We start from the raw sequence: 111,183 nt of genomic DNA on the forward strand, positions 1-111,183 counted from the left end.
AGGCCGGCGTGACGGGCTCCCCCCGGTACGCACCCCGCGATCCGACACTGACGAGTCGGCCACCCTCCGGGCCGGCCGGCCGGTCGAGGAGATGCCGGGCGACGAGCCAGGCCAGGTTCGCAGGCCCCAGCAGGTTCACCTCCAGCGTGTGGCGCCACGCCTCCTGCCAGTCCTCGAAGGACACGGTGTCGATGGGATGTGCCTCGAAGATGCCGGCATTGTTCACCAGGACGTCGACCCCACCCAGTCCGCCCACGGCCTCGTCGACGATGCGCCTGCAGGTCTCGGGGTCGCCAATGTCGCCGACGACCGCCACATGGCCGTCGCCCGGCAGCGCGTCCCGTACAGCCGCGGCGGCGGCCCGGTCACGGCCGGCATGGACAGCGATGCGGTGCCCGCGTCCGGCGAGCTCATGGGCGACGGCGGCGCCGATCCCCCTGCTCGCACCGGTCACCAGGATGTTCGACGTCATGGTCCAGACCGTACATCGTGTGCGGCGCCGCACGTGGGAGCGCTGATCGTCGCGCGGAACGGCGCGCCCCGTTTCCGCCGGAGCGGAACACGTTGACCCCCGGTCGGCACGGATGCGAGGGTGACGGAATGAGTACCGACACCACCGAAGTCCGGATCAGCAACCACGAGGCGGAGAACCGTTACGTGGCCACTCTCGACGGCAGTCCCGTCGGTACGGCCGCCTACGAACGGTCCGGCGAGTCGATCACGTTCACGCACACGGTCGTCGACCAGGACGTCGAGGGCCGGGGCATCGGCAGCACCCTGATCCGGTATGCGCTCGACGACGCCCGCCGGCAGCACCTCGCCGTCGTCCCCCGGTGCGAGTTCGTGGCGGCCTTCATCCAGGAGCATCCCGACTACCAGGACCTGACGGTCTAGACCCCGCCGCCGATCCGCTCGCGCAGGCGGCGTCGAGGAGCCGCCGTCCCGGGCGAACCGGTGGCCGCCGTCGGACAGGAGGTCGGACAGGAGGTCGGACAGGAGGTCGGACAGGAGGTCGGACGGCGGGGGCCGGATGCCGGTCTAGAGCTGAATGCCCCGCGAGAGCGCGCCGTCGATCAGCAGGTTGGCGCCGGTGGTGCGGCTCGAGCGCGGACTCGCGAGGAACACGACGGCGTCGGCCACCTCCTGCGGGGTGCCCATCCGTCTCGTCGGGTTGAGGGCCAGCGCGGTCGCGAACAGTTCCGGGTTCCCCTCTTCGATACTCGGCCACACACCGCCCTCGTGGTAGGTGTTCCCGGGCGAGACCGTGTTGGCCCTGATCCCCTGCCCGGCGAGCTGATAGGCCAGTCCCGCCATGTAGGCGATCAGCGCCGTCTTCACCGTCCCGTAGGGGCCGGAGGCGAAGTCCACCTCACGGCCCGAGACGCTCGAGATCGCGGTGATCGACGGCGTCGCGCTGCGCGCCAGGTGCGGCAGCGCCGCCTTGACCAGACGGACCGTGCCCATGAGGTCGACCCGCAAACTCGCCTCCCAGTTCTCCTCGGAGTCCGCGATCGCGAGGGCGCTGACATTGCTGACCACCGAGTCGATGCCACCGAACTCGTCGGCGACGGCCGCGACCCAGCGCACGAGCGCCGGCCCGTCCCCGACGTCGACCACATGGCCGACCACTCGCCCACTGGAGGACGACAGCGCCGTCTCGGTCGCCGCGATCTCGTCGGCATCGCGGGCACAGAATGCGACGTTCGCTCCCTCTCCTGCGAACGATTCGACGATGGCGCGGCCGATGCCTTTCGTGCCGCCGGTGACGAGAGCGGTGGTGCCGTCGAGATGCAGGTCCATGGCAGTCCTTCGGTCGGTGATGGGTGGGGTCCCGGGATCAGTGGAGCTCGGCGCCCTGCCGTCTCAGGTGGGCGTGGAGGCCACCGTACGCATCGACGGCGGGGAAGAGCGCCTTGGGCGCTTTCACCACCACGCTGTAGTTGGCGTCGACGGCGTTCGCGATCGGGGCCAGGGCGGTCTGCGTCAGGAGCTGGTAGGCATCCAGCTGGTGCAACCCGAAGAGGTCCTGGAACCAGCGGATCATCTCCAGCTGACCGATCCGCCATGAGTCCTCCATGGGACGGGAGGACCCCACAGCCATCCAGTGGTAGTCCGTCTCGAGCCGCGGCCACGCCGGGGCGCCGCCCTTGATGAGGTCCACGATGATGGTCGAGTGCATCGCTCCCTCGACGGCGGTGCCGCAGGCCTCCCCCTCACCCTGGCGGTAGTGGCCGTCCCCGATAGAGAACAGTGCGCCCTCCACATTGACTCCGAGGTAGACCGTGGTGCCGGCCTTGACGTCCGGTGCGTCCATGTTGCCGCCGAACCGTTCGGGCACCAGCGACGACCGCACCTCCCCGCCGGGCGGCGCGACGCCGACGGTCCCGAGCATCGGCTCGAGCGGCAGTGCGACCTCGAAGTCCCCGCGGCGCGCCTGGAACCCGACCGTCCGCCGCTCGGTGTCGACGTGGTAGATCCAGGTGGTGTCGGGCAGGGGATCGTGCAGGGACGCGGTGCGGTCGGTGCTGGTGAGTCCCCCGAAGAACGGAATGGTCGCGGACGCCCCGTAGGACCGCGCCGGAGTGAGGTCGACGACGTGCAGGGCCAGGGTATCCCCCGGCTCCGCCCCCTCCACGTAGAACGGTCCGGTCTGCGGATTGACGAAGTTCAGATCCACCTTCTCGCCCGACACGTCGTCCACGGAGGTGAGCGCGTTGTTGAACGCGTCCTCGGACCAGAGGCGGAGTGCGGAGCCGGGCCGGACCGTCAGGACGGGAGCACTTCCCCCGAAGGTGTACACGAGCTGATCGCGCCGCGGGTGGTACTCGATGATCTCCATGACCGGATGCTACGGCGCCGCCCCGGGACGAACAAGGGTCGGACCACGAGGGCCGCGGGAGGGTCAGGCGCGGCCCTTCAGGATGAGGTTCCAGTAGACCTTCGGCAGGACGAACCGCTCCACCACGTACGTGAGCCGCCGCTCCCGCGCCAGGTCGTCCCAGCCGGGCACGGTCGGCATCGGAGCGTACTTGTCGTCGAACTCCGAGAAGACCACGGTGTTGTGGCTGACCACGAACGGGCAGGCCGAGTAGTGGTTGTACTTGGCCGTGGGCTTCTTTCCCTTGCGCACGGCGCGGAGGTTCTTGGCGAGCACCGTCGTCTGCATGCGCAACGCGGCCCCGGACTTCGAGTTCAGCGTGGAGGCTGCGTCGCCCAGCGACCAGATGTCCGGGAACCGCGGGTGCCGGAGGATCACGGGATCCACCTCGACGAACCCCGTGCGGTTGCCGGGTGCCGGCAGGTCCGTGGACTTCAGCCACTCGGGGGCGGACTGGGGCGGGACGGCGTGGAGGACGTCGTAGCCCAGGGTCTCCGAGGCACCGCTGACGGTGTTCGTCAGCTCGACGGTCCGGCCCTCCGGATCGACGGAGGCCAGTTCGGTGCTGTACCGGACCTCGATGCCGTACTCCTCGATCTTCCGGTCGAGTTCCTCGTCGATGATGTCCATCCCGAAGATGGTGGGCGTCGACACGGCGAGGACCACCCGGATGTCCTTGAGCACACCCTGGCGCTGCCAGTGGTCGCACGCGAGGTACATGGGCTTCTGGGCCGCGCCGTCGCACGACGCCGGTCCGGGCGGCTGGGTGAAGACGACGGTGCCGCGGGTCAGGTCCCTCAGCAGCTTCCAGGCCTTGGGAGCGAGCTCGTATTCATAGTTCGACGCGCCGTTGGGCCCCTCCATCGCCTCCTTGAGGCCGGGGATGGCGGTCCAGTCGTTCTGGATGCCGGGGCAGACGACCAGGTGGTCGTAGGTGACCGCACTTCCGGAGGCGAGCAGGACGGTGTTGGTGCCGGTGCTGACATCCGTGGCCTTGTCCTGGATCCAGGTGACCCCGGGTGGCATGACATCCGCCTGGAGCCGCACGGCCTCGAGGGCGTCCGCCGTCCCTCCCGCGATGTGCGAGAACAGCGGCTGATAGAAGTGCCTGCTCCGCGGCTCGATCACGGCGACGTCGTCGAACCGGTATCTGCGCAGCCGGCCGGCCAGGGAGACGCCGGCATTGCCGCCCCCGACGATCAACACCTGGTGGTGGCGTTTCTCGCCCGGCGCCGGGCGGACGGGGACGGTCTGGCCGGGCGGAAGGGTGCTCGTGCTGGTTCTCGTTCTGAAACGGATGACGGCTACCTCTTCTGTGTCGCCCTGCGCGGCCTGTCTCCCGACAGTACATCCCGGCACCGACCCCCGTCAGGGCACGTTCGGTGGAGTGGTCGGCCGACGCCGTCGCACTACTTGGTAGGCTCACGAGTCATGTCCTCCATCTACCTGGTTTCACCGGCAGGCCACCCGAATTTCGGTGACGAACTCATCGCTGCAGCCTGGCTGAGGCACCTGGCGGCGACGCGACCGGATGTCGACGTCTGGCTCGACTGCCCCAACCCCGGCCTGGCGTCCGAACTCTTCCTCGGCCTGCACCCACGACTGCACGTGACGAACACACTGTGGCGGTCCTGTTGGGAGGCTTCCTCGACGGATCTGGACGTCGTCATGCGCCGGGTCGCCGACCTGGTGACCAACTTCGGGTCACCGGCCTACGACCTCGGGCTGGAGCGGCTCCGGAAGGTGGAGAGCATCCATCTCCTGGGCGGTGGTTACCTGAACGACCTCTGGCCGTTCCACGCGGGCCTCGTGGCCGGCGCCGTCGCGGTGCAGTCGCTGACCGGCGCGAAGCTGTACGGTACCGGGCTCTCCGTGGTGCCCATGATCGACACGGGAACGCGCAGGGAGGGTGGTGACCATCCGGGGACCGTGGTCGAACTGCTGCAGCGCTTCGATCACGTCAGCGTCCGGGACCAGCCGTCGGCGGAGTTCCTCGGGGTCCCGCTGGGCCTCGACGACGCCTTCCTGGGCGTGCTGGAGGAGCGGGACAAAGGACTGGCCCGTGGTGGCGCCGACCTCGTGCTCTGCCTCCAGAGCGACCTGCAGTCGGAGGATCAGAGCAGGAAGGTGATCGACGGCGTCCGCGCCACCGTGGCGGCGGCCCGGGCCGAGGGCAGGACGATCCAGTACGTCGAAGCGATTCCCGGTGTCGACCGACCGGCCTTCGACGCGTTGGCGGACCTGATGGATCCCGACTCCTTCATCCCCTTCCTGTCCGTTTGGCGTGACGGGCTGCCGCTGCGGGCCGACCAGACGTGGCTCACCACGCGGTTCCACCTGCATTTCCTGGCCGCAGCAGCAGGCGCGGCCGGGACCGCCATCGGCGTCAAGGACGGCTTCTACGACGTCAAGCACCAGTCGCTGAGAGACCTCGGGACGGGCTGGTCCTACCTGCCTGCGTTCCAGCAGGACTCCGCCGGCGTCATCACACCCGGCGCCCCCGCCACGGGATTCACCGACGAGGTCGCGTCCCGGGCCGAGCAGAAACGCCAGGAGGCGCTGGACCTCTACCCCGCCGCCCCCGGAGCGGGCCGCGGACAGCCGGACGACCGACGTCGTTCCTCTGCCCTGCGCTTCGCCCGAGGGATCCGGACCGCGGTGCGGCAGGACGAGCGCACACGAGGCTGAGCGCGTCCCGCCGCGACGTCCTCGCAGCTCAGTCCCGGGCGTACCGCCGCACGAACGCGCCGAGGATGGCCGCCGGGTGGTCCACCGCGGATGCCTGGGCCCGCGCGATGTAGTCGTCGGCCTCCTCGGGCGGGAAGTACCCTGCGTGGCGGTAGGTCCTGATACGGCCGACGAGCGCCTCGACGTCGAGCTCGGGGTGGAACTGGGTGGCGTACACGTTCTCGCGCACGCGGAACATCTGCACGGGGCACGTCGCCGAGGAGGCCAGCAGCACCGCCGACGGCGGCAGCACGGCGCACGCCTCCTTGTGTCCCACATAGGCGGAGAACGACGACGGCAGTCCCGCGAGCAGCGGATCGGCCACGCCGTCGTCGGTGAGGGTGATGTCGATGGCGCCGATCGGCTCCGCGTACGTGGTGTCGATGACGGCACCCTGGTGCCGCCCGAGCGTACCGACGCCGTAGCAGGCACCGAAGAACGGGAAGTCCTCGGCGACCACCGTGTCGAGGAGCCGATGGAGTTCACTCTCGACGCGCACCTGCACCGCGCTCTTGGACTCCTGCGGGTCCGAGGAGTTGAAGGGACTGCCTCCGAGGAAGATGCCGGAATAGTCCGCGAGATCGAGGGCCGGCAGGGATTCGGCCTCGAGCCGGACACGCCGCAACTGGCCGTCGGCGAGGCCGCCGAAGCTCAGGAAGCTCCGGTACTCGGCGTCGGCCGCGTAATCGTCGGACCGGGTGGCCAGGAGCAGGAACGGTTTCACTCCTCGATGCTACTGGGGCGAGCAAGGCAAGCCGATCCTCCGTAGCCGGGCGAGGGAGCCGGTGCTTTACTGCTTCCATGACGGATATGCCGGTCCAGCGCAGCGAACCCCATGACAGTGGCGTGGCAGGACGCCTGAACTGGCTGCGTGCCGCCGTCCTCGGCGCGAACGACGGCATCGTGTCCACAGCCGCGACCGTCGTCGGCGTGGCCGGCGTGACGAACGCGGTCGCGCCGATCCTTGTCGCGGGGACAGCCGCCGTGGTCGGGGGCTCCGTGTCCATGGCGCTGGGTGAGTACGTCTCCGTCAGCAGCCAGAAGGACAGCCAGGAAGCCCTGATCGAGAAGGAACGCCAGGAGCTCGCGGAGGATCCCGAGGGCGAACTCGCGGAGCTCGCGGGTCTCTACGAGCAGAAGGGCCTGGCCCCCGGCACGGCCCGCCAGGTCGCCGCCGAGCTGACCGAGCACGACGCCCTCGCAGCCCACCTGTCGGCGGAGCTGAACATCGACGAACTCGAGGTCGCCAATCCCTGGCATGCGGCCTTCGCATCAGCGGCGTCCTTCGCGGCCGGCGCGGTCCTGCCCCTGCTCGCGATCCTCCTCCCGCCTGCCGAGCTCCGGATCCCGATCACCTTCGTGGCGGTCCTCGTCGCCCTGGCCATCACCGGGGCGATCAGTGCCCAGGTGGGCGGGAGTTCGCGACGCCGTGCGACGATCCGCCTCGTGATCGGTGGAGCGCTGGCGATGGCCTTCACCTTCCTGGTCGGATCGCTGCTGGGCACCACCGGCATCGCGTAGGCGCCCGACCGGAGCTACCGGCCGGCCCGGGTCGGATCCGGCTGATCGGCCAGATCGACACGCCCGCCCTCGGAGCGGACGTCGCCGCCGCCCGCGACGCGCGCCCTGAATGCGTGACCAGCGGGGCCGGTGACCCGGTATCCCGACGGCATACGGGACACCCGGAACACCCCCTCGGATGCGGACGGGGTCACCACACGGACGGCGACCTCGTTCTCGCCGGATTCGTCGAAGGCACGCGGATACACAGTGACCAGCGGGTCATCGAGGTAGTCGTAGTCGGGCCGGTCGTCCTTGCTTCCGGTGACGAGTACTGCTCCCTCCCTCACCCACAGCGGCAGGCTGTCGAATCCGTGCGTCTCATGCCGCCAGACCCCGCCCTCCACGACTTCACCCGTGAGCAGGTGGGTCCAGGTCCCGGACGGTAGGTAGTACTCCACCTCGCCTTCCGCGGAGAAGACGGGGGCCACGAGCAGGTCAGGGCCGAGCATGTACTGCCGGTCCAGATAAGCCACGGCAGGGTCCTCGGGGAACGCGAGCTGCATGGGCCGCATCAACGGCGTCCCCGTCGTGTGGGCCTGCAGCCCGGCGGCATAGAGGTAGGGCATGAGCGACGATTTCAGGCGCGCGAAGGTCCGCGTGACCTCGACAGCACTCTGGCCCTCGGCCTCCTCGCCGGTGTCGAATGCCCATGGCACCCGGTAGCTCGTCGAGCCGTGCAGACGTGAGTGGCTCGACAACAGGCCGAAAGCGACCCACCGCTTGAAGACAGCAGGGTCCGGCGAGCCCTCGAAACCGCCGATATCGTGGCTCCAGTAGCCGAACCCGCTCAGCGCGAGGGAAAGGCCGCCACGCAGCGTCTCGGCCATCGACTCGAAGGAGGAGGAGTTGTCGCCGCCCCAGTGCACGGGCATTTGCTGCCCGCCGGCGGTCGCGGACCGGGCGAAGAGCACCGCCTCGCCCTCGCCCCGGACCTCCTCGAGCACATCGAAGACCGCCCGGTTGTACAGCTGTGGGTAGAGGTTGTGCATGGTCTCCGCGGGTGTTCCGTCGTGCCAGCGGACGCCGAGCGGTATCCGCTCCCCGAAGTCCGTCTTGATCGCGTCGACCCCCTGGCCCAGCAGGGTCCGCACCTTGTCCTGGAACCACGCCGTGGCATCGGGGTTGGTGAAGTCGACCAACCCCATACCCGCCTGCCACAGGTCCCACTGCCAGACGGTTCCGTCCTCCCGACGCAGGAGGTACCCGGCCTCGGCTGCCTCGTCGAAGAGTGCCGAGCGCTGCCCGATGTAGGGGTTCAGCCACACACTGACCCGCAGTCCTTTGCCATGCAGCCGCTCCAGCATGCCCTCGGGATCGGGGAACACGCGGGCGTCCCACTCGAAGTCCGTCCACCTGAACTCGCGCATCCAGAAGCAGTCGAAGTGGAAGACGCTCAGCGGCAGGTCCCGCTCGGCCATGCCGTTCACGAAGTGGGCCACCGTCTCCTCGTCGTAGTCCGTCGTGAAGCTCGTCGACAACCACAGGCCGTACGACCACGCCGGCACCTGCGCCGGCCGTCCCGTCAGGCGGGTGTAGCGCTCGAGGATGTCCGCCGGCGTCGGCCCGTGGATCACGAAGTACTCCAGCGTCTCGCCCGGCACGGAGAACTGAACACGCTCGACGGCCTCGGATCCCACCTCGAAGGACACATGGTCCGGGTGGTTCACGAAGACGCCGTACCCCCGGTTGGTGAGGTAGAACGGCACGTTCTTGTAGGACTGTTCGCTGGAGGTGCCGCCGTCGGCATTCCAGATGTCGACGGTCTGCCCGTTCTTCACGAGCGGCCCGAAGCGTTCCCCCAGCCCGTACACCAGTTCCCCGACGCCGAGGGAGAGCTGGGCGTGGAGGTAGGTCGACGACGGAGCACGGCCCGTCGCCGTCACACCGGCGACCCCGGCCGGTTCGGTGGTCACGGGCGCATCCGGCGCAAGGCACATACGGCCCACCGACTTGTGGCCGCTGGAGGTGAGGGTCCGTCCCGCAGCCTCGAAGGTGAGGTTCCACGGGAATCCCCTGCCGATCCGCGCGGTGAGAGCGCCCGCGGTGAGCACGCCGCCGTCGTCGTCCGCCTTCGCTGCGCCGAGTCCTTCCACGGCCCCGACGAGCTCGAACCCCTGGTGCGGGGCGTCACCGCGGTGGTTCTCGATCCGCACACCGATCACGCCGTCGAGCGGGCTGCTCAGGGTCACGGTCAGCAAGGCGCGATTCAGGGTGTCGCCCCGGCGCTCGATGACCTTCGTCGGGGCCGAGACGACGAGCCGTCGGTAGTCCTCAGCCTCGATGTCGTAGGCCTCCTGCGCGTACTGCGCATCGACGCCGGGGCGGACATGCCAGAATCCATCGGTGAACTTCATGATTACTTGACTGCTCCTGCTGTAATGCCCCGCGTGAGGGTGCGCTGGAAGATGAGGAAGAAGATGAGCGTGGGAAGAAGTCCGAGAAGGGCGGACGCGCTCGTGGTGGTGACGTCCATGAGCCTGTCGCCCTGCAGCACGGTGATTGCCACCGGCACGGTCTGGTTGTCGTTACCCACCAGGAAGGTCAGCGGGATCAGGAATTCGTTCCAGGTCCAGATGAAGAAGAAGATGAGCAGCACGCTGAGCGTGGGCCTGGAGATGGGGAAGATGACGCGCCACAGGATCTGCCGGCGGCTCGCGCCGTCGAGTGACGCCGCTTCCAGCAGTTCCTTGGGGAACGTCCCGTACACGGAGGCCAGCAGATAGGTGCCGAACGCGCTCTGGATGACGGTGAAGATGATGATGACGGCCCACACGCTGTCGTAGAGACCCACCTGCCGGAACATGAAGTAGAGCGGGTAGAGGAGTACCTCCTGCGGCAGCATGTTGGCGAGGAGGATCAGCAGCACGAGCCAGGTGCGGCCACGCACCCGCCCGATGCCGAGGGCGAAGGCGTTGAACATCGAGATCCCGACAGCGAGCACGGCCACGACCGAGCTGATGAAGAAGCTGTTCCACAGTTTGCGCGGGAAGTCGACGCGCTCCCAGAAGGCGAGGATGCCGTCGAAGTAGAGGGCCGACGGCAGCGAGAGCGGACCGCCGGACGCGTAGTCGGTGGGCGACTTGAAGGAGTTGGCGAGGATCAGCAGGAACGGGACTGCGATGAGCAGCCCGATGAGCACCGCTACCGCCAGGACGACCCAGTCGCCGGCAGTCTTCCGGGCCCGTCCGCTATGCCGTCGGGGTCGGGGTGGTTCCTGCACCGCGTCGGGTGCGGTCAGGGTGGGGACGGCCATCAGCGTGCCTCCTCGCTGCGCTCGAGCCTCGTCTGCACGAGGACGAAGATGATGCTGACGACGGCGATGACCACCGTCAGCGCGGTGGCGATCGTCGCGCCGTAGCCCACCTGCTGGGACTGGAAGAACTCGCTGTACGCGTAGTACGCGGGGACGATCGTGGACGTGCCGGGCCCGCCGCCGGTCAGGGCGTAGATGGGCCCGAAGACCTTGAGTGCCGCGATCGCGCAGGTGAGGGTGACCACGAAGATCTCGGGGCGGATGATGCTGACCGTGATGGCGCGGAAGCGCTGGAACCAGTTGGCGCCGTCGAGCTCTGCCGCTTCGTAGAGTTCGGGATCCACGCGCTGGAGGGCCGCCATGAAGATGACCACGGGGTAGCCGAGCTGCACCCAGACCATGATGACCATGATGCTCGGCAGGGCGGTATCGGGGTCCCCGAGCCAATTGCCCTGCAGCCCGCCGAGACCGACCGCAGCGAGGACCTGGTTCAGGGCGCCGTTCTCGGGCCTGAGGATCCAGCCGATGACGATGGCCGCGATGACCCCGGGCAGGATCTGCGGCAGGTAGTAGGTGGCACGCAGGAAGCTCGCGAGGCGCCCGCCGAACTTCCTGCCGATGAGGTCGAACAGCATCGCCGCCAGGACGAGGCCCAGGAGCGTGGGCACGACCACCATGGCGATGATCATCGCCACGGAGTTGCGGAAGGAGGTCCAGAACGTGGTGTCCCCGAAGAGTTCCACCCAGTTCTCGAGGCCGATGAATTCGGGCGGTCGGATGCCCCGGTAGGAGGTGAACGTCAGGTAGACGTTCCACAACAGCGGCACCACGATGATGAGCGTGAGCAGGGCCAGGCCGGGCACCAGGTACAGCCAGAAGGCATTGCGGCTGGAACCTGGGATGAGACTGGCCGTAGGGCGCATGGAGCGCTCCTTCGACCGGGTTGTGATCGCCATGGGCGTGCACCTTCCAGGGCAGGGATGATCGGGGTGATGGGCTGTCAGCCGGTGATGTCGTCGACGCCGCTCTGGTACTGCTCGCCGATCCGGTCCTGGAACTCCTCCGGCGTCTTCGTCCCGTTCATCAATTCCTGGAGGCCGGCGTTCAGCTCGTCGTAGAACGTGGGCGTGGGCCAGTCGGGGTAGAACGCGATGCCGTCCTTGTCCGTCAGTTCGTTGAAGTTCGCGATGAGTTCCGAGCTCTTCTCGTCGGTGATGTCCGCCGGATCCGCGGCTACCGGGACACCACCGTTGTTCCCGATCAGGTTCTGGATCTCGGGGCGCATCGTGATGTCGATGAACTTGTAGGCGAGCTCCTTGTTGGCGGCCTTCTCGGGTACGGCCCACATGTTGCCCGCCGAGCCCGGCGCGAGCTCCGCCTCGGGGAAGAGGAACGTACCCCATTCGAAGCCGGTGGCCTCGGTGGTGAAGCGGTTGTGCCACCAGCTGCCCGAGAAGAAGATCGGGTTGGTGCCGCTGATGAAGGCGGTACCGGCGTCCTCAGCGGTCGAACCCGTGGCGTTGGCCGAGATGTAGCCCTTGTCGGTCCAGTCCTTGACGGTCTCCGTGGCGAACGAGACTTCCTCGCCCTGCCAGTCCACCGGGTTCTTGTACAGCTGGTAATCCTCGACCCAGTCGCGGTCGGCCTGGGTGAGAGCGAGCTGATACCACAGCTGGCCGAGCGGGTACTCGGCTGCCGACTGCGCCAACGGGGTGATGCCCTTGTCGGTGAACGCCTGCATGACGTCCTCGAACTCGTCGAGCGTCGTGGGCACCTCGACGCCGGCTTCGGCGAACATGTCCTTGTTGTAGTAGACCTCGACGAACTCGCCGTAGTTCGGGACACCGAACCAGCTGCCCGAGCCCATGATGCCCCGCTCGTCGTACTTCGCCGTGGTCTGCAGCGACGGGGCCAGCTTGTCGTCCCACCCGTACTGGTCCACGGCCTCGTCGAGGTTGGTCAACAAGCCCTGGCTGGACAGCAGCCCTGCCGTCGCGTTGCCCTTGTTGTACTCGAGGAGATCGGGGGCCTCGTCCGAGTTCAGCACCTGACTGGCTGTGGAGCGAATCTGCTCGAAGCTGCGCTCCTCGAACTCGACGGTCGCGCCCGTCTCCTCCTCGAAGACCTCGATGGCCTCGGTCCAGGCGATGCCCATGGCACTCGTCCCGCTCTCGAAGTGCCAGAGCTTCAGCGTGTCACCCTCGCCGCCCGAGCCGGCGTCGGGCGAGGAGCCCGAGCATCCCGACAGCGCGACCGCGGCTGCCAGGGCTGCCCCCAGAATCAGTCTGTTCTTTCTCATGCCTACTCCTTCGTAGTGGTGGCGACCGCTGTACGGTCGGTTGTCGAAACGTTTCGATTGCGGGGTGCGGGATGTTTGGATGTCGAGGTGGTCAGAAAGGGGGGCTCGGCCCTACGGGACCGGCCGAGGTGCCGCGACCGAACCGTGGTCACGGTAGACGGGAGCGATGAGCTCCACACACGGTTCGACCCTGCCGTCGAGCTGCCGAACGGCGAGTTCGACCGCACGGGTGCATGAGTCGGCCGGGATCAACGGGATGACGTCGAGCGGCGGCGTGAAGGAGGACGTGTCGAAGGTGGGCACCCCTGCGATCACGGAAAGATCCTGCGGAATGGACAATCCGCGTTCCGCGACGGCCTCGAGGAGCGCCCGGTGGACACCCTCCTCCGCGTGGACCACGATCCCGGTGGGTGCCGACTCGACGTCAAGTAGCCCGGACAGCGCATCACGGACCGCCGGAGCACCCGTCTCGGCCATCGAGAACCGGGCCTCGACCCCGCGCTCGGCCGCCCTGCGCAGGAATCCGTCGCGGAAGCGGGTCGGGAAGTTCGAGCCACGCTCGTACACCGCCTCCGGGTGGCCCAGCAGCGCCAGGGACGGGTGCCCGGCATCCACCAACCGGTCGACGGCCAGGGCCGCGGCGGCCTCGAAATCGAGGTCCACACACACCAGTCCATCGGCGTCTCCCGGTACGCCGATGAGTGCCGCCGGGATCCCGAGTGACCGCACCAGATCCGCCCGCTCGTCATTGATGGAGACGTCCAGGACGATGATTCCATCCACGAGCCTGCTCGTGGAGACGCGCCGAAGCCCGGAGATGGCTTCGTCCTCCGTCAACAGGAGCACGTCGTAGTCGTATTTCCTCGCGGCGGTGGCCACGGCGAGGACGAAGGCCATGTGCGCCGGCGCGTAGGTGTCACTGCGCAGCGGGGCCGTGAGCGCGAAGATCCGGGTCCTCGTCCCTGCCAGCATCCTGCCGGCGGCGTTCGGCATGTAGTCGAGGTCGCGCACCGCCCTGTCGATCCGGAGCCTGGTCTTCTCGCCGATCGGACGCTTGCCGCTCAGGGCGTAGGAGACGGTGCTGATGGACACTCCGGCGACGCGGGCAACGTCGTGGATGTTGGCCATGCCGCCTCCCGTGTTCACTCGGATGTGGTCGACGGAGCGTGAGCGCCGTCGTGCCCATCTAAACGTTTCGATGAGCAGTGAAAAGTACGCTACGTCACATCGGCTGCCGGGACAAGGGGTTTGTTGGGCGCAGGAACAAAAATCCGGGCGCCGGTCCGCCGAGCGCCGACCGCCGCTGACGCCCTCCTCCCCTGGCGCCCGGCCGGAGCTACCGGCCGGCGCCCGCCCGGTCCTCCAGATCGGTGTCCAGTGTGTCGAGCTCGGTGGGCGCGGAGAGCTCGGCCCGCACCGTGCGTTCTGTCTGCTCGGACTGTGCGGACAACGCGCCCAGCTCCCTCGCTGCACGGCCGACATCGGCCCTGCGGATCTCCACCGGACCGGCACTGTGCCGGCCGTGGGACGGCTGGACGGCGACGACGTCGGACTCGTCCGCCGCGGACTGCGCCGGCGCACCCGCCGGCTCCGTCCCGGACGGGGAACCCGACGGCACACCGGCGGACTGGACACCGGACGAAGAACCCGACGGCGCTTCGGCAGACCCGGCACCCACCGGCGAACCCGCCTGCGCACCGGCGACCGACGGCGTCGTCCCGGTGGCCGCGGGTGACATGGACGCTGCCGGGCCAGCCGGCGCCGCCTGGGCGAAATCGACCGTCCGGCGCAACGGGGTCTCCCGGATGAACAGAACACAGACGAGTCCGACGACGGCGATGACCGCGGTGATGAGGAAGATCAGCGCCGTACTGTCGCCGTAGGCCGCCCTGACGATCTCGGCGATCGGCGCGGGGAGGTCGACGAGGTCGAGCGAACCGCCCGCTGCACCGCCACTGACGGGGATGCCCGCAGCGGCAAGACCCTCGGTGGTCCTGTTCTCCACCTGCGTCCCGAGGATGGCACCCAGGACAGCGACACCGGCGGCCCCGCCCATGGAGCGGAAGAAGGCGACGGACGCACTGGCTGTGCCGATGTCCTTCACGGCCACGGTGTTTTGGACCGCGAGGACGAGGTTCTGGAGCAGGAGTCCGAGGCCCAGCCCGAACACGAAGGTGTAGACGCCCACGACCCACAGCTCGGTCAGGTGGTCGATGGTGCCGGCGAGACCGAGCCCCACGATGAGGAAGAGGGAACCGGCGATCAGGAACCGCTTCCACTTGCCGAACCGGGTCACGAGCAGCCCGGCACCGATCGAGCCGAGGAGGTTGCCGGCGATCATGGGCATGGTGAGCAGGCCGGCCTCGGTGGGCGTCGCGCCGCGTGCCACCTGGTAGTACTGGCCGAGGTAGCTCGAGCTGGCGAACATGGCGATGCCGACCGTGATCGAGGCGATGATGGCCAGCGCCGTGGTGCGCTGGGAGATGATCGCCAGCGGGATGATCGGCTCGGCCACCTTCGACTCCACCACGAGGAGGAGTGCGAGCAGGACGACGCTGCCGCCGACCATGAGGGCGCTCTCACGGGAGAACCACTCGTAGTAGCCCTCCTTCCCCGCGAAGGAGACCCAGATGAGGATGAGGCTGACACCCGCGGTCAGCAGGATGGATCCGAGCCAGTCGATGCTGGCTTTCCGGCGCGTGTCGGGGAGTTTGAGGGTGATCTGCAGCAGCACCAGGGCGATGATCGCGAGCGGCACGCACACGAAGAACGTCCACCGCCAGCCGAGGGGCGAGTCCACGATGAAGCCGCCGAGGAGCGGCCCACCGGCCGTCGCGACGGCCATGACGCCACCCATATAGCCGGAATACCGTCCGCGCTCACGCGGGGCGATGATGGTGCCGATGATCGCCTGCGCCAGCGCGGTCAGGCCTCCCATGGCGACACCCTGGACGACCCGGGCCGCGAGGAGCAGGGGGATGGTCTGGGCGAACCCTGCCAGGACCGAGCCGGCCACGAAGATCACGATGCTGAGTTGCACCAGGACCTTCTTGTCGAACAGGTCGGCGAACTTGCCCCAGATGGGCGTGGTCGCGGCATTGGCCAGCAGCGCGGCCGTGATGACCCACGCGAAGTCCGTCTGCGACCCGTCGAGGTCGCTCATGATGGTGGGGAGGGCGTTCGCGACGATCGTGCTGCTGAGGATCGCCGTGAAGAGACCCGCGAGCAGGCCGGTGAGGGCCTGAAGGATCTGCTTGTGGCTCATGGGCTCGCCGGCCCCGTGGTGCGACGACGGCGCCGGGCGCCGCCCGGATGCCTCGGCTGCCGTCGTGTCGGTGGGAGTACTGACCATCAGCGGTCTTCCTTACTGATCTCGGACGCAGGGTCCAGGTGGGAACGGCCGTCATCGCCCGTGCTGTGAGATGCGCTCGACGGCGCAGGGGTCGTTCCGTCCACCTGCGGTCCCGCGGACCGCAGGGCCGTGGTGAGGTGCTGCACTGAGAGCGACGCCGCTTCGGCCTCGTGCTCCGTCCAGTCGGACAGGATCTCCCGCAGGGTCTCGGCCCGGCGCTCGTAGGTCTCGGCGAGACAGGCCCGACCCTGCGGCGACAGCGAGAGCAGGCACGCCCGACCGTCCAGCGGATCCGGGCTGCGGACCACGAAGCCGAACTGCTCGAGATCGGCGAGCTGCCTGCTCAGGGCGGACGGACCGATCCCGAGCCGGGCCGCAAGGGTGGACGCGCGCAGCGGACCGCCCTCGCCGATGAAGAAGAGGACGCCGGTGTGCGCCGGACCCAGCTCCGAGAACTTCATGCTCGCGGCAGTGACCGCCCGTAGCGCACGCTGCAGGTCGAAGATGTTGTGCACCAGTTCTGCAGCGGTGGACTGCCCTACGGACATGGAGGCTCCCGGCTCATATACTTCGTTGCTCTAAGTAACCGTACTCTTATCATTTTGTTAGGTCAACTAACTAGACCAGCCCGCGCGGTCACCCGGCGCAGAAACCCGTCCTCCCGAGTCAAACCGGGCCGCCCGGGTCGGTGGAGGCTTGCGGCTGCACCCCGTCTCCTGCTAGGCCTGAGGTATCAGGGCGGGTAGACCACCTGTCGAGGAGTGCCCCCACCCGGGCCGCGAAGGAGGACGTCCGCGATGACGCGAAGTGAACCCCGTGTGAACGAAATCGACGAGAAGGACATCGAGGTCTCGAAGGGTCCCAAGGACTGGGCTGCGGGCATCCCCGGCGTCTACAACTCCATGAAGCCGGCCATCGAGCACATGGGCCTCAAGCGCACCCTGCAGACCGTCCTCAAGATGAACCACAAGGACGGCTTCGACTGCCCGAGCTGCGCCTGGCCCGACCCCGGCAAGCGCAAGACCTTCGAGTTCTGCGAGAACGGCGCCAAGGCCGTCACGTGGGAAGCGGCACCCGTGGTGATCTCCTCGGACTTCTGGGCCGAGAACTCGATCACCGATCTCCGCGAGCGCTCCGAGTACTGGCTGGGCATGCAGGGACGGCTCGTGGAGCCCGTGTACAAGCCGGCCGGCGAGGACCACTACCGGCCCGTGAGCTGGGACGAGGCCTTCGAGATCGTCGGCAACAAGCTCAAGAGCCTCGACGCCCCGGACGACGCCGCCTTCTACACGAGCGGCCGCACGTCGAACGAGGCCGCGTTCCTCTACCAGCTCTTCGTCCGCGGCTTCGGCACCAACAATCTCCCCGACTGCTCCAACATGTGCCACGAGTCCTCCGGCTGGGCGATGGGCCAGACCATCGGCATCGGCAAGGCCACGGTCACGTTCGACGACTACGCCGACGCGGACCTCATCATCGTGATGGGCCAGAACCCGGGTACGAACCACCCGCGCATGCTCACCGAGCTGGAGGCCTGCAAGGAGACGGGCGGCCAGATCGTCGCCGTGAATCCGCTGCCCGAAGCGGGACTGAAGCGTTACAAGAACCCGCAGAAGGTCAAGGGGGTCGCGGGCAAGGGCACGGAGATCGCCGACCAGTTCCTCCAGGTCCGGCTCGGCGGCGACATGGCCCTGCTGCAGGCCGTGTCCAAGCGCGTGTTCGAGGCCGAGGCGAAGAACCCCGGCACCGTCCTGGACCACGCCTTCCTCGAAGAGCACTGCGAGGGCCTCGACGAGCTCCGCGACTACCTCATGAAGCTCGACGACGCCACCGTCGTCGAGGCGACGGGCCTCCGGATCGAGGAGATCGACGAGCTCGCCGCCCGCTACCTCGCCGCCGACAAGGTGATCATCACCTGGGCGATGGGTATCACGCAGCAGAAGAAGGGCGTCGCCACGATCAAGGAGATCATCAATCTCCTGCTGCTCCGCGGCAACATCGGCAAGCGCGGTGCCGGAGCCTCCCCCATCCGCGGCCACAGCAATGTCCAGGGCGACCGCACCATGGGCATCTGGGAGCAGATGCCCGAGACGTTCATGGACGCTCTCGGCAAGGAGTTCGGCTTCGAACCGCCCCGCGAGCACGGGGTCGACGTCGTGGAGTCCATCCGACGCATGCGCGACGGACAGGTCAAGGTGCTCGTGGCGCTCGGCGGCAACCTCGTCTCGGCGACCTCCGACACGCAGGTCGCCGAGAAGGCCTTCCAGAACACCGACATGACGGTGCAGATCTCCATCAAGCTCAACCGCTCCCACCTGATCACCGGCAAGGAGGCGCTCATCCTCCCCTGCAAGGGCCGCACGGAGATCGACCGCCAGGCCACGGGTGAGCAGTTCGTCTCCGTCGAGGACACGGTCTGCGCCGTGCACCCCTCCTGGGGCAGCGTCGAACCCGTCTCCGACAACCTGCTCTCCGAGCCCGCGATCATCAGCCGTCTCGCCCGGGCCACGATCGACGGCAAGATCAACGCGGACTGGGAGGGCTTCGAGAAGAACTACGACCTCATCCGTAAGCACATCGCCAACGTGGTCGAAGGCTGTGAGGACTACAACCAGAAGATCCGCCGGGAGGGCGGCTTCGTCATGGCGAACGGCCCGCGTGACTCACGGACGTTCAACACGCCCACGGGCAAGGCCGTCCTCACCGTCAACGACCTCGAGTACCTCGAGCGTCCGGAGGGAACGCTGATCCTCCAGTCGCTGCGCTCCCACGACCAGTGGAACACCACCATTTACGGCCACAACGACCGCTACCGCGGCATCAAGAAGGGCCGGCACGTGGTGTTCATCAACCCGGAGGACATCACCGAGCTGGGCCTGGAGGACGGCCAGAACGTGGACATCCACGGCGTGTACGACGACGGCGTGCAGCGCGTGCTCCGCGCCTTCCGCGTCGTCTCCTACCCGACGGCGCGCGGCTGCGCTGCCGCGTACTACCCGGAGGCCAACGTCCTGGTCCCGCTCGACGAGGTCGCCGAGGGCAGCAACACGCCGCGGTCGAAGCAGATCATCGTCCGCTTCGAGAAGAGCACCCATACGGCTCCGACGTCCCACGACCACGTCGCCACGGTGCAGACCCGCGACGCCGAACCGGACGGCTTCCCGACCAACGGCACGGCGACACCCGTCAAGAAGGCAGAGGCGGCGAACGCCTGACCGCAACGGCACACCGAGCACCACGAGAAGACCCCCGGTCCCGGCCGGGGGTCTTCTCGTGTCAGCAGCAGGAGTAGTGGGACCATCGGCCCTGTCCGGCGCCCTACCCGACCTCTAGCCTGATGCCTACGTGCGATGGAGCCCCTCGGGCACCCCCGCACCGAGATTCCCATCGGGTGAGGCAAAGGAGATCGGTCATGGACGTTCTTGAAGGTATCTGGGATTTCATCTGGTTCTTCTTCTGGACCTTCGCGTTCGTCGCATACCTGATGGTCCTCTTCTCGATCATCGGCGACCTGTTCCGCGACCGCGAGCTGGGCGGCTTCGCGAAAGCGGTCTGGCTGATCTTCCTCATCTTCCTGCCCTTCATCACCGCGCTCGTGTACGTGATCGCCCGCGGCAGGGGCATGAGCGAACGCCAGATGAAGTCGATCGAACGCCAGCAGGAGTACGAGGCGCAGCGCATCCGGTCCATCGCCGGCGCCAGCTCCGCCGACGAGATCAGCAAGGCGGCGTCCCTCTACGAGAGCGGCTCGATCACGGCGGATGAATACGCCTCGCTCAAGGAGAAGGCACTCCACTGACGGATCGCCGCACTCCTCGCCCGAGTGACGGGCACCCCGTTCCCCACCGACCCCAGGAAGGACCCGCAGTGACCACCACGGAAGCCCCGGCACTGGACAGCGACGAAGCGATCGTCGCCCCGATCGACTTCGTCCTGCTCGAATTCTCGGCCGACCGCCTCACCGGCGACGCCGCCCCCGCCCTGATGGACCTCGTGGATCGGGGGGTGATCCGGCTCTTCGACCTCCTGATCATCCGCAAGGCGGAGGACGGGACGGTCGACGTCGTCGAGTTCTCCGACCCTCTTTCCGAGAGAGGCGGATTCTCGACCTTCGCCGGGGCATCGTCCGGGATTCTCGACCAGGACGACATCCGCCAGGCGACGGACGCCATGACGCCCGGCACGGTGGCAGCGCTCATCGTCTACGAGAACACGTGGGCCGCACGGTTCGTGGCCGCGGTCCGTGCCAGTGGCGGCGAGCTGGTCGCCAGTGCCCGCATCCCGGCCACAGACATCATCGAGGCGCTCGATGCGCTCGACGACACCGATTGAGGAGATCGAGACATGCCAGGTCTACTACGCGGGGTAGCCCGCACCGCCGTCGTCGCCGGCACCGCCACCGCCGTGAGCGGACGCGTGCAGCGCCGGCAGGCCGCCAAGTTCGCCGACCGTGACGCCCAGACCGCGGCCGACCGCAACCGGGCGTACGAGCAGGAAAGACAAGAGGAACCAGCCTCGACGCACGCCGACGAACCACCCGCCGCCGCAGCCGAGCCGCAGCCGGACCTGGTCACCCGGCTCAGGGAACTCGCGTCGCTGAAGGAGGACGGGATCCTCACCGAGGAGGAGTTCGCCGCCCAGAAGGCCAAGCTCCTCGCCTGACGGCGCCGGGACGGATCATCCGGACGACGGTAGCTCCCGCAGCCGGATGGTCGTGCCGTGGTCGACCGGGGCACCATCGTCCCCTCGAGGGGACGATGACCACCGTCGTCAGTGGATGATCGCCTTGAGTACGATCATGGCCACGCCGAAGAGCGCCGTCGTGAAGGCGCCGAGGAGGCGTACCGGCAGCGTCGCGCCCCGCCTCAGGAAAGCCACGTATCCCAGCACCGCGAGGACGGCGACCCCGGCCCAGAGGGCGAACCACATCGCATTCCCGTCGTCGATGGCGCGGCTCGCTCCCAGCAGGAGGATGGCGGCGGGGGCCGCCGCCCCGATGAGCAGGCCCGACGACCGCCGGACCGCCGCCCGGAGCGCCGTCCGCACGTCGGTGAGGTGGCGACGACCGGCATGCAGATGGGCGAGCGTCCCCGCGTAGACGTGCGCCGACCAGAACACCAGCACCGTGCCGACCACGGTCCAGAACACCGCCCAGCTGCTGTCGCCATGCATTCCGGCGGTGACGATCATGCCCGCCACGAGGATCAGCCCGTAGACGGCCTCCTCCGACACGAATCCGGGTCCGGCATCCGACAGGTCCGCGTCGGCCGTTTCTGGCTCAGTCATGGCCGAAGGATACGCCACGCCCCCCTGCCTGGATCCAGCCTTCCGGCACTGGCGCACGGCGGTGGACCGTCGTCGTCAGCGGGCTCCGTGCGGGTGGATCACCCCCGACGGTCGATCGCGACGCTCCCTGCGGCGTCGCTGCCCGCACCCTGCAGTGGCGCGGATAGACTGCACCGGTCGTGACGACCAGGGGAGGAGACGCCGTGGAGGAGAAGCCGGCCACGCCGCAGGCCGAGCAGCAGATCGGGCACCCGGTGGGGCCAGCGGCCGTGCCACCGATCGAGCAGCAGATCCACCAGCGCCGTGTCCTCCGTGTCCTCGTGTCCGCGCAGGTCCTCGGCGGGCTCGGAGCCGGGGCCACGCTCTCCCTCGGCGCACTGCTCGCGGCGGAGACGTCCGGGTCGAGCGCCTGGTCCGGGATGGCCGCCACGATGGCCACCCTGGGCGCAGCCGCAGCGGCCGTGCCCCTCGCATCGCTCGCCCAGCGCCGGGGACGCCGGGTCTCCCTCGCCACGGGCGCCGTCGTGTCCGGCGTCGGCGCACTGCTGGCGATCGCCGCGGCGTCGCTCTCCGCGTTCGGGCTGCTGATCCTCGCCCTGATGCTGTTGGGCGTCGGGTCCGCCACAGGACTCCAAGCCCGCTTCGCCGCCACCGACCTCGCCACCGAGGGCACGCGCGGCCGGAGCCTCGCCCTCGTGGTGTGGTCGACCACGATCGGCGCCGTGCTCGGGCCGAATCTCTTCGAACCCGGCGCGGCGGTCGCGCTGGTGCTGGGCATCCCGCCGCTCAGCGGCGGCTTCGTCTTCTCCGCTGCGGCGCAGGTCGGTGCGGCGGCGGTCTACGCCCTGGGGCTGCGGCCTGACCCGCTCCTGACGGCGGTCGCCCGGCAGGCGGCCGCCCGGCCCGCCGACAGCGCGCCGCCGGAGCACCGGAACGGACTGCGCATCCTGGCCGACAACGCGACGGCGCGCTTCGCGGTGGCAACGATCGCGGTGAGTCACGCCGCGATGGTCTCGCTCATGTCGATGACTCCGGTGCACCTCCACGACCACGGCGCCGGGCTGTCCGTCGTCGGCCTGACGATCAGCCTGCACGTGGCCGGCATGTACGCCCTGTCGCCGGTGTTCGGCTGGATCGCGGACCGCTTCGGGAAGACTCGGGGCATCCTGTGCGGGCAGGTCCTCCTGGTCCTGGCCCTCGTCGTGGCATGGCGCGGATCGGAGTCCGAGGGGTGGGTGACCACGAGCCTGGTGCTGCTCGGCCTGGGCTGGTCGGCCTGTGTGGTGTCGGCGTCGACGCTCCTCACCGGCGCGGTGGGAGCCGCGGAGCGGGCGCCCGTCCAGGGCACGTCCGACCTCGTGATGAACGGTGCGGGCGCCGTGGGCGGGGCACTCGCGGGCCCCGCCCTCGTGCTGCTCGGCTATGCGGGACTGGGTCTGGCCGCCGCGGTGCTCGTCACCGTCGTCGTCGCCTGGACCGTCGCCCGCCTCGCATCCACGCGGCGCGAGGAGCCCGCGCCGGTGTGACGGGCCCTACTGGGCCGTGCCCGTCCAGCCCTCTTGCTCCCGGGTCTGCTCGTCCTTCTCGATGACGGTCAGCACGGTCTTCGCGGCCTTCTCGATGGCGGCGTCCGTCTCCGCCCGCCCGTTCGTGGTGACCGTGCCCGCGGCGTAGCCGACCATGAAGGCACTGATCACGCCGGCATCCGCCGTCAGCAACTGCGAGGTGCGGTCGGCGAGCTCCACGATCCGGGCGTGATCCAGCTCGAGGTCGAGGACCTGCAGGGCCTGGCCGAGCGTGCGGCTCCAGTCGTTGAGAGTGCGCTCTGCGTCGTCGGGCGTTGCCATGGTGTCTCCTCGGGTCGGTGCGGCTGCCTGGGATCGGCTGCGCCTACCAAGCTCTATCACCGGCGTCGCCGCCGTTCAACGCCGACACCGCGATCGCCCACTTTCCTTGACTTCCCCCGGTTTCGACGATGTACTTCACGAACGACTGGTGACACGATTCACCTGACGCCTCGTTCAGCATCACCTCGACGGAGAGGAACCTCCCCGCATGACCATCCCCCCATCCACCCGGACCGGGCGCACGCGCCTGGCCGCGGCCCTCGGAGCCTCCGTGCTCCTGGCCGGCAGCACGGGAGTCGCCGCCATCGCAGCGCCGGCCCCGGCACCCGCAGGGACGACGCCGGTCGCCACCAAGAAGGCACCCCCGGTGACCGCCCCCGACTTCGGCCCCAATGTGACGATCTTCGATCCGAGCATGCCCGTCAGCGAGATCCAGGCCGCGGTGGACGCCGTCAACGCCCGGCAGATCGACAACGAGATGGGCACCGAGCGCGAGGCCCTGCTCTTCCTGCCGGGCACGTACGGCACGGACGCCGAACCCCTGCAGTTCAAGGTCGGCTACTACACGGAGGTCGCCGGTCTCGGCGCCTCCCCCTCGGACGTGACGATCAACGGCAAGATCGAGGTCTACAACCGCTGCCTCGAGGGCAACGGCACCAGCAACTGCATCGCGCTCAACAACTTCTGGCGCACGCTCTCGAACCTCACGCTCGAGGTCAACGGCGCAGGCCAGGACGGCTGCCGCTCGACCGCGAACTTCTGGGCCGTGTCCCAGGCCGTCTCGCTCCGGCGCGTCAACGTCACCGGCGGCACGCTCTCGCTGATGGACTACTGCACCGCGGGCCCCCAGTACGCGAGCGGCGGCTACCTCGCCGACTCCAAGGCCGGCGACATCGTCAACGGCTCGCAGCAGCAGTGGTTCACCCGCAACGCGGAGATCGGCAGCTGGTCCAACGGCGTCTGGAACGCCGTCTTCTCCGGCACGGAGGGCGCCCCCACGGACGAGTCCTTCCCCGCTCCCCCGTACACGACGCTCGACCGCACCCTGGTCAGCCGCGAGAAGCCCTACCTCTTCGCGGATGCCTCCGGCGCCTACAGCGTGCGCGTGCCCTCCGCCCAGACCGAGTCGCGCGGCATCTCGTGGGGCGAGGGCCAGACGGCCGGCCGCACCATCGCGCTGTCCGAGTTCTTCGTGGCACGGCCGGGTGATTCCATCCAGGCGATCAACAACGCGCTCGCCCGCGGCAAGCACCTCCTCCTCACCCCGGGCGTCTACGACATCGGCCAGACCATCGCCGTGAAGCGCGCCGACACGGTGGTGCTCGGCATCGGTCACGCGACCCTCACCGCCGTCGACGGCGCCACGCCGATGCGCGTCGCCGACGTGCCCGGCGTCGTCATCGCCGGCGTCACTATCGACGGCGGCACCGTGAACTCGCCCGTCCTGCTGCAGGTGGGCACGAAGAACGGCAACAACGGGGCCAAGCACAGCGACCCGTCGAACCCGACCACACTGAGCGACGTCTACTTCCGCATCGGCGGCCCGAACGTGGGCAAGGCCGATGTGAGCCTCGAGATCAACAGCGACCACGTGCTCATCGACCACACCTGGGTGTGGCGGGCGGACCACGGCAACGAGGGCACCTTCGGCTGGGACGTCAGCACCGGCCGGAACGGCGTGATCGTCAACGGTGACGACGTCACCGCGACGGGCCTCTTCGTGGAGCACTACCAGGAGTACAACGTCATCTGGAACGGCGAGCGGGGCCGCACGGTCTTCTTCCAGAACGAGCTGCCCTACGACGCCCCCGACCAGGCCGCCTGGCAGCACGACGGCGTCCTCGGCTGGGCCGGCTACAAGGTGGCCGACCACGTCAAGACCCACACCCTGTGGGGCGGCGGCTCGTACGTCTTCACGAACGTGGACCCGAGCCTCCACGCCACCCGCGGCTTCGAGGTGCCGGAGACCCCCGGCGTGGTGCTCAACCACCTCCTGACCGTGAACCTGGGTGCGGGCACGATCGACCACGTCGTCAACAACACCGGCGCTCCCGTGAGCAACGACAACACCGGGACGCCGAGCTACGTGCTGCGGTACCCCGCCGCCCAGTAGCAGGCCGGTAGAGCACGAGCAGGACCGGGAAGGGCCGGAGCAGTTCATCGACTGCTCCGGCCCTTCCTGCGTGGGGGCGAAATCCCGGCTGCGCGTGATGCCGGATCCGGCGGTGCACCCAGCCGGCCCGGCGACACGGCGCACCGCGCTCGGTGGCCGCGTGAACTGGTCCGGACGCGGAGAACCGCTATCCCGATTCCCGCTCGACCAGCCGCAGCCCGTCCCCCGGGTGCCCGGGCTTCTCCGCCGACCCGTCGAGATCGGCCAGGACGAGGGCCGCCAGATAGCGCGCCTGCACCTCGATGGACTGCGCGACCGTTGTGAGCGGGGGTGCCGCGAGCGCCGCCGCGGGGACGTCGTCGACCCCGACCACCGCTACGTCCCCGGGACAGGACAGCCCTTCGGCCCGCAGACCGGCGAGCACGGCGAGCGCGACGTCGTCGTTGTAGGCAGCCACACCGGTGACCCCCTCCTCCCGCCAGGCGCGGACCACGGTGGCCGCGGCGGCGGCGTCGAGCGCGACGGGGTGGACGGACGGCTCCGGCAGGCCGAGGGCGGCATAGGCACGCTGCACCCCGAGCAGGCGATCCCGTGCGAAGTCCTCGATCCGGGGGTCGGTGGGCCAGGCGTAGCCCAGCCGCTCGGCGCCACGCGCCGCGAGGCGCCGCGCCTGCAGGGCGCCGATGGCGAGCTGCGTCTCCGACGGCCGGCACCGGTCGGCCTGATGCTCCTCGCCGAGGGTCCCGAGCACCTGGATGCCCGCCTGCCGCATCATGCGCAGGTCCTCCTCGGGGAAGGGCGCGAAGCCGATCACCGCCCGCGGGGTGACGGCACGCCACAGCTCGGCGAGCGGGCGGGTCCCCCGCCCGTGATCCACGAGGACGGACAGCCCGCGGCCGGACAGTTCGTCGGCGAGTTCGTCCAGCAGCGTCTCCATCACCGGTCCCACGGGCCAGTCGGGCAGGATGCACAGCACGAGGTCGCTGCGACCGGTGCGCAGGGCACGGGCGGCGGCCGACGGCGCGTAGCCGAGCCGGGCCGCGGTCTCCCGGACGCGGCGACGGGTCTCCTCGGAGATGGTGACGCCGTCGCGACCGGTCAGGACGTAGCTGACGGTGGTCCGTGACACCCCGCTCTCGCGGGCCACGTCGGCACTGGTGATCCCGGCCACCGGCTCTCCTTCCCACCCCGACTCCTGCGTCCCAGTCTAGGCGGGGGCCGGCCCGGTGCCGCCGAGGGCACCTTCCCCGATGGTGCCGGCCAGCCCGACCCGCCCCGTGTCGACGGACCCGGGACCCGCGGCCGGGCGCCCGCTGCCCGCGCGCACCGCCCGCGGCGTCGTCCCGCACCACCGGCGGACGCAGCGCGTGAGTGCGGACTGTTCGGACAGGCCCACCAGGGCAGCGACCTGCTGCAGCGGCAGATCCGTCCGCGTGAGCAGCCGCAGCGCCGCATCGCGGCGGGCGTCGTCGAGCAGGGACCCGAAGGAGGTGCCCTCCACGGCGAGGCGCCGCTGGAGGGTGCGGGCATGCATGCCGAGGAGCCGCGCGGCGGAGTCGATGCGCGGCGGTGACGTCCCCAGCATGCGGTCGATGGTGTTCCGGACCTGTGGCGTGACCACCCGCCCCGGCTCGGGGAAATGGCTGTGCAGGTAGTCGAGGGCGATCTCCCGCAGCGTCCCGTCCCCGGCGATCGGACGGTCGAGCAGGCTCCTCGGCACGCGCAGCAGGGACGCGCCCTGGCCGAACCGCACCTCCGCGCCGAAGAATTCCGTGTACCGGGCCGCGGGCGCCTTGGGCAGGTGCGAGAGATGGACGGAGTGCAGGCCGTACGGCCCGTCCACCAGGAACCGGATCATGCGGTGCGAGAACGCGAGGATCGCGTCGATGGCCTGCCGCGGCGGAGCCCCCTCGGAGGATCCGTAGCAGAGGCCCACGTCGCCCGGCCGCCCCTCGGGGTCCGCGACGATGGTGAACCGGAGCACCGGGCTGTGGAGGAACAGGAACTGGGAGGCGCACTCCAGGGCCGCGCCGACGGTCGGCGAGTTCTCGACGGCCACCGCGAGCGGGCCGAGGATGCCGATGTCCTGGTACTCCGAGATGCGCAGGCCCAGGTCCGGGCAGGGCAGGGAGCGGGCGGCGCCCTCGAGGAGCTTCGCCATGGCGACGTCGGAGACGAGGACGTCGTCGCTGTCGATCGCCTTCAGCGGCACGCGGTACTGCACTGCGAGCGCGGCGGGATCGCCCCCGAACTGCTCGACGACGTCCCGGAAGCCGCGCATGCCGGCGGATCGGATCACGGAGCCCATGTCGTCCAAGGGTAAATAGCTGTCGCGCGAAGTCAAGCCAGCCGGCCGGTTCCTGGGAAGAATGGGAACCATGGATACCATCGAGCACCTCGACGTCGTCATCGTGGGCGCCGGACTCTCCGGCATCGGCGCCGCCTACCGGGTCGCGACGGAGCTGAAGGACAAGAGTTTCGCCGTCCTCGAGGCCCGCGGCGCCATCGGCGGCACGTGGGACCTCTTCCGCTACCCGGGCGTGCGGTCCGACAGCGACATGTTCACGCTCGGCTACCCGTTCCGCCCCTGGACCGAGGCCAAGGCGATCGCGGACGGCTCGTCCATCCTGCAGTACATCCGCGACACCGCGGAGGAACCCCGCATCCGGGACAGCATCCGCTTCCGCACCAAGCTCGTCAGCGCCGCCTGGTCCTCCGAGGACGCCCGGTGGACCCTCGACCTGGACGTCACGGACGACGACGGCGCCGGCCCCGCCACGACGGAGCGCCGCCGGCTCACGTGCGGGTTCCTCTACCTCTGCAGCGGGTACTACGACTACGACCGCGGGTACGAGCCGACCTTCCCCGGCCTCGAGTCCTTCGAGGGCGAGATCGTGCGGCCCCAGTTCTGGCCGGAGGACCTGGACTACACCGGCAAGCGCGTCGTCGTGATCGGCAGCGGCGCCACCGCCGTCACCCTGGTGCCGTCCATGGCCAAGGACGCCGCGCACGTGACCATGCTGCAGCGCTCCCCCACCTACGTCACCGCCGTGCCGAGCCGCGACCGGTTCTCCGACGCCGCGCGCCGCCACCTGCCCGCCGGCATCGCCCACCACGTGGCCCGCGCCAAGAACGTGCTGTTCACGCAGGCGTTCTACCAGCTGTGCCGCCGCCGCCCGGAGACCGCCAAGAAGCTCATCCGCACCCAGACCGCGCGGATCCTCGGCGACGAGACGACCGTCGCCGAGCACTTCACGCCCGCCTACAACCCGTGGGACCAGCGCCTGTGCGTGGCCCCCAGCGCGGACCTCTTCAAGGCGATGAAGCAGGGCTCGGCCTCCGTGGTCACGGACACCATCGACACCTTCACGCCGCACGGGATCCGCCTGGCCTCCGGACAGGAACTCGACGCCGACGTCGTGGTCACCGCCACCGGACTCTCGATGCTGCCCCTGGGCGGCGCCACCTTCACCGTCGACGGCGCCCCCGTGAACCTCGGCGACGCGTGGGTGTACCGGGGCCTGATGGTCAGCGGCGTGCCCAACCTCGCGTTGTGCGTCGGCTACACGAATGCCTCGTGGACGCTGCGGGCGGACCTGAGCTCCCGCTACGTGTGCCGCCTCCTCCGGTACATGGACCGCCACGGCCACCGGTCCGCGGCACCCGCCGTCGACGGCCCCATGAAGGCGCGGCCCATCCTGGACCTGACCTCCGGCTACGTGCAGCGCGCCGTCGCCGCGTTCCCCAAGCAGGGCGACCGGCAACCATGGACCATGCGGCAGAACTACCTGCTCGACGCCCCCACCGCCCTGCACGGCAACCTCGCGAAGAACATGGTCTTCGACGCCCCCACCCCGCCGGCCGCCCCGGCACCCGACCTCCAGGAGATCCACGCGTGAGCATCCAACCCTTCCAGTTCACCGGCTCCACCGCCGTCGTCACCGGCGCGGCCGGAGGCATGGGCGAGCACCTCGCCCGCGGCCTCGCCGAACGCGGCAGCACCCTGCTGCTCGTGGACCGCGACACGGACCGGCTCGACGCCGTCGCCGCCTCCATCCGCTCCACCTACCCGGGCAGCAGCGTCACGACGTTCACGACCGACCTCGCCGACCGCGACGCCGTCGAACGCCTCGCGACCGACCTGCTCGCCGCCACCGAGCGCGTGGACCTGCTCGTCAACAACGCCGGGGTGGCTCTCGCGGGCCGCTTCGACCAGATCAGCATGGACGACTTCGACTGGGTCATGGCCATCAACTTCACCGCGCCCGTGCTGCTCACGCACCGGCTGCTCCCGCGGATCGCGCCCGGCGGGCACGTCCTGAACGTCTCGAGCCTGTTCGGCCTCGTGGGGCCCAAGGGCCAGACCGCCTATTCCGCCAGCAAGTTCGCGCTGCGCGGGTTCACGGAGGCCCTCCGCAACGAACTGCTCCCCCGCGGGATCGGCGTCACCAGCGTGCACCCCGGCGGGATCCGGACCGACATCGCCCGCAACGCGCGGATCGGCGGGAACCACAGCGATGCGGACGTGACCCGTGCGAAGGACGAGTTCGACAAACTCCTCACCTTCCCCGCCGACCGCGCCGCCGAGCTGATGCTCGAGGCGGTCAAGGCCCGCAGGGCCCGGCTGCTCATCGGCCTCAGCGCGAAACTGCCCGACGTCGTCGCCCGCGTGGCGCCCATGTCCTTCGGCACTCTCGAGCGCCGCGTCACGGGCCTCGCCCGGCTCGCCGGCAAGGCGCGCCGGTGAGCGGCGTGCGGCCCGGCACCGGGCCGGCCACCGGGACCCCGCCGGGGACGTCCCTGCCCGGGGGCGACGACGGCGGCTACCTGCGGGTGGAGGGCGTCCGCGTGCGGTATCGCGACGCCGGTGCGCGGGACATGCCGCCGGTCCTGCTGCTGCACGGGATCGGCCGCAGCCTCGAGGACTGGGAGGGGCTGTACGGACGCCTCGCCCCGGACCACCGGGTCATCAGCGTGGACCTGCCCGGCTTCGGCCTGTCCGAGCGTACGGCGGGCCGGTACTCGATGGACTCCCTGGCACGCTTCGTCATCGCCGCGCTCGACGTCCTCGGGGAACACCGGCCGCTGCACGTCGTGGGCAACTCGCTCGGCGGCGCGGTCGCCATGAAGATCAGCGCCCTCGAACCCCAGCGCGTGCGGAGCCTGGTGCTCGTGAACAGCGCCGGCTTCGGCACGGAGGTGACGATCGCGCTGCGCCTGCTCGCCCTCCGCCCCCTCGGCCGGCGCCTCCTGAAGGACAAGTCCCGCAAGGCCGCCTACCGGACGGAGCGCGCCCTCTTCTACGACAAGCGGTTCGTCACGGAGGAGCGGCTCGATCACGCACAGGAGGTGGGCCGCAACCCGGTGTACGACGACGTCCTGCTCGCCGTCGCCCGCCACCTCGGCACCCTCCGCGGCGTCCGCCGTCGGTGGCGGACGGACCTCCTGCGCACGGTCGCCGCACAGCACAAGCCCACCCTCGTGGTGTGGGGCGACGAGGACCGCATCCTGCCGGCGTCGCACCTCGAGCACGCCCGGACGGTGTTCCCGCACGCCGAGGTCCACCTGTTCGAGCAGTGCGGGCACATGCCCCAGATCGAGCGGGAGGCAGAGTTCGACGCCCTCGTCCGGCGCTTCGTGGGCGGGGTCGAGGCGCAGGGGTAGGCGCGCCCCTGGTCGCGGGGATCTGCCCGTCGGGCGTCCGCGTCCGGTGGGCAGGTTCGAACATTCCCACTCCGCGGGCCCGGACGGTGGGAAGAACGGTCCGGCAGGACGGCGTCGACCCCTTACCGGACCGTGCACCGCATGGTGGAATAGCCCATGACCCGCGTCATCTTCTATACCGCCTCCACCCTGAACGGGTTCCTCGCGGACGAGCGGAACTCCCTCGACTGGCTCTTCGCCCTCGAACCGCCTCCCCCGGAAGAGTACGAGCGTTTCCTCGATCGCGTGGGCGTGCTGGTCGAGGGGTCGACGACGTACGAATGGGTGCTGGCCTTCGAGCGGCTGCTGGAGGAGCCCATCAAGTGGGGCGCCCTGTACGGCGACCGCCCCACCTTCGTGTTCACCAGCAGGGAGCTGCCGGTCCCGGAGGGCGCCGACGTGCGGTTCGTATCCGGGGATGTCCAGCCCGTGATCGAACGGCTGCGCGACGCGGCCGGGTCCCGGGACATCTGGGTGGTCGGCGGCGGTGACCTCGCAGGGCAGTTCCTCGCCGCGGGCCTGCTCGACGAGATCCGTATCGCCGTCGCGCCCGTCGCGCTGGCGGGAGGAGCGCCGCTGCTGCCCCTCCGGGTCGAATCGGACCGGCTGACCCTGCGCTCCGTCGAGCAGCAGGGCCAGTTCGCCGTCTTGACCTACGACGTCGTGTCCGACGACCGCTAGCTCAGGAGCACGCCCCCGACGCGGTCCGGGCCGACCCCGTCACTCCCCACCTCCCGGCACGTAGGCCTCCCGCCACCGTCCCAGTTCCTCGAAGAACCGCGACCGGGCCGGCTCCGGGGAGAGCGCGAGATCGTGGATGCCGCCCGCGACACGCACGAGGGTGACGAGGCCGCCGAGCCTCGGCGCCCGACCCGCGATGTGCGCGACGTCGAGCACCACGTCGGTGGACGAGATGCGCTCGGGTTCCTTCGCGGGATTCGAGGTGGCGTCCGAGCACGCGACGAACACGGGGCAGTCGATCGCGAGGCCGCGGTTCAGTTCCGCGTGCCCGCGGCGGATGGCGCGCAGCCAGCCGGCGACGACGGGGAACCCGGCATGGGGCTTCCACGCCAGGTCGTACTCCCACTCGCCGCCCGACTCCCGGTGCAGGTACCGGCCGTACGCGGTGCCGAGCTTCCCGACGACGACGCGCGGCCTGAGCGTCCCGAGGCGGTGGACCGCCGCGGTGCCGAGGGTGCGCTGGAAGAGGCTCGCGTTGAGGTCGAACCAGGGGCTGTTGAGGACGAGGGCATCCACGACACCCGCTCCGCGACGGCGGTGCGCCCACAGCGACGTGACCAGGCCGCCGGTGGAATGGCCCATGACCACGAGGACGTCGTGGCCTTCCTCCTCGCGGATGACGCGCGCCGCCTCGTCGAGCTCCTCGTCGTACGCGTCCAGCGACGTGATGTAGTTCGGCGTCTGGTGGTCCCGCAGTGACCGCCCGTACTTCCGGAGGTCCAGTGCGTAGAAATCGAACCCGGCGTCCAGCCAGGAGTCGGCGAGGTGCGTCTGGAAGAAGTAGTCCACGAAACCGTGTACGTAGAGCACGGCCCGGCGCGACCCGGCCGGCCGGGTGCGGCGGACCAGGGTCGCGACGACGTCGCCCTCCTCGTCGGGGCGCAGGGACAGTGTGCGCACCTCGTAGCCCGCACCGAGGATGTCCTCGTGGTAGGCGTCCTGCTGGTGTGTCTCGGTCGTCATCGTGATCCTCGTCGATCTGTTCCTGCCGGACGGCCGCCGACGCTGTCGGGCGGGCCTCCGGACCTGCTTCACCCTGGGCCGTGCTGCCGTCACCAGTGTGCCACCCGTCACCGATAGGCTGGCGCCACCGCACCCCGAACAGGAGAGAACCATGGACAGGCTTCGCGACCCCGGGACGAGCGTCGAGCCGGGCGACGGCGGCACCACCGCGGTCGTCGCCCCCTCCGCCGGGCCAGGCACCGGCCCCCGTTCCGGCACCGGCCCACCCGTCCACGTCACGACGGCGACCGTCGCCGACGCCGCGCAGCTCGCCGCGGTCGCCGCGGTCACCTTCCCCCTGGCGTGCCCGGCCGACTCCCGGCCGGAGGACATCGCACGGCACATCGCGACACAGCTCTCCGTGGACCGCTTCGTCGGGTACATCGAATCGCCCCTTCACACCATCCTCTGCCTGCGCGAGGGCGAGCGCGTCGGCGGCTGGAGCATGGTGGCGCTGGATCAGCCCACCGATCCGGACGTCCTCGCCGCCCTCACGATCGCGCCCACCGTGGAGCTGAGCAAGTTCTACGTCCACCCCGACCAGCACGGTCGCGGCGCGGCGGCGGCACTGATGCGGCGGACCCTCGAGCTCGCCGCGGACTCGGGACGGCCGGGGGTCTGGCTCGGCGTGAACCAGGAGAACGCGCGGGCTCTCCGGTTCTACACGAAGCACGGCTTCCGGCGCGTCGGGACGAAACGCTTCCGGCTGGGTGACCGCTTCGAGGACGATTTCATCCTGGAACAGGCGCTCCCCGGCGGGCCTGGCGCCTGACGGCGACCGTCAGGCGCCCTGCGCAAGCCCGACGGGCGCACCCGGTCAGGCGACGGTGAGCTCGCCCATCCGCCCGGACGGTCAGACCGACTTCCCCGGACAGCCCAGCTAGGCGACGGTGAGCTCGCCCATCCGACCCCAGCCCTCGGCGCCGATCCGCTCGCTGATGATCTCCGGCGTCTCCACGAGTGCCTGCGGCATGTCCTGCATCGCCTGCGTGAAGTGGTCGCTGCTCACGTGCGCCTCGGCGGCGTCGTCCTGGAACGCCTCGACGAGCACGAACTGGTTGGGGTCCTCGACGCTGCGGGACCAGTCGAACCAGAGATTGCCCGGTTCCCGGCGCGTGGCCTCCGTGAAGTCCCGCGTCAGGTCGATCCAGCGGTCGCTCCACTCGGGCTTCACGGTGAACTTGACGACGATGAAGATCATGGGATGGTGCCTTCCTGATGGATGCTCGGTACCTCTCCAACCTATACAGTCCTCCCACGGGCCGCATGCCTCCCCGCCTCGTGTGCAGGGGAAGTCGCGGGCCGGGGAACAGTGCGGGGGGGGAACGTGCGGGGGGAACAGTGCGGGTCGAGTGCCCGGCCGGGCAGGACCCGGGGGGAGGAGGGAGATGAACTGGGAGCCGGTGGTGGAGACCGCCGTCGCGATCCTGGTCGCCTATGCGGTCCTCCTCGTGGGCCTCGCCGTCTACGCACGGCGGCACCCCGAGGTTCTCTCGCTGCAGGACGCACTGCGTCTGGGCCCGGACCTCCTCGGGCTCGTCCGCCGTCTCGCCACCGACCGATCCGTCCCTGTACGGGCACGCGTGATGCTCGGCCTCCTCGCGGTCTACCTCGTGTTCCCGATCGACCTCGTCCCGGACTTCCTGCCCGTGATCGGCTACGCGGACGACGTCGTCGTGATCGCGGTGACCCTGAGGGCCGTGGTGCGGGCCGCCGGCCCGGAGGCATTGGCCCGCCACTGGCGGGGGTCCGACGCCGGCCTCCGCGTGGTCCGCGCGCTCGCGGGCCTGCGGGACCCCGGGGCCGACGGTGCGGACGGCAGCGGCGGTGCGGACGGGACCGACGGGGACGGTCGCAACACGGCGTAACGCAAAGGAGGGGGCGATTTTTCAACAGGCGTAGTCTCCTGCGCATGCAGCAGTCCACGGGATCGATCCCCACCCTTGACCTCAGCACCGCCCGTTCCGCCGACGGATCCTTCACCCCCGGGTTCATCGAGGAACTGCGGGACGCCGCCCACACCGTCGGCTTCTTCCACATCATCAACTACGGTGCCACCGCGACCCAGGCCGATGATCTCTTCGACGTCACCCGCCGGTTCTTCGACCTCCCGCTGGAGGAGCGCCTCCGGCTCCACAACCGGACCTCGCCGCACTTCCGCGGGTACGCCGGCCTCGGCACGGAGGTCACCCGTGGACGGCCCGATGCCCGGGAGCAGATCGACTTCTCCCCCGAGCGTGAGCCCGTGGCGGACTACCCCGCCGACGAGCCGTACTGGCTCCTGCAGGGCCCCAACCTGTGGCCGCGCACCGCGCTGCCCGAACTCGAGGAGCAGGCGATGGCGTGGGCCGCGCTGATGTCGCGCGTCGGCGCCGAACTCCTGTCGGCCATCGCCGTCGCCCTGCACCTCCCCGAGGACTACTTCGCCGAACCCTTCGAGGGCACCCCGGCCTGGATGGCGAAGCTCGTGCACTACGTGGGCGGCGTCGTCGAGGGAGCCGGCTCCCAGGGCGTGGGAGCCCACGCCGACTACGGCTTCGTGACCCTCCTGCTGCAGGACCAGGTGGGCGGCCTCGAGGTACTTCCCCACGGCGCCGACGAATGGGTCCAGGTCACACCGATCCCGGGGGCGCTCGTCGTGAACCTGGGTGAGATGCTCGAGGTCGCCACGGAGGGGTACCTCGCGGCGACCATCCACCGCGTCACCGCCCCCGCGCCGGGCGTGGACCGCTACGCCGTCCCCTTCTTCTGGTCGCCGCGCCTCGACGCCGTGATCGAGCCGGTCCCCCTGACCGACGAGCTGCGCGCCGCAGCCCGCGGCATCTCGGACGATCCCGAGAACCCGATGCTCTCCTCCTACGGCTCCAACGTGCTCAAGGGTCGGGTCCGGGCGCACCCTGATGTGACGGAGCTGCACCACCCCGAGCTCGCGCGGAGGTAGCAACCCGGGAACACCCCGGACGTACGACGACGGCGGCACCCACCCGGGTGCCGCCGTCGTCGTACGGGATCGTGCAGGACCGCTCAGGCCTCGCCCATCATGAGGCCCTCGATGGAGTGCTTCTGCGTGATCGGGACCAGGGTGTCCACGATCGGGCAGACCACGTGGCGGCGGACCCGCTCGGGCAGTGCGTCGTAGAAGGGCTGCGTGACGGCCATGGCGTGGTGCTCGGCGTTGCCCGCGCCGGGGGCGTCCACCCCGAGCACGAGGACCGGCCGGGACTTCTGCGACTCGTTCTTCGTGCCGCGGTGGATGGTCAGCGCGGACCGGGCGGAGACGTCCCCCATCGTCGGGTACTTTCGCTCGGCGAGACCCTCGTACCGCGGGTACGCCGACTTCGGCGGGAACATCTCGTGGTCGAAGCCCTCGGGCAGGTCCCACTGCGTGCCGGGAGCGACCTCGAAGGGTCCCATGTCCTCCTCGGTGTCGACAGCGGTCAGGTTGAACGCGAGCGACGTCAGCCGCCCGGTCTCCCGCGTCTCCTCGGGCATCGGGAAATCGCGGTGCCATGGCTGGTTGACGGCGCCGGGGCCCGGGACGTCGAAACCCAGTTCCACGATCTCGTAGTCCGGGCCGAGGACGGACTCGCACACCATGCGCACCCACGGGTGGTCCACGAGCTCGACCCAGCCCCGCAACTGCTCGGGGTGGATCTCGACGTAGTAGCGCTTCGGTCCGCGCCCGACGGCGCCGTTCGGCCGCGCGAGGGCCTCGGCGAAGGCCGCGTCGATGTCCTCGCGCATCGTCGCCGCCCACTCGCGGGAGAAGGCTCCCTGCTGGGCGATCACGCCACGCGTGTACAGCCCCTCGACGGCGGCTGCCGCCTCCGGCGACGCCCCGTCGGGAATCCGGGACGCGACCGGCTCGTGCTCACGGGTGGAATCATGCATGGTCCGGCCTCCAGGCTTTGCCCATCACGATCTTGCGGATCTCCGCCACGGGGAGCTTCGGTTTGCGGTTCTCGTCTGTGAGCCCGTTGGCCTCCTGCAGGGTGTCGGTCAGCTGCGTGTAGCAGAACCCGGACAGGAACGGGCTGTCCTGGAGGGCCGAGAAGAGGGTCTCCAGGCGCCGCGCGAAGTCCTCGCCGGACTCCGCGGTGGAGTAGCCCCACGTCTCGATGGGACTGTTCGGTGCGTAGAGGATCCCGCCGAACTCGGACACCATGATCGGCTCCGTCCTCGGCAGGCCCGGCAGGACGCTGAGCCGGCGCCCGGCCGGCCCGACGCCGTCGACGAGTGCCTGGAAGGCGGGCAGGTCCCGGTAGTTCGCGTGGAGGTCGTCGTACGTCGTCGCGTAGTCGTGGATGGTGAAGATGTCCGACTCCACGTGCTCCCAGCCGTCATTGGAGATGACCGGTCGGGACCCGTCGAGGGCCTTCGTCAGGTGGTACATGGCCTGCGCGAAGTGCTTCTGATCCGGGCTGTGGGAGATCTGCTGGACCCCCCAGCTCTCGTTGAGAGGGACCCAGGTGACGATGCACGGGTGGGACCGGTCCCGCTGTACGACGCTGACCCATTCCCTGGCCACGCGTTCCATCGCCGTCGGCGAGAATTCGAACGTGCTGCCCATCTCGCCCCACACGAGGAGACCGAGGCGGTCCGCCCAGTAGAGGAACCGGGGGTCCTCCACCTTCTCGTGCAGGCGGGCGGCGTTGAAGCCGAGGTCCTTGATGAGCTGGACCTCCTCGCGCAGCGCGGCAGCGTCCGGGGCGGCGAGCAGCGAGTCCGGCCAGTAGCCCTGCTCCAGCACGGATCGCACGTAGAAGGGGCGGTCGTTGAGGAGGAAGTGGCGTCCGGCCGTCCCGACGCTGCGCAGGCCGAAGTAGGACGCCACCTCGTCCAGGGCTCCGCCGTCGGCGTCGAGCAGGGTGACGGTCGCGTCGATCAGCCGGGGGTGGTCCGGGGACCACAGCAGCGACTCGTAGGCCTGGCCGTTGGCCTGGTGCGGGATCACGCAGTCCATTACGACACGGGACTGGCCGACTGACGCCGAATAGGTGCCCAGGGGCTGGCCGTCGAAGCTCAGGTCGACCCGCACCGTCAGGGCGCCGACGCGCTGCGGGGAGACCTCCAGTTCTAGGCGGGCCGAGCCGTTCGGGACGTCCGGCTCCCAGGCGACCGTCTCGATGAACGACTCCGGCACGGATTCCAGCCAGACCGGCTGCCAGATGCCAGTGGTGCGGTGGTACCAGATGACGTGCGGATCCTCGAGCCAGTCCTGTTTGCCACGGGGCTGCGCGACGTCGTGCGGATCGTCCTCGGCCCGGACGACGAGGACGAGATCCTCGCCCGACCTGGCGTGGCTCGTCACGTCGAAGGAAAAGGGGGTCTGGCCGCCCTCGTGCGAGCCGACGAGCTGCCCGTCGATCCAGACCGTGGCCCGGTAGTCGACCGCACCGAAGTGGAGGAGCAGCCGGTCGTCCTCCCGCGTGCGGCCGCTCTCGTCGATGTCCGCCGGCGTGATCGTCCGGCGGTACCAGACCACGGGGTGGAAGCCGGTCTCGTGCACGCCCGACATCGCGGACTCCGGGGGATACGGGACGGTGATGGTGAGGGGGAACGGCTCACGGGCGGAGAACCAGGACTCCGCCTCGCCCGCGTCCTCGTCGTCGTGACTGAATTCCCACGGGCCTCCGAGGTCCGTCCACCGGCGGCGGAGGAGCTGGGGCCGCGGGTAGGTCCCGTCCTGGGTACTGGCTGTCAACGCTTCTGGTGTCCGCATGCCGCCATCTTGTCCCATTTTTGCAGCGCTGTAAAGATTCTATCGGGGCTCGAGGGCGGGGGCTCCGAGGGGCGCACTCTCGCGGATCGTCAGGGCGTGGGAGACGATCCGGTGCCGCCCGACGCCGTGGTAGCCGTCGATCCGCTCGCGCAGCAACTCCAGGGCCGTGGTCGCCAGTTCCCGCTTGTCCGGCGCGATCGAGGTCAACGGCGGGTTCGCCCATCGCCCGAGCTCGGTGTCGTCCCACCCGACCACGGCGACGTCGCGGGGCACCTGCACGCCCGCCCGCCGCAGCGCCGAGAGCGCGCCCGTGGCGAAGCGGTCGTCGCGACAGATGAGGCCGTCGAACGACAGGCCGGCGGCGAGCGCGTCCCCCACCGCACGGGCGCTCTCCTCCGGCGTGAAGTCGGACACCGACAGCACCAGGTGCGGGTCCGGGGTGATCCCGGCGTCGACGAGGCCCTGCTGGTAGCCGAGGAGCCGCTGGTCCGTGGACCCCGTCGTGTCCCCCGAGACGACGCCGAGGAACGCGATGCGGCGGCGTCCCTGGTCGACGAGGTGCCGCACGCCCTCCTGGGCCGCCAGCACGTTGTCGATCATGACGTGGTCGGCCGTGACGGGCATGGTCGACTCCCCGAGAAGCACCACAGGGACATCGCGCCGCAGCCGGGCGACCTCCATGGACCCCATCCGCACGGGGTGGAAGATGACGCCGTCGACGAGCCCCGTCTCGCGGTCGTTCAGCACCGCCCGCTCCGCATCCGGGTTGCTCAGCGTCTGCTCAACGATGACCCGGTAGCCCATGCGGCTCGCCTCCTCCGCGATGTATCGCGAGAGTTCCGAAAAGTAGGGGTGGTCGATCTCAGGGATCGCGAGGGCGATCATGCCGGTCCTCCCCGTCGCCAGGCGCCGTGCCGTGAGGTTGGGCTTGTAGCCCAGTTCGTCGATCGCCTGCTGCACCTTCCGGCGCATCTCGGGCGTGACGTGCGGATAATCGTGGACGACGTTCGACACCGTCTTCATGGACACGCCGGCCACCGCGGCTACATCGGCAAGCCGGACTTTCTTCATCTACGTCTCCTCGGGTCACGTCAAGTCTAGATCGGCATCGCCAGGCTCCCGTGCTTGTCCGGGATTCCGGTCCACAAATTGCTAGACACCCTTTTTACAGCGCTGTAAGCTCGGTCACACGCTGACCCACTCACCTGGAAGTGTGCAACGTTTTCAACGAGGAGGACACATCATGACTCATCCGAAGCGATCCCTCAGCGGACGCCTGCGGGCGGCAACGGCCCTGGGCGCCGTCGCCCTGCTCGGCCTGACCGCCTGCGGCGGTTCCGGCAGCGAGCAGGCGGCCAGCGAGTTCACCGGCGAGTACGACGGCCCCGCGGTCGAGCTCTCCTACTGGAACGGCTTCACCGGCGGTGACGGACCGTTCATGGAGAAGATGGTCGAGGAGTTCAACGCCGAGCACGAGAACATCAAGGTCACCTCGAACACCATGCAGTGGGCGGACTTCTACCAGCGCCTCCCGGCGGCGGTCACCGCCGGCGAGGGCCCGGACGTCGGCGTCATGCACCTGGACCAGCTGTCCTCGATGGCGGCGCGGAACGTGATCGTGCCGGTCGACGACCTCACCGACGCGCTGGAACTGACGGGCGACGACTTCACCCAGGAAGTGTGGGACGCGGGCGTCTACCAGGACGAGCGGTTCGGCGTCCCCCTGGATGTCCACTCGCTGGCCATGTACTACAACACGGAGCACTTCGAGAAGGCCGGCATCACCGAGGCGCCCACCGACGCGGCGTCCTTCGAGGAAGCGCTGAAGAAGCTCCAGGCAGCAGGGTACAAGACCCCGTTCTGGATGCCGACGCTGTGGCCCAGCCACCTGATGAACCTCTCCCTGCAGTGGCAGAACGGCAACGAGCCCTACGACGGCGAGGCCTCCACGGCGAACTTCGCAACACCCGAGGGCATCGAGGCCATCGAGTGGCAGCGGGGCATCGTCGAGGACGGGTACAGCCCGTCCAACGTCGCGATCGACTCGCAGTACGTCGCGTTCAAGAACGGCGAGAACTCCATCACATGGGACGGCATCTGGCAGTTCAACGACCTCGAGGCGTCCGGCACGTCCTACGCCGCGGCTCCCATCCCGACGATCTTCGACGAAGAGGCCGTCTGGGCCAGTTCGCACAACTTCTTCCTGCCGCGCCAGGCACAGCCCGATCCGGACAAGGCGGACGCCGCGAAGGTGTTCATCGCCTGGATGAGCGAGAACTCCGCCGAATGGGCCGGTTCCGGCATGATCCCCGCCCGTGAATCGGTCCGCGCCGAGGGCGTCCTCGACGGCATGCCGCAGGAGGTCATCGCCGAGGACATCGACTCCATGCGATTCCTCCCCGCGGTCCCGGGTATTGGTGCCGTCCAGACGGAGACCCTGGAGGTCGGCGTCAGCAAGGCGGTCCTGGGTGAGGAATCCCCCGAGGACGCCATGACCGAGGCAGCAGAGAATGCTTCGACGCTCATGGAAGAGAACAAAGCGTCGTTCGGAGAGTAAGCACCATGACCACGCTGAAGCAGCAAGAAGGGGGTGCCCCCGCACGGAAGGGGGCACCCCGCCCGTCGGGGAGGTCGTCGTCGGGCGAGATCCGCAAGCAGGCCCCAGCCACCCCGTGGCTGTTCCTGGCCCCGTATCTCGTCCTGTTCATCGCGTTCGTCCTGGTGCCCATCGTCCTGGGCGCCTGGATCAGCCTGCACACCTGGGACTACACGCGGCCGCTCAAGCCGTTCGTGGGCCTGACCAACTACACCGAGCTGTTCGACCCGGACTCACGGCAGTTCAGCAACTTCTGGGGGTCGATGCGGGCCACGGGCATCTTCACCCTGTTCAGCGTGCCGCTTCTGCTCACCGTTCCGCTCGCCGTGGCACTGCTCATGGCGAAGAAGTTCCCCGGCCGGAACTTCTTCCGGGCGATCTACTTCGCGCCCTACGTGCTCGGCGTCGCGGTCATCGCCGTGATGTGGCGCTACCTGCTCGACAACAACATCGGCCTCGTGAACTACTACCTCGGCGTGCTCGGCCTGCCGAACGACATCAACTGGACCACCTCGACCCCGGCCGCCTGGGTGGCACTCGTCGGCGTGACCGTATGGTGGACCCTCGGCTTCAACGCCGTCATCTACCTGGCCGGCCTGCAGGACATCCCCGCCGAGCTGTACGAGGCAGCCCGGATGGACGGTGCCGGTCCCTGGCAGCAGTTCGTCAATGTCACCATTCCCGGACTCCGTCCCGTGCTGTCCTTCGTGACCCTCACGACGCTCATCGCATCGGTGAACATGTTCGGCCAGTCCTACCTCATGACGCAGGGCGGACCGGGCAGGGAGACCCGCACAGCGATCTACCAGATCGCCGACACGGGCCTCCGCAACTTCCAGATGGGCAGTGCCGCCGCCATGAGCTACGTGCTGACCGTCTTCCTCATGGCCGCGAGCCTTCTGGTCTTCTGGCTGTTCCGCGAACGGAAGGATGCGCGATGAGCTCGACCGTCGAGACCCGAACCACCCGCACGCGCGAGCCGTCGACGAAGCAGGCGCGGAAGCCCAAGCCAGGCACCCTCGTCAAGATCGTCCTGCTGGCGCTGGTGGCACTGGTCTTCATCAGCCCTGTGATCTTCATGATCGTCACCTCGTTCAAGACGCGTGCCGACGCGACGTCCATTCCGCCGTCGTGGATCCCCAACCCCTTCTCCCTCGAGGCGTACCAGACGATCCTCGCGCCGGGGACCAACACGCCCGTCCTGCGCTGGTTCGCGAACAGCATGCTGGCCGCGATCATCCACTCGGCGCTCGTGGTCGTGACGGCCTCCATGGCCGCCTACCCGCTGGCCAGGATGAACTTCCGCGGCAAGAAGATCGTCTTCGCGGTCATCGTCGCGACACTGCTGGTACCACCGGTGATCCTCATCATCCCGAACTACCTGCTCGTCAGCGACCTCGGGTGGCTGAACTCGCTCGTCGCGATCATCGTGCCGACGGCGGCCTCAGCCTTCGGCGTGTTCTTCATGCGGCAGTTCTTCATCTCCCTGCCCGACGACCTGGAGGAAGCCGCACGGATCGACGGCGCGAACCGCTTCCAGATGTTCACGAAGATCATCCTGCCGCTCGCGAAGCCGGCGATGGCAACCCTTGCGCTGCTGGCGTTCCTCGGCAACTGGAACGACTTCCTGTGGCCGGTCTACGTCCTGTTCACGCCCGAGGTCCAGACCCTGCCGCCGGGCCTGTCCACCCTGCAGTCGGCCAACGCGGTCCGTTACGACCTCCTGATGGCCGGTGCCGTGGTGGCCAGCGTCCCGGTCCTCGCGCTGTTCGTCTTCCTCCAGCGCTTCATCATCGAAGGCGTGTCGCGGTCCGGGGTGAAGGGGTGACCCGTGCCTTCCCGGGCCGCATACTCGGCGCACTGGCGGTCGCCGCGCTTGCCGCGGCGACCGCCGGCTGTGCGCCGTCGGAGACGGCGGACACAACGGAGGCCGTCCCCGCAGCGGAGGAGCAGAACCCCACCCGGGTCCTCGACGAGGAGTTCGCCGACCCGGACATCCTCCAGGTCGGGGACACCTACTACGCCTACGCGACCGAGGGGAACCGCAGGAACGTGCAGGTCGCGATGTCCACGGACCTCCTCGAGTGGGAACAGCTCGGCGACGACGCGCTGCCGGAGCTCCCCTCCTGGATCATCCCGGGCAAGACGTGGGCACCCGAGGTGACCCAGGTGGCGGAGGGCCAGTTCGTCCTCTACTTCACTGCCACGAACTTCGCGCCGACGGTGCAGTGCATCGGCGTCGCCACGGCCACGGATCCTGCGGGTCCGTTCACGGTCGAGGGTGACGGGATGCTCGTCTGCCCGGAGGACGAGGGGGGTGCCATCGACGCCAGCACCTTCGAGACCGACGGGGGCCTGAATCTGGTGTGGAAGAACGACGGGAACTGCTGCGGCAAGGACACCTGGATCCAGACCGCGCCGCTCTCGGCGGACGGGCTGTCCCTCGCCGGGCAACCGCAGAAGCTCATCAAGCAGGATCTCGCATGGGAGGGCGACCTCGTCGAGGCGCCGACCGTCGTGCCGCGCGACGACGGGTACGCTCTGCTCTACTCCAGCAACTACTACGGCGACGAGTCCTACAACGTGGGCTACGCCTCGGCTCCGGCACTGGAGGGACCCTGGGAGAAATCCCCAGAACCCTTCCTCGCCTCGGACACCTTCGGCGACGACCGCTACATCGGACCGGGCGGACAGGACCTGGCCACCGCTCCCGACGGTCAGCTCTACCTCCTGTTCCACAGCTGGGACGCCGCCGTGACCTACCGTTCCATGCACGCCGAACCGGTGGAGTGGACGGAGGCCGGGCTCAGCCTGACGGACAGCTGAGGCCTCGCCGGACGGGGCACGGGCATCACCCGGACGACGGCGCATCCCTCGGGACGCCGTCGTCCGTCGTCGATGCACGACGTGGTGCCCGGCCGTCGATCCAGCGGACGCGGATGGGACCGCGGGCGTCCGGGGCCACGGGCTCGCCGTGCTGGGTGACGTGGACGAGACCCTCCCCGGCCAGGTCGAAGGCGATCCTGCGTGCCGCGGGCATCAGGTCGCGCCACGCCTGGCCGCCGATGCTGCGCGCGGCCTCGGAGGGGCACAGTGTCTTCCCGCTGCCCCGCTGCGCGGCGATCCGCAGGATCTCCGCCCGCAGCTCCGGGTTCGCGACCAGGTCACCCATCGCCGGGCGCCTCGCCCGCCGGACGGCGCCCCGAGCCACCGGGCTTCTTCGGGTGCATGCGGTCCAGCTCCTTCAGGGCTGCGGTCCAGCGCGCCGTGCGTTCGGCCGCCGACTGCTCCCACCACGGGGTACCCCGCTCGCCGAGCCCTTCCTTGGCGAGCTGGACGGTGCGCCGCGCACGGGGCAGGGCCGCGCCGTCGTCGCCCTTGGCACTGTTGCGCACACCCGAGCGGCCGCGTCCGAGGTGGGACATCAGGCGCGCCTTCACCTCCTCCGGCAGGGAGGGGTCGGTCTTCCGCCAGCGGCGTCCGCCGTGGAGGAAGAACCGTTCGTCGTCCGGAGTGTTCCGCAGGTCGGTCATGCGTGCCTCAGCTCGAGGACCCGGGAGGGCCGATGATCAGCAGCACGCTGAACACCACGGAGATCCCGACGACGGCGACCAGCAGCGCGACGAGCGGACTGCGCAGCACCCACGCCTGGAGCTGCTCGACCGGCGTGCGCGGCGTCTCGGCACCCGGGGCCAGGCGCCAGGCTCCGGCGAGCTGTCCGCGGCGCTCGATCCACCGTTCGTAGGGGATGGTCGCGAACGGGACGACCGCCGAGGCGATCCCCAGCAGGCCCGTCGCCACGGACCAGCGCTGGTTGACCCAGATGAAGACCGTGGTCGCCACGAAGCAGAGGAACACGAAGCCGTGCACGGCTCCCGCCGGCGGAACGAGCGCCTCCGTGGTCCGTGTGACGTACTTGAGGAACATGCCCAGCAGCAGGAAGGCCCAGGTCACCGCCTCGGCGACGGCGACGGTACGGAAAAGCGTGCGGGGGTTCATCGTGCTCCTGGTCGGTCGACGGTCTGTCCCTCCGATTCTCCCAGACCTCGCGTCGCGACGGCCCGGACCGGCCTATGACCGCGGTCACAGGATTGTCGGCGTTCCGTGATGGACTGGTGTCCCCTGCCGGCACGACGAAAGGATCAGCGGCCGTGTTCCTGCTCGACGCCGACACCACGGAAGCGACCTCCCCCGACCTCGTGTTCTCGGCCACGGACCTCGTCACGGCATCCGAGTGCGGGTACCGGCTCCTGCGGATCCTCGACGAGAAGCTGGGGCGTGCTCCCCGGGCGGACTTCCCCGTGGACCTGATGCTGCAGCGCGCCGCTGCCCTCGGGGACGTGCACGAGCACCGGGTCCTCGACGAGCTGGTCGCCGAGCACGGGCGGTGGTCGCCCGGCAACCCGACGGGCGTGTACGACGTCGACCCGGCCACCTCCATGGATCGCGCCACCCTGGCGGCCAAGCACGACGAATCCCTCGGTGCCCTGCGCTCGGGCGCAGCCGTGGTGTTCCAGGCGGCGTTCTTCGACGGCGTGTTCCACGGGCGCTCGGACTTCCTCGTGCGGCAGGACGACGGCGCCTACGCCGTCTGGGACACGAAGCTCGCCCGCCACGCGAAGGTCGGCGCCCTGCTGCAGCTCGCCGCGTACGGCGACCAGTTGCAGGCGGCGGGGATCCCGACGGCGGACGAGGTCACCCTCGTCCTCGGCGACCGCAGCCGCAGCGTCCACCGCCTGCCCGACCTCCTGCCCGTGTTCCGCGAGCGCCGCGCCCGCTTCCTCGAACTCGTGCACGCACACCGCGCGCAGCCCGACGCCGTGGCTTGGGGTGCACCCGGAGTCGCGGCGTGCGGGCGGTGCGAGTACTGCGCCGAGCAGGTCACGGCGTCGCGGGACCTCCTGCTGGTCGCCGGGATGACCGGCGAGCGCAGGGCACGGCTCCGGGGCCAGGGCATCAGCACGATCGACGGCCTCGCCGCCCTGCCCGACCGCCCGGAGGACCCCGCCCTGACGAGGCTGCAGGACCAGGCACGCCTGCAGGTCGGGGCGGGCGCCGTCGACGGCGGTGTCACCTACCGCGACGCGGACGGCGACGAGCGCACGCTGTCCTACCGCGTGCTCCCGCAGCACACGCTGGGGTCGCTGCCCGCGCCGAGCCCCGGGGACATCTTCTTCGACTTCGAGGGGGACCCGCTCTGGCAGGACCCCGGGGACGGCAGCTGGGGCCTCGAGTACCTGTTCGGCGTCGTCGAGCAACCCGCGGACGGCGACGCCGAACCGCCCTTCCGTCCCTTCTGGGCCCACAGCCGGGCGGAGGAGCGCCTCGCGTTCGTCCGGTTCCTCGACTACGTGCGGGAGCGCCGCCTGCGGTACCCCGACCTGCATGTCTACCACTACGCGGCCTACGAGAAGAGCGCCCTGCGGCGCCTGTCCCTGGTCCACGTCATCGGGGAGGACGCCGTGGACACCCTCCTCCGCGAGGGCGTGCTCGTGGACCTCTACGACACCGTGCGCCACAGCCTCCGCATCTCCGAACGCTCCTACAGCCTCAAGAAGCTCGAGCCCCTCTACCTGGGCGGCGCCCTCCGCAGGGGGGACGTGACCGATGCCGGGGCGTCGGTCGTGGCCTATGCCGCCTATTGCGCCGCGCGCGACGCGGGGGACGACGCCGCTGCGACGGAGATCCTCGCCGGGATCACCGACTACAACCGCTACGACTGCCTCTCGACGCTGGGGCTGCGGGACTGGCTGCTTTCCCTCGGGTCCCGGCACGGAGCGGTGCCCCACGCCGCCGGTCGGGCGGACGACCGGGCAGGCCCGCGCGCCGCCGGCCCCCTCTCCGCAGCCGCCCCGGTCGATGATCCCGCGCCTCCCGCCTACGGACCCACGCCCGAGGAGGCCCGGCTGCTGGCGCATCTCGCCGATCTGCCGGCCGGCACGGGCAGGCATCCCGACCAGCAGGCCATCGCCCTCGTCGCGGCGGCCGTCGGATACCACCGCCGCGAGCGGAAACAGTTCTGGTGGTCCCACTTCGACCGGCTCGCCGCACCCGACGCGTGGGACACCGCGCGTGACGTGCTCGTGTTCCGCACCCTCGAGGTGGTGCAGGACTGGGCCAGGCCGACCCCGCGCTCGAACCCCGTGCGGCTGCTCAAGGCGACCGGTCCCCTGACGGCGGGCTCCGATCTGCGGGAGGGCTCGGCCTGCTTCGCGATCTACGACGCGCCCGTCCCACCCGACGCCGACAGTACCGACAGCGCTGGCGCGGGACGCGGCGGCTGGTTCGGGGTCGAGGTGATGGAATTGTCCGAGGACGCGGACGGCCTCGCGACCCTGGTGATCAGGGAGAAGCTGCGCCGCGGGGCGCCGGAGCGGGCCGAGCTGCCCCTGGCCCTGGCTCCCGACAAGCCGCTCCCGACGACGTCGATCGAGGACGCGCTGATCGCCCTCGCCGACCGGGTGGGCAGAGCCCTGCCGGACGTACCCGGGGACCCCGCGCTCGACCTCCTCCGGCGGGTCCCCCCGCGCCTCGCCGGCGGCGCCGGCCTGCCCGCTGCACCACCGCACGCGGACGGCTCCGCCGAGGCCATCACCGCCGCCCTGCAGCTCCTCGAGGACTCGTACCTCGCGGTGCAGGGCCCGCCCGGCACCGGCAAGACGCACGTCGGCGCGGACGTCGTCGCGCGCCTGGTCCGCCTCGGGTGGAAGGTGGGCGTGGTCGCCCAGTCGCACGACGTCGTCGAGAACCTCCTGTGCCGCGCCATCGAGGCCGGCGTCCCCGTCGACCGGGTGGCCAAACGCACGGAGGCACCCGACGCTCCCTGGACCCAGCGGTCCGACGCCGACGTCGCGCGCCTGCTCGGCGAAGCGGACGGGTGCCTGGTCGGCGGGACGGCGTGGACGATGACCGGGAGCAAGGTCCCGGCGCGCTCCCTGGACCTGCTGGTCGTCGACGAGGCCGGACAGTTCTCTCTGGCGAACACGATGGCCGTGGCCCGTGCCGCCCGAAGGCTCCTCCTCCTGGGCGATCCGCAGCAGCTCCCCCAGGTCAGCCAGGGCACGCACCCGGAGCCGGTCGACCAGTCCGCGCTCGGGTGGCTGTCCGCCGGGCATGCGACGCTGCCCGCGCGGTTCGGCTACTTCCTCGCGGATACGTGGCGCATGCACCCGGAGCTGTGCCGCGCGGTGTCGGTCTTCGCGTACGACGGCCGGCTCGCTCCGGCCGCAGCGGCGCGCGGGCGGCACCTGGAGGGTGAGCAGCCCGGCGTCGACTGCGTTCTCGTCGACCACGCGGGCAACGCGACGGTCTCGGCCGAGGAGGCGGCGGAGGTCGCCGCGCAGGTGCGGCGCCACCTCGGTCTGCCGTGGACCCCGCAGCCGGGCGCCGTCCCGCGGCCGCTCGGCCAGGAGGACATCCTGGTGGTCGCCCCGTACAACGCGCAGGTGCAACTCACCCGGCAGGCACTGCGGGCAGCCGGGTTCGGCCACGTCAGGGTGGGCACGGTGGACCGGTTCCAGGGCCAGCAGGCCGTCGTCGTGATCGTCACCATGACGGCGTCCTCCGCGGCGGAGGCTCCGCGCGGCATCGGGTTCCTGCTCAACCGCAACCGGGTCAACGTCGCCGTCTCGCGGGGGCAATGGCGCGCCGTCGTCGTCAGGTCGCCACGACTGACCGAGCACATGCCCTCCACTCCGGCGGCCCTGGAGGAGTTGGGCGCGTTCATCGGGCTCTGCGGAGGCGAGGACCCCGGCGCAGGCTGAGGGGGACGGGTGATTAAACGAAGAAGCAGGCCGGACCGGGGTCCGACCTGCTTCCTCGAAAAGATCTAGTGGAAGATCCGAGCCTTAGAGGGGCTGGATGTTCGACGCCTGAGGACCCTGCTCGGTGTCGAAGCTGACCTTCTGGTTCTCGTCCAGCGAGCGGTAGCCGCTCGCGTTGATGGCGGAGAAGTGTGCGAACACGTCTGCGCTTCCGTCATCGGGAGCAATGAATCCAAAGCCCTTTTCAGCGTTGAACCACTTCACGGTACCTGTTGCCATTTTTGTTTCATCCTTCTGAAAATTCAGACGCACCCCGACTTTCGGGGCGCCCCAGTCGCGGCGTGCTTGTCCGCTTTTTCAGAGACACGTTCCGTCCCCTGAGGGCCGGACCGCGTGAAATACAAATGCGCAACACTACAACTGACCCCCACTTAACCAAACCATGGAGGGTAATGGCAAGCAGGACGCGAAAGTTCTTCGATCGGCTACCCTCGTGCGGCGACCGGGCGCATCGCATCGGCCAGCAGTTCGAAGGAGTGGAGCCAGGCCGCGGTGCTCTCCGCCTGGGTCGCGACGATCAGCTCGTCGGCTCCGTGGCGCTCGGCGAACTGCTCCAGGTAGTCGCGGACGACGTCGGGGGTTCCCACCGCGCTGTACCGCGCCATCCCGGCCATCTGCTGGCCGCTCGGCGACGCGAGGATGGCCTCGGACTCCTCCCGCGTGAAGGTCTGGCCACGCCCCAGGAGGAGGCTCACACGGCGCAGCATCCCCTCGTGGAACTCGTGGTGGGCGTCGTTCGCATCGTCCGCGGCAATGACGTTCACGCCGGCGATGAAGTGCGGTTCCGGGGACTGCGCGGACGGCCTGAACTCCCGCCGGTAGAGGGCGGCGGCGTCCTGCAGCGCCTGGGGGGCGAAGTGCGAGGCGAAGGCGAAGGGCAGCCCGAGGGCGGCGGCGAGCCGGGCCCCGAACAGCGAGGACCCGAGGATGTAGAGCGGCACGTTCGTACCCTTGCCCGGGGTGGCCTGGACCCCCGGCACGCGGCTCTCGCCGGTCAGGTAGCCCTGCAGCTCGAGGACGTCCTGGGGGAAGCTGTCGGCGGCCGTCGGGTCGCGGCGCAGGGCACGCGCGGTGACCTGGTCGCTGCCGGGAGCACGGCCGAGACCGAGATCGATCCGGCCCGGGTGCAGGCTCTCGAGGGTGCCGAACTGCTCGGCGATGGTGAGCGGCGAGTGGTTGGGCAGCATCACCCCGCCGGAGCCCAGGCGGATGGTGGACGTGTGCGCGGCGACATGGGCGATGAGCACGCTCGTGGCCGACGACGCGATGCTGCCCATGTTGTGGTGCTCCGCGTACCAGATCCGGCGGTACCCCCACCGCTCGGCGTGCTGGGCGAGCGAGACGCTCGCGGTGAAGGTCTCCGCCGGCGTCGAGCCTTCGGCGACCTGGGCCAGATCCAGGATGGACAGGGGGACACTCATGGATGCACCTTCCGATTCGGGAACCACGGCGGGGTGTGTCGCGGACCTCTGGGAGGAACGGTTGCCCGCGCACATCTATTTCCCGGGGGCCCGGATCCCGGGCGATCCCCGGCGTGGTTCTCCTCACGCCGCGGCGACTGGAGCTCTGCCATGCTGGGACCATGCCGAACAGCGACCTCCCCGCCTCCGAAGCTGCCCTCCGCCAACGTCAGGACCTCCTCGTCCGCGAGCTGGCGGTGGAGCAGAACTCCGCCCGCCTGCAGAGCCTCAGTGACGAGCTCGAGGCCATCCAGCGCACGCTCGAACGGGCGCGCAAGGCCTGATCCGCGCCGGATCAGCGCGCCGGCGTCTCGATGGTCAGGACCCCCTCCGCACCCCCGTCCGTCGACGCGTAGGAGTGGACCGCATCCCCGCGCCAGGACAGCGTGCCTCCGGGCCCTGCGTCCTGCTCCGCGCCGAGCACCCCCGCGCGGACACCGCCCCGCACCACGCGGAGATGCTCCAGCGTCCCCGGCCCGTGAGCCGGTGACACGCGTGTCCCCGTCGGCGCGACGGTGAGCCAGAAGACCTCGGTGGTCCCGCCGTCGTCGTGCCTCCGCACCGTGAGCAGCCGGGCGTCGACGACGCCGTCGGAGACGCCGCGCCCCGCCTCGTCGCCCACGAGCCCGGTGAGCGGCACCCCGAGGGGCGCCGCGAGCGCGTAGAGGGTCTCCAGGGTCGGATTGCGGGTCCCCGCCTCGAGTTCCGAGAGCGTGCCCTTCCCGATGCCGGCCTGCCGGGCGAGGCCGCTGAGGGAGAGCCCTCGCTCCACGCGCAGACGCGTGATCCTGCGGGCGACGGCGGTACGCAGCGACGCAGAAGGGTCCGGCTTGTCCTCAGGCATCCCTACATCCTACGCTGGCCGTTCCATATACAGAACGATTCTGGCGGGCGCTGGCGCGTCCCTCCGACAGGAGCCCCGCGGTGCACTCCCGATCCTCCGTCCGGCCCGGCCTGCACGAACCCGTCCTCGCCGGCGTCGTCACAGCCCTGGTGGGCTTCACCTCGTCGTTCGCCGTCGTCCTCGCCGGGCTGCGGGCCACCGGCGCGTCGCCGGAGCAGGCCACCTCGGGACTGCTGGCGCTGACCGTCGTCGTGGGTCTCGGCACCATCCTGCTGTCGCTGCGGTACCGCATCCCCGTCACGCTCTCGTGGTCCACGCCCGGCGCCGCGCTGCTGGCCGGTGCCACCATCCCGTCCGGCGGCTGGCCCGCGGCGGTGGGGGCGTTCCTGGTCACCGGCGCCCTCATCGTGCTGACCGCGGCGGTGCCCTGGCTCGGCCGGCTGGTGGCCCGCATCCCGCAGCATCTGGCGCAGGCGATGCTCGCAGGCGTGCTGCTCCCCCTGTGCCTGGCACCCTTCCAGTCGATCGGCACCATCCCGCTCCTGGTGCTGCCGGTGATCCTCGTCTGGCTGGCCGCATCGGCCCTCGCCCCGAAGTGGTCGGTCCCGCTGGCCCTCGTCACCGCCCTGGCGGTGATCGGGGTCCGCCTCGGCGTCACGGGTACCGCCCTCGACGCGTTGTCCCTGGTGCCGTCCGTGGCCTTCACCGTCCCGACGCTCGAGCCGGCCGCCGTCGTCGGCATCGCCCTGCCGCTCTACGTGGTCACCATGGCGTCGCAGAACCTGCCGGGCGTCGCCGTGCTGTCGTCCTTCGGCTACCGGACCCCCTGGCGTCCGGCCCTGGCCGTCACCGGGGCGGGCACCGCCGTCGTCGCGCCCTTCGGTGGCCACGCGGTCAACCTGGCGGCCCTGTCGGCCGCGCTGTCCGCCGGCGAGGGCGCGGGCGAGGACCGCGACCGTCGGTGGATCGCGGCCCTCGCCGCCGGTCTGTCCTACCTCGTGCTCGCCGCCTGCTCGGGCGCGCTCGTCGCCTTCGCGGGAGCCGCGCCGGCCGGGCTCGTGGAGGCGGTGGCAGGGCTCGCCCTGATCGGCACCATGGCGACGGCGGTGACGGCGTCCTTCCGGGATGCGACGGGGCGCATGAGCGGCGCGGTGACGTTCCTCCTGGCGGCGTCCGGCCTGACGGTCCTCGGCATCGGCGGGGCGTTCTGGGCGCTGCTCGGCGGACTCGCCGTGCGGACCGCGATCGAGCGGGGGCCGCGCGCCTGACCGGCAGCCGCTAGACGGGCGTGTTCGGGGCCTGCGCCTCGTCGCCGCGGGCACGGGCCTTGCGCTGCCGCGCGCGGTCCAGCGCGTTGATGGCCGGCGCCGCGGTGATGCCGTGCACCACGATCGACATCACGATCACCAGTGTGCCGATCCTCCACAGCGTCGACTCGTCGGCCGTGAACTCGCCCTTCGACAGCGCATAGCTGAGGTAGTAGATGGAGCCGATACCGCGCACGCCGAAGAAGGCGAGGGTGCGGCGCTCCCACGGGCCGGTCTTCCCCCGGGCGAGGCTGAACCAGGCGGTGATCGGCCGGACCAGGAGGATGAACGCGGCGGCGACCAGCACTTCGAGCGGGCGGATGCCCTCGAAGAGGCCACGGGCCACGGCGCCCCCGAGCAGGACGAGCACGACGACGGTCAGCAGGCGTTCGAGCTGCTCGATGTAGCTGTGCAGCACCCCGTGGTAGCCGTGGGTCTGCTCACTGGCGCGGATGGTCAGCGCGCACACGAACACGGCGATGAAGCCGTAGCCCTCGAACGCCTCGGTCACCCCGTAGGTCAGGAAGGTTGCGGCCAGGGCGACGAAGCCCTCGGAGTGGTTGGCGAGCCGGACGCTCTTCAGGGGTGTGCGGAAGAAGACACGCGCGAGAAGCCAGCCCATACCGACGCCGAACGCGCAGCCGATGATCATGCGCCACAGCACGTCGAGCAGCATCCACTCCGGGAACCAGGCCGACGGGGCCAGCCCCACCGTGCTGAGCAGGATGGCGAGATAGACGAACGGGAAGGCGAGCCCGTCGTTCAGACCTGCCTCGGAGGTCAGCCCGAACCGCACCTCGTCCTCGGCGTCCAGGTCCTCCTCCGACTCGGAGGGCTCGCCCACCTGCACCTCGGAGGCCAGGACGGGATCGGTCGGTGCGAGGGCTGCGGCGATCAGCAGGGCGGACGCGATGCCCAGCCCGAGGACCCACATGCCCATGAGGGTGAGGCCGAGGATGCACAGCGGCATCGCGATGCCGAGGAGGCGCCAGGTGGTGGACCACCGGCGCCATCCGAGCTTGCGGTCCAGGGCCAGCCCGGCACCCATGAGCGAGACGATGACGCAGACCTCGCTGAGGTGGATGGTCACATCGCTGTACTTGATGGGGTCCGGGTCCGGGAGGTCCCCCGCGAACGTGAAGATGAGGATGCCGGCGGCAAGGAAGACCATGGGCATCGACACCGGGGCGCGCATGAGCAGGCGGGGCAGGAGGGCTGCCGCGAACACGGCGAGCCCGGCCGCCGCATAGATGACACTCGGAGCCTCGAACACGTGCAACCTCTTCCGTTTCCCTGCAACCTGACGATCAGCCCCGAGCCAAGGATAGGGCAGGCCGATGGGCCCGAGGAGCGCCGCTGCCCGGTCAGACCTCCGCCTCGGCACGGGGTAGACTCACCGGTCGCTTCTGGGCGGACGCCGCCGCCTCGGGTCGCTTCGGGTCGCTTCTGGTCGCTTCTGGGCGGACGTCGCCGCGCCCGCGCCTCTGGGCGAAACGCAGCGTGCGGCGGGGAGAGCGTCACCGCCGCATGAGAGCATGGAATTATGCCCATTTCCACCCACCCCATGGTCGATGTCACGGACATCATCCGGATCGTGGGCGGTGCTGCGTTCCAGCGCGGGCAGACCTACGCCAAGGACGGCGCGGTGAGCTCCCTCGCGTGGGACGCCGAGTCCAGGCTGCTGACCGGGAAGGTCCGCGGGACCGCGCCCAACGACTACCGGACCAAGCTGCGGCTCGGCCTCAAGGGCGACGGCCGGTTCCGCCCCCTCGAGAACTTCTGCAGCTGCCCCGTCGGCGCGGACTGCAAGCACGTGGCGGCCACGGCCCTGCAGAGCAACACCGAGAATCTGCTGGCCCAGCACGAACGCGAGCTCGGCGCCCGGCCCGCTCCGCGCGCGTCGGTCCCGGAGGGCTGGCAGGCGTCCCTCACGGACCTCCTGGAGGCCGACGCCGCCGTCGACTCCCCGCCGGCCCCGCGGACACCCCTCGGCCTGCAGTTCGAGCTGCGCACCCCCGAGGTCGCCGTGCAGCGGTGGGGATCCGCCGCCGAGCGCCAGGGCCAGCGCACACTGAACACCCGCCTCGGGGTGCGGCCCGTCAGCCAGAACGGCAAGGGCAAGTGGATCAAGAACAACCTGTCCTGGGGCAGCATCAGCTACCAGACCTACGGGCTGACGCTGGACCCGGACCAGCACCGGTGGTTCTCGCAGTTCCCCGCGCTGCACCGCGGCACCGGCGTCAACTACTTCGGCAACAACGACTCCTGGCTGTACCTCGACGACTTCAGCAACCCGCTGCTCTGGCAGCTGCTGGAGGAGGCGCAGCGTCTCGGTATCGCCTTCGTGGGGTCGAAGAAGTCGGTCACCATCGACCTCGCGGCCCGCGCGACGCTGAAGCTCGATGCGACCGGGACGGAGGACGGCTCGCTGCGCCTGTCGCCCGCCCTCGACGTCGACGGCCGGCCCCACCCGTCCGAGACGGCCCACGTCATCAGCACGCACGGCATCTACACGGTCGCCCCCGACGACACCATCACCCTCGCGCCGACCTCGCGCAGGCTGACGTCGAAGGACATCGAGCTCCTCCAGCGCGGGCACGCCGTCGTCGTCCCCGAGGAGGAGAAATCCCTCTTCCTGCAGGACTACTACCCGAAGCTGCGGCAGACCATCCATGTGGACAGCAGCGACGGCAGCGTCGAGCTCCCCGAGATCCAGCCCCCGGTGCTCGTCCTCACCACCGCCTACGGCGCGGACGGGTCGGTGGCCCTCGACTGGCACTTCGACTACGTCCTCGGCGACGCCGTGCAGCGTCGGCCCTTCCGCCGTGGAGGTCCCGGCAGCGACGACGGCTACCGCGAGACCGACGTCGAGGACGCCCTCGCGGCCGCCGTCCGCCCGGCCCTCGGAACGCTGCCGATCCGGGCGCTGCGGCTCGAGGACATGCAGGCCGTCGAGTTCGCGGAGGACATCCTGCCGCAGTTGCAGGAGCTGGACGGCGTCAGCGTCGAGGTGGTCGGCGAGAAGCCCGAGTACCGGGAACTGACCGAGACCCCCACGCTGCGGATCAGCACCGTGGACACCGACGACCGCGACTGGTTCGACCTCGGCGTCATGGTCACCGTCAGCGGGCGCACCATCCCCTTCGACTCCGTCTTCCGTGCGCTGGCCCAGGGCCAGAAGAAGCTGAAGCTGGTCGACAACAGCTACCTCTCCCTCGACCAGCCCGTCTTCGAGCAGCTCCGCGAGCTCATCGAGGAAGCCCGGGCCCTGAGCGAGTGGGACCCCGAGTCGGGACTGCAGATCAGCCGCTACCAGGCCGGGCTGTGGGCGGAACTCGAGGAGCTCGCCGAGGAGACGGAGCAGGCGCAGTCCTGGCGCGAGGCCGTGAGCGGACTGCTCGAGCTCCAGGACGTCGCGGCGACCCCCGCGCCGTCGGGCCTGACCGCCGAGATGCGCCCGTACCAGGCGGAGGGCTTCAGCTGGCTCGCGTTCCTCTGGCGGCACCGCCTCGGCGGTGTGCTCGCCGACGACATGGGGCTCGGCAAGACGCTGCAGGCCCTGGCCCTCATGATCCACGCGAAGGAGACGGCGGGGCTCGACGCACCGTTCATTGTCGTCGCCCCCACCTCCGTGGTGCCCAACTGGTCAAACGAGGCGCGACGCTTCGCACCGAGCCTCAAGGTCGTCGCGGTCACCGACACGCAGGGCGCCTCCGGCGTCCCGATCCACGAACAGGTGGGTGACGCCGACGTCGTCATCACCTCCTACACGCTGTTCCGGCTCGACTTCCCGGCCTACCAGGACCTCGCCTGGTCCGGCCTCGTGCTGGACGAGGCGCAGTTCGTGAAGAACCGCGCCTCGAAGGTGCACCAGGCGGCGAAGGACTTCGACGCGCCCTTCAAGCTCGCGATCACCGGCACGCCCATGGAGAACAACCTCATGGAGCTGTGGTCGCTGTTCAACATCGTGGCCCCGGGCCTGTTCCCCTCCGCCCGCAAGTTCACCGAGGACTACCGCACGCCGATCGAGAAGATCGGCGACGACCGTCCGCTCGTGCGGCTCCGCAAGCGCATCCGACCGCTGATGATGCGCCGCACGAAGGAGGCCGTCGCCTCCGATCTCCCGCCGAAGCAGGAGCAGGTCCTCGAGGTGGAGCTCCACCCCGAGCACCGGCACATCTACGAGACGTACCTGCAGCGCGAGCGCCAGAAGCTCCTCGGCCTGATCGAGGACATGAACCGCAACCGCATGATCGTGTTCCGGTCCCTGACGCTGCTGCGCATGCTCAGCCTCGACGCCTCGCTCGTGGACCCCGCGCACGAGGGCATCCCGTCCGCGAAGCTCGACGTCCTGTTCGAGAATCTCGAGGACGTCCTCGCGGAAGGGCACCGGGCGCTCGTCTTCAGCCAGTTCACGTCCTACCTCAAGAAGGCCGCCGAGCAGCTGGACGCCCGGGGCGTCGAGTACGCCTACCTGGACGGATCCACGCGGAGCCGCGGCGAGGTCATCGACTCGTTCAAGGACGGCAAGGCCCCGGTGTTCCTCATCAGCCTCAAGGCGGGCGGGTTCGGCCTGAACCTGACCGAGGCGGACTACTGCTTCCTGCTGGACCCGTGGTGGAACCCGGCCTCCGAGGCCCAGGCCGTGGACCGCACCCACCGTATCGGCCAGACGAAGAACGTCATGGTCTACCGCATGGTGTCCAAGGGGACCATCGAGGAGAAGGTCATGAAGCTCAAGGAGAAGAAGGCCAAGCTGTTCACGTCCGTCATGGACGACGACGCCGTCTTCTCCTCCGCGCTGACCGCGGACGACATCCGGGGACTACTGGACGCGTAGGTCCCGCACACTTCCGCGCACCCCGCCCGAGTGCGCACGCGTGGCGGGTGCACGACGACGACACCCACCACACCTGCACGACGAACCCTCGACCGAGCCGGAGCGGCCGGAGCAGCCCGAGCCGGACCAGAGGTCAGCCGCGCCCGTCCCGGTCCCGCAGGGAGGGGTCGAGCAGCTCGGCGAAGGCACGGGGCCGGGCCGCGACCCACCAGTGCCCGCCCGGGACGGTGGTGACGGTCAGGTCCGACACCCAGGCCTCGAGCCCGTCCACGAGGTGCGGCGAGAGGAAGGGATCCTTCAGCGGGACGATCACGTGGACGGGGATCGTGACGGGACGCCGCCGCGGCGGCTTCACCCCGGCGGACATGTTGGTGCGGTAGAGCGCCAGGCCCCGCACCGGGTCCGACCCCACGTTGCGTCGCGCCGTCAGCTCGTACTGCCGGGTCAGCCCGTACCTCCAGAGCGCTTCGGGCAGGACGGGGAGCCGGAAGAAACCGACGTACCAACTGCGCAGCACCTGTCCCACGCCCTGCGGCACCAGCCGGGGGTTCCTGAGACGCCCACGCAGCCACCGGGAGAAGTGCCGCAGATCGGGTCCGGAGATGCTCGTGTAGTCGAGGATCAGCCCCTGCGCGCGCTCGTCCTGCACCGCGGCCCACCCCTGGATCGAGCCCCAGTCGTGACCCACCAGGCGCACCCTGCCCGGCGTGTCCACGGCGTCGAGGACGGCGAAGAGGTCATCGACGAGTTCGGCCAGGGTGAACCCGGAGCCTTCGTGGGCGCGGGACCGGCCGGCGTTCCGGGTGTCGAACGCGACCAGGTGGTGCGTCGGGGCGAGCTCCCGGAGGACCGGGTGGAAGACGCGATGGTCGTCGGGATAGCCGTGCAGGAAGACGATCGTCGGCCTCGCCGGGTCCGGATCGAGGCCGTACTCGAACACGGCGAGGTCGGCGCCCTCCGCCTCGATCGTCCGGTGCCTCTCGCGCAATAGGTCCATGGGTTCACCCTAGGGGCTGTCGCGGTCCGGCGGAGGCTGCTCAGCGCGGTGTTGCACCCTCCGAACGGATTCGGCCGTCGTCGAGCCAGACGCTCCGGTGCGCGACGGCGTCGGCGAATCCTGCGTCGTGCGTGGCCAGCACCACACAGCCTCCGCCCCGGGCATGGCGGGAGACGACGCCGCCCAGCAGGGTCCGGGCCGGTTCGTCGAGGCCGGCGGTGGGTTCGTCGAGCGCCCAGACCGCCGGGCCCGTGGCGAGGAGGGAGGCCAGCGCCACCATGCGCCGCTGCACGAAGCCCAGCTCGTACGGGTGCGCCTCCGCGAGGTCCGCGAGTCCCAGCGCGTCGAGGGCGGCCACGGCCCGCCGGACGGCGTCGCCCTTCCGCAGCCCGGCGACGCGCGGACCGTAGGAGACCTCGCGCAGGACGGTCCGTTCGAAGAGCTGCTGGTCCGTGTCTTGGAAGAGGTACCCCACGGTGGCAGCGAGGGCGCCCGTGGGCTGGCGGCCGACCCGCACCCCGCCCGAGGTGACCGTGCCCCGCTCCGCGCGCGACAACCCGTTCAGGTGCTGCAGCAGGGTCGACTTGCCGGACCCGTTGGGTCCGCGGAGGGCGACCACCTCCCCCGCCCGGACGGACAGGTCCACGCCGGTGAGTCCCGCCGGCGGCAGCGCCGAGCCGGGCTCCCGCGGGTAGCGGAAGCCGAGGCCGTGCACCGCGACGAGCTCGGGGGCCGCGGGATCGACGGGATACGGGACGGCGCCGCCCTCCGGCCGGAGCGGGTCCCCCTCCGTGCCGATGCCGAAGCGCCGCAACCCGGCCCGGTGCGCCTCGGTGAGCAACCCGTCGAACACGGGTCGGCCGCCGTCGAGCGCCAGGACGCGCGTACCGCGCGGGGCATGACGCGGCAGCACGGGCGCACAGACCACCACCCCGGTGCCGGTCCGCCGGAGCGCCTCCAGCGTCCCGGCGACGTCCTGCGCCGCGTCGTCGTCGAGCCCCTGGTACGGCTCGTCGAGGACGAGGACGGCGGGCCGCTGCACCACGGCGGCGGCGATGATGGTGCGCTGCAGCTGCCCGCCGGAGAGCCTGCGGGGATCACGCTCCAGCAGCGGTGTCAGCCGGAGGGCGGCCGCGACGTCGTCGACGGCCCGCCGCAGCTCCCGGGCGGGCATGCCGCGGTTGGCGGGGCCGAAGGCGATCTCCTCCCCCACGGTGGAGGACATCATGGACAGCTGGCCCCAGGCGCCCTGGGCGACGTACGCCACCCGGGCGCTCCACCGGGCGGGATCGATCCGCGGGTCGCCCGGCGTCCCGCGGAAGCGCACCGTCTCGGCGTCGAGCGTGAGCGCTCCGGTGAACGTGGCCCCCGCCTCCACCCCGGTCATGCCCGCGAGCAGCCGGGCGAGCGTCGTCTTGCCGGACCCGGAGGCCCCCGCGACCACCACGTGCTCCCCCGCCCGCACGGTGAGGGCGACGCCGGCGAGCACCGGTGCGCCGCCGTCGTAGGTGAAGCCCGTGGCGTCGAGGGCGATCATGCCGTCGCCGTCAGAAGCCAGGCGGCGGAGAACGCCCCGACGACGGCGACCATCGCGCGTCGTGCCACGCGCTGGCGGGCGGTGTCCGAGTCCGGCAGGTAGCTCGTGCGCGGACCGGGCGACGAGAAGCCGCGCGCCTCGAGCATGCGGGTGCGCTCGGAGGCGTCCACGAGCAGCCCGATGACGAGGGGCGTGAGCACGGTCAGCAGGGCCCGCCCCCGGGAGAGCGGTCCGCGCCCCACGACGAGGCCGCGAGCCTGCTGGGCGCGGGTGATGCGGCGTGCGCGCTGCGCGACGTGCGGGATGAGCCCGACGGCGGAGCCGACGACGAAGACGAGTTTCCGGTTCCAGCCGCGGTGGGTCATGGTGGCCAGGAGGTCGGGGATGTCCAGCGTCATCGCCGCCGTGAGCAGTGCCGCTGTGAACACGGTCATGCGGAGGCCCATGACGGCGGCGAAGGTCAGTCCCTCGGCGGTCACCCGGGCGACGCCGAGGTCGGCGAGGACGGTGGTGCCCTCGGGGAAGAAGAGCCCGTGGAGCAGCAGGGAGGAGACGAGCAGGGGCCCCGCGACCAGGGCGACCGCGAGGCCGATCTGCCGGGGCCGGCCGGACAGGAGCACCACGAGGACCAGCACAGCGAGGGAGAACTCCCAGCGGTTCACCACGAGGACGAGCACCACCAGCAGGACCGCGGCGAGCAACTCGGTCAGGGGGTTGTAGATCCTGCGGCGGGGCATGGCTCAGACGACGCCGTCGTCGTTCCCGCGGGCGGGCGCGGGCGCTGCTCCGGCGGCGCTGCCGGTGGTACCGGTGCCGGCGTCGCCGTCCGTGACGGCGTCGGTCCGGGCGCCGACGTTGCCCGCCCGGTCACCGAGGACCCGGTACGTGCGGGCGAACGGGAACTGGCGGACGGCGCGTTGCGGCAGCGCGTAGACGATCAGGGCCACGACGACGAACACCACGATCTTGTCGAGGGAATCGGACAGCAGGCCCTGCTTGGTCGCCGCGACCAGCAGCTTGTCCCCCATGGAGCGGAACACGGCGATGATCGCGTTGGTCCCGAACGTCCCCGCGGCACCGAACATGAAGACCGCCACCGGCGCCGCGACGAGCCCTCCGACCGCACCGACGACGAGCCCGGCCACAGGCACGAGGTACACGCGGCGGAAGGCGCCGTAGCGCGCGGCCAGGCCCGCGAGCAGCCCGATGAGGGCGGCACCCGCCGCGAAGGGCAGTGCGAACGGGTTGAAGAGACCCCAGATGGCATTGCTGATCGCACCCGTCGCGGCACCGGCGGCGGGGCCGGCCAGGACGGCGACGAGGACGGTGCCGATGGCGTCGAGGTAGATCTGCAGGCCCAGGGACCCGGCGATCTGGCCGACCGCGATGTTCAGGGCGATGCCCAGCGGCATGATCACCAGCGAACTCGTGCTGAGCATCGGCAGGATCCCGCCGACCAGGAGTGCTCCACCCCCGAGGAAGCCGAACAGCGAGACGAGCGAGGCCGTGCTGCCCATGCCGCCGGCGATCTCGGCCGGCTGGACCACGACGAGGAACAAGTACGTGGCGGCGATGAGCGCAGCCCCCAGGACGATGAGAAGGCGTCGCGGCCGTTCGGCGGCGGGGCCGGAGGCCAGGGTCAGGGATGAACTCACGATATTCCTTGGGCGCGATGAAGGGATGAGGACGCACCTCATGTCACCTCGGCGCCGGCCGCGCAGCAGTGCGTGGCAGCACCCAGTGTACCGGGGGGCTGCACCGCCGCGGCGGGCGGCCAAACCCGGGGGAACGCCCCCACGGGTCTGCACCGCCGCCGCGGCGGTCCGCCCGGCTGTCGGGACGGTGGCGGTCGGCCGAGTCGGTGGGGCGACGACGGCGGTCCGCTTCGGGGCAGGGCCGCCTCAGCCGTGCCGGCGTGCGACGTCGGACAGCCTGCGCACCATCAGTCCGAACACCGCCGCGGGGTCGTTGCCCGTGACGATCCGGGCGTTCGGCGCACGCCTCCACATCCCGGCGACGTCGGCGACCGTCTGCCCGAAGGTCAGCGGGGACCCGGTCTCGACGTCCACCGTCGCCGGGCGTTCCTCGAAACCGGCCTCCCCCGTGGCGACCATCGCCGCGAACAGGTCGTGGAGGTGTGCCACGTACCCCTGGTCGTAGAGGCGGTGGAACTCCATGTAGAACCGGAGGGCGTCGGACACACAGGCGACGACGGCGTTGCCGCTGCGGCTGCGCGTCCCCTCGTCCTCGCCCGGATCGAGCACCTCCGGCCCGGCTCCGGCCGCCCGGGACACCGCGTCGACGTGCGCCGGCGTGCACTCGATCCGCTCCGTCGTCTCCAGTGCGCACACGATGGGCAGCTTCTCGAACGGCAGGCCCTCGTAGGCCGCGTAGACCTCCTTCGCCGCGTGCGGGTCCACGTGCGTGTTCCATTCGGCGACCGGCGTCGTGTTCCCCGGATAGTTGAACGCCCCGCCCATGATGACGAGGCCCTTCAGGAGCATCGGCAGCCGCGGCTCGGCGCGGATCGCGAGCGCCAGGTTGGTGAGCGGACCCGTGACGAGTCCGGTGACCTGCCCTGGATGGTTCCGGACGGCCTCGACCCAGACGTCGACGGCGTGGCGTTCCGACACGTTTCCGCGCGGTGGCGGCAGGACGGCGTAGCCGATGCCCTGGTCGCCGTGCGTCTCCTCGGTGGTGACCAGGGGGATCTCCAGCGGCACCTCGCTGCCGATGGCGACCTCCACGCCGGTCCGGCCGCAGAGCTCGAGCAGGGCGAGGTTGTTCGCCGCGACCTGGCGGGCGCCGACGTTGCCCGCGGTGCAGGTGACGGCTTCCAGCGTCACGCCCGGCGTCCCCAGGAGGTAGAGGAGCGCGACGGCGTCGTCGATGCCCGTGTCGGCGTCGAGCAGGAGGCGGTGCTGACCGCTCTCGGAGGCCACCGTCAGTCCGCGGCCGTGGTGCGCAGCAGCTGCAGGCGGATGGTGCGGGCCGTCTCCATGTGGCGGCGGGCGATCGCCCGGGCGTCGTCGCTGCGCCGCTCGGTGATGGCGCTGATCAGCGCCTCGTGCTCGAGGAGCACCTCCTGCCAGCGGTTCCCCACCGACAGCGTGGAGCGCGGGGTGTGGATGAGGTGCGTCGAGAGCCGCTGCAGCAGGTCCATGAGGATGGGATTGCGCGCGGCAGCCCACAGCGAGGTGTGGAACTCGAGGTTGTGCGTGACCTTGGTGGTGTCGTCGGGGTCGACGACGGCGCGGTCGCGTTCCAGCAGCGCCTCGAGGCGCATGATGTCCGCTGTCCCGCGGTTGAGGGCGGCCTGCCCGGCGGCCTCCTCCTCGAGCATCACCCGGAGGTCGTAGATCTGGATGACCTCCTGCGGGTCGATCTGCGGGACCTGCAGGCCGCGGGCGGCACGCTCGAGCAGCCGCTCGTGCTGCAGCCGGCTGAGCGCCTCGCGCACGGGGGTCCGCGACACCCCGAACCGCTCGGAGATGACCACTTCCCGCAGCGCCGTGCCGGGCGGGTGCACCCCGGCGAGGATCTCGCTGCGAAGGACACGGAAGATCGCGTCCCCGTCCACGCGCGCCGACAGTTCCGCGGACTCGGCCATGGCGCCCTCCTCGGAGGTCTCGTGGTTCGGATGGTCGGGGCGGCCGCCCCGGGGACGGTCCGGGCCGGGAGGAAGCTCCCGGCCCGGACCTGCCGGCGTCAGCCCGCGAGCTGGCGCAGCACGTACTGCAGGATGCCGCCGTTGCGGTAGTAGTCCGCTTCACCGGGAGTGTCGATGCGCAGGACGGCATCGAACTCGATCGGCGCTCCGCCGTCGGCCGGGGTGGCGCTGACCTTCACCGTCCGGGGGGTGCGGCCCTCGTTGAGCTCGGTGACGCCGCTGACCGCGAAGGTCTCCGTGCCGGTCAGGCCCAGGCTCTCCGCGTTCTGGCCCTCGGGGTACTGCAGGGGAAGGACGCCCATCCCGATGAGGTTCGAGCGGTGGATGCGCTCGTAGCTCTCGGCGACGACGGCCTTCACACCCAGCAGCGCGGTGCCCTTGGCGGCCCAGTCACGCGAGGACCCGGAACCGTACTCCTTGCCGGCGAGGACCACGAGCGGCGTGCCCGCCGCGCGGTAGTTCTCGGCAGCGTCGTAGACGGCGGCCTGCGGCGCGTCCGGCTGCGAGAAGTCCTTCGTGAACCCGCCCTCGACGCCGTCGAGCAGCTGGTTCTTGATGCGGATGTTCGCGAAGGTGCCGCGGATCATGACCTCGTGGTTGCCTCGACGCGAGCCATAGGAGTTGAAGTCCTTGCGCTCCACGCCCTTCTCGGTGAGGTACCGGCCGGCCGGGGTGTCCGACTTGAAGGAGCCTGCGGGCGAGATGTGGTCGGTGGTGACCGAGTCGCCGAGCTTCAGCAGCACGCGGGCGCCGGCGATGTCCTCGACCGGGCTCGTCTCGCGCTGCATGCCCTCGAAGTATGGCGGCTTCCGCACGTAGGTGGACTCCGGATCCCAGGCGAAGGTGTCGCCGTCGGGCGTCGGCAGGGACTTCCAGCGCTCGTCGCCCTCGAAGATCGTCCTGTAGCTCGAGGCGAACATCTCCTCGTCGATCGAGGAGTCGATGACCTCCTGGACCTCGACCGGGTTCGGCCAGATGTCCTTCAGGAAGACGTCGTTGCCGGCCTCGTCCTGGCCCAGCGGCTCGTTGTCGAAGTCGAAGTCCATGGTGCCGGCCAGGGCGTAGGCGACCACCAGGGGCGGGGACGCCAGGTAGTTCATCTTCACGTCCGGGTTGATGCGGCCCTCGAAGTTGCGGTTGCCGGACAGGACGGCGGTGACGGCGAGGTCGTTGTCCTGGATGGCCTGGGAGATCTCCTCCTCCAGCGGCCCGGAGTTGCCGATGCAGGTGGCGCAGCCGTAGCCGACCGTGAAGAAGCCGAGCTTCTCCAGGTACGGGATGAGGCCCGACTTCTCGTAGTAGTCGGTGACGACCTTGGAGCCCGGGGCCACGGAGGTCTTGACCCACGGCTTGGACACGAGGCCCTTCTCGACGGCGTTGCGCGCCAGGACCGCTGCGGCGAGCATGACCGACGGGTTGGACGTGTTGGTGCAGGAGGTGATCGACGCGATGCTGACGGCGCCGTGGTCCAGCTCGAACTCGCGGCCGTCCTTCATGGTCACGGCGACCTTCTTCGACGGACGGGTGGAGCCGTTCGCCTCGGCGCCGACCGTCTCGCGGGGTTCCGCGTTCTCGTCCGTGACCGTCGACGTCGCGCCGGGGCTGAAGCTCGGCGCGTCGGAGGCGGGGAAGCTCTCCTGCGAGGACTCGTCCACGGTGCCGCCGGGGGCGAAGGTCAGCTCCGGGTCGTTCGAGTAGTTGCGCAGGTCCTCGCGGAACTGGGCCTTGGACCTGCTGAGCTCCACGCGGTCCTGCGGGCGCTTGGGCCCGGCGATCGACGGGACGACCGTGGACAGGTCCAGCTCCAGGTATTCGGAGAAGCGGATCTCGCGGGAGGGGTCGTGCCAGAGACCCTGTTCCTTGGCGTAGGCCTCGACGAGTGCCACGTTCTCGGCCGGCCGGCCGGTCAGGCGCAGGTAGTCGAGCGTGACGTCGTCGATCGGGAACATCGCGGCGGTGGACCCGAATTCGGGGCTCATGTTGCCGATGGTCGCGCGGTTGGCGAGCGGCACCGAGGCGACGCCCTCCCCGTAGAACTCGACGAACTTGCCGACCACGCCGTGCTTGCGCAGCATCTGCGTGATGGTGAGGACGACGTCGGTGGCGGTCGCGCCGGCGGGGATCTCACCGGTGAGCTTGAAGCCGACGACGCGCGGGATGAGCATGGAGACGGGCTGGCCGAGCATGGCCGCCTCCGCCTCGATGCCGCCGACGCCCCAGCCGAGCACGCCGAGGCCGTTGACCATGGTGGTGTGCGAGTCGGTGCCGACGCACGTGTCGGGGTACGCGCGGAGCACGCCGTCGACCTCGCGGGTCATGACGGTGCGGGCGAGGTACTCCAGGTTGACCTGGTGCACGATGCCCATGCCCGGCGGGACGACCTTGAAGTCGTCGAACGCGGTCTGGCCCCAGCGGAGGAACTGGTAGCGCTCACCGTTGCGCTGGTACTCGATCTCCATGTTGCGCTCGAGGGCGCCGGCGTTGCCGAACACGTCGATCTGGACGGAGTGGTCGATGACCATCTCGGCGGGTGCGAGCGGGTTGACGCGCTTGGGATCCCCGCCGAGGTCCGCGACGGCCTCACGCATCGTTGCGAGGTCGACGACGCAGGGCACGCCGGTGAAGTCCTGCATGATCACGCGCGCCGGGGTGAACTGGATCTCGGTGCTCGGCTCCGCCGCCGCATCCCACTGCGCGAGGGCGCGGACGTGGTCTGCGGTGATGTTCGCACCGTCCTCGGTGCGGAGCAGGTTCTCCAGCAGGACCTTGAGGCTGAACGGAAGGTTCTCGGCGCCGTCGACCGCGCTGAGCCGGAAAATTTCGTAGTTGGCGCCTGCGACGTCGAGAACGCCCTTCGCGCCGAATGAGTCCGCAGTCGTCATGACGTCGGCTCCCTTCAGAGAGGTTGTGGAATAGTCCCATCCTATTCCACGAACGGGGACACTGTATACAGTCGTACACCGTGTCCCCGGCCGCTCTCCGATCCCCGGGTACAGGACTCAGTGCCTGGAACGGAGGGTGCCCTCGCCCTCCTGCCCGGTCCGCAGACCGAACAGGAACGCCGCCTCCTCCGAGGACTCCACGCGACTGTGGTCCACCACCGGCCCGGTACCGGCGATCTCGCGGATCAGTTCGATCCCCGCGACCGCTTCCTCCTTGGTGGCGTAGTAGGCCGACACCGCGACGAGCGTTCCATCCGGAGCAGTCAGTTTCACCCGGAATCCGTCGTCGTGCGCGTCCACCAGTTTGAAGTATCCAGCCATCGTCTTACCTCCTTGTAAGGGGCAACTCCAGCAACCTGTGATCCCCTATCATAAGCATACTTACCGCCTCTGACACGGGGCTGCCGGGTGCTCGTGACCGGGGATCCGGCGGCCCCACGACCGACGCCCGCGCAGGACGCGCAGGTAGAAGGAGCATCATGACCGAGTCGAGCAGTGCAGGAACCCCCGACGGCCGCCCCGCCCCCGACCGGCGCGAGGAGGTCCTCGAACCGTCCCCCGGAGCAGCGGGCCACCACGCCGCGAGCATCCGGGACGAGCAGGGGACCCATGAGGCCGGCGCCGTGCCCGCGGCGTTCGACGGGGACGACGGTGCGGACGGGCCGGACGGCGCCGACCGCACCCGCCACCCCGAGGACGCCGTGTTCGAGCACGACACCTGGGACGGCGGAGCCGCGGGTCGCTGACCCCGCCTAGGGACCCCGCTCAGCGGCCCCGCGCCGCGAGTCGGGCCACGAGGGACGGCGGCGCGAGCCACGCCAGCCCCACGAGGACCTTGTAGCGGACACTGGGGATGGAGACGGCCCTGCCGGCCGCCGTGTCTCGCAGGGCGTCCCGCACCACGGGCCCCGCATCGAGCCACAGGCCCGCGGGGACGGACGATGTCTCCACCCCCATCCGCTGGTGGAACTCGGTCCGCACGAAACCGGGACAGACAGCGGTGACCCTGATCCCCTCGCCCCCGTAGGTGAGATTCGCCCAGCGGCTGAAGCTGATCATGGCGGCCTTCGCGGCGCCGTAGGTACCCCGCGGTACGAATCCGGCGACGCTCGCCACGGTGATGATCGTGCCGGCCCCTCGGGACCGCATCGACCGGAGGGCCGCGTGGGCGAGCGCCAGGGGCACCTCGACGTGGATCCTCAGGTGACGGATCTCGTCGTCGAGCGTGTTGTCCGCGAACGGCTTCACCAGACCGTATCCGGCATTGTTGACGAGCACCGTCACGGCACCGCGGCCGGCCCCCGCAGCATGCAGGCGGTCCAGCACGCGGGCGAGCCCGTCGTCGTCGAGCAGGTCCGCGACGATCAGCTCGACCCCGACGCCCTGCGCACGATACGCGGCGGCCGCCTCCTCGAGGCGGACCTCGGACCGGGCGACCAGCACCAGGTCGCATCCTCGTGCGGCGAACTGGCGTGCGAACTCGGCGCCGATCCCCGAAGTGGCGCCGGTGATCAGGACGGTGTCAGTCATCGCCCCACACTCCCCCACGGCGCCCGGCGGCACAAGCAAGGCCGGCGCACCCGCTGTCGGGCATGCAACGTCCATGCGACCCTTCGCGGTGTACGTTCGGCGCTACCGGCGGTCGAGCGACGCCTGCGTGCGCGTTCTGTCCGTCGAATCACGCGCCGATTCCAACCGGTGCGACCGATGTGTCATGAGAGGAAAGTTCCATGAGCGGTAACAGGGCTGTTGCGTACAAGGGACCGGGGAAGGTCGAGGTCATCGACACCGACTACCCCACATTCGAGCTGAAGGACGGGCCGGGGGTGAACCCGGCCAACGTGGGCCGGGCCCTCCACCACGGCGTGATCCTCAAGACCGTCACCACCAACATCTGCGGCTCGGACCAGCACATGGTCCGCGGGCGCACGACGGCACCGGCGGACCTCGTGCTGGGGCACGAGATCACCGGTGAGGTCGTCGAGGTGGGGCGCGACGTCGAATTCATCAAGAAGGGGGACATCTGCTCCGTCCCCTTCAACATCGCGTGCGGGCGATGCAGGAACTGCAAGGAACGCAAGACCGGCATCTGCCTGAACGTCAATCCCGCCCGCCCCGGAGCCGCCTACGGCTACGTGGACATGGGCGGCTGGGTGGGCGGCCAGGCCGAGTACGTCCTGGTCCCCTATGCGGACTGGAACCTCCTGAAGTTCCCGGACCGCGATCAGGCCATGGAGAAGATCCTCGACCTGACGATGCTGTCGGACATCTTCCCCACCGGCTACCACGGCGCCGTCTCGGCGGGCGTGGGTGTGGGATCGACGGTCTACATCGCCGGCGCCGGCCCCGTGGGCCTCGCCGCCGCAGCCTCGGCGCAGCTGCTGGGTGCCGCCGTCGTCATCGTGGGCGACCTCAACGAGGACCGGCTCGCCCAGGCGCGGAGCTTCGGCTGCGAGACGGTCGACGTCTCCAAGGGTGACCCCCGGGATCAGATCGAGCAGCTGCTCGGTGTGCCGGAGGTCGACTGCGGTGTGGACGCCGTCGGCTTCGAGGCCCGCGGCCACGGAAGCGGTGCGGCGACGGAGGCGCCGGCGACGGTGCTGAACTCGCTGATGCAGGTCACGACGGCCGGCGGCGCCCTGGGCATCCCGGGCCTGTACGTCACGGGAGACCCGGGAGGCATCGACGAGGCCGCGAAGGTCGGATCGCTGTCGATCAGCCTCGGTACAGGCTGGGCGAAGTCGCTGTCCTTCACCACCGGTCAATGCCCGGTGATGAAGTACCACCGCGGCCTGATGATGGCGATCCTGCACGACCGCGTGCAGATCGCCAAGGCCGTCAACGCGAAGCCGATCAGCCTCGAGGACGCACCCCGCGGCTACGAGGAATTCGACGCCGGGGCCGCGACGAAGTACGTGCTCGACCCGCACGGGATGGTCGCCGCCTGACCGGGGCGTCGTCCGCCTGAGCGGAACCGGAAGGGGCTCGGACCGCGGTCCGGGCCCCTTCTTCGTGCCCGCCCGACGCTGTGCAGAACGGCCCGCATCGCCCGAAACGGGTGAGTGTGACAGACAAGTGCTGATCAGTCCAGCGAAAACTCCGATATGTGCGGAAAGTCAAGCACGGCTCGATACCGATTTGGCAACGAAAGAAAACTACTCTACGGTAGGGGAAGTTCCCCGTCAGGGGAAAGCGAAAACGCTGCCGCACGGCGAGCAGCGATGAATGCCCGGCGCCGCCCTCCACCGCTCGTTGCTCAACAGGCGGCCGCCGAACCATGACCTCAAAACCGTCAAGGTGAGCAGCGGCGCGAAGAAGTCCGGGGACGGACCTAGTGCGGGTGGCCTTTCGGAGCATCGTAACGCCATGAACACTACCAAATTCAGCACCACCGCCCGTCGCGGACTTGCAGCAGTAGCACTCACCGGCCTCGGCCTCGGCGCGGCGGCCGGTGCGGCCAACGCCGCTCCCGCCAGCGACTGGGACCGTCTCGCGCAGTGCGAGAGCGGCGGCAACTGGGGCATCAACACCGGCAACGGCTTCTCCGGTGGCCTGCAGTTCACCCCGCAGACCTGGGCCGGCTTCGGCGGACAGGGACTCCCCCAGGACGCCTCGCGTGAGCAGCAGATCGCCGTCGCCGAGAAGGTTCTCGCCGGCCAGGGCTGGGGCGCTTGGCCCGCCTGCTCCGCCAAGCTCGGCCTGAACAGCGCCGCATCTGTGGGCGGCCCGGTCCAGTTCCAGCAGGCTCCCGCTCCCGCTCCTGTCCAGGCTCCGGCCCCCGTCCAGGTCCAGGCTCCGGTCGTCCAGGCGCCCGCCGCCCCGGCTCCCGTCGTCCAGGCTCCGGTCGTCCAGGCGCCCGCCGCACCCGTCGTCGAGGCTCCCGTTGCCCAGGCTCCCGTCGCCGCCCCCGTGGCGCTGAGCGGCCAGACCTACACCATCCAGTCCGGTGACACCCTCAGCTCCATCGCCGCGAAGCTCGGCGTCGAGGGCGGCTGGCAGGCACTGTTCGCCGCGAACACCGACACCGTCATCCACGCGGACCTGATCTTCACCGGTCACGTCCTGCAGCTCCCGGCCTAGTCCAGGAGCACCGCGGGCCCGGCAGCGTCTGACGCCCGCCCTGCACGAGAGATCGCTGCACGACACAACGAAGCCCCCGTCATCGTGACGGGGGCTTCGTTGCGTCGGTCCTGCCGGGCTTCAGCTGCAGGACGTGGCGTCGACGTCGATCTTCAGGTCGTGGGCCACGGAGTAGTCGCGGTCGGCGGACGAGTACGCGACCAGGATGTTGTCGGCACTGCCGTGCGTGACGCCGTCGGCGAGTTCCACGGTGACGATGATGTTGATGTGCGCGTCGGGCTGGAACTGGTAGCCCTCGGCGGGCACGGGCGGGCCGATCGGTTCGGGCTCCCGGCTCGGTGCGGGCGTGGCCGCGTGCTCCTCGTGCGCGCCCGTCGCGGGTCCCGCGTGGTGGTGCCCCTCGCGGTTCGCCGTCTGCACCTTCGCCGAGAGGATCTCCAGCCCGTCGGGGTCGCCGAGCGCCGTCGCACCGAACGTGAACGTCTCGAGGGTCGGGTTGTGCAGCATGACGGTGTAGCGCAGCCGGCTGTCGCGGGGCTGGACGCCGCACAGTTCCGCGCCGTCGACGCCCACGTTCAGGGGATCGTCACCGAGGTCGCTGCCCACCGGCTCCGCCTGGCCGCCCTCGGGACCGGCGGCCGCGCCGTCGGCCGATCCGCTGCCGCCGTCCGGGGTGTTCACCCCGAGGGGGTTCTCCTCGGTGGCCCCGCAGCCGGCGAGCGCCAGGGACGAGGCGAGTACGACGGCGAGGAACGCGGAACCACGATGGCGTGGCGGTGCGGTCAGGAGTTTCACGGTGAGCCCATCCATGTCGGCCGGCCGCCGGACAGCCGGCGCTGGTGCCTTCCATTCGTTCCGCACCCCGCGCCGGCTTGGTCCGGCGGCGCGGCGATCGCCACGCCGCCGGGACGTGCCCTCAGGCGAGGGGTTTTCCTCCGGTGACGCCGAGGATCTCGCCCGAGACGTACCGCGCGTCGTCCGAGGCGAGGAAGACGTAGGCTCCGGCCAGTTCCGCCGGCTGCCCCATCCGGCCCAGAGGTGTGCCCTCGCCGAAGGATTCGAGCTTCTCGCTGGTGGTCGTCGCCGGCTGGAGGGGCGTCCAGACCGGCCCGGGGGCGACGGCGTTGACGCGGATGCCGCGCTCCCCGAGCAGCTCGGCGAGGCTGGACGTCAGGTTGTTCAGGGCGGCCTTCGTGGCGGCGTAGTCCATGAGATTCCGCGAGGGGTGGTACCCCTGCACGGACGTGGTGTTGATGATCGACGCCCCGGCCGTCAGGTGGGGCAGGGCGGCCTGCGTGAGCCAGATCGTGCCGTACACGTTGGTCTCGAAGGTGCGCCGGAGCTGGTCGGCGTCGACGTCGGGCAGGCCGTTCGGCTGGGCGATGTGGTAGCCCGCATTGTTGACCAGGATGTCCAGGCCGCCGAGACCGTCCAGCACCCGGGACACCGCCGAGGGGGCGTAGGACTCGTCCCGGAGGTCGCCCGGGACGGCCAGGGCCGTCCTGCCCTCGGCGCGGATGAGCTCGAGGCAGCTGGCGCCGTCCTCCTCCTCCTCCTCCGGGAGGTACCCGATGGCGACGTCGGCCCCCTCCCGCGCGAAGGCGAGCGCCACGGCCCGGCCGATGCCGGAGTCGCCGCCGGTGATGAATGCGCGCCGGCCGCTGAGGCGCCCGTGCCCGGTGTAGCTGTCCTCGCCGTGGTCGGGACGGGGGTCCATGCGCTCCGTGAACCCGGGATACTCCTGCAGCTCGGTCGAGGGATCGACGGCGGGGCCGCGCGGGTCGTCCTGGTCGAGGGTGCCTGACGGTTCGTTGGACATGATGCTCCTGATGATGGCGGGAGGGTGAATGCTAAGCCTACTGTGCATTGTGTTTGTGGCGTCAGTCCTCTAGTAATGGACATATGACTGTGATCCTGAGGTCCCTTGAAACCGCCGTACCCGAGACGATCATGGTGCAACCCCAGGTCCGCGACGTCTTCGCCGCGCAGCCGGGCCTCACGCGGCTCGGCCAGCGCCTGGTCGGGGCGGCCTTCGACTCCTCCGGCATCGAGACGCGCTACACCGCGGTGCGGGAGCTGACGCTCGACAGCGCGTCCGAGGACCCCGTGTTCTTCGACCAGAAGGAGCTGCGGATCCTGACGCCGAGCACCAAGACCCGCAACGAGGTCTACGCCGAGGAAGGGACCAAGCTCTTCGTCGAGGCGGCCCGCAAGGCCCTGGACGCGGCGGACGGTATCGAGGCGGGGGACGTCACGCACGTCGTCACGGCGTCGTGCACGGGGTTCTTCGCCCCGGGCCCCGACTACATGGTGGTGCGCGCACTGGACCTCGCTCCGTCCGTCCAGCGCTACCACCTCGGCTTCATGGGCTGCTACGCGGCCTTCCCGGCGCTGCGCGCGGCCAAGGCCTTCTGCGACGCGGACCCCGACGCCGTCGTCCTCGTGATCGCCGCGGAGCTGTGCTCGCTCCACGTGCGGTCCTCCAACAACCCCGACACCATCGTCGGTTCGTCGCTGTTCGCCGACGGCGCCGCGGCGGCGATCGTCTCCGCCCGCGACCTCCCCCTGACCGGTCCCGCCCTGACCCTCGACCACTTCGAGACCGTGCTGACCCCGGTCGGCGAGGAGGCCATGGCGTGGAACATCGGCGACGAGGGGTTCGAGATGGTCCTCGGCACGTACGTCCCGCACATCATCGACGACCACATCGTCGGGGCCCTCGAACCCCTGCTCGCCCGCGACGCGTCGCTGCAGGGCCTCGACTACGCGGAGATCGAGCACTGGGCCATCCACCCCGGCGGACGCAGCATCCTGGACAAGGTCGAGGCCAAGCTGGGCCTGACCCGGGACCAGCTCGCCCCGGCCCGCGCCACACTGCGCGACTACGGCAACATGAGCAGCGCGACCGTGATGTTCGTCCTCAAGCACATCCTCGACCAGCCGGCCTCCGACGGGAACAACCGGATCTGCTCCATGGCGTTCGGCCCGGGGCTCACGGTGGAGACGGCCCTGCTCACGAGGATCGGCGCCGGGCCGGCCGCGGGCACCGCACGCGCTGCGGCGGACGCCACGCCGGTGAGCGACCCGGACGCCGTGCCCGCCGATCTCGCGCCCATCCTCACCGACGCGGGCGCATGAGGCCTGGAGGGTTCCTCTCCGAGCGCGACCCGCACGCCGTCGAGGAGATGGACCGGCCCGACTGCGACCCCGTCAGGCTCGACCGCACCTACGCCCAGTTCGGGCTGGTCAACGCCGTCGTGTCCGGGTGGCGCCGCACGTACGCGTCGCTGCTCCGCCCGGCGTTCTCCCGGGACCGCACGAACACGCTGCTGGACATCGGCGCCGGCGGCGGTGACCTCCCCCGCGCGCTCGCCCGCTGGGCGCGCCGCGACGGCTTCCGGCTCGAGGTGACGGCGATCGACCCCGATGAGCGGGCGCACGCCTTCGCCACCTCGCGCCCTGCCCTGCCCGGCCTGTCCTTCCGCCGGGCGTTGAGCTCGGAGCTCGTGGCCGAGGGGGCGGAGTTCGACGCCGTGGTCTCCAACCACGTGCTCCACCACCTGGATCCCGGCGCATTCGACGGCCTGCTCGACGACTCCGAACGCCTCGCCCGCACCGTCGCGGTGCACAGCGATATCGCCCGGCACCCGCTCGGCTATGCGCTGTTCTCGGTGGGCACCCTCCCGCTGCCCGGCTCCTACATCCGGCAGGACGGCCTGACCTCCATCCGCCGCAGCTGGACGCCGGACGAGCTGCGTGCAGCGACCCACGGCCGTGCGCCGTGGACCGTCCGCACGGCCGTGCCGTTCATCAACCTGCTCGTCCTCGACCGGAGCGCCGCGCCGGGAGCCCGCGATGCATGACGTGATCGTGGTCGGCGGCGGGCCCGTGGGCCTGTACACGGCCCTGCTGCTCCGCCGGGCGGGCGTCGACGCCGTCGTCCTGGAACGCCGCACGGAGCGCAGCAGCCACTCGCGGGCCATCGGCATCCACCCGCCGGCGCTGCGGGCGCTCGACACCGGAGGCATCGCCGACGACCTGCGGGCCCGGGGGGTGCGCATCCGGGACGGGATCGCCCGGAGCGCGGGCCGGCATGTGGGCACCGTGTCCTTCGCCGCCCTTCCGGGCAAGGAGACCTACGTCCTCGCCGTGCCACAGGCCGTCACCGAGGAGATCCTGGAGCGCCACCTCGAGGACGGCTTCCCGGGGACGCTGCGCCGTGGCGTCTCCGTCGTGGCCACGCACGACGCCGGGGACCACGTCCTGGCCGTGGCCCGGGCACAGGGCGAGGACACCGCCCTCCGGGCGCGGCTGGTCATCGCCGCGGACGGCGCCCGGAGTTCCGTCCGCGACGACGCCGGTGTCGGCGCCCCCGTGCACCGCTACCCGGACTGCTACGTCATGGGCGACTTCTCCGACGCCACGGGCGACGGCGACGACGCCGTCCTGTACCTGGAGGCCGGCGGGATCGTCGAATCGTTCCCCCTGCCCGGGGGGATCCGACGCTGGGTGGTGCGGGTGGGCTGCCCGGTCGAGCGTCCCACGGCCTCGGACCTCACGCAGTTGATCAGGGAGCGGACGGGGGTCGACGTCGACCCCGCGACCAACTCGATGCTGAGCGCGTTCGAGGTGCGGTCGCGGCTCGCCCGGCGCCTGGTGGCCGGGCGCATCGTGCTCGTGGGCGACGCCGCGCACGAGGTGTCCCCCATCGGCGGGCAGGGCATGAATCTGGGCTGGCTCGACGCCGTCGAACTGGTCCCCATCATCGCGGCCTCCCTCCGGGACGGGCAGGACGTTGCCGTCCGGCTCGCGCGGTACGGGAAGGAGCGCCGCGCCGAGGCGGCCCTGGCCCGCCGGAAGGCCTCGATCAACATGGCTCTCGGGCGTCCCCTGCCCGGCCCGGTCCTGCGCCCGCGCAACGCCCTGCTGGGGGCGCTGATCAGGAACAGCCGGGTCCACGCCGGCGTGGCCCGCGCGTTCACCATGCAGTAGCCGGTCCCGCGGGACGGCAGAACCCCGCAGGAGCCACTGCCGGGCGCCGGGTGGCGCGGGGCGGTGGCCGCTGCGGGGTTCAGGAGCGTGCCGGAGGACTACTTCCGGAGCAGGCCCTTCTTGACGTTCTCGGGACGCTGCATCTCGCCCTGCTTCGCACCCATCACGACGACGATGCCGCTGATGACGGGCAGGAGCCACTGCGTGGTCTTGAGCTGGGACTGGGCCTTGGCGAGTTCGTCGCTGGCGCCGGGACGGGGTTCGGTCGCGCCCGCGCTCCCCTGCTCGGCGAGTTCGCCGACCTTCTTGCCGAGGATGCCCGAGTACAGCGAGAGGGCCATGCCGATCACGGTCACGACGGACTTCAGGACGGTGTTGGATCCCACGGAATCCTGGGCCGCGACGCGACCCTTGTTGCCGAGGATCAGGCCGATGCCTCCGGCGGCGTGCGCCGCGAAGGCCGCGACCTGGACCGGGGTCCACTTGGCCCAGCCGAGGGCGGAGAGGCGTGTGCGCTCCTTGGGGTCCTTCGCCTTGCCGGTGGCTCCGTTGAGGCCGACGGCGCCCATCAGGGTTCCACCGAACCAGGCTGCCGCGCCGAGATCGTGGGCGGATCGTGCCAAAAGATTTCCTGCCATGATGTAAAGCTCCTTCGAGGTTGGTTCGACCTACCCTCAACAACTATCAGCATGCTTAGGATTAGTCCACCGCGTGCCCCGGGAATCCTCCGGGGTTCGCCTCCTGTCCAGAACCTGCTACGGAAGGTACTCCATGCCCGAGAACACGCACGACCTCGACGAGATCTGGCCCCGGTGGAAGGACGCGGTGAACATGAGTCCGTCCCGGCTGGAGGAGTGGCTCGACACCGAGGAGTCCCGATCGGTGGGCCAGAAGGAGGAGGACGGCGGTGAGTCCGTGGGCCACCGGTCCGGCAGGAGGATCCTCGGCATCCTGCGCACGAAGCGGGACGACCTCACGCCCGGGGACGTCGAGCACATGCACACGGTCGTCGGCTACGTCCACCGCCATCTCGCGCAGAAGCCGGCGAAGGAGGACCTCGAGACGTCGAGGTGGCGGTACTCGCTGATGAACTGGGGCCACGATCCGCTGACGTAGCGGACGCGACGAGGGGACGCCCCGTCGGAGCGTCCCCTCGTCCTGCACCCTGCTACTTCCACCCTGCTACTTCTTCGACAGCGCGCTTTCCTTGTGTGCGGCCTGCTTGCCCGACTTCGCGCTCTCCACGGTGTAGTAGGGCTCGTCCTTCGAGGCCTTGAACTTCTGGTCGTCGAAGCTGAATTCCTTCTCGTGCTTCTCCACGACCTTCCCCTCGGTGGTGCCCTGCGGGGTGTTCCAGGTGACCTTGTCGCCCTTGCTGAATGCCATGGGGTTCCTTCCTCGATGTACGGGGTCGAGCGGTTCTTCCGACACTCTCACCCCGCCGCGGAAAAAGAAAGCCTACTGATCGAGGTGGGTGGGAGCGAACAGCCGCAGCAGCGTCTCCACCACGACGACGTTCGGGCCGTCCGCGGCGAGGCTCTCGCGGAGCGCCTCGCCGACGCCCTCGGGCGCCACCCTCCGTGCCGGCACCCCGAACGATTCCGCGAGGGCCACGAAGTCGGGGCGGGCGAGCTCGGTCGCGGTGGCCTGGCCGAAGGCCCCCTCCATGTACTCGCGGAGGATGCCGTAGCCGCCGTCGTCCACGATCAGCCAGGTGACGGGGATGTCGTGCTGCCGGGCGGTCGCGAGCTCGGCGATGGAGTACATCGCCGAACCGTCGCCGGACACGGCGAGGACGCGCGCGGGCAGGCCGTGCGATGCCAGTCCGACGGACCCGCCGATGGCGCCGGGGAAGCCGAAGCCGAGGCCGCCGGCACCCTGGGCCGAGTGGAACTGGCCCTCGCGGGCGTCCCAGCAGCTCCAGGCCCAGTAGGCGGAGATCGTCATGTCCCAGAAGGTCTGCATGCCGGACGGGACGGCGTCGCGGATGTCCTGCATGAACGCGCGTTCCTTGCCGAGGTCCTGCGCGTCGAGCCGCGCGCCGACCCGCCGGAGGGTCTCGGCGACGAGCGCGGCGGCGTCGTAGCCGGGCAGGCGGTCGCGGGCCAGCGGCTCGAGTGCCGCGTCGAGCGCGGCGAGCGCCTGGCCTGCGTCGGCGCGGATGCCGAGGGCCGGGCGGTTGGACTCGAGGACGCGGGGCTCGGCGTCGATCTGGATGATGCGGCCGCGGGGCTCCATCGTGAAGTAGTTGGACGTCACCTCGCCCAGGGACGACCCGATCACCAGCAGCACGTCGGCATCCTCGAGGACCTCCGTCACGTAGCGGTCCTCGACCCAGGACTGCAGGGAGAGTTCGTGGGTCCAGGGGAAGGCGCCGTTGCCGCCCGGCGAGCAGACCACCGGCGCCCCGAGCTTCTCGGCGACGGAGAGCAGCCACTCCTCGGCCCGCCCGCGGCGCGCCCCGCCGCCGGCCACGATCGCGGGACGCCGCGAGTCCTTCAGCCAGGCGACGGCCTCGCGCACGAGCTCGATGCGCGGCGGGTTGTCGAAGGGCTCCGCGAGGGCGTCCTCCACCTGCGGGACCATCACGGGGTCCAGCAGCACGTTCTGCGGCACCTCCACCCACACGGGGCCCTGCGGCGAGGACACCGCCTCGGTCCAGGCGTCCTGGATGGCGGACGGGATCCCGGAGGCGTGCTGGATCAGCCGCTGGCTCTTCGTGACGTTCGCCGCGGAGGCCTTCTGGTCGTCCAGCTGGTGCAGCATGCCCTTGCGCCGTGCGCCGAGGCCCTCGAGCGGGATCTGGCTCGCGACGACCACCATGGGCACGCCGGTGGCGTACGCCTCCTGCAGGCCTGCGAGGGAGGTGAGCGCGCCGGGACCGGTGGACAGGAACAGGACGCCGACGTCGCCGGTGGCCCGGGAGAAGCCGTCGGCGGCGAAGGCCGAGTTGTTCTCCACGCGGGAGGAGACGAACCGGAGCTCGGAGCGGGACAGCGCGTCGAACAGGCCCAGGGCGTGCTGGCCGGGGATGCCGAAGACGGTCGTCGCGCCGAGGGCGGTGAGCGTCTCGACCACGAGGTCACCGCCGTTGCGCTGGCCGGTGACGGGTGCGGGGGGCGCGGAGGCCGCGCCGGCGGTGACGTCCATCTACCGCTCCCCGGTCGTCGGGGTCGCGGGAGTGAGGGTGTCGGCCATCAGTGTCACGAGATCGTAGGCGACGTGGGACGCCGCGACCCCCGTGAGCTCCGCGTGGTCGTAGGCGGGCGCCACCTCGACGACGTCGGCACCGACCAGGTTCAGCCCGCGCAGTCCGCGGAGGATCTCGAGCAGCTCGCGGCTCGTGATGCCGCCGGCCTCGGGCGTCCCGGTACCGGGTGCGTGGGCCGGGTCGAGGACGTCGATGTCGACCGAGACGTAGAGCGGGCGGGTGCCGATGCGCTGCCGCAGCTTGTCCACCACCTCGTCCACGCCCTGCCGGTAGACGTCGGAGGAGGTCACGATCCCGAAACCGAAGCGGCGGTCGTCCTCGAGGTCACGGACGCCGTAGAGGGGGCCGCGCGTCCCGACGTGGGAGATGGCCTCGGTGTCGAGGATGCCCTCCTCGACGGCACGCCGGAACGGGGTGCCGTGCGTGTACTCGGCGCCGAAGTAGGTGTCCCACGTGTCCAGGTGGGCGTCGAAGTGCAGCATCGCCACGGGTGCCCCGGCGCGCTCGGCGGCCGCACGCAGGAGGGGCAGTGCGATGGTGTGGTCGCCGCCGAGGGTGACGAGGCGGGCGCCGTCGGCGGTCAGGTCCAGCGCGTTCTGCTGCACCGTCTCGATGGCCTCGTTGATGTTGAACGGGTTGACGGCCATGTCGCCGGCGTCGGCCACCTGCACGCGCTCGAACGGGGAGACGTCCAGCGCGGGGTTGTAGGGCCGGAGCAGGCGCGAGGCCTCGCGGATGTGGTTGCCGCCGAACCGGGCGCCGGGCCGGTAGGAGACCCCGGAGTCGAAGGGGACGCCGACGACGGCGATGTCCGCGCGGTCCACCTGGTCCAGGCGGGGCAGTCGCGCGAAGGTGGCGGCGCCGGCGTATCGGGGGATGCGGGAGGAGTCGATGGGGCCGAGACGGCCGCCTCCGGTGACGCGCAGTTCTTCCACAGTGTCCGTCCGATCCGGGCGCTCGCAAAGTTGCCCAATATGCATCAAAGGTTTTGTATCAGGCTATTGGCGCGCTGCGGTCCGGTCAAGGATCACCCGGCGGGCGCGGATGGGGTGAGGCCCATCAAGGATGCGTAAAGACCGGCTCCCGACCGACAGCGGGGTCCTACCGTGATCGGGTGAGCTCCTCCGTACGCACCCGTCCACGGCCTCCCGCCCGGGCCGACACCCGTCGGCGCCTCGAGCGCTGGCTGCTCAACGAATCGGGACAGCCGGCCTCCCACCGGCCCGACCAGGAGCACCCCCAGTCCTGGTGGAAGGTGATGTGCCTGACCGGTGTCGACTACTTCTCCACCCTCGGCTACCAGCCCGCGATCGCCGTGGCCGCGGCCGGTGCGCTGTCGCCGCTGGCCACCCTCGTCCTCGTGGCGGTGACCCTGTTCGCCGCACTGCCGGTGTACAAGCGGGTGGCGTCGGAGAGCCCGCGCGGGGAAGGGTCCATCGCGATGCTCGAGAAGCTCCTGCCGAAGTGGCGCGGCAAGGTCTTCGTGCTGGTGCTGCTCGGCTTCGCCGCGACGAGCTTCCTCATCACCATGACCCTCTCGGCCGCCGACGCGAGCGCCCACCTCATCGAGAACCCGTTCGCGCCCGCGGGCCTGCAGGGGCAGCAGGTCCTCCTCACCGTCCTGTTCCTCGGAGCCCTGTCGGGGGTCTTCCTGCGGGGCTTCACGGAGGCCATCGGCATCGCCGTCGGCCTCGTCGCGGTGTTCCTGCTGCTGAACCTGTGCGTGATCGTCGTCGCCCTGGCCCAGATCGTGACGCAGGGCGGTCTGGCGGTGTCCTGGTGGGCGGCCCTGACCACGCAGTACGGCAACCCGCTCGTCATGGTGGGGCTGGCCGTGCTGGTCTTCCCCCGCCTGGCGCTGGGGCTGTCGGGCTTCGAGACCGGCGTCGTGGTGATGCCGCAGATCCAGGGCGGGCCCGCCGACACCGAGCAGAACCCGGCCGGCAGGATCGCCGGTGCGCACAGACTCCTCACCTCCGCCGCACTCATCATGAGCGGCTTCCTGGTCGCCTCGAGCGTCGTGACCACCCTCCTCATCCCCGCCGCCGCGTTCGGGGAGGGAGGCCCGGCGAACGGCCGCGCGCTCGCCTACCTCGCCCACGAGTACCTCGGCGACGGCTTCGGCACGGTGTACGACATCTCGACCATCGGCATCCTCTGGTTCGCCGGCGCCTCCGCCATGACCGGCCTGCTCAACCTCGTGCCCCGCTACCTGCCGCGCTACGGGATGGCTCCGGAGTGGGCGAAGGCCGTGCGTCCGCTCGTCCTCGTCATCACCGTCATCGCCGTCCTGGTCACGATCTTCTTCGAGGCCGACGTCGAGGCGCAGGGCGGCGCCTACGCCACGGGCGTCCTCGCGCTGATCACCTCCGCGTCGGTGGCCGTGACGCTGTCGGCGCGGCGGAAGCAGCAGCGCGGCAGGGCCCTCGGGTTCGGCATCGCGGCGGGGGTGTTCGTGCTGACGACGGCGGTCAACATCGTCGAGCGGCCCGAGGGGCTGAAGATCGCCGGGTGCTTCATCCTCGGCATCATCGTCATCTCGTTCGCCTCCCGCTCGCGGCGGGCGTTCGAGCTGCGGGCGACGAGCATCCGGCTGGACGAGGCCGCACTCTCCTTCGTCAGCGCGCAGGACGACGGCGACATCCTGCTGATCGCCCACGAACCGAAGCGGCTCAGCAGGGCCGCCTACCGCGACAAGCTCGAGCACGCCTGCAGGGTCTCGCACGTCCCGGCCACCGCGCGGCCCCTGTTCATCGAGGTGACGGTGGACGACTCGTCCGACTTCGAGACGGAACTGCGCGTGCACGGCGTGGTCCGGCACGGGTACCGCGTCCTCGAGGTCCACAGCTCGAACGTCCCGAACACCATCGCCGCCGTGATGCTGCACATCCGGGACGTCACCGGGCTCATGCCCCACGTCTACTTCCGCTGGACGGAGGGGGACCCGGTGGCCAACCTCTTCAGGTTCCTGTTCACCGGCGAGGGCGAGATCGCCCCGGTCACGCGCGAGGTGCTGCGCGGCGCCGAACCGGACGTGACGAAGCGCCCCTGGGTGCACGTGGGCTGAATCGCGCGGGAGCCGGCACCGTCACGCGCGGGAGGCCGCCGGGACGAGCGTCCACAGCACCACGGCCTCCCGCCCGTCCGGGTTGATCCAGGTGTGGGGTTCCCGTCCCGGGAAGGTGAGGGTGTCACCGGCGCCGAGGTCGTAGCGGTCGTTCGGGAAGATCAGTACGAAGCGGCCCTCGACCACGTGCACGGTCTCCACCTCGCAGTCCACGGAGTAGAGCTCGTCCTCGCCCCGGCCGTGGGGTTCGACGACGGCACGGATCACCTGGAGGCGGCGCTCCGAGCGCGCCGTCAGGAGCCGTTCGGTGATGCCCTGCCCGCCCAGGCTGACCCGGGGCGCCTCGGCGAGCCGCGTCAGGTGGGTCTTCGGGACCAGGAACAGGTCCCCGACCGAGATGGACAGCACCTGGCACAGCGTCACGAGCGAGGCGACCGACGGCGAGGTGAGGTCGCGCTCCACCCTGCTCAGGAAGCCCTTCGTCAGGCCCGTGGAATCGGCGACCTGCTCGATGGTCATGCGCTGGGCCTGCCGTGCGGCACGGATCCGGGATCCGATGGCCACCGGAGCGTTGGTGGGCTCGACGGGCAGGGCCTTCATGCGTGTCCTCTCCTACGGCGATCGCCCGCATCGCCGCCGAAGGGAGGACGTCATACGAGCATGCCACGATTGACGCGTGAGCCGCGTCACGAGTAGCTTACAGGGCAACAATAGTTGCCTCCAGGGCATCTGACCGCGCCTTCCGAAGGATTTCGTCCAATGCAAGCACTCAATATCGCCATCGTGGTGGCCTACCTCGTGGCCATGCTGGGCTTCGGGTGGTGGGGGAAGTCCCGCACCCGGAACGCCAGCGACTATCTCGTGGCCGGACGCCGCCTCGGCCCCCTCCTCTACACCGGCACCATGGCCGCCGTCGTCCTGGGCGGCGCCTCCACGGTGGGCGGGGTGGGGCTCGGCTACCAGTACGGCATCTCCGGCATGTGGCTCGTGGTGGCCATCGGCACCGGCGTCCTGCTGCTCAGCCTGCTCTTCGCGCCCACCATCCAGAAGCTGAAGATCTACACCGTCTCGCAGATGCTCACGCTGCGGTACAGCCACCGCGCCACGAGGGTGTCCGGGATCGTCATGCTCGCCTACACCCTCATGCTCTGTGCCACGTCGACGGGCGCCTACGCCACGATCTTCGTGGTGCTCTTCGGCTGGGACCGCGCGGTGTCCATCGCGGTAGGCGGGGCGATCGTCCTGATCTACTCCACGATCGGCGGCATGTGGTCCATCACCCTCGCCGACATGGCCCAGTTCGTCATCAAGACCATCGGCGTCTTCGCCCTCATGCTGCCCTTCTCCCTCGCAGCGGCCGGCGGGTTCGACGGCATCGCCGAGCGCGCCGGCGACGAGTTCTTCAGCATCACCGGGATCGGCGCGCAGAGCATCATCACCTACTTCGTGGTCTACACGCTGGGCCTGCTGATCGGCCAGGACATCTGGCAGCGCGTCTTCACCTCCCGGACGCCGGAGATCGCCCGCTGGGGCGGGGCGACCGCCGGCGTCTACTGCATCCTCTACGGCGTCGCGGGCGCCGTGATCGGCATGAGCGCCAGCGTCATCCTGCCCGCGATCGAGTCGAAGGACGACGTGTACGCGGACATCGCCCTGAACGTCCTGCCGATCGGCGTCGGCGGACTCGTCCTCGCCGCGGCCGTGGCCGCGATGATGTCCACGGCGTCCGGCGCGCTCATCGCCGCCGCCACCGTGGCGCGGACCGACGTCGTGCCGTTCGTGGCCGGCTGGTTCGGCAAGGGCGGCGGCGAGCGGTCGTCGTCGGAGCACGACGTCGCCTCGAGCCGCTGGTGGGTCCTCGGCCTCGGCGTCGTCGCGATCGCCCTCGCCGTGGCCGTGCAGGACGTGGTGGCCGCGCTGACCATCGCGTACGACATCCTCGTCGGGGGGCTCCTCGTCGCGATCCTCGGTGGCCTCGTCTGGCGCCGCGGCAACGGGGTCGGCGCCGGCGCCTCCATGGCGGCCGGGACGCTCGTCACGCTCGGCGTCATGGCGTACCTCGAAGTCACCGCGGAGAACCAGTACGACGGCATCTACGCGAACGACCCGATCTACTGGGGGCTCGGGGTGTCGGCGCTCGTGTACGTGGCGGTCTCGCTGGGCACGCGGCCCACGGAGACGGGCGTCATGGACGCGTGGGACCGCAGGGTCGCCGGCGACGTGCCGGAGGACGGCCGGGTGGGCGTCCCGGCGGGCGACGCTCCCTGACGATCGGACGAGAAGGGCTCCCGGCACATGCCGGGAGCCCTTCCTTCGGTCCAGGGGGAGCCTGCAGCCCTACCGTTCGACGGACGAGGATCCCCCGCGACCGGAACCGGCGGCACCCGCCGGTCCGGTCGGGAGAGCATCGTCGTGGTCGCCGTCGTCGAGGTCCCCGGCCGTCCGCTCCTGCAGGGTCGGGCGCTCGTCGGCGTCGTCGGCGGCCGACAGGGCCGCCGCCTTCTTGGTCTCCTGCTCCTCCACCGGGGTCGAGCTCAGTCCGTGCCCCGTCTCGTCGAGGGCCGTCTGCATCTCGGCCTCCTCGATCTCCTCCTGGGTGATGTCCTCGTCCTTCTCCCCGTTCCAGGCCTTGATGGCCGCCCACACGACCGCAGCGACCGGGACGGAGAGGATCGCGCCGATGATGCCGGCGAGGATGGTGCCGGCGGTCAGGGCGAAGAGGATCACGAGCGCGTGGACCTGCAGCGTGCGGCCCATCACCACGGGCTGCAGGAAGTTGCCCTCGAGCTGGTTGACGACGATGACCACGATGACCACCATGAGGGCGACGAACGGCCCGTTGGCCACGAGCGCGATCAGCGCCGCGAGGACGCCGGCCAGCGTGGCTCCGACGAGGGGGATGAAGGCCCCGATGAAGACGATGGCTGCCAGGGGAAGCGCCAGGGGGACGCCGAGGAAGAAGAGGGCGAGGCCGATGAAGACCGAGTCCACCAGGGCGACGATCGACGTTCCGCGCACATAGCCGCCGAGGACCGCCATGCTGCTGTAGCCGACCCGCCTGGCCTTGACGAGGCGCTTGCCCTTGAAGGCGCGCAGCATGAAGGCCCAGATCTTTTCGCCGTCCTTGAGGAAGAAGAAGAGGATGACCACCATGAGCAGGCCACCGGCGAAGAAGTTCCCCGCCGCGCTGAGCCCCGAGATCGCCCCGGCGCCCGCCGTGCTGCTCGTGGCGAAGTCGATGGCCCAGTCCCGGGCCTCCTGGATCTGCGTGTCGTCGATCGGGATGGGGCCGTTCTGCGCGAACGCGTAGAGCTGGTCGAAGCCCTTGGTGGCGCTGCTGACCAGTTCGTCGGCCTGGCCCACGACGGCGAGGACGATACCCGCGATGACACTGCTGAAGACCAGCAGCAGGAGCAGGAAGGACACCGCGGTCGCGGTGGAGGCACCCAGGCCCTTCCGCCGCAGCCAGTTCACGAAGGGCCCGATCGCAGCCGCGAGGATGATCGCGAGCAGCATCGGGATCACCACCAGGCGTACCTGGATCAGTGCGTACACGGCCACCACACCGAGGACCAGCAGCAGGAGTACCTGCGCCGCCCGGATGCTGGCGTTCCCGAGGCTGTCACGCCAGGGGCCCTTCCCAGCGGGCTCTCCGGCCCGCACATGGCTCGATTCGGTCATCGACCGTCACCTTCTCCTTCGGCCCGATGGCCATCGTTGATCAGTTGGGAGCGCACCTCGCGGCGGAGGACCTTCCCGATCAGTGATCGGGGCAGGTCCTCCACCTGGACGATAGTGCGTGGAACCTTGTAGGCGGCGAGCGCGCCGCGGCACGACGCCCGCAGCGCCTCGACGTCGAGGGGTGCGCCCTGCTCGAGGACAACGGCGGCAGTCACGTCCTCGCCGCCGCCGGCTCGCGGGAGCCCGACGACGGCGGCATCAGCGACCCCGGGCTGTGCGCGGAGGACGCCCTCCACCTCGCTCGGCGAGACGTTGAACCCGCCGGTGATGATGAGTTCCTTGATGCGGTCCACGATCGTCAGGAAGCCGTCGGCGTCCATCGTGACGATGTCCCCGGTGCGGAACCAGCATCCGTCGAGCAGGGCGGCCTCGGTCTCGTCCGGCCGCCGCCAGTAGCCCTGGAACACCTGCGGCCCCTTGAGGAGCAGCTCTCCCGCCTCGCCCGGCGCACGGTCACGGCTCGGGTCCTGCGGGTCGACGATACGGACGTCGGTACCGGGGAAGGGCACACCGATCGTGCCGGGCCGCCGCGTGGGGCCGATCGGGTTGCCCGCCGAGACGGGGGACGTCTCGGTGAGCCCGTAGCCCTCGATGAGGTAGCCGCCCGTCGCCGCCTCCCAGGTCTCCACCGTGGCCTGCGGGAGGTTCATGGCACCGGAGATCGCGAACCGGATGCTGCGGAGGTCCACCCCGCGCTCGGCCGCCCCGGCCGCGAGCCGGTCGTAGATGGGGGGTACCGCCGGCAGGAAGGTGGGTGGGCTCTTCGGGATGGCGTCGAGCACCAACGAAACGTCGAAGCGCGGGAACAGGACGAGCTTCGCGCCGATGCTCACCGCGAAGGTCAGGCACAGCGTCAGCCCGTAGGCGTGGAACATGGGCAGGACGGCGTAGACCGTCTCGCGTCCGACGTCGAGGCCCGGCACCCAGGCCCGCCCCTGGGCCGCGTTCGCCAGCAGGTTCCGGTGGGTGAGGACGGCGCCCTTGGGGACGCCCGTGGTGCCGCTGGTGTACTGCAGGACCGCCGTGTCCTCCGCGGAGGGCCGGGGGTGCCGGTCTGGCAGCGGCCTGTGGTGCAGCAGGTCCCGCCAGGCGAGAACCCTGCGGGGACCGCCGAGCTTCTCCCGGGTGGTGAGCGCTGCCCTGGCCTCCCGTGCGCGGCGCACGGGGAGCTTCAGCGCCAGCCGGCGCGAGACGGGCATCGCCCCGATGAGGTCCACCGACACCACCGCGGTGACCGGGATGTCGGCGGGCAGCCGCTGCACGCTCGGGACCACCCGGTCCCAGACGATCGCCACCTTGGCGCCGTGGTCCTCGAACTGGTGCCGCAGTTCGCGGTCCGTGTAGAGGGGGTTGTGCTCGACGGCGATCGCGCCGAGCCGGAGGACGGCGTAGAACGCGACGATGTGCTGGGGGCAGTTCGGGAGCACGAGGGCCACGCGGTCCCCCGCCCCGACGCCGAGGGCCAGCAGCCCGGCCGCCGCCCGGTCCACCGCCGCGCCCAGCTCGGCGTAGGTCGTCGCGGCGCCGAAGAACTCCAGGGCCGTGCGCGGGCCATGGGCCGCCACGGACGCGTCGAGGAGGTCGGACAGCGTGCCCTCGGGCACGGTGAAGGACCGGGGCACACCCGGCGCGTAGCTCTCGACCCAGGGACGGGCTGCCAGATCCATAAGCCTGCTTTCTGTTATCCGTCCGACTGTAGCGCGCGGTCGGTGCGTTCCTGTACTCGAACATACCGCCGGGTCCCCGGTGGACCGGCGACGACGGTCACCGCCCCGTCCGGTAGCATGGTCGGTCGAAGGGGAGTAGCTCCGCACCCAGGGTGCGCGGCCTGTCGACATACTGGCGCCATCGGCGCCCGGCAGTCCACCGGTACAACCGGCGAGCGAGACCTTCGGCCGATACGACGCAACTGTGGTCCCCGGCCGGAGCCTCCTGCTTCGGCCGGGGCGTGCACTTGCCCCGAGCAACCGGAGCATTCCCTTGGACAACCCCGAGAACACCCCCGTACGACCCGCGTCCCGCGACGATGTGAGGCGCTGGCGCCAGTACCTCGCTGACGAACGCGCCGAGGCCGCCACCTACCGCGATCTCGCCCGCCGCAGGACCGGAGAGGAACGCGAGATCCTGCTCGGCCTGGCCGAGGCGGAGGGCCGTCACGAGGCGCACTGGCTCGCACTCCTGGGCGACGACGTCGGCCGGCCCCTGCGGCCGTCCGTCCGCAACAGGCTCCTGGGGGTGCTCGCGCGCCGCTTCGGCTCCGTGTTCGTCCTCGCCCTCGCGCAGCGGGCGGAGGGCCGCTCCCCCTACGCCTCGGACCCCTCGGCCACGAGCGCGATGGCCGCCGACGAACAGATCCACGAGGAGGTGGTCCGCGGCCTCGCCACGCGCGGCCGCAACCGGCTCTCCGGCAACTTCCGGGCCGCCGTCTTCGGTGCGAACGACGGCCTCGTCAGCAACCTCGCGCTCGTCATGGGCATCGGGGCCACCGGTGTCCCGACGTCGTTCATCCTCTTCAGCGGGCTGGCCGGCCTGCTCGCGGGTGCGCTGTCGATGGGCGCCGGCGAGTACGTGTCCGTCCGGTCCCAGCGCGAACTGCTGTCCGCCACGCGCCCCACGCAGATCACGCTGACGGCGGCCAAGGAACTCGACATCGCCGCGAACGAGCTGGTGCTGGTGTATCGCGCCAGGGGCATGACGCGCGCGGCCGCGGAGCACCGGGCGGCGGAGCGGATGGGCCTGTTCGGCTGCGACTGCGACCCGAGCTACTCGTTGCAGCCCGAGGAGGACGGCGCCGTCGACGAGCACGAGGCGGTCGGCACGGGACTCGGGGCCGCGGCCTCGAGCTTCTGCTTCTTCGCGTCCGGCGCGATCATCCCGGTGCTGCCGTACCTGCTGGGGCTCAGCGGCATCCTCGCGGTCGTCGTCGCCTGCGTCCTCGTGGGCCTGGCGCTGCTGGCGACCGGGGCCGTCGTCGCGCTCCTGTCCGGCGCCTCGCCGCTGCGGCTGGCGCTCCGGCAGCTGGGTATCGGGCTCGGCGCCGCCGCGGTGACCTACGGGCTCGGCCTGCTGTTCGGCACATCGGTGGCCTGAGCCGGCCGGGCGCCCTGGCCGTGACGGGCGGGCGTCTACGCGGGCGGGGCCTGGGCGGGATCGACGTGCTGCAGGACGTAGTCCTCGAGCTTCCCGAGGGTCGCCTCGATGCTCGCCGGGTGCCGCCGCGTGAACCCGGTGAGCCTGAAGAGGACCCGCCAGCGCACGGCACGGCCGTCCCACTCCTCGCGCACGAGCGTCCCGCCGTCCCGCGGTTCCAGCGTGTAGCGCCAGACGTGGGCGGAGAAGTGCCGCCAGGCGATCCGGCGGCCCTCCTCGAACTCGACCACGCGGTTCAGGATCTTGTAGGACGGACCCATCGTCATGTCCATCCCGAACTTCGCACCCAGCGACAGGCGGGCCGGGCCGTTGGGCTGCTCGCCGCGAACCGTCCCGGAGCCGTCGATGACGCTGTGGAGCGCCGGCGTGGCGAGGACCTCGAAGATGCGGGCGGCGGGCGCTGCGATGAGGCGTTCCCTGGAGATGAGATAGGCGGAATCCGAGCCGGGCGTCGTCGTCATGCCTTCATTCTGCCCGTTCCGGGACTCCGCCGTGGGCGGGGGCCGGACGGCACGCCGAAGGACCCCTCCGCGAGGGGCCCTCCGGCGTCGGGGCGTCCCGGGGTCAGGGCTTCAGCAGCACCTTGATGGCGCGGCGCTCGTCCATGGCTTTGTACGCCTCGGCGGCGTCCTCGAGCGGCATCTCGACGTCGAAGACACGGCCCGGGTTGATCGTCCCGTCGAGGACGTCCTTCAGCAGCTCCGGGATGTAGGTGTGCGCCGGCGCCATGCCGCCGCCGACGGTGATGTTCTTCGCGAAGAGCACGCCGATGGGCAGCTCCGGCCCGCCGGCGGGGACGCCCACGAAGCCCAGGTGACCGCCGGGCCGCGTGCTGCGCAGCGCCTGGTCCATCGACTCCTTGGTGCCCACGCATTCGAGGACGGAGTCGGCGAGGACTCCCCCGAGCAGTTCGCGCACCTTCTCCACGCCCGCGTCGCCGCGCTCGGCGACGATGTCCGTGGCCCCGAACTCGCGGGCGAGCGCCTGGCGGTCGGCGTGGCGGGACATGGCGATGATCCGTTCGGCCCCGAGGCGCTTCGCGGCGAGGACACCGCACAGGCCCACGGCGCCGTCACCCACGACGACGACGGTGCTGCCCGGCCCGACGTTCGCGGACACCGCGGCGTGGTGGCCGGTGGACATCACGTCGGAGAGGGTGAGCAGGCTGGCCGTCAGGGCGGCGTCGGGCTCGGTGACGCCGTCGACCTTCCGCAGGGTGCCGTCGGCCTGGGGGACGCGGACGGCCTCGCCCTGGCCACCCTGCACCGCATCGCCGTGTTCGTCGGTGCTGCCCCAGCCGACCAGGTGGTCGCACGCCACGGTCACGCCGTTGACGCACTGCGGGCAGGTGCCGCAGCTGTCCACGAAGGGGGCGATCACGAAATCGCCCACCGCGAGGTCGCGGACGTCGTCGCCCACGGACTCCACGATGCCCACGAACTCGTGGCCGATCGCCTTGGGTTCCTTGGTGGGCCGGACACCCCGGTAGGGCCAGAGGTCGGAGCCGCAGACGCAGGACGCCGTGACCTTCACGACGGCGTCCGTCGGACGGATGATGCTCGGGTAGTCCCGGTCCTCGACCCGGATGTCGCCGGGCCCGTGGATGATGGTCGCGCGCATGGTGTTCTCCTCGAAGCTTGCTTGACGCAATCGGTTGTCCCCCGTCGTCACCTTACAAGCCGCGCGCGGGGAGCCTCCACCGCCGCCTCCCCTGCGTCCGGTATTCGCCCGTCCCACGCGAAAGCCTCCCCCGCACGGATGCGGAGGAGGCTTGTCGGCCGGGCGGGGTCAGAGGGTGGCGTAGACCTCGCGGAGGAGCCTGGCGGTCTCGGACGGCGTCTTGCCGACCTTCACGCCGGCGGCCTCGAGGGCTTCCTTCTTGGCCTGGGCGGTCCCGGCGGAGCCGGAGACGATCGCGCCGGCGTGGCCCATGGTCTTGCCCTCGGGGGCCGTGAAGCCCGCGACGTAGCCGACCACGGGCTTGGTCACGTTCGCCTTGATGAACTCGGCGGCCCGCTCTTCGGCGTCGCCACCGATCTCGCCGATCATCACGATGGCCTTGGTCTCGGGGTCCGCTTCGAAGGCCGCGAGGGCGTCGATGTGGGTGGTCCCGATGACGGGGTCGCCACCGATCCCGATGGCCGTCGAGAAGCCGAGGTCGCGGAGCTCGAACATCATCTGGTAGGTCAGCGTGCCGGACTTCGAGACGAGGCCCACGCCGCCCTTGCCCGTGATGTTCGCGGGGGTGATGCCCACGAGGGACTCGCCGGGCGTGATGATGCCCGGGCAGTTGGGGCCGATGATGCGGGTGACCTGCCGGCCGTCGGCGTCGACCCTGGACTGGGCGAGGGCCCAGAACGCGGCGGAGTCCTGGACGGGGACACCCTCGGTGATGACCACGACGAGCCCGATCCCGGCCTCGATGGCCTCGACGACGGCGTCCTTCGTGAAGGCCGGCGGGACGAAGACGATCGACACGTCGGCGCCGGTCTCCTTCATGGCTTCCTCGACCGTGCCGTAGACGGGGAGCGTGACGTCGCCGTGGGTGACCGTGGTGCCGGCCTTGCGGGCGTTGACGCCGCCGACGACCTGCGTCCCGGCGTTCAGCATGAGGGCGGTGTGCTTGGTGCCCTCGCCGCCGGTGATGCCCTGGACGATGACCTTGGAGTCCTTGTTGAGGTAGATAGACATGCGGCTGTTCCCTTACTTTCCGTTGGCCAACGCGGCGGCCTTGTCGGCGCCTTCGTCCATGGTGTCGGCGAGCGTGACCAGCGGGTGGTTGGCGTCGGCGAGGATGCGGCGGCCCTCGTCGACGTTGTTGCCGTCGAGGCGCACCACGAGGGGCTTGTTGGCCTCGTCGCCGAGCATCTCGAGGGCCTTCACGATGCCGTTGGCGACGGCGTCGCAGGCGGTGATGCCGCCGAAGACGTTCACGAAGACGCTCTTGACCTGCGAGTCGTTCAGGATGACGTCGAGACCGGCGGCCATGACCTCGGCGGAGGCTCCGCCGCCGATGTCGAGGAAGTTCGCCGGCAGAACGCCGCCGTGCGCCTCGCCGGCGTACGCGACGACGTCGAGGGTCGACATGACGAGCCCTGCGCCGTTACCGATGATGCCGACCTGGCCGTCGAGCTTGACGTAGTTGAGGTCGTGTTCCTTGGCCTTGGCCTCGAGGGGATCGGTCTCGGCCGTGTCCTCGAGCGCGGCGTGGCCCGCCTGGCGGAACCCGGCGTTCTCGTCGATCGTGACCTTGCCGTCCAGCGCGAGGATCTCGCCGCTGCCGGTCTTCACGAGCGGGTTGACCTCCACGAGCGTGGCGTCCTCCTTCACGAAGACGTCCCAGAGCTTGAGGATGGCGGCGACGACGCCCTCGCGGAGCTCCGGGGCGAAGCCCGCGGCGTCGACGATCTCCTCGGCCTTGGCCTGGTCGATGCCCGTGCCGGGGTCGACGGCGATGCGCGCGAGCGCCTCTGGGCGTTCGACGGCGAGCTGCTCGATCTCCATGCCGCCCTCCACCGAGCACATGGCCAGGTAGTTCCGGTTGGAGCGGTCGAGGAGGACCGAGAAGTAGTACTCCTCCGCGATGTCCGCGCCCTGCGCGATCATCACCTTGTGGACCGTGTGCCCCTTGATGTCCATCCCGAGGATGTCCGAAGCGTACTGGAAGGCCTCATCGGGGGTCTTGGCGACCTTGACGCCGCCGGCTTTGCCGCGACCGCCCACCTTGACCTGGGCCTTGACGACCACGACACCGCCGATCTTCTCGGCTGCTGCCTTTGCTTCTTCTGGGGTCTGCGCCACGATGCCGGCGAGCACGGGAACCCCGTGTGCCTCGAAAAGATCGCGCGCCTGATATTCAAACAGGTCCACTTAGCTAGTGTCCTTCGACGTCGAAGTAGGTTTACAAGAGGGAACTTTAGTCCCTCGGGCCGGGGGCCTCCCCCAGAGTATCCGTTTCGTGAGGAACCCCACACTTCTATCCCTTGTAGAAATTTGCGCGGGGATGTTGTGGACTGCTAGGCGCATTCCGGGAATGATCCGCGCCGCTCAGGCGACCTTGGTGAGGGGCGCGTAGCGCAGCAGCAGCCGCTTCTCGCCGACGTCGAACCGGACCTTCGCCACGGTCTTGTCGCCCGTCCCCTCGACGGACAGGACCGTGCCGTTGCCGAAGCTCGTGTGGTTGACGTGGTCCCCGACGGCGACGGACACCACTTCCTTCTGGGGCTGCACGCGTCCCACGCTCTTGGACGGCGCCGGGGCGCCGCCGGTGAACCCGCCGCCGCTCGCACCCCAGTAGGATCCGCTGAACCGCGGCCCGCTGATACTGCCGCCGGAGGTCCAGGCGGGCTTCGCCGCGCCCTCCCGCTTCCAGGAGATGAGCTCCTCGGGGATCTCGCTGACGAACTGGCTCGCGGGGTTGTACTGGCTCTGGCCCCACATGCTGCGCACCTCGGAGCGTGTGATGTAGAGCCGCTGCCGGGCCCGGGTCAGGCCCACGTAGGCCAGGCGCCGCTCCTCCGCGAGTTCCTTCGGATCGGTCGCGGAGCGCTGGTGCGGGAAGATGCCCTGCTCCATGCCGGTGAGGAACACCACGGGGAACTCCAGGCCCTTGGCGGTGTGCAGGGTCATGAGGGTGACGACGCCCTGGGCACGGGCCTCCTCGACGGCACGCTGCACGTCGGCGGCCGATCCGTCGGGGGCGTCGGGGATCTGGTCGGCGTCGGCCACGAGGGCCACCTGCTCGAGGAAGTCCCCGAGCGTCCCCTCGGGGTTGTCCCTCTCGAACTCGCGGACGACCGCGACGAGTTCGGCGAGGTTCTCCACGCGGGACTCGTCCTGCGGGTCGTTGCTGGTGCGCAGCTGTTCCAGGTAGCCGGTCTGCTCCAAGACGGCCTCGAGTGCCGCCGAGGCACCGGAGCCGCTCGCGACCTCCGCGAGATCGTCGATCAGCTTCACGAACCCGGTCACGGCGTTGACCGAGCGCGTGGCCATGCCCGGCGCCTGGTCGGCCCGCCGCAGGGCGTCCATGAAGCTGATGCGTTCCCGCTCGCCGAGGGACGCGATCGCGTACTCCGCGCGGTCGCCGATGCCGCGCTTGGGTTCGTTGAGGATGCGGCGCAGGTTGACGACGTCGTCGGAGTTCACGAGGACGCGCAGGTACGCCAGGGCGTCCTTGATCTCCTTGCGCTCGTAGAAGCGGGTTCCGCCCACCACCTTGTAGGGCAGGCCGACGCGCAGCAGGATCTCCTCGACGGAGCGTGACTGGGCGTTGGTCCGGTAGAAGATGGCGACGTCGCCGGGCCGGATGTCCTCCTCGTCCTGGAGGCGGTCGATCTCCTCGGCGATGAAACGGGCCTCCTCGTGCTCGTTCTCGCCCACGTAGCCCACGATCTTCTCGCCGCTGCCCTCGGCCGTCCACAGCCGCTTCTCGGGCCGGTCGGGGTTCCGGGAGATGACCGCGTTCGCGGCGGTGAGGATGTTCTGCGTGGAGCGGTAGTTCTGCTCCAGCAGGATGGTCCGGGCGCTCGGGTAGTCGTTCTCGAACTCGACGATGTTCCGCACGTCGGCGCCGCGGAACGCGTAGATGGACTGGTCGGAGTCGCCGACGACGGTCAGTTCCGCGGGGTCGTCCGAGGACTCGCCCGGCACGCCGACGATCTCCCGGACCAGGGCGTACTGTGCGTGATTGGTGTCCTGGTACTCGTCGACGAGGACGTGGCGGAAGCGCCGCCGGTAGTAGTCGGCCACGCCGGGGAAGGCCCGGAACATGTAGACGGTCTGGGCGATCAGGTCGTCGAAGTCCATGGCGTTGGCCTGGCGCATGCGCTGGGCGTAGCCCGTGTAGACCTCGGCGACGGCCTGCTCGAAAGGATCCGACAGGCCGGCGGTCGAGGCGAACGTCTCCTCGTCGACGAGCTCGTTCTTGAGGGCGCTGATCTTGTGCTGGATCGCCTTCGGCGCGAACTTCTTGGGATCCAGGTCCAGCCCCTTGGCCACGAGCGTGATGAGGCGCAGGGTGTCGGCGGAGTCGTAGATCGAGAAGTTCGAATTGAGGCCCACGGAGGCGGCCTCGCGGCGGAGGATCCGCACGCAGGAGGAGTGGAACGTGGAGATCCACATCCGCTTCGCGACGTCGCCGATCAGGCCCTCGATGCGTTCGCGCATCTCGGCGGCGGCCTTGTTCGTGAAGGTGATGGCGAGGATCTGCCCGGGGTGCGAGCGGCCGGTGGCCAGCAGGTGGGCGATCCGGTGGCTGAGCACGCGGGTCTTGCCCGAGCCGGCGCCGGCGACGATCAGCAGCGGGGATCCGCCGTGCTTCACGGCTTCCTCCTGCTGGGGGTTCAGTCCCACGAGGAGTTCCCGGGCCCGGTGCTCGTCCGCGCCGATGTGGGAGGGGACGTGCTCCGTGGCAGGATCGGCCGCATCGGAGGCCGCTGCCATGGCTGCGGCCCGGGCGCCCTTCTTCTCGGCGGGCGTGGGCGGGGAGACGTAGGGATCGAAGAGCATGTCCATGGTGCTCCAAGTCTAGGCCGTGCCCCCGACACCCCCGGGTCCCTCCCCGGGTAGAGGACTGCCCCCGCCGGCGGACCGGCGGGGGCAGGGTCGCGGTGGTGGGGGACTACTTCTCGGCCTCCAGCTCGTCCGCCTCGATCCCGAGGATCGACAGTTTGCCGCTCTTGCGATCCGCGAGGTACGCGCGCATCTCCCGCTTGATGACGGGGAGCAGGAAGTACACGCCGAGCAGGTTCACGAACCCGCAGACGAACAGCGCGGCGTCGGCGAAAGCGATGACCTGGCTGAAGGTCAGCACGGTCCCGGCGACGGTGAAGAACAGGAAGATGACCTTGTAGAGGACTTCCGTGGTCTTCCCGCGGCCGAACAGGTACTGCCATGACTTGAGCCCGTAGTAGGACCAGGTGATGAGCGTGGAGAAGGCGAAGAGCGACACCGCGATGGCGAGGACCACGGGGAACCAGGGGAACACGGTGGCGAAGGCGTCCGAGGTGAGGATGACGCCGTCCGGCGTCCCTTCGCCCGCCTGCACCTGGTCGATCCCGGCCTGCAGGCTGGGAGCGCCCGCGATGATGATGGCGAGCGCCGTCATGGTGCAGATCACGACCGTGTCGATGAGCGGCTCGTACAGGGCGACGAACCCCTCGCTGACCGGTCGGCGGGTCTTCACCGCGGAGTGCGCGATCGCTGCCGAGCCCAGGCCCGCCTCGTTGGAGAACGCAGCACGTGTGAAGCCGACGATCATCACGCCGAGGACACCGCCGGCGAATCCCTCAGGGCTGAAGGCGCCCTCGAAGATGGAAGCGATCGCGGCGGGGACCTGGGTGAAGTTCACCAGGATGACGAGCAGGCAGGACACCACGTAGACGATGCCCATCGCCGGCACGAGCCGGCTGGTGGTGGCCCCGATGGACTTGATCCCACCGAGGATCACCATGGCGACCAGTCCTGCGAGCACGAGCCCGAAGATCAGTGCGGCGCCGGGGCTGCCGAGGAATCCGTCGGCTCCGCCCGTGACGTTCTGGACCTGGGCGAAGGTCTGGTTCGCCTGGAACATGTTGCCGCCGGCCACGCCGAAGATCAGGATGGCGACCGCGAAGATGCCGGTCAGGATCTTTGCCGGAATACTCCCGAACTTCCTGAACGCGATGGGCAGGTACTTGAAGGGGCCACCGCTGATCGACCCGTCCTCGTGGACCTCCCGGTACTTGACGCCGAGGGTGCACTCGGCGAACTTCGTCGCCATGCCGAGCAGGCCCGCGAGGATCATCCAGAAAGTCGCACCGGGGCCGCCGAGCGCCATGGCCGCACCGACGCCGGCGATGTTCCCGAGCCCGACCGTCCCCGACAACGCAGACGTCAGGGCCTGGAAGTGCGGCACCTCTCCTGGGTCATCGCTCGACGAGTATCGGCCGCGGACCACCTCGTACCCGATCTTCAGCCCCCGGAACTGGACGAAGCCGAAGTACACCGTGAAGATCACGCCCGCCGCGATGAGCCACAGCACGACGAAGGGGAAACTCACGGGACCGATGGTGATGGGGAAGAACACGATCGTCGAGAAGACCTCGGTGACGGGTTCGAACACCGCGTTGATGGCGGCGTCGATCGCGGCGAGCCAGCCGACTTCCTCGGTGACCGTTGTCTTGGGCAGTGCAGTTGTAATGGACATTCTTATAGAAAACAGCGCTTCGTCCGTGAGCGCAATCACAAGCTTTGTCCGCGGGAATATGTCGGGGACCGGCGACCGTGGTTCCAAGGGTCTTCGGGACGGCCCGCGGACGTCGTCATCGCCCATACTTCTCTCATGGCACGCACCAGGACTCAGATCGCACGCAAGCATTCCACCGGCGTCTCTTCCACATCCGGAGTACCGCACGCGGACCGGCAGCGGCCCAACGGCAGCCTGGTCGTCATCGCCGCCGCCGTGGCCTCCCTCTTCCTCTTCTGGTACTTCCACCTGCTCACACTCGGGCAGATGACGCAGCTCTCGGGTGGGCTCGCGATGCCCGACATGATGATCGGCGGCTACGACACCGACTACGCGGACCGGCTCCGCGAGGCGATGGACGACGACGCCCGCGGCCAGCTGAGCTACCTCCACCGGACGGCCGGCACCCTGTTCCCGCTGATCTTCGCGTTCGCCTGGCTCCTGCTGGTCCAGCTCAACACCGGACGACGCCGGCTGCGCTGGCTGCTGTGGTCCCCGGTGATCCTGTTCGTCGTCGTCGACCTGTGGGAGAACGTCGCGATCGACGCGATGCTCGCCGGCACCGGGGACGTGCTGCCGGCCTCGACGCTGACAGTCCTGCGCTGGGCGCTGCTCGCGCTGAGCCTCGTGGCCGGCGCCGTCTCCGTGTTCCTGCCGCGGACACTCCGGACGGCGGGCGCGAATCCGGGAACGAAGAGCGGGTAAGCTGGGACCGCCGGATCGAGCACACCAGCCGATCCGAGCCTCTGTAGCTCAGTAGGATAGAGCGTCCCTCTCCTAAAGGGAAGGTCGTCGGTTCGATTCCGGCCAGGGGCACCACAGCGGGCCACGGGCAGCCGGGCCCGTCCGGGCGGGAAGGACAAGGGCTCGTGGCCGAGGCCCCGACGATCACGGTCACGGCGTTGTGCCTGCTCGACGGCGACGGCCGCCTGCTGCTCGTCCGCAAGCGCGGCACCACCATGTTCATGCAGCCCGGCGGCAAACCGGAACCGGGTGAGACCCCCGCGGAGACCGGCGTCCGCGAGCTCTTCGAGGAACTCGGGCTGAGCGTCCGCCCCGAGGACCTCTCCCTGCTCGGCTCCTGGGAGGGGCCGGCCGCGAACGAGGCGGACACCCGGCTGGTGGCCACCGTGTTCCTCTGCCCCCTCGCCACCGGCCCCCTCACCGCAGGGCCGGTCCCCGCCGCCGAGATCGAGGAGCTCGCCTGGCTCGACCTCGGGGACGCGGCCGGACGCCCGGACATCGCTCCCCTGCTGACCGGCTACGTCGTCCCCCTGCTGCTCGGCGACCCCGGACCGGTGGGGAGCCGGGCGGCGTCCTGACACGATGGTCCCCGGCGGTGCAGCCCCATTGGAAGAGGGTCACCGGAATCCCGCTCCGTGCACCCCGAGCTCGGCCAGGATGTCGTCGACGAGCTGCCCGGGCGTGCGGCTCGCGTCGAGGACGAGGAAGGCCGGGAAGACGGCCAGCTGTCGATACGCGGCGTCGAGGCCGTGCAGGTACTCGATGGTCTCGACGTCCACTGCCCGGCGCGTGACCCGGGCGTGCGCGAGGTCCGCGGGGACGTCGAGGTAGACCACGAGGCCCGGCGTGGGCAGGACCGCGAGGAGGAAGGGCAGCAGCCTGCCGGCCGGCAGTCCCCGCAGGTGCCGGAGCGCGAGCTGGCAGTAGAGGTAGCGGTCCATCACGACGACGCCGGAACGGGTGCCCGCCCGGGCGTGGGAGACCAGCACGTTGACGCTGCGGATGACGGTCTCCACGGCATCGAGCAGGGCCACCGGCGGGTGGATGTTCCGGCGCCCGCACCAGGCGGTGATGCTGCGGCGGCCCGACCGGTTCATGGTGAGGATCGCGGGCCGGGCCGCTGCCGTCAGCCGCTCCGCGAGCAGCACACCCGCGGTGCTCTTGCCCGCACCGTCGATCCCGGCGAGGACGATGATCATGAACCAGTCTAGGCAGACTCTGGGCGGGCGGAACCGTCGGTGCTACGGTGATCACCCCGAATGGCTTAGGTCCGCTCGTCCGAGGAAGTCCCATGGAACGCGCATCCCGTCCAGACCCCGCCGCCGCCTCCGTCGAGGGCGGCCGCCCGGGCCCCGACCGCACCCGCGGCCTGCGCCCGTTCAACCTCGCGGCCGGGGCGCTGCATCTCGTGCAGGCGGTCCTCTTCACGGTCATCCTGCTGAGGCTGGAGAACCAGGTCACGTTCCCCGTCACCGCGGACTACCTGACGGGGCCTCCGGGTTTCCCGCTCCCGCCCGAACGCGTGGAACTCTTCGCGGTGAACGTGGGCGCCGGCGTCGTCCTGTTCCTGGCACTGTCCGCCCTCTTCCACTTCGCGGTGGCCTCCCTGTTCTTCCCCCGCTACGCGGCCGGGTTGAAGGAAGGCCACAACTACTTCCGCTGGGTCGAGTACTCGCTGAGCTCGTCCGTGATGATCTGGCTCATCGCCCAGACCACCGGGATCACCGACGTCGCGGCCCTGATCTGCCTGTTCGCGGTCAACGCGGCGATGATCGGCTTCGGTGCCCTGCAGGAGAAGTACGAGAAGCCCGGGAGCGGCAACCTCCTGCCCTTCGTCCTCGGATCGCTGGCCGGGCTCGTACCCTGGCTCGCCATCCTGGTCTACTTCCTGTCCCTCGGCTCGACGAGTGCGGCCGAACCGCCCGCCTTCGTCTACGGGATCATCATCTCGCTGTTCCTGTTCTTCAACATCTTCGCCGTCAACCAGCTGCTCCAGTACCGGCAGGTCGGCCCGTGGCGCGACTACCTGTACGGCGAGCGCGTGTACATCGTCCTCAGCCTCGTCGCGAAGACCGCCCTGGCCTGGCAGGTGTTCGCGGGAGCGATCATCCCCGCGTTCACCGACTGAGCGCCTTCGTCAGAGCGCCGACCCCTGGACGCCGGTCAGGGCCTCGGGCTGCTCGTCCGCGGCCACATTCTTCTGCACGGCGAACTGCGTCCGGTGCAGTTCCTCGTACCGTCCGCCGACCACGAGCAGCTCCTCGTGCGTCCCCCGCTCCACGATCGCCCCGTCCTCGACCACGAGGATCAGGTCCGCGCTGCGGATCGTCGAGAGCCGGTGCGCGATGACCATGGCCGTCCGCCCCTCGAGGGCCTCGCTGAGGGCCGCCTGCACGGCTGCCTCCGACGTCGAATCCAGTGCGGCCGTCGCCTCGTCGAGGATCACGACGCGGGGCTGGGCGAGCAGGAGGCGCGCGATGGTCATGCGCTGGCGCTCGCCGCCGGACAGCCGGTACCCGCGCTCGCCCACCATGGTGTCGAGCTGGTCGGGCAGGGACCGGATCAGCGGCTCCAGCCGGGCCCGGCGCACGGCGTCCCACACCTCGTCCTCCGTGGCGTCCGGACGCGCCAGGCGCAGGTTCGCGAGGATGGTCTCGTGGAACAGGTGGCCGTCCTGCGTGACCATGCCGAGGGTGTGGCGCATCGAGGCGAACGTGACGTCCCGGACGTCGACGCCGGAGAGGCGCACCGCGCCGCTGTCGACGTCGTACAGGCGCGACAGGAGCTGCGCGATGGTCGACTTGCCGGCACCCGAGGTCCCGACGAGCGCCACGGTCTGGCCCGGGTCGATGCGGAAGGACACCCCGTGGAGCACCTCCTCTCCGCCCCGGGTGTCGAGCGTGGAGACCTCCTCGAGGGAAGCGAGGGAGACCTTGTCGGCGGACGGGTAGGCGAAGCGGACGTCGTCGAACTCGACGGACACGGGACCGTCGGGGACGGCGGCGGCGTCCGGCTTCTCCTGGATCAGCGGTTCGAGGTCGAGGACCTCGAAGACGCGTTCGAAGCTGACGATCGCGCTCATGATCTCGACGCGCGCGTTCGCGAGGCTCGTCAGCGGCGCGTACAGGCGCGTGAGGAGGAGCGCGAGCGTGACGACGTCTCCCGTCTCGAGCCGGCCCGCGAGCGCGAGCGTCCCGCCGAGTCCGTACACGAGGGCGAGCGCCAGCGCGGAGACGAGCATGAGGGCGGTGAAGAAGACGAACTGCAGCATCGCCGTGCGCACCCCGATGTCCCGCACGCGGGCAGCGCGGACGCGGAACTCCTCGGCCTCCTCGTCGGGCCGGCCGAAGAGCTTGACCAGCGTGGCCCCGGGCGCCGAGAAGCGTTCCGTCATCTGCGTGCTCATGGCCGAGTTGTGGTCGGCCGCCTCGCGGCGGAGCGCGGCGAGGCGGCTGCCCATGCGGCGGGCCGGCACCAGGAAGATCGGCAGCATGAGGACGGCGAGGACGGTCACCAGCCAGGAGGTGCTCAGCATGACGGCGAGGGTGAGGATCAGCGCCACGACGTTCGTGACCACGCCGGAGAGGGTGCCGCTGAACGCCTGCTGCGCGCCGATGACGTCGTTGTTGAGGCGGCTGACCAGGGCCCCGGTCCGCGTCCGGGTGAAGAAGGCGATGGGCATCTTCTGGACGTGGTTGAACACCGCGGTGCGGAGATCCAGGATGACGCCCTCACCGATGCGCGAGGAGTACCAGCGGGTCAGCAGGGACACCCCGGCGTCCACGATCGCCACGAGGGCGATGACGGACGCGAGCCACACGATCGTCCGGACCTCGCCGCCGGCCACGATGACGTCGACCACCTGGCCGGCCAGGACCGGCGTCGCGACGGCCAGGAACGCCCCGGCCACGGACAGCAGGATGAAGAGCAGCAGTTTCGCGCGGTAGGGCACCGCGAAGGTCAGGATCCGGCGGACCGTCTCCCGGGAGAAACCGTGCTTGTTGTCCTTCGCCGTCGAGATCTTGTAGAGCGAGCTCCACGCCGCGCCTTCCATGCTCATGGCCGTTCCTTCCGTGGATGCCGCTTCCGGCTCGGGTGCGCGGGTCGTCCGGCCCCCGTCGTGCTGCTGCTCCGGCCGTCAGCGGTCGCAGCGGATGCACCTAGGGTTCAAGCCGTTCGGGAGCCGGTCTATTTCCGGTGCCGTGCGCCTCCCATTCTAGGGAGGGGACGCCCGCCGTCAGGCCGCGATGCGGTCCGGGTGGGAGTAGCAGTTCAGCGTCGTGCCGCGGCTGAAGCCCACGAGCGTGAGCCCGGCGTCGTCCGCGAGGTCCGCCGCCAGCGACGACGGAGCGCTCACCGCCGCGAGGACCGGGATGCCCGCGAGCTGCGCCTTCTGCACGAGCTCGAAGGAGGCCCGCCCGGAGACCTGCAGGATCGTCCCGCGCAGCGGTAGCATGCCCTCGCGCAGCGCCCAGCCCACCACCTTGTCGACGGCGTTGTGGCGTCCCACATCCTCCCGGAGGCACAGGAGCTCCCCCTCGGCGGAGAACAGCCCGGCGGCGTGCACCCCACCGGTGCGGTCGAACAGCTTCTGGCTCTCGCGCAGGCGGTCCGGCAGTGAGGCCAGGACACCGAGGTCCACCGGGGACGCGTCGGTGCGCAGGTCGAAGCGCGACGACTTCCGGACCGCGTCGATGGACGCCGTGCCGCAGATGCCGCACGAGCTCGAGGTGTAGACGTGGCGCTCCATGGCCGTGTCCGGCAGTTCGACGCCGGGCCGGAGCTGGGCCTCCACCACGTTGAAGGTCTGCTGCCCGTTCTCGTCCACGCCCGCGCAGTACCGCAGGCTCGGCAACTGGCCCGGCTCCCAGACCACGCCCTCCGAGACGAGGAAGCCCGCCACGAGGTCGAAGTCGTCGCCGGGCGTGCGCATGGTCACGGTGAAGGCCCGTCCGTCCAGCCGGATCTCCAGGGGCTCCTCCCCCGCGAGCACGTCCTCGCGTCGTCCCGTCTGCGCACCGACCCGGAACTTGGTGATACGGCGGCGCTGCGTGACCCGGTTCATCCGGCTCTCCTTACTCCGGCCCCGAGCTCTCTCGACCCCGGGTACCTGCCTGGCGTGCCGTTTCCGACACGGAATTCTCGATGGTGAAGTGCTACGTGCGTGGGCCGGCGGGCGCCCACGGCAGCGACAGGGCCGGGACCGGGTCGCCGGCCCGGCAGCCCTCCGCCGGGACCACCATCACGCCGTCGGCCGCGGCGAGCCCGCGGAGCATCCCGGAACGCTGGTGTGCGCTCGGCACGGCCCGTCCGGATTCCGTCCGGTAGGGCACGAGGCGGCTCCGTCCCGGCAGGGGGTCGAAGGCGTCGGCCGTCACCACCGGGGCGGGCTCCTCCAGGGACGAACCGCGCAGGCCCGCGAGCAGGGGGCCGGCGACCGTGATCGTCGCCATCATCGCGGCCAGCGGGTTGCCGGGGAGCCCCACGAGGAAGCGCCCATCGGGCAGCCGGGCGAGCAGCGTGGGGTGCCCGGGCCGCATGGCGATGCCGTCGATGATCATCTCGGCACCGACCTCCTCGAGTGCCCGGCGGATGTGGTCGGCCATGGAGCTGCCGGTCCCGCCGGTCGTGATGAGCACGTCGCCGGAGGCGCGGGCGAGGGAGAACTCGTCGGTGGGTTCCGCGCTGATGGCCGCGACGACGTCGTCGAGGTCGTCCTTCGCGCGGCCCGCGACGTCGACGTGGCCGCCCAGCATCGCGACGAAGCCGGGCAACTGGGGCCCGAAGGTGTCGCGCACCTGGCCCGGGTGCGGCAGGCCGTGCTCGATCACCTCGTCGCCGGTCATCAGCAGCGACACGCGCGGCGCCCGCAGGACGGCGAGGGTGTCGTGGCCGCAGACCGCGGCGAGGGCTATCTGGGCCGGGTTGAGGACGACCCCGACGGGGATCGCCAGGGACCCCTCGTCCGCTTCCTCCCCGGCGGGCCGGACGTGCTCGCCGGGCGAGGGCTCGTCGGGGCGGGCGGACCCGTTGCGGTCGAGCGTCGCTCCGCGGACGGCACCGTGTTCCGTCCGGAGGATGCCGACGGCGTTCTGGGGCACCACGCCCCCGGTCAGGATGAAGGTCGCCTCGCCGGGCGCGAGCGAGATCTCCCCCGAATCGGTGTGCGGGGACGGCCTGCCGCGCGGGTGGTCCTCCGGTTCGGGGCGGCTCACGAGCGTCCAGGGCGGTTCGCCGTTGACCGCCCAGCCGTCCATCGCGGACGACGCGTAGTGCGGGATGGACTGCAGGGCGTGCACCGGCTCCGCCAGGGTCTGCCCGAGCGCGTCGGCGAGCGGCACCGTCTGGAACGGCAGGGGACGTCCGGCACCGTAGGCCAGCGTGCGGGCCGTCGCCCAGTCGACGTTGGTTGCTGCGCCGCCCTCGATCATGCGGCGCCGCCTTCCGCCGCGGCCTCCGCGCAGAGGGCATCGGCGACGGCCAGCGCCGAACGCATGGCCACGTCCTCGTCAGCCTGGCCGCTGCCGACGGCCAGACCGGCGGCGTAGCCCGCCACGAACGTCGTCAGGGGCGCGGCGGGGCGCACCACGCCGTGGGCCGCCTTGCCCGCCAGGCCGAGGACGGCGTCGATGTCCACGTCCGTCCCGTCGATCTCGAAGGCGGCGAGCAGCCGCCCGGTCCATTCGTGCAGCAGCTTCTGGCGATCGTCCATGAGCCCTCCGGGAGGTGTTAGGGGACGTCGACTCCCAGGACCCTCGCATCAGCCCAGGTGTCGACGTCGTGCGTTGTGCCCGGTGCCACCGGGACAGGTCTGGTGATCACACTAGCAAGGAGGCTGCGGATCGACAGGTCGTCGGCGGTCCCGGCAGCGAGGACCGCGTCCACCGCGGCCGCGAGGTCGTCGCTCCGGTAGAGCGCCGCGAGCGGCTGGGCGCGGCCGTCGTCCACGGCCACGAGCGATGCCCCGCCGTCGGCGGCGGCCTCGGCGAGCAGCACGTCGACGAGCCCGGCCACGCGCGGCATGTCGCAGGCGATGACGGCGCACCAGGGCGCCCGGCGCCCCGTCCCGGCACGGAGCCCGGCGACGAGGGCGGCCGCGGGTCCGGCGAACGCCGGCTCCTCCCGCACGAACGACGGCGAACCCGGCAGCGCGCGCCACCCGTCGGCCTCGGGGCCCACGACCACCAACTGCCGGGCATCGACGAGGGCGGCGCACGTCCGCTCCAGCAGGGTCACGCCGTCCACGACCAGTCCGGCTTTCGGGACGCCACCGAGCCGGGAGGACCGCCCTCCGGCGAGGACCACGGCGTCGAACGGCGGGCGGCCGGCCCTCATGCTGCGGTCTCCGCGAGGAACTCGCTCCACTGCGGCGCGGGCCTCTCCAGTTCGCGGATCTGCCACTGGGGCCCGCGGGGCGGGCGCGGGACCACCCGCAGGGACCAGCCCAGGCTGGCGAGCGTCCTGTTGCCCTTGGCGTTGTTGCATCGGAGGCAGCAGGCCACGAGGTTCTCCCAGGTGTCGCCGCCGCCGCGCGACCTCGGCATCACGTGGTCGATGGTGGACGCCGCCTTCCCGCAGTAGGCGCACAGGTGGTTGTCCCGGCGCAGCACGCCCCGTCGCGTCGCGGCGACATCCTGGCGGTAGGGCACCTTCACGTATCTGTTGAGCAGGATCACCGAGGGCCTCCCGAAGACGTCCGCAGGACCGACCACCGGGTCGTCGTCCTCTGCCACGACGCTCGCCTTCCCCGTGAGCACGAGGACCAGCGCCCGGCGGAACGTGACGACCGCGAGCGGTTCATAACCTGCATTCAGAACGAGAGTGCGCATGCGACGTGCCCCATTGCTGACCTGTTCCCCGCAACCGGTTGCCATCCCGGGGATCGGGAGAAGAGCTTCGGATTGACACTGCAAGGGTAAGCCGCACCCGGCCGTCCGCGTAACGCCGGGGCGGACGTTCGGCGGACCGTTCGTCCTGCCGCCCGCGCCGGTCGGGACACGGGAGGACCGGCACCGCGTGCCGGTCCTCCCGTGTGCCGTGCTGTTCGGGTCAGCCGCCCACGCGGATGTAGACGCCGCCGGAGCCGAGTTCGGCCGGGGCGATGACCGTGGTGTTGCCGTTGAATCCGCCGTGGACGGCCTGGCCGCCACCGATGTAGACAGCGATGTGGGCCATCCCCATGCCGCCGTCGGCGTAGTAGATCAGGTCGCCGGGGATGGCTTCGCCGGCACTGACCGTGCGGCCGAGGGACAGGTAGCCGGCCGGCCAGCCGTGGAAGTTGATCCCGGCTGCGGCGAGGGAGTTGCTCGCCAGGCGCGTGCAGTCCTGCATGACGCCGAGCTGGCCCTTGGCCGCGGCGGCGATCGTCGCCGCCACGCCGGAGGAGGGTGCGGGAGCGGGCGTCGACGCCGGCACGACCTTCGCCGTGCGGGTCTGGGCGACGGGTGCCGGGGCCACGGGCGCGGCCGGCGCCGCGATCGGGGCAGCCACCACGCGAGCGGGGGCCGGAGCGGCAACGGCGGGTGCGGCGACGGCGGGTGCGGCGACGGCGGGTGCGGCGACGGCGGGTGCGGCGACGGCGGCCGCCGGGGCCTCGACCACGGGGGCCGCGACGGCCGGGGCCACGACCGGGGCCTCGACGGCCGGGGCTGCCACGACGGGCGCCTTCTCGACGGGGGCCTTCTTGGCGACGACCGGCTTGGCCTTCACCTTGACCGGGGTCATGGCGAAGGACACCTCGGTCGTGTTCGCGGCGACGACGGCCGCCCGGGCGGAGGTCAGGGTGACGGTGGAGACCCCGACCTCGCGCTGGGGCTGGAGGTCCGCGGCGTTGGCGGCGACCCCGCTGGTCAGGACGAGCCCGGAGGCGGCCGCGAAGACGGCGGCCTGACGGCCCATGCCTCCGGCATTGGTGGAGACGGTGCGTGCGAGGACGGCGAAGGCGGCAGCGTTGCGGGCGTCGTCGCGGTGGCGGGCGGGGGCAGGACGGAAGGACAGCGGTGATGACATGGGGGTTCTTCTCCGGAGGTGGAAGTTAGCGGACGCGGACGAAGCCGGCGCCGGGGAGGTCTGAGAGGTTGTGCAGGCCGGTGTTCATGCCGTTGAGGCCACCACTGATGACCTGGCCGTTGCCGACGTAGATCGCGACGTGGCCGCCGGTGATCACGAGGTCGCCGGGGGCGGGGGATCCGACGACATCGCCGAACTGGTAGAACTGCCCGGGAGCGAGATCGCCCACGGACTTGCCGACCGAGCGCAGCGCCTTCTCGACCATGGCGGTGCAGTCCTGGCCCACGCCGATCTGCGAGTAGGCGGAGCCGACCAGTCCGGCGGCGATGCCGGAGGACGGCGCGGGAGCGGGAGCCGGGGTGCGCTTCGGGGCGACGGGAGCCGCGGCCGGCACGACGACGGGGGCTGCGGGAGCGGAAACCGGAGCGGGAAGCGGAGCCGGAGCGGCCTGGACCACCGGGGCGGCAGGCACGACGACGGGCGGGGCCTGGACGGCTGCCGGCGGAACGACGGCGGGAGCTTCCTGGAGGACCGGTGCCTCGACGACGGGCGCCTCGACGACAGGCGCCTCGACGACGGGCGCCTCGACGACGAGCGCTTGGACCACGGGGGGCGCCACGACGACCTTCGGGGTGGCCTTGGGTGCCGGCGGGGCGGCCTTCACCTCGACGGCGACGCGGGCGAAGGAGACCGTCGCGGTGGCCGGCACGGTCACCTCGGCGGTGACGACGCGATCGATGGTCAGGGCCGCGGAGGACTGCACCTCACGCTCGGCGCCCGAGGTCCCGTGGGCCGGGAGGCCGGCGCCGAGGACCAGCCCCGATGCGGCGACGACGACTGCGGCCTGGCGGCCGACGGATCCGGCATTGGATGCGACGGCGGCGGACAGACCGGTCAGCGGACTGGTGTTCCGGGGCGCGCGGTGGCGGCCCGGCGAAGAGCTGGTGGACACGTTGGATTGCCTCTCCCAACGCCTGCGAGGTGAGCTGTCGGATTCGGATGGGAGTCACCCGGCCGCTGTCGGGACAGCGACTTCACCCCAAGGATCTCTTTTCAGAGACCCAGAATTGGTTCCCCCGCCTCTGCCATGCGATGGTGCGGACGAACCTCCGGCAATGGCAGAGCTAGGCGATTTGCAGGAGGGTGCTGGATCCAGAGCGAGTCCGGCACGAGTTGAAAGCTACACGACGATGGGAGATATGTCACGTTCCGATCACGAAACGGTATGTTTCCGGTGACGAAGGCCCCTGACGGTCAGCCCTCGAGCGACACGAAGACGTGCGAGGCGACCTCGGGGGGCAGTTCGAGGGCGCCCTCGACACCCGGGACGCGCACCGAGACGTAGCCCCCCACCGATTCGAGGCTGAGCCGCGCGCCCGGGCGCAATCCACCCTCGTCGAGCTGGGTGAGCAGTTCGGGGTCCACCTGGATGGGTTCGGCGAGGCGGGCGAGCGTGACGGCGCTCCCGGGGGTGTAGGTGTCCATCGCGGACAGCAGCGTGACCACGCCGTCGGTGAACTGCTCCGCCTCCACGCCACCGATGGCCGCCAGGCCCGGGATCGGGTTGCCGTACGGGGAATCCGTGGGCTTGCCGAGGAGCTCGTACAGCCGACGCTCCACCCGCTCGCTCATGACGTGCTCCCAGCGGCACGCCTCGTCGTGCACGTACGCCCAGTCGAGTCCGATCACGTCGCTCAGCAGGCGCTCCGCGAGGCGGTGCTTCCTCATGACGCCGGTGGCACGGCGTCGACCGATCTCCGTGAGCTCCAGGTGCCTGTCCCCCGAGACGACCACGAGGCCGTCGCGTTCCATCCGGCCGATGGTCTGGGAGACGGTGGGTCCGGAGTGGCGCAGGCGCTCCGCGATGCGCGCACGGAGCGCGACGATGTTCTCCTCCTCGAGCTCAAGGATGGTCCGCAGGTACATCTCGGTGGTGTCGATGAGGTCCGTCATGCGGTTCAGCTCCTTGGTGCGGTGCGGGTGCGCGGCCGAATGCCTCACGCCGGTGAGGGGTGCGGCCTTCGGCCCGGTTCCGCCCCACGCCTCCCAAGGTTAACGCATGGCATCACGGGCCCGGGAATCGGAGGACCGGTCGCGGCGGGGCGGTCGGGGCATGCCCGACGGACGGCGTTCACAAATGGAGGGCCGTCGGCCGCTGGGGCAGAATGAGGTCTACACCCCGCCGTCCCAGAGCTGGAGCACCCATGAGCGAATCGCCCCGCATCCCCGCACATCTCCTCCCCGCGGACGGCCGCTTCGGTGCGGGTCCGTCGAAGGTCCGGAGCGGTCAGGTCGACGCCCTCGTCGCGGCCGGCTCGTCCCTCCTCGGGACCTCCCACCGCCAGGCCCCGGTGCGGAACCTGGTGGGCAGCATCCGTGAAGGGCTCGGGACGTTCTTCTCGGCCCCCGACGGGTACGAGGTGGTGCTGGGTGTCGGCGGATCGACGGCATTCTGGGACGTCGCCACCTTCGGGCTCGTCGACCGGAAGGCCCAGCACCTCTCCTTCGGGGAGTTCGGGTCCAAGTTCGCGTCCGCCACGAACAAGGCGCCGTTCCTCGACGCCTCCAGCGTGCTCACGAGCGCGCCGGGCACCCGGCCGGACGCGACGGCGGAGGCCGGCGTCGACGTCTACGCCTGGCCGCAGAACGAGACCTCCACGGGCGTGGCAGCACCCGTCCTGCGGGTCCCGGGCGCCGACGACGGGGCGCTCGTCGTCGTCGATGCCACCTCGGCCGCGGGCGGGCTCGACGTCGACGTCTCCCAGGCGGACGTCTACTACTTCGCGCCGCAGAAGAACTTCGCGTCCGACGGCGGCCTGTGGCTCGGCCTCTTCTCCCCCGCGGCGCTGGAGCGCGCCGCGCGCATCGCCGCGGGCGACCGGTGGATCCCGGACTTCCTCGACCTGCAGACCGCGGTCGACAACTCGCGCCTCAACCAGACCTACAACACGCCGTCGCTGTCCACGCTCGTGACGCTGGACGCGCAGGTGCAGTGGCTCAACGCGCAGGGCGGCCTGCCCTTCGCCGCGGCCCGGACGGCGGACTCGGCGGGTCGGCTGTACCGCTGGGCGGAGGCCTCCCCCGTCGCGAACCCGTACGTGGCCCGCCCCGAGGACCGCTCGAACGTGATCGTGACGGTGGACTTCGACGACGCCGTGGACGCCGCCCGCATCGCCGCCATCCTCCGCGCGAACGGGATCGTCGACGTCGAGCCGTACCGGAAGCTGGGGCGCAACCAGCTCCGTGTGGCCACCTTCGTGGCGATCGAGCCCGACGACGTCTCGGCCCTCATCGCGTGCATCGACCACGTGGTCGAGCACCTCCTGTAGGGTTCCGGCACTCCCGCCCTACGGGGCGGGGTCGGGCGAGCCGGCGTGGTCGAGGCGCAGGCGCCGGGGTGCCGAGCGGTCGTAGCGCAGCCGCACGTCGTGGTAGCGCCAGGCCCAGAAGATCCCGGCCCCGGCGGCCACCAGCCCGGACGCGGCCGCGACCCCGAGGCTCCACCGCGGACCGAACATGTCGGACACCCAGCCCACCACGGGCGCGCCGAGCGGCGTGCCGCCGAGGAAGATCGCGAAGTAGAGGGCCATCACGCGCCCGCGCATGGCGGGCTCCGTGGTGGTCTGCACGTAGGCATTGGCGCTGGTCATCAGCGTGAGCGCGAACAGCCCCACCGGCACGAGCGCCACCCCGAAGAGTTCCAGCGTGGGCGCCAGCGCCGCCAGTGCACACGAGATCCCGAATGCCGCCGCCGCACCGAAGATGAACCGCAGGCGCGGTCTGTCACGCCGCGCGGAGAGCAGCGCGCCCGCGACCGAGCCCACGGCCATCACCGAGGACAGCACCCCGAAGACCCCCGCCCCCTGGCCGAACTCGGTGCGGGCCATGGCGGCGATGAACACGGCGAAGTTCAGCCCGAATGTGCCGACGATGAAGATCGCGAGCATCACCATCATGAGGTCGGGCCGGTGCCGCACGTAGCGGAAGCCCGCCCTGATGCGCCCCTTGCCCGGTACCGGGCGGGCGTGCGCGTTCAGTTCGGTGCTGCGCATCGCGAGCAGCACGTAGACCATGGCACCGAACGTCAGGGCGTTGATCATGAACACCCAGCCGGGTCCCACGCCCGCGGTGAGGAGCCCCGCGATGGCGGGGCCCACGAGACGGGCTCCGTTGAAGGACGCACTGTTGAGCGCCACGGCGTTCGGGAGGTAGTCGTCGCGTACGAGGTCGGACACGAACACCTGACGTGCGGGGGCGTCGAAGGCGGAGACGACGCCGAGCGCCAGGGCGAAGGCGTAGACGTGCCAGAGGACCGCCACGTCCAGGAGGACCATCAGCCCGAGGCCCACGCCCAGCACCGCCATCGCCACCTGCGTGGTGACGAGGAGCTTCCGCCGGTCGACGGTGTCCGCGATGAGGCCCGCCCACGGGGCGATGACGAGCTGGGGCCCCAGCTGCAGGGC

Annotated in this window: 101 protein-coding genes, 1 tRNA gene and 1 riboswitch (2 of these 103 cut by a window edge); of the genes, 39 read left to right on the forward strand and 63 right to left on the reverse strand. The window is 70.4% G+C overall.

Annotated elements, in window-relative coordinates:
- A protein-coding gene (locus ACSGDB_RS01810; RefSeq protein WP_434992375.1) for an SDR family NAD(P)-dependent oxidoreductase crosses the window boundary here: on the reverse strand, window positions 1–472 show its 5' portion. 287 nt of this gene lie to the left of the window's left edge; the window shows 472 of its 759 coding nt (coding positions 1–472); its start codon is at window positions 470–472; its stop codon lies off the left edge, out of view.
- Window positions 473–600: 128 nt separating this feature from the next.
- Here ACSGDB_RS01810 and ACSGDB_RS01815 point away from each other — a divergent pair, with 128 nt between their 5' ends.
- Window positions 601–894 (forward strand): GNAT family N-acetyltransferase, encoded by a 294-nt coding sequence (locus tag ACSGDB_RS01815; RefSeq protein WP_434992377.1) that lies wholly within the window; start codon window positions 601–603, stop codon window positions 892–894.
- Window positions 895–1,038: 144 nt separating this feature from the next.
- On the opposite strand, the gene ACSGDB_RS01820 is transcribed toward ACSGDB_RS01815, so the two are convergent.
- From ACSGDB_RS01820 to ACSGDB_RS01830, 3 genes are all read right to left on the reverse strand, one after another.
- The gene (locus tag ACSGDB_RS01820; protein WP_434992378.1) at window positions 1,039–1,800 is read right to left on the reverse strand and encodes an SDR family NAD(P)-dependent oxidoreductase; all 762 of its coding nucleotides are present in this window, start codon (window positions 1,798–1,800) and stop codon (window positions 1,039–1,041) included.
- Window positions 1,801–1,837: 37 nt separating this feature from the next.
- Entirely contained in the window at window positions 1,838–2,839 is a 1,002-nt protein-coding gene (locus ACSGDB_RS01825) for an acetamidase/formamidase family protein (protein ID WP_434992380.1), read from the reverse strand.
- Window positions 2,840–2,902: 63 nt separating this feature from the next.
- On the reverse strand, window positions 2,903–4,084 hold the full coding sequence (locus ACSGDB_RS01830) for an NAD(P)/FAD-dependent oxidoreductase (protein WP_434992382.1): 1,182 nt from the start codon (window positions 4,082–4,084) through the stop codon (window positions 2,903–2,905).
- 225 nt (window positions 4,085–4,309) lie between these two features.
- Between ACSGDB_RS01830 and ACSGDB_RS01835 the strand changes: the two genes are divergently transcribed.
- Window positions 4,310–5,566, forward strand: a complete 1,257-nt coding sequence (locus ACSGDB_RS01835; protein WP_434992384.1) for a polysaccharide pyruvyl transferase family protein — start codon at window positions 4,310–4,312, stop codon at window positions 5,564–5,566.
- Window positions 5,567–5,594: 28 nt separating this feature from the next.
- Here ACSGDB_RS01835 and ACSGDB_RS01840 read toward each other — a convergent pair whose 3' ends face one another.
- Window positions 5,595–6,329, reverse strand: coding sequence for a glutamine amidotransferase (locus ACSGDB_RS01840; protein WP_434992386.1), 735 nt, complete (start codon window positions 6,327–6,329; stop codon window positions 5,595–5,597).
- 77 nt (window positions 6,330–6,406) lie between these two features.
- Between ACSGDB_RS01840 and ACSGDB_RS01845 the strand changes: the two genes are divergently transcribed.
- Entirely contained in the window at window positions 6,407–7,126 is a 720-nt protein-coding gene (locus tag ACSGDB_RS01845; protein WP_434992389.1) for a VIT1/CCC1 transporter family protein, read from the forward strand.
- A gap of 14 nt (window positions 7,127–7,140) precedes the next feature.
- On the opposite strand, the gene yicI is transcribed toward ACSGDB_RS01845, so the two are convergent.
- The 7 genes from yicI to ACSGDB_RS01880 all read right to left on the reverse strand — a co-directional run bounded on the left by yicI (window position 7,141) and on the right by ACSGDB_RS01880 (window position 16,620).
- Window positions 7,141–9,522: an alpha-xylosidase gene (gene yicI, locus ACSGDB_RS01850; protein ID WP_434992392.1), complete on the reverse strand. Its 2,382-nt coding sequence runs from the start codon at window positions 9,520–9,522 to the stop codon at window positions 7,141–7,143.
- A 2-nt stretch (window positions 9,523–9,524) separates the two neighbouring features.
- Window positions 9,525–10,421, reverse strand: a complete 897-nt coding sequence (locus ACSGDB_RS01855; protein WP_434992393.1) for a carbohydrate ABC transporter permease — start codon at window positions 10,419–10,421, stop codon at window positions 9,525–9,527.
- Window positions 10,421–11,377 carry a carbohydrate ABC transporter permease gene (locus ACSGDB_RS01860; RefSeq protein WP_434992394.1) on the reverse strand — a complete coding sequence of 319 codons (957 nt, stop codon included), beginning with the start codon at window positions 11,375–11,377 and terminating at the stop codon, window positions 10,421–10,423. Before ACSGDB_RS01860 ends, ACSGDB_RS01855 begins: the two co-directional genes overlap by 1 nt.
- Before the next feature lie 44 nt (window positions 11,378–11,421).
- Window positions 11,422–12,720, reverse strand: coding sequence for an ABC transporter substrate-binding protein (locus ACSGDB_RS01865; protein WP_434992396.1), 1,299 nt, complete (start codon window positions 12,718–12,720; stop codon window positions 11,422–11,424).
- A gap of 111 nt (window positions 12,721–12,831) precedes the next feature.
- Window positions 12,832–13,848: a LacI family DNA-binding transcriptional regulator gene (locus ACSGDB_RS01870; RefSeq protein ID WP_434992398.1), complete on the reverse strand. Its 1,017-nt coding sequence runs from the start codon at window positions 13,846–13,848 to the stop codon at window positions 12,832–12,834.
- 208 nt (window positions 13,849–14,056) lie between these two features.
- The gene (locus tag ACSGDB_RS01875) at window positions 14,057–15,985 is read right to left on the reverse strand and encodes an MFS transporter (protein WP_434992575.1); all 1,929 of its coding nucleotides are present in this window, start codon (window positions 15,983–15,985) and stop codon (window positions 14,057–14,059) included.
- 86 nt (window positions 15,986–16,071) lie between these two features.
- The gene (locus ACSGDB_RS01880; RefSeq protein ID WP_434992399.1) at window positions 16,072–16,620 is read right to left on the reverse strand and encodes a MarR family winged helix-turn-helix transcriptional regulator; all 549 of its coding nucleotides are present in this window, start codon (window positions 16,618–16,620) and stop codon (window positions 16,072–16,074) included.
- 249 nt (window positions 16,621–16,869) lie between these two features.
- Here ACSGDB_RS01880 and ACSGDB_RS01885 point away from each other — a divergent pair, with 249 nt between their 5' ends.
- The 4 genes from ACSGDB_RS01885 (at window position 16,870) to ACSGDB_RS01900 (ending at window position 20,734) form a co-directional block, all read left to right on the forward strand.
- On the forward strand, window positions 16,870–19,287 hold the full coding sequence (locus ACSGDB_RS01885) for an FdhF/YdeP family oxidoreductase (RefSeq protein ID WP_434992400.1): 2,418 nt from the start codon (window positions 16,870–16,872) through the stop codon (window positions 19,285–19,287).
- 197 nt (window positions 19,288–19,484) lie between these two features.
- Window positions 19,485–19,871 carry a PLDc N-terminal domain-containing protein gene (locus ACSGDB_RS01890; RefSeq protein WP_434992402.1) on the forward strand — a complete coding sequence of 129 codons (387 nt, stop codon included), beginning with the start codon at window positions 19,485–19,487 and terminating at the stop codon, window positions 19,869–19,871.
- A 68-nt stretch (window positions 19,872–19,939) separates the two neighbouring features.
- Window positions 19,940–20,404, forward strand: coding sequence for a DUF6325 family protein (locus tag ACSGDB_RS01895; protein WP_434992403.1), 465 nt, complete (start codon window positions 19,940–19,942; stop codon window positions 20,402–20,404).
- A gap of 12 nt (window positions 20,405–20,416) precedes the next feature.
- Window positions 20,417–20,734, forward strand: a complete 318-nt coding sequence (locus ACSGDB_RS01900) for an SHOCT domain-containing protein (RefSeq protein ID WP_434992404.1) — start codon at window positions 20,417–20,419, stop codon at window positions 20,732–20,734.
- A 108-nt stretch (window positions 20,735–20,842) separates the two neighbouring features.
- Here ACSGDB_RS01900 and ACSGDB_RS01905 read toward each other — a convergent pair whose 3' ends face one another.
- The gene (locus ACSGDB_RS01905; protein WP_434992405.1) at window positions 20,843–21,358 is read right to left on the reverse strand and encodes a hypothetical protein; all 516 of its coding nucleotides are present in this window, start codon (window positions 21,356–21,358) and stop codon (window positions 20,843–20,845) included.
- Window positions 21,359–21,537: 179 nt separating this feature from the next.
- Here ACSGDB_RS01905 and ACSGDB_RS01910 point away from each other — a divergent pair, with 179 nt between their 5' ends.
- The gene (locus ACSGDB_RS01910; RefSeq protein WP_434992406.1) at window positions 21,538–22,884 is read left to right on the forward strand and encodes an MFS transporter; all 1,347 of its coding nucleotides are present in this window, start codon (window positions 21,538–21,540) and stop codon (window positions 22,882–22,884) included.
- Between the two features lie 6 nt (window positions 22,885–22,890).
- On the opposite strand, the gene ACSGDB_RS01915 is transcribed toward ACSGDB_RS01910, so the two are convergent.
- Entirely contained in the window at window positions 22,891–23,205 is a 315-nt protein-coding gene (locus ACSGDB_RS01915) for a DUF6457 domain-containing protein (RefSeq protein ID WP_434992408.1), read from the reverse strand.
- A gap of 208 nt (window positions 23,206–23,413) precedes the next feature.
- Here ACSGDB_RS01915 and ACSGDB_RS01920 point away from each other — a divergent pair, with 208 nt between their 5' ends.
- Window positions 23,414–25,318, forward strand: coding sequence for an adenylyl cyclase (locus ACSGDB_RS01920; RefSeq protein ID WP_434992409.1), 1,905 nt, complete (start codon window positions 23,414–23,416; stop codon window positions 25,316–25,318).
- 187 nt (window positions 25,319–25,505) lie between these two features.
- On the opposite strand, the gene ACSGDB_RS01925 is transcribed toward ACSGDB_RS01920, so the two are convergent.
- Together ACSGDB_RS01925 and ACSGDB_RS01930 are read right to left on the reverse strand one after the other, a co-directional pair.
- The gene (locus tag ACSGDB_RS01925; protein WP_434992410.1) at window positions 25,506–26,489 is read right to left on the reverse strand and encodes a LacI family DNA-binding transcriptional regulator; all 984 of its coding nucleotides are present in this window, start codon (window positions 26,487–26,489) and stop codon (window positions 25,506–25,508) included.
- A gap of 36 nt (window positions 26,490–26,525) precedes the next feature.
- Complete coding sequence (locus tag ACSGDB_RS01930) at window positions 26,526–27,626, reverse strand: AraC family transcriptional regulator (protein ID WP_434992411.1); 1,101 nt, start codon at window positions 27,624–27,626, stop codon at window positions 26,526–26,528.
- Between the two features lie 70 nt (window positions 27,627–27,696).
- Between ACSGDB_RS01930 and ACSGDB_RS01935 the strand changes: the two genes are divergently transcribed.
- From ACSGDB_RS01935 to ACSGDB_RS01950, 4 genes are all read left to right on the forward strand, one after another.
- The gene (locus tag ACSGDB_RS01935; protein WP_434992413.1) at window positions 27,697–29,217 is read left to right on the forward strand and encodes a flavin-containing monooxygenase; all 1,521 of its coding nucleotides are present in this window, start codon (window positions 27,697–27,699) and stop codon (window positions 29,215–29,217) included.
- Window positions 29,214–30,065 carry an SDR family NAD(P)-dependent oxidoreductase gene (locus ACSGDB_RS01940; RefSeq protein ID WP_434992415.1) on the forward strand — a complete coding sequence of 284 codons (852 nt, stop codon included), beginning with the start codon at window positions 29,214–29,216 and terminating at the stop codon, window positions 30,063–30,065. The genes ACSGDB_RS01935 and ACSGDB_RS01940 overlap by 4 nt, the downstream gene beginning before the upstream one ends.
- A complete protein-coding gene (locus ACSGDB_RS01945; RefSeq protein ID WP_434992417.1) occupies window positions 30,062–30,982 on the forward strand; it encodes an alpha/beta fold hydrolase in 921 nt (306 codons plus the stop codon). The genes ACSGDB_RS01940 and ACSGDB_RS01945 overlap by 4 nt, the downstream gene beginning before the upstream one ends.
- Window positions 30,983–31,138: 156 nt before the next feature.
- Window positions 31,139–31,702, forward strand: a complete 564-nt coding sequence (locus ACSGDB_RS01950) for a dihydrofolate reductase family protein (RefSeq protein ID WP_434992418.1) — start codon at window positions 31,139–31,141, stop codon at window positions 31,700–31,702.
- Window positions 31,703–31,741: 39 nt separating this feature from the next.
- Here the strand turns inward: ACSGDB_RS01950 and ACSGDB_RS01955 are convergent, their stop codons facing one another.
- Complete coding sequence (locus ACSGDB_RS01955; RefSeq protein ID WP_434992421.1) at window positions 31,742–32,725, reverse strand: alpha/beta hydrolase; 984 nt, start codon at window positions 32,723–32,725, stop codon at window positions 31,742–31,744.
- Window positions 32,726–32,876: 151 nt separating this feature from the next.
- Between ACSGDB_RS01955 and ACSGDB_RS01960 the strand changes: the two genes are divergently transcribed.
- Complete coding sequence (locus ACSGDB_RS01960) at window positions 32,877–33,536, forward strand: GNAT family N-acetyltransferase (RefSeq protein ID WP_434992422.1); 660 nt, start codon at window positions 32,877–32,879, stop codon at window positions 33,534–33,536.
- Between the two features lie 108 nt (window positions 33,537–33,644).
- On the opposite strand, the gene ACSGDB_RS01965 is transcribed toward ACSGDB_RS01960, so the two are convergent.
- Window positions 33,645–33,965, reverse strand: coding sequence for a putative quinol monooxygenase (locus ACSGDB_RS01965; RefSeq protein WP_434992424.1), 321 nt, complete (start codon window positions 33,963–33,965; stop codon window positions 33,645–33,647).
- Between the two features lie 187 nt (window positions 33,966–34,152).
- On the opposite strand from ACSGDB_RS01965, the gene ACSGDB_RS01970 reads away from it, so the two are divergent.
- Entirely contained in the window at window positions 34,153–34,632 is a 480-nt protein-coding gene (locus ACSGDB_RS01970) for a YkvA family protein (RefSeq protein WP_434992426.1), read from the forward strand.
- Between the two features lie 44 nt (window positions 34,633–34,676).
- Window positions 34,677–35,705, forward strand: a complete 1,029-nt coding sequence (locus ACSGDB_RS01975; protein ID WP_434992428.1) for an isopenicillin N synthase family dioxygenase — start codon at window positions 34,677–34,679, stop codon at window positions 35,703–35,705.
- Between the two features lie 83 nt (window positions 35,706–35,788).
- On the opposite strand, the gene ACSGDB_RS01980 is transcribed toward ACSGDB_RS01975, so the two are convergent.
- The 3 genes from ACSGDB_RS01980 to ACSGDB_RS01990 are packed head-to-tail and all read right to left on the reverse strand — an operon-like array spanning window position 35,789 to window position 39,557.
- Window positions 35,789–36,655, reverse strand: a complete 867-nt coding sequence (locus tag ACSGDB_RS01980) for a phytanoyl-CoA dioxygenase family protein (RefSeq protein ID WP_434992429.1) — start codon at window positions 36,653–36,655, stop codon at window positions 35,789–35,791.
- Entirely contained in the window at window positions 36,648–38,486 is a 1,839-nt protein-coding gene (locus ACSGDB_RS01985; RefSeq protein ID WP_434992432.1) for a glycoside hydrolase family 2 protein, read from the reverse strand. The genes ACSGDB_RS01980 and ACSGDB_RS01985 overlap by 8 nt, the downstream gene beginning before the upstream one ends.
- Before the next feature lie 39 nt (window positions 38,487–38,525).
- Window positions 38,526–39,557 (reverse strand): LacI family DNA-binding transcriptional regulator, encoded by a 1,032-nt coding sequence (locus ACSGDB_RS01990; RefSeq protein ID WP_434992433.1) that lies wholly within the window; start codon window positions 39,555–39,557, stop codon window positions 38,526–38,528.
- Between the two features lie 172 nt (window positions 39,558–39,729).
- Here ACSGDB_RS01990 and ACSGDB_RS01995 point away from each other — a divergent pair, with 172 nt between their 5' ends.
- Genes ACSGDB_RS01995 through ACSGDB_RS02010 form a run of 4 tightly spaced genes read left to right on the forward strand, consistent with a single transcriptional unit; the run spans window position 39,730 to window position 43,908 of the window.
- Entirely contained in the window at window positions 39,730–41,043 is a 1,314-nt protein-coding gene (locus ACSGDB_RS01995; RefSeq protein ID WP_434992435.1) for an ABC transporter substrate-binding protein, read from the forward strand.
- Window positions 41,044–41,048: 5 nt separating this feature from the next.
- Entirely contained in the window at window positions 41,049–42,023 is a 975-nt protein-coding gene (locus tag ACSGDB_RS02000; RefSeq protein ID WP_434992436.1) for a carbohydrate ABC transporter permease, read from the forward strand.
- The gene (locus ACSGDB_RS02005) at window positions 42,020–42,910 is read left to right on the forward strand and encodes a carbohydrate ABC transporter permease (RefSeq protein ID WP_434992438.1); all 891 of its coding nucleotides are present in this window, start codon (window positions 42,020–42,022) and stop codon (window positions 42,908–42,910) included. Before ACSGDB_RS02000 ends, ACSGDB_RS02005 begins: the two co-directional genes overlap by 4 nt.
- Window positions 42,907–43,908 (forward strand): glycoside hydrolase family 43 protein, encoded by a 1,002-nt coding sequence (locus ACSGDB_RS02010; protein WP_434992440.1) that lies wholly within the window; start codon window positions 42,907–42,909, stop codon window positions 43,906–43,908. Before ACSGDB_RS02005 ends, ACSGDB_RS02010 begins: the two co-directional genes overlap by 4 nt.
- 25 nt (window positions 43,909–43,933) lie before the next feature.
- On the opposite strand, the gene ACSGDB_RS02015 is transcribed toward ACSGDB_RS02010, so the two are convergent.
- The 3 genes from ACSGDB_RS02015 to ACSGDB_RS02025 are packed head-to-tail and all read right to left on the reverse strand — an operon-like array spanning window position 43,934 to window position 45,081.
- Window positions 43,934–44,254, reverse strand: coding sequence for a DUF3253 domain-containing protein (locus ACSGDB_RS02015; protein ID WP_434992441.1), 321 nt, complete (start codon window positions 44,252–44,254; stop codon window positions 43,934–43,936).
- Entirely contained in the window at window positions 44,247–44,615 is a 369-nt protein-coding gene (locus ACSGDB_RS02020) for a 2-polyprenylphenol hydroxylase (RefSeq protein ID WP_434992442.1), read from the reverse strand. Before ACSGDB_RS02020 ends, ACSGDB_RS02015 begins: the two co-directional genes overlap by 8 nt.
- A 7-nt stretch (window positions 44,616–44,622) precedes the next feature.
- On the reverse strand, window positions 44,623–45,081 hold the full coding sequence (locus tag ACSGDB_RS02025) for a DUF3817 domain-containing protein (protein WP_434992443.1): 459 nt from the start codon (window positions 45,079–45,081) through the stop codon (window positions 44,623–44,625).
- A 152-nt stretch (window positions 45,082–45,233) separates the two neighbouring features.
- On the opposite strand from ACSGDB_RS02025, the gene ACSGDB_RS02030 reads away from it, so the two are divergent.
- Window positions 45,234–48,845 (forward strand): TM0106 family RecB-like putative nuclease, encoded by a 3,612-nt coding sequence (locus ACSGDB_RS02030; RefSeq protein WP_434992445.1) that lies wholly within the window; start codon window positions 45,234–45,236, stop codon window positions 48,843–48,845.
- Window positions 48,846–48,929: 84 nt separating this feature from the next.
- On the opposite strand, the gene ACSGDB_RS02035 is transcribed toward ACSGDB_RS02030, so the two are convergent.
- Both ACSGDB_RS02035 and ACSGDB_RS02040 read right to left on the reverse strand, forming a co-directional pair.
- The gene (locus ACSGDB_RS02035) at window positions 48,930–49,124 is read right to left on the reverse strand and encodes a cold-shock protein (protein WP_434992446.1); all 195 of its coding nucleotides are present in this window, start codon (window positions 49,122–49,124) and stop codon (window positions 48,930–48,932) included.
- 206 nt (window positions 49,125–49,330) lie between these two features.
- Window positions 49,331–50,326, reverse strand: coding sequence for an LLM class flavin-dependent oxidoreductase (locus tag ACSGDB_RS02040; protein WP_434992448.1), 996 nt, complete (start codon window positions 50,324–50,326; stop codon window positions 49,331–49,333).
- Between the two features lie 161 nt (window positions 50,327–50,487).
- Between ACSGDB_RS02040 and ACSGDB_RS02045 the strand changes: the two genes are divergently transcribed.
- Window positions 50,488–50,649 (forward strand): hypothetical protein, encoded by a 162-nt coding sequence (locus tag ACSGDB_RS02045; RefSeq protein WP_434992450.1) that lies wholly within the window; start codon window positions 50,488–50,490, stop codon window positions 50,647–50,649.
- Window positions 50,650–50,660: 11 nt separating this feature from the next.
- On the opposite strand, the gene ACSGDB_RS02050 is transcribed toward ACSGDB_RS02045, so the two are convergent.
- On the reverse strand, window positions 50,661–51,209 hold the full coding sequence (locus ACSGDB_RS02050) for a helix-turn-helix domain-containing protein (RefSeq protein WP_434992452.1): 549 nt from the start codon (window positions 51,207–51,209) through the stop codon (window positions 50,661–50,663).
- An 80-nt stretch (window positions 51,210–51,289) separates the two neighbouring features.
- Here ACSGDB_RS02050 and ACSGDB_RS02055 point away from each other — a divergent pair, with 80 nt between their 5' ends.
- A complete protein-coding gene (locus tag ACSGDB_RS02055; RefSeq protein WP_434992454.1) occupies window positions 51,290–52,477 on the forward strand; it encodes a benzoate/H(+) symporter BenE family transporter in 1,188 nt (395 codons plus the stop codon).
- Window positions 52,478–52,487: 10 nt separating this feature from the next.
- Here the strand turns inward: ACSGDB_RS02055 and ACSGDB_RS02060 are convergent, their stop codons facing one another.
- Complete coding sequence (locus tag ACSGDB_RS02060) at window positions 52,488–53,789, reverse strand: cation:proton antiporter (RefSeq protein ID WP_434992456.1); 1,302 nt, start codon at window positions 53,787–53,789, stop codon at window positions 52,488–52,490.
- Window positions 53,790–54,059: 270 nt separating this feature from the next.
- On the opposite strand from ACSGDB_RS02060, the gene ACSGDB_RS02065 reads away from it, so the two are divergent.
- Window positions 54,060–57,356: an SNF2-related protein gene (locus tag ACSGDB_RS02065; protein ID WP_434992457.1), complete on the forward strand. Its 3,297-nt coding sequence runs from the start codon at window positions 54,060–54,062 to the stop codon at window positions 57,354–57,356.
- A gap of 133 nt (window positions 57,357–57,489) precedes the next feature.
- Here ACSGDB_RS02065 and ACSGDB_RS02070 read toward each other — a convergent pair whose 3' ends face one another.
- The 8 genes from ACSGDB_RS02070 to ACSGDB_RS02105 all read right to left on the reverse strand — a co-directional run bounded on the left by ACSGDB_RS02070 (window position 57,490) and on the right by ACSGDB_RS02105 (window position 66,823).
- Window positions 57,490–58,353 (reverse strand): alpha/beta fold hydrolase, encoded by an 864-nt coding sequence (locus ACSGDB_RS02070; protein ID WP_434992458.1) that lies wholly within the window; start codon window positions 58,351–58,353, stop codon window positions 57,490–57,492.
- 40 nt (window positions 58,354–58,393) lie between these two features.
- Window positions 58,394–59,890, reverse strand: a complete 1,497-nt coding sequence (locus ACSGDB_RS02075) for an ABC transporter ATP-binding protein (RefSeq protein WP_434992459.1) — start codon at window positions 59,888–59,890, stop codon at window positions 58,394–58,396.
- Window positions 59,887–60,627 carry an energy-coupling factor transporter transmembrane component T gene (locus ACSGDB_RS02080; protein WP_434992461.1) on the reverse strand — a complete coding sequence of 247 codons (741 nt, stop codon included), beginning with the start codon at window positions 60,625–60,627 and terminating at the stop codon, window positions 59,887–59,889. The genes ACSGDB_RS02075 and ACSGDB_RS02080 overlap by 4 nt, the downstream gene beginning before the upstream one ends.
- A 3-nt stretch (window positions 60,628–60,630) precedes the next feature.
- Complete coding sequence (locus ACSGDB_RS02085) at window positions 60,631–61,545, reverse strand: ECF transporter S component (protein ID WP_434992463.1); 915 nt, start codon at window positions 61,543–61,545, stop codon at window positions 60,631–60,633.
- Between the two features lie 246 nt (window positions 61,546–61,791).
- Window positions 61,792–62,832, reverse strand: a complete 1,041-nt coding sequence (locus ACSGDB_RS02090; RefSeq protein WP_434992466.1) for a nucleoside hydrolase — start codon at window positions 62,830–62,832, stop codon at window positions 61,792–61,794.
- A 2-nt stretch (window positions 62,833–62,834) separates the two neighbouring features.
- Window positions 62,835–63,500 (reverse strand): GntR family transcriptional regulator, encoded by a 666-nt coding sequence (locus tag ACSGDB_RS02095; protein WP_434992467.1) that lies wholly within the window; start codon window positions 63,498–63,500, stop codon window positions 62,835–62,837.
- Window positions 63,501–63,598: 98 nt separating this feature from the next.
- Window positions 63,599–66,442, reverse strand: coding sequence for an aconitate hydratase (locus ACSGDB_RS02100; protein ID WP_434992468.1), 2,844 nt, complete (start codon window positions 66,440–66,442; stop codon window positions 63,599–63,601).
- Between the two features lie 117 nt (window positions 66,443–66,559).
- On the reverse strand, window positions 66,560–66,823 hold the full coding sequence (locus ACSGDB_RS02105) for a YegP family protein (protein WP_434992469.1): 264 nt from the start codon (window positions 66,821–66,823) through the stop codon (window positions 66,560–66,562).
- A gap of 158 nt (window positions 66,824–66,981) precedes the next feature.
- Between ACSGDB_RS02105 and ACSGDB_RS02110 the strand changes: the two genes are divergently transcribed.
- The gene (locus ACSGDB_RS02110) at window positions 66,982–67,248 is read left to right on the forward strand and encodes a hypothetical protein (RefSeq protein ID WP_434992471.1); all 267 of its coding nucleotides are present in this window, start codon (window positions 66,982–66,984) and stop codon (window positions 67,246–67,248) included.
- Between the two features lie 19 nt (window positions 67,249–67,267).
- On the opposite strand, the gene ACSGDB_RS02115 is transcribed toward ACSGDB_RS02110, so the two are convergent.
- Window positions 67,268–68,032, reverse strand: coding sequence for an SDR family NAD(P)-dependent oxidoreductase (locus ACSGDB_RS02115; RefSeq protein WP_434992472.1), 765 nt, complete (start codon window positions 68,030–68,032; stop codon window positions 67,268–67,270).
- A gap of 200 nt (window positions 68,033–68,232) precedes the next feature.
- Here ACSGDB_RS02115 and fdhA point away from each other — a divergent pair, with 200 nt between their 5' ends.
- Complete coding sequence (gene fdhA, locus ACSGDB_RS02120; RefSeq protein ID WP_434992474.1) at window positions 68,233–69,450, forward strand: formaldehyde dehydrogenase, glutathione-independent; 1,218 nt, start codon at window positions 68,233–68,235, stop codon at window positions 69,448–69,450.
- Window positions 69,451–69,868: 418 nt separating this feature from the next.
- Entirely contained in the window at window positions 69,869–70,582 is a 714-nt protein-coding gene (locus tag ACSGDB_RS02125; protein ID WP_434992476.1) for a transglycosylase family protein, read from the forward strand.
- Window positions 70,583–70,702: 120 nt separating this feature from the next.
- Here ACSGDB_RS02125 and ACSGDB_RS02130 read toward each other — a convergent pair whose 3' ends face one another.
- The gene (locus ACSGDB_RS02130; RefSeq protein ID WP_434992477.1) at window positions 70,703–71,377 is read right to left on the reverse strand and encodes a hypothetical protein; all 675 of its coding nucleotides are present in this window, start codon (window positions 71,375–71,377) and stop codon (window positions 70,703–70,705) included.
- Between the two features lie 121 nt (window positions 71,378–71,498).
- Window positions 71,499–72,401 carry an SDR family oxidoreductase gene (locus tag ACSGDB_RS02135; RefSeq protein WP_434992478.1) on the reverse strand — a complete coding sequence of 301 codons (903 nt, stop codon included), beginning with the start codon at window positions 72,399–72,401 and terminating at the stop codon, window positions 71,499–71,501.
- A 53-nt stretch (window positions 72,402–72,454) separates the two neighbouring features.
- Between ACSGDB_RS02135 and ACSGDB_RS02140 the strand changes: the two genes are divergently transcribed.
- The 3 genes from ACSGDB_RS02140 to ACSGDB_RS02150 are packed head-to-tail and all read left to right on the forward strand — an operon-like array spanning window position 72,455 to window position 75,574.
- On the forward strand, window positions 72,455–73,720 hold the full coding sequence (locus ACSGDB_RS02140) for a type III polyketide synthase (protein ID WP_434992480.1): 1,266 nt from the start codon (window positions 72,455–72,457) through the stop codon (window positions 73,718–73,720).
- On the forward strand, window positions 73,717–74,445 hold the full coding sequence (locus ACSGDB_RS02145) for a class I SAM-dependent methyltransferase (protein WP_434992481.1): 729 nt from the start codon (window positions 73,717–73,719) through the stop codon (window positions 74,443–74,445). The genes ACSGDB_RS02140 and ACSGDB_RS02145 overlap by 4 nt, the downstream gene beginning before the upstream one ends.
- Complete coding sequence (locus ACSGDB_RS02150; protein WP_434992483.1) at window positions 74,438–75,574, forward strand: FAD-dependent oxidoreductase; 1,137 nt, start codon at window positions 74,438–74,440, stop codon at window positions 75,572–75,574. The genes ACSGDB_RS02145 and ACSGDB_RS02150 overlap by 8 nt, the downstream gene beginning before the upstream one ends.
- Window positions 75,575–75,672: 98 nt before the next feature.
- On the opposite strand, the gene ACSGDB_RS02155 is transcribed toward ACSGDB_RS02150, so the two are convergent.
- Complete coding sequence (locus ACSGDB_RS02155) at window positions 75,673–76,212, reverse strand: hypothetical protein (RefSeq protein ID WP_434992485.1); 540 nt, start codon at window positions 76,210–76,212, stop codon at window positions 75,673–75,675.
- A 133-nt stretch (window positions 76,213–76,345) separates the two neighbouring features.
- Here ACSGDB_RS02155 and ACSGDB_RS02160 point away from each other — a divergent pair, with 133 nt between their 5' ends.
- A complete protein-coding gene (locus tag ACSGDB_RS02160) occupies window positions 76,346–76,690 on the forward strand; it encodes a DUF3140 domain-containing protein (protein ID WP_434992486.1) in 345 nt (114 codons plus the stop codon).
- Between the two features lie 66 nt (window positions 76,691–76,756).
- On the opposite strand, the gene ACSGDB_RS02165 is transcribed toward ACSGDB_RS02160, so the two are convergent.
- The 3 genes from ACSGDB_RS02165 to speB all read right to left on the reverse strand — a co-directional run bounded on the left by ACSGDB_RS02165 (window position 76,757) and on the right by speB (window position 79,720).
- Complete coding sequence (locus ACSGDB_RS02165) at window positions 76,757–76,960, reverse strand: DUF2945 domain-containing protein (protein ID WP_434992487.1); 204 nt, start codon at window positions 76,958–76,960, stop codon at window positions 76,757–76,759.
- A 72-nt stretch (window positions 76,961–77,032) separates the two neighbouring features.
- On the reverse strand, window positions 77,033–78,724 hold the full coding sequence (locus ACSGDB_RS02170) for a thiamine pyrophosphate-binding protein (RefSeq protein ID WP_434992488.1): 1,692 nt from the start codon (window positions 78,722–78,724) through the stop codon (window positions 77,033–77,035).
- Window positions 78,725–79,720 (reverse strand): agmatinase, encoded by a 996-nt coding sequence (gene speB, locus ACSGDB_RS02175; RefSeq protein ID WP_434992490.1) that lies wholly within the window; start codon window positions 79,718–79,720, stop codon window positions 78,725–78,727.
- 323 nt (window positions 79,721–80,043) lie between these two features.
- On the opposite strand from speB, the gene ACSGDB_RS02180 reads away from it, so the two are divergent.
- Window positions 80,044–81,852, forward strand: a complete 1,809-nt coding sequence (locus tag ACSGDB_RS02180) for an amino acid transporter (RefSeq protein WP_434992577.1) — start codon at window positions 80,044–80,046, stop codon at window positions 81,850–81,852.
- A 21-nt stretch (window positions 81,853–81,873) separates the two neighbouring features.
- Here ACSGDB_RS02180 and ACSGDB_RS02185 read toward each other — a convergent pair whose 3' ends face one another.
- Window positions 81,874–82,452: a helix-turn-helix domain-containing protein gene (locus ACSGDB_RS02185; RefSeq protein ID WP_434992491.1), complete on the reverse strand. Its 579-nt coding sequence runs from the start codon at window positions 82,450–82,452 to the stop codon at window positions 81,874–81,876.
- A gap of 159 nt (window positions 82,453–82,611) precedes the next feature.
- On the opposite strand from ACSGDB_RS02185, the gene ACSGDB_RS02190 reads away from it, so the two are divergent.
- Window positions 82,612–84,120, forward strand: a complete 1,509-nt coding sequence (locus ACSGDB_RS02190) for a sodium:solute symporter (RefSeq protein WP_434992493.1) — start codon at window positions 82,612–82,614, stop codon at window positions 84,118–84,120.
- Window positions 84,121–84,189: 69 nt separating this feature from the next.
- Here the strand turns inward: ACSGDB_RS02190 and ACSGDB_RS02195 are convergent, their stop codons facing one another.
- Window positions 84,190–85,533, reverse strand: coding sequence for an AI-2E family transporter (locus ACSGDB_RS02195; RefSeq protein ID WP_434992495.1), 1,344 nt, complete (start codon window positions 85,531–85,533; stop codon window positions 84,190–84,192).
- Window positions 85,530–87,260 carry a long-chain-fatty-acid--CoA ligase gene (locus ACSGDB_RS02200; protein ID WP_434992496.1) on the reverse strand — a complete coding sequence of 577 codons (1,731 nt, stop codon included), beginning with the start codon at window positions 87,258–87,260 and terminating at the stop codon, window positions 85,530–85,532. The genes ACSGDB_RS02195 and ACSGDB_RS02200 overlap by 4 nt, the downstream gene beginning before the upstream one ends.
- A gap of 313 nt (window positions 87,261–87,573) precedes the next feature.
- On the opposite strand from ACSGDB_RS02200, the gene ACSGDB_RS02205 reads away from it, so the two are divergent.
- Window positions 87,574–88,683, forward strand: coding sequence for a VIT1/CCC1 transporter family protein (locus ACSGDB_RS02205; protein ID WP_434992497.1), 1,110 nt, complete (start codon window positions 87,574–87,576; stop codon window positions 88,681–88,683).
- Window positions 88,684–88,718: 35 nt separating this feature from the next.
- On the opposite strand, the gene ACSGDB_RS02210 is transcribed toward ACSGDB_RS02205, so the two are convergent.
- From ACSGDB_RS02210 to ACSGDB_RS02235, 6 genes are all read right to left on the reverse strand, one after another.
- Complete coding sequence (locus ACSGDB_RS02210; protein WP_434992498.1) at window positions 88,719–89,204, reverse strand: SRPBCC family protein; 486 nt, start codon at window positions 89,202–89,204, stop codon at window positions 88,719–88,721.
- Window positions 89,205–89,307: 103 nt separating this feature from the next.
- Window positions 89,308–90,363 carry a zinc-dependent alcohol dehydrogenase family protein gene (locus ACSGDB_RS02215; RefSeq protein ID WP_434992500.1) on the reverse strand — a complete coding sequence of 352 codons (1,056 nt, stop codon included), beginning with the start codon at window positions 90,361–90,363 and terminating at the stop codon, window positions 89,308–89,310.
- Between the two features lie 168 nt (window positions 90,364–90,531).
- Window positions 90,532–91,434: a succinate--CoA ligase subunit alpha gene (gene sucD, locus ACSGDB_RS02220; protein WP_434992502.1), complete on the reverse strand. Its 903-nt coding sequence runs from the start codon at window positions 91,432–91,434 to the stop codon at window positions 90,532–90,534.
- Between the two features lie 12 nt (window positions 91,435–91,446).
- On the reverse strand, window positions 91,447–92,613 hold the full coding sequence (gene sucC, locus ACSGDB_RS02225; protein ID WP_434992504.1) for an ADP-forming succinate--CoA ligase subunit beta: 1,167 nt from the start codon (window positions 92,611–92,613) through the stop codon (window positions 91,447–91,449).
- Between the two features lie 177 nt (window positions 92,614–92,790).
- Window positions 92,791–95,256: a DNA helicase PcrA gene (gene pcrA, locus ACSGDB_RS02230; RefSeq protein WP_434992507.1), complete on the reverse strand. Its 2,466-nt coding sequence runs from the start codon at window positions 95,254–95,256 to the stop codon at window positions 92,791–92,793.
- Between the two features lie 106 nt (window positions 95,257–95,362).
- Window positions 95,363–96,928, reverse strand: coding sequence for an alanine/glycine:cation symporter family protein (locus tag ACSGDB_RS02235; RefSeq protein ID WP_434992510.1), 1,566 nt, complete (start codon window positions 96,926–96,928; stop codon window positions 95,363–95,365).
- A gap of 135 nt (window positions 96,929–97,063) precedes the next feature.
- Here ACSGDB_RS02235 and ACSGDB_RS02240 point away from each other — a divergent pair, with 135 nt between their 5' ends.
- From ACSGDB_RS02240 to ACSGDB_RS02250, 3 genes are all read left to right on the forward strand, one after another.
- Window positions 97,064–97,672, forward strand: a complete 609-nt coding sequence (locus ACSGDB_RS02240; RefSeq protein WP_434992511.1) for a hypothetical protein — start codon at window positions 97,064–97,066, stop codon at window positions 97,670–97,672.
- 37 nt (window positions 97,673–97,709) lie between these two features.
- Window positions 97,710–97,786 (forward strand) — tRNA-Arg (locus ACSGDB_RS02245).
- A gap of 50 nt (window positions 97,787–97,836) precedes the next feature.
- Entirely contained in the window at window positions 97,837–98,289 is a 453-nt protein-coding gene (locus ACSGDB_RS02250) for an NUDIX hydrolase (protein ID WP_434992512.1), read from the forward strand.
- 39 nt (window positions 98,290–98,328) lie between these two features.
- On the opposite strand, the gene ACSGDB_RS02255 is transcribed toward ACSGDB_RS02250, so the two are convergent.
- On the reverse strand, window positions 98,329–98,910 hold the full coding sequence (locus tag ACSGDB_RS02255; RefSeq protein ID WP_434992514.1) for a dTMP kinase: 582 nt from the start codon (window positions 98,908–98,910) through the stop codon (window positions 98,329–98,331).
- Between the two features lie 92 nt (window positions 98,911–99,002).
- On the opposite strand from ACSGDB_RS02255, the gene heR reads away from it, so the two are divergent.
- Window positions 99,003–99,839 carry a heliorhodopsin HeR gene (gene heR, locus ACSGDB_RS02260; protein ID WP_434992516.1) on the forward strand — a complete coding sequence of 279 codons (837 nt, stop codon included), beginning with the start codon at window positions 99,003–99,005 and terminating at the stop codon, window positions 99,837–99,839.
- Window positions 99,840–99,848: 9 nt separating this feature from the next.
- Here the strand turns inward: heR and ACSGDB_RS02265 are convergent, their stop codons facing one another.
- From ACSGDB_RS02265 to ACSGDB_RS02305, 9 genes are all read right to left on the reverse strand, one after another.
- On the reverse strand, window positions 99,849–101,771 hold the full coding sequence (locus ACSGDB_RS02265) for an ABC transporter ATP-binding protein (protein ID WP_434992518.1): 1,923 nt from the start codon (window positions 101,769–101,771) through the stop codon (window positions 99,849–99,851).
- 177 nt (window positions 101,772–101,948) lie between these two features.
- Window positions 101,949–102,776, reverse strand: coding sequence for a formate dehydrogenase accessory sulfurtransferase FdhD (gene fdhD / locus ACSGDB_RS02270; protein ID WP_434992520.1), 828 nt, complete (start codon window positions 102,774–102,776; stop codon window positions 101,949–101,951).
- A gap of 91 nt (window positions 102,777–102,867) precedes the next feature.
- Complete coding sequence (locus ACSGDB_RS02275; RefSeq protein WP_434992521.1) at window positions 102,868–104,142, reverse strand: molybdopterin molybdotransferase MoeA; 1,275 nt, start codon at window positions 104,140–104,142, stop codon at window positions 102,868–102,870.
- On the reverse strand, window positions 104,139–104,423 hold the full coding sequence (locus tag ACSGDB_RS02280) for a DUF6457 domain-containing protein (protein ID WP_434992523.1): 285 nt from the start codon (window positions 104,421–104,423) through the stop codon (window positions 104,139–104,141). Before ACSGDB_RS02280 ends, ACSGDB_RS02275 begins: the two co-directional genes overlap by 4 nt.
- Before the next feature lie 17 nt (window positions 104,424–104,440).
- Entirely contained in the window at window positions 104,441–105,046 is a 606-nt protein-coding gene (mobA, locus tag ACSGDB_RS02285; RefSeq protein WP_434992526.1) for a molybdenum cofactor guanylyltransferase, read from the reverse strand.
- The gene (locus ACSGDB_RS02290) at window positions 105,043–105,540 is read right to left on the reverse strand and encodes an HNH endonuclease (protein WP_434992527.1); all 498 of its coding nucleotides are present in this window, start codon (window positions 105,538–105,540) and stop codon (window positions 105,043–105,045) included. Before ACSGDB_RS02290 ends, mobA begins: the two co-directional genes overlap by 4 nt.
- A gap of 220 nt (window positions 105,541–105,760) precedes the next feature.
- Window positions 105,761–106,720 (reverse strand): NlpC/P60 family protein, encoded by a 960-nt coding sequence (locus ACSGDB_RS02295; RefSeq protein ID WP_434992528.1) that lies wholly within the window; start codon window positions 106,718–106,720, stop codon window positions 105,761–105,763.
- A gap of 25 nt (window positions 106,721–106,745) precedes the next feature.
- Complete coding sequence (locus tag ACSGDB_RS02300) at window positions 106,746–107,672, reverse strand: NlpC/P60 family protein (protein WP_434992530.1); 927 nt, start codon at window positions 107,670–107,672, stop codon at window positions 106,746–106,748.
- 5 nt (window positions 107,673–107,677) lie between these two features.
- Window positions 107,678–107,845, reverse strand: a riboswitch (cyclic di-AMP (ydaO/yuaA leader).
- A gap of 129 nt (window positions 107,846–107,974) precedes the next feature.
- Complete coding sequence (locus tag ACSGDB_RS02305) at window positions 107,975–108,673, reverse strand: metal-dependent transcriptional regulator (protein WP_434992532.1); 699 nt, start codon at window positions 108,671–108,673, stop codon at window positions 107,975–107,977.
- Window positions 108,674–108,924: 251 nt separating this feature from the next.
- On the opposite strand from ACSGDB_RS02305, the gene serC reads away from it, so the two are divergent.
- Window positions 108,925–110,049 (forward strand): phosphoserine transaminase, encoded by a 1,125-nt coding sequence (serC, locus tag ACSGDB_RS02310; protein WP_434992534.1) that lies wholly within the window; start codon window positions 108,925–108,927, stop codon window positions 110,047–110,049.
- A gap of 18 nt (window positions 110,050–110,067) precedes the next feature.
- On the opposite strand, the gene ACSGDB_RS02315 is transcribed toward serC, so the two are convergent.
- Window positions 110,068–111,183, reverse strand: partial view of an MFS transporter gene (locus ACSGDB_RS02315; protein ID WP_434992535.1) — the 3' portion only. The gene runs 159 nt beyond the window's last position; 1,116 of the gene's 1,275 nt are visible here — the last part of the coding sequence; its start codon lies beyond the right edge, outside the window; its stop codon occupies window positions 110,068–110,070.

Source organism: Arthrobacter sp. Ld5, from assembly GCF_051172775.1.
Lineage (GTDB): Bacteria > Actinomycetota > Actinomycetes > Actinomycetales > Micrococcaceae > Arthrobacter_D.

What these genes read in the sequence shown, in the direction of transcription:
- ACSGDB_RS01985 (WP_434992432.1), bottom strand. Translation starts at nt 38,486, where the DNA reads ATGCGGACACCAGAAGCGTTGACAGCCAGTACCCAGGACGGGACCTAC.
- ACSGDB_RS01875 (WP_434992575.1), bottom strand. Translation starts at nt 15,985, where the DNA reads ATGAGCCACAAGCAGATCCTTCAGGCCCTCACCGGCCTGCTCGCGGGT.
- ACSGDB_RS02005 (WP_434992438.1), top strand. Translation starts at nt 42,020, where the DNA reads ATGAGCTCGACCGTCGAGACCCGAACCACCCGCACGCGCGAGCCGTCG.
- ACSGDB_RS01835 (WP_434992384.1), top strand. Translation starts at nt 4,310, where the DNA reads ATGTCCTCCATCTACCTGGTTTCACCGGCAGGCCACCCGAATTTCGGT.
- ACSGDB_RS01905 (WP_434992405.1), bottom strand. Translation starts at nt 21,358, where the DNA reads ATGACTGAGCCAGAAACGGCCGACGCGGACCTGTCGGATGCCGGACCC.
- ACSGDB_RS02305 (WP_434992532.1), bottom strand. Translation starts at nt 108,673, where the DNA reads ATGACGGACCTCATCGACACCACCGAGATGTACCTGCGGACCATCCTT.
- ACSGDB_RS02125 (WP_434992476.1), top strand. Translation starts at nt 69,869, where the DNA reads ATGAACACTACCAAATTCAGCACCACCGCCCGTCGCGGACTTGCAGCA.
- ACSGDB_RS02145 (WP_434992481.1), top strand. Translation starts at nt 73,717, where the DNA reads ATGAGGCCTGGAGGGTTCCTCTCCGAGCGCGACCCGCACGCCGTCGAG.
- ACSGDB_RS02275 (WP_434992521.1), bottom strand. Translation starts at nt 104,142, where the DNA reads ATGATCGAGGGCGGCGCAGCAACCAACGTCGACTGGGCGACGGCCCGC.
- ACSGDB_RS01865 (WP_434992396.1), bottom strand. Translation starts at nt 12,720, where the DNA reads ATGAGAAAGAACAGACTGATTCTGGGGGCAGCCCTGGCAGCCGCGGTC.
- ACSGDB_RS02155 (WP_434992485.1), bottom strand. Translation starts at nt 76,212, where the DNA reads ATGGCAGGAAATCTTTTGGCACGATCCGCCCACGATCTCGGCGCGGCA.
- ACSGDB_RS02165 (WP_434992487.1), bottom strand. Translation starts at nt 76,960, where the DNA reads ATGGCATTCAGCAAGGGCGACAAGGTCACCTGGAACACCCCGCAGGGC.
- ACSGDB_RS02150 (WP_434992483.1), top strand. Translation starts at nt 74,438, where the DNA reads ATGCATGACGTGATCGTGGTCGGCGGCGGGCCCGTGGGCCTGTACACG.
- ACSGDB_RS01870 (WP_434992398.1), bottom strand. Translation starts at nt 13,848, where the DNA reads ATGGCCAACATCCACGACGTTGCCCGCGTCGCCGGAGTGTCCATCAGC.
- heR (WP_434992516.1), top strand. Translation starts at nt 99,003, where the DNA reads ATGGAACGCGCATCCCGTCCAGACCCCGCCGCCGCCTCCGTCGAGGGC.
- ACSGDB_RS02035 (WP_434992446.1), bottom strand. Translation starts at nt 49,124, where the DNA reads ATGGCAACAGGTACCGTGAAGTGGTTCAACGCTGAAAAGGGCTTTGGA.
- ACSGDB_RS01890 (WP_434992402.1), top strand. Translation starts at nt 19,485, where the DNA reads ATGGACGTTCTTGAAGGTATCTGGGATTTCATCTGGTTCTTCTTCTGG.
- ACSGDB_RS01935 (WP_434992413.1), top strand. Translation starts at nt 27,697, where the DNA reads ATGGATACCATCGAGCACCTCGACGTCGTCATCGTGGGCGCCGGACTC.
- ACSGDB_RS02295 (WP_434992528.1), bottom strand. Translation starts at nt 106,720, where the DNA reads ATGTCATCACCGCTGTCCTTCCGTCCTGCCCCCGCCCGCCACCGCGAC.
- ACSGDB_RS01955 (WP_434992421.1), bottom strand. Translation starts at nt 32,725, where the DNA reads ATGACGACCGAGACACACCAGCAGGACGCCTACCACGAGGACATCCTC.
- ACSGDB_RS02255 (WP_434992514.1), bottom strand. Translation starts at nt 98,910, where the DNA reads ATGATCATCGTCCTCGCCGGGATCGACGGTGCGGGCAAGAGCACCGCG.
- ACSGDB_RS02115 (WP_434992472.1), bottom strand. Translation starts at nt 68,032, where the DNA reads ATGACTGACACCGTCCTGATCACCGGCGCCACTTCGGGGATCGGCGCC.
- ACSGDB_RS01880 (WP_434992399.1), bottom strand. Translation starts at nt 16,620, where the DNA reads ATGTCCGTAGGGCAGTCCACCGCTGCAGAACTGGTGCACAACATCTTC.
- ACSGDB_RS01815 (WP_434992377.1), top strand. Translation starts at nt 601, where the DNA reads ATGAGTACCGACACCACCGAAGTCCGGATCAGCAACCACGAGGCGGAG.
- ACSGDB_RS02185 (WP_434992491.1), bottom strand. Translation starts at nt 82,452, where the DNA reads ATGAAGGCCCTGCCCGTCGAGCCCACCAACGCTCCGGTGGCCATCGGA.
- ACSGDB_RS01845 (WP_434992389.1), top strand. Translation starts at nt 6,407, where the DNA reads ATGACGGATATGCCGGTCCAGCGCAGCGAACCCCATGACAGTGGCGTG.
- ACSGDB_RS02025 (WP_434992443.1), bottom strand. Translation starts at nt 45,081, where the DNA reads ATGAACCCCCGCACGCTTTTCCGTACCGTCGCCGTCGCCGAGGCGGTG.
- ACSGDB_RS01980 (WP_434992429.1), bottom strand. Translation starts at nt 36,655, where the DNA reads ATGCATGATTCCACCCGTGAGCACGAGCCGGTCGCGTCCCGGATTCCC.
- yicI (WP_434992392.1), bottom strand. Translation starts at nt 9,522, where the DNA reads ATGAAGTTCACCGATGGATTCTGGCATGTCCGCCCCGGCGTCGATGCG.
- ACSGDB_RS01915 (WP_434992408.1), bottom strand. Translation starts at nt 23,205, where the DNA reads ATGGCAACGCCCGACGACGCAGAGCGCACTCTCAACGACTGGAGCCGC.
- ACSGDB_RS02080 (WP_434992461.1), bottom strand. Translation starts at nt 60,627, where the DNA reads ATGCCCCGCCGCAGGATCTACAACCCCCTGACCGAGTTGCTCGCCGCG.
- ACSGDB_RS02040 (WP_434992448.1), bottom strand. Translation starts at nt 50,326, where the DNA reads ATGAGTGTCCCCCTGTCCATCCTGGATCTGGCCCAGGTCGCCGAAGGC.
- ACSGDB_RS02110 (WP_434992471.1), top strand. Translation starts at nt 66,982, where the DNA reads ATGACCGAGTCGAGCAGTGCAGGAACCCCCGACGGCCGCCCCGCCCCC.
- ACSGDB_RS02180 (WP_434992577.1), top strand. Translation starts at nt 80,044, where the DNA reads ATGTGCCTGACCGGTGTCGACTACTTCTCCACCCTCGGCTACCAGCCC.
- ACSGDB_RS02105 (WP_434992469.1), bottom strand. Translation starts at nt 66,823, where the DNA reads ATGGCTGGATACTTCAAACTGGTGGACGCGCACGACGACGGATTCCGG.
- ACSGDB_RS02240 (WP_434992511.1), top strand. Translation starts at nt 97,064, where the DNA reads ATGGCACGCACCAGGACTCAGATCGCACGCAAGCATTCCACCGGCGTC.
- ACSGDB_RS01920 (WP_434992409.1), top strand. Translation starts at nt 23,414, where the DNA reads ATGACCATCCCCCCATCCACCCGGACCGGGCGCACGCGCCTGGCCGCG.
- ACSGDB_RS02290 (WP_434992527.1), bottom strand. Translation starts at nt 105,540, where the DNA reads ATGCGCACTCTCGTTCTGAATGCAGGTTATGAACCGCTCGCGGTCGTC.
- ACSGDB_RS01970 (WP_434992426.1), top strand. Translation starts at nt 34,153, where the DNA reads ATGAACTGGGAGCCGGTGGTGGAGACCGCCGTCGCGATCCTGGTCGCC.
- ACSGDB_RS01820 (WP_434992378.1), bottom strand. Translation starts at nt 1,800, where the DNA reads ATGGACCTGCATCTCGACGGCACCACCGCTCTCGTCACCGGCGGCACG.
- ACSGDB_RS01965 (WP_434992424.1), bottom strand. Translation starts at nt 33,965, where the DNA reads ATGATCTTCATCGTCGTCAAGTTCACCGTGAAGCCCGAGTGGAGCGAC.
- ACSGDB_RS01960 (WP_434992422.1), top strand. Translation starts at nt 32,877, where the DNA reads ATGGACAGGCTTCGCGACCCCGGGACGAGCGTCGAGCCGGGCGACGGC.
- ACSGDB_RS01990 (WP_434992433.1), bottom strand. Translation starts at nt 39,557, where the DNA reads ATGAAGAAAGTCCGGCTTGCCGATGTAGCCGCGGTGGCCGGCGTGTCC.
- ACSGDB_RS02190 (WP_434992493.1), top strand. Translation starts at nt 82,612, where the DNA reads ATGCAAGCACTCAATATCGCCATCGTGGTGGCCTACCTCGTGGCCATG.
- ACSGDB_RS02050 (WP_434992452.1), bottom strand. Translation starts at nt 51,209, where the DNA reads ATGCCTGAGGACAAGCCGGACCCTTCTGCGTCGCTGCGTACCGCCGTC.
- pcrA (WP_434992507.1), bottom strand. Translation starts at nt 95,256, where the DNA reads ATGGACATGCTCTTCGATCCCTACGTCTCCCCGCCCACGCCCGCCGAG.
- ACSGDB_RS02215 (WP_434992500.1), bottom strand. Translation starts at nt 90,363, where the DNA reads ATGCGCGCGACCATCATCCACGGGCCCGGCGACATCCGGGTCGAGGAC.
- fdhD (WP_434992520.1), bottom strand. Translation starts at nt 102,776, where the DNA reads ATGAACCGGGTCACGCAGCGCCGCCGTATCACCAAGTTCCGGGTCGGT.
- ACSGDB_RS02265 (WP_434992518.1), bottom strand. Translation starts at nt 101,771, where the DNA reads ATGAGCATGGAAGGCGCGGCGTGGAGCTCGCTCTACAAGATCTCGACG.
- ACSGDB_RS02015 (WP_434992441.1), bottom strand. Translation starts at nt 44,254, where the DNA reads ATGGGTGACCTGGTCGCGAACCCGGAGCTGCGGGCGGAGATCCTGCGG.
- ACSGDB_RS01975 (WP_434992428.1), top strand. Translation starts at nt 34,677, where the DNA reads ATGCAGCAGTCCACGGGATCGATCCCCACCCTTGACCTCAGCACCGCC.
- ACSGDB_RS02075 (WP_434992459.1), bottom strand. Translation starts at nt 59,890, where the DNA reads ATGATCGCCCTCGACGCCACGGGCTTCACCTACGACGGCGGCGCACCG.
- ACSGDB_RS02195 (WP_434992495.1), bottom strand. Translation starts at nt 85,533, where the DNA reads ATGACCGAATCGAGCCATGTGCGGGCCGGAGAGCCCGCTGGGAAGGGC.
- ACSGDB_RS01855 (WP_434992393.1), bottom strand. Translation starts at nt 10,421, where the DNA reads ATGGCCGTCCCCACCCTGACCGCACCCGACGCGGTGCAGGAACCACCC.
- ACSGDB_RS02210 (WP_434992498.1), bottom strand. Translation starts at nt 89,204, where the DNA reads ATGACGACGACGCCCGGCTCGGATTCCGCCTATCTCATCTCCAGGGAA.
- sucD (WP_434992502.1), bottom strand. Translation starts at nt 91,434, where the DNA reads ATGTCTATCTACCTCAACAAGGACTCCAAGGTCATCGTCCAGGGCATC.
- mobA (WP_434992526.1), bottom strand. Translation starts at nt 105,046, where the DNA reads ATGAGGGCCGGCCGCCCGCCGTTCGACGCCGTGGTCCTCGCCGGAGGG.
- ACSGDB_RS01930 (WP_434992411.1), bottom strand. Translation starts at nt 27,626, where the DNA reads ATGGGCTCCGTGATCCGATCCGCCGGCATGCGCGGCTTCCGGGACGTC.
- ACSGDB_RS02235 (WP_434992510.1), bottom strand. Translation starts at nt 96,928, where the DNA reads ATGTCCATTACAACTGCACTGCCCAAGACAACGGTCACCGAGGAAGTC.
- ACSGDB_RS01995 (WP_434992435.1), top strand. Translation starts at nt 39,730, where the DNA reads ATGACTCATCCGAAGCGATCCCTCAGCGGACGCCTGCGGGCGGCAACG.
- ACSGDB_RS01860 (WP_434992394.1), bottom strand. Translation starts at nt 11,377, where the DNA reads ATGGCGATCACAACCCGGTCGAAGGAGCGCTCCATGCGCCCTACGGCC.
- serC (WP_434992534.1), top strand. Translation starts at nt 108,925, where the DNA reads ATGAGCGAATCGCCCCGCATCCCCGCACATCTCCTCCCCGCGGACGGC.
- ACSGDB_RS01825 (WP_434992380.1), bottom strand. Translation starts at nt 2,839, where the DNA reads ATGGAGATCATCGAGTACCACCCGCGGCGCGATCAGCTCGTGTACACC.
- fdhA (WP_434992474.1), top strand. Translation starts at nt 68,233, where the DNA reads ATGAGCGGTAACAGGGCTGTTGCGTACAAGGGACCGGGGAAGGTCGAG.
- ACSGDB_RS02000 (WP_434992436.1), top strand. Translation starts at nt 41,049, where the DNA reads ATGACCACGCTGAAGCAGCAAGAAGGGGGTGCCCCCGCACGGAAGGGG.
- ACSGDB_RS01900 (WP_434992404.1), top strand. Translation starts at nt 20,417, where the DNA reads ATGCCAGGTCTACTACGCGGGGTAGCCCGCACCGCCGTCGTCGCCGGC.
- ACSGDB_RS02135 (WP_434992478.1), bottom strand. Translation starts at nt 72,401, where the DNA reads ATGTCCAACGAACCGTCAGGCACCCTCGACCAGGACGACCCGCGCGGC.
- ACSGDB_RS02070 (WP_434992458.1), bottom strand. Translation starts at nt 58,353, where the DNA reads ATGGACCTATTGCGCGAGAGGCACCGGACGATCGAGGCGGAGGGCGCC.
- ACSGDB_RS02045 (WP_434992450.1), top strand. Translation starts at nt 50,488, where the DNA reads ATGCCGAACAGCGACCTCCCCGCCTCCGAAGCTGCCCTCCGCCAACGT.
- ACSGDB_RS02065 (WP_434992457.1), top strand. Translation starts at nt 54,060, where the DNA reads ATGCCCATTTCCACCCACCCCATGGTCGATGTCACGGACATCATCCGG.
- ACSGDB_RS02095 (WP_434992467.1), bottom strand. Translation starts at nt 63,500, where the DNA reads ATGGCCGAGTCCGCGGAACTGTCGGCGCGCGTGGACGGGGACGCGATC.
- ACSGDB_RS02020 (WP_434992442.1), bottom strand. Translation starts at nt 44,615, where the DNA reads ATGACCGACCTGCGGAACACTCCGGACGACGAACGGTTCTTCCTCCAC.
- ACSGDB_RS02170 (WP_434992488.1), bottom strand. Translation starts at nt 78,724, where the DNA reads ATGGACGTCACCGCCGGCGCGGCCTCCGCGCCCCCCGCACCCGTCACC.
- ACSGDB_RS02100 (WP_434992468.1), bottom strand. Translation starts at nt 66,442, where the DNA reads ATGACGACTGCGGACTCATTCGGCGCGAAGGGCGTTCTCGACGTCGCA.
- ACSGDB_RS01950 (WP_434992418.1), top strand. Translation starts at nt 31,139, where the DNA reads ATGACCCGCGTCATCTTCTATACCGCCTCCACCCTGAACGGGTTCCTC.
- ACSGDB_RS02160 (WP_434992486.1), top strand. Translation starts at nt 76,346, where the DNA reads ATGCCCGAGAACACGCACGACCTCGACGAGATCTGGCCCCGGTGGAAG.
- ACSGDB_RS02200 (WP_434992496.1), bottom strand. Translation starts at nt 87,260, where the DNA reads ATGGATCTGGCAGCCCGTCCCTGGGTCGAGAGCTACGCGCCGGGTGTG.
- ACSGDB_RS01885 (WP_434992400.1), top strand. Translation starts at nt 16,870, where the DNA reads ATGACGCGAAGTGAACCCCGTGTGAACGAAATCGACGAGAAGGACATC.
- ACSGDB_RS02280 (WP_434992523.1), bottom strand. Translation starts at nt 104,423, where the DNA reads ATGGACGATCGCCAGAAGCTGCTGCACGAATGGACCGGGCGGCTGCTC.